This window comes from Mucilaginibacter sp. P1_D10 (genome assembly GCF_056406215.1).
The window spans coordinates 1-115,343 of the sequence record NZ_JBFUAP010000008.1; the positions used below are offsets into that span (position 1 = coordinate 1).

The following is a 115,343-nucleotide window of genomic DNA, read 5'->3' on the forward strand; positions in this document are numbered from 1 at the left end:
TCATAAAGAAAATGGGCTTTGTAAGTCTCAAAGACATCTCAACCCCACTTAAGACTGTTACTGTTTAATGAACCGCCGTATGCCGAACGGCACGTACGGTGGTGTGAGAGGACAAGTAGGGAACTAATCCCTACTTTCCTACTCGATGTTTATGTCCTTCAATTCCTATGTTAACGTTTGGGTAAAGAATTCGATGGTGCGTTTCCAGGCGAGCTCGGCTGCGGCTTTATCGTAGCGCGGGGTGGTATCGTTATGAAAGCCGTGGTTTACGTTTTCGTAGATAAAGGCCTGGTACTTTTTGTTGTTCTCTTTCAGGGCAGCTTCATAGGTCGGCCATCCGCCGGTGATGCGGGTATCCAGCGATGCGTAATGCAGCATCAGCGGCGCGTTTATTTTCGGCACATCGGCAGCAGCGGGCTGCGCGCCATAAAAAGGTACGGATGCAGCTAAGGTTGGTACGCGCACCGCCATCATATTACAAATGCCGCCGCCATAGCAAAAGCCAACTACACCCACTTTGCCGTTGCAGTCGGGATGGGCTTTGAGGTATTCGTATGCCGCTAGGAAATCTTCTTCCATTTCGCCTTTATCGCGTTTGCCTTGCAGTTCGCGCCCGGCATCGTCGTTACCGGGGTAGCCGCCAAGCGGGGTAAGCGCATCCGGTGCCAGGGAGACGAAGCCGGCCAGCGCGGCGCGGCGGCCAACATCTTCAATGTAGGGGTTAAGGCCGCGGTTCTCATGCACCACAATGATGCCGCCCAGCTTCTTTTTGGCATCAATAGGTTTGGATAACAGCCCTTTTATAGTGCCGCCACCTTTCGGCGAAGCATAGTTGATGTAGCCCGATTTTAAACGAGGGTCATCGGCCTTTATTTGTATGTTGCCCTTATAATCGGGCATCAAAAAACTCAGCAGTGCCGGCACAGTTAGGCCGCCTACTGCATAAAGCGATAGTTTTTGTACGAAGGCGCGGCGGTCCAACCGGTTATGCGCATAATCGTCATACAGGTCAAACACTTCCTGCTTAACGTCTTCTTTATTGATGTGGCTCATGGTAATTGGTTTTATCAAATTTAGTTATTCGATGCAATGGCTTGCTAACCAATTGGTAACAGTGTCGTTACGGTAAATGTTTTTCGAGGCGGGAGATGCTTGTTGGTTATTTTAACACAGAGGCCGCAAAGGGAGGAACACAGAGGGACACAGAGCCAAATCGTATGTCGAGTGGGTGCTCATGTAATGTCGCTGTCTTGATTCCTGATTCTTAACTCTTGATTCTAAAAGCAGCTAGTTCTTCTTATCCCCATCTGTGATGGTTTTGATAAGGCTACCCCAGGCAAGCGGGTTTAGCAGCGGGTTGGTAATGGAGTGGGAGTTTACGATGTTGGTATGCATTTGCCCGGCGTTTGCGGCTTGTATCTCCTGGCCATCGCGCGGCAGGGTAGTGGTAAGCGCGGCTAAAGATGCACGGCTGATGTTTTTGCGGGCAATCTCCAGGTCATCGTCGGCCAGTTTGGCGGTAACAAAATCGCGGCGGAACTCATCTGTAGTTGCCCATGGGAAAACGCGGAAAACCGGCAGGTTGGTTATCTGTGGCTTTATTTTTATTTGCGTGGTATAGCTTTTATTGGGCAGGTTTGCGGGGATAACCACCTGTAGCGCCGAATAGCCAACCGCAGTAAAAGTAAGGGTATCCTGCTCATGCACCACAAACGAAAAATAACCATTATAGCTGGCCACGGTTGTGGCGTTACGGTAGCTGTTGTTGGTAATGGTTACGTAAGGCACCACCACCCCGGCGCTATCGGCATTGTATATAACGCCGGTAAATTGCACCAAAGGTTTTTCCTTTTGGGCAAATGCCGAAAGCGATACAAACATCAATAATATGCCAACTAGCTTTTTCATTATATCAGGGCTGCAAAACTACGCTATTTGCCTGTAATATACAGCAATTTAACAATTCTTAACATTACCTCAAATTCTCCGGCAGTACGGCATTCGGGTCGTCTATATCCGTTAGGTTTACAGCCTCTACGGCGGTAATCTCGGGCACGGCTTTTTTAATAGCCTGCTCAATACCGGCTTTAAGCGTCATGATGCTCATGGGGCACGAGCCGCAAGAGCCTAACAGCTTCAATTTAACAACATTTTCAGGCGTTATCTCTTCCACAGAAACGTTACCGCCATCGGCCTCCAAATATGGGCGGATGGTATCTAACGCTGCCTCTACCTGACTTACTAAACTCATTTTGATGATTTATATACGTAAAGTTATTAATTATTTGCAACATTCATAGTATTTGCCTTTTCTGCATTTGCTATAGAAACCTGCTGCGCCACGCGGCGGGCCATTTCCATAAAAGCAATACTCATGCCGCCGTCGTCTTCCAGTACGATGGGTTTGCCCGCATCGCCGCTATCGCTTATGCCCTTAATCAATGGTATCTCGCCTAAAAACGGCACATCCAGCGTCTGGGCAAGCTTTTGGCCGCCTCCTTTACCGAAAATGTAATACTTGTTATCGGGCAATTCGGCAGGGGTAAAGTAGCTCATATTTTCTACTACACCCAAAATAGGCACGTTGATAGCCGGCATCATAAACATGCCAATCCCTTTCTTCGCATCGGCCAGGGCTACGTTCTGCGGGGTGGTCACAATAACCGCACCCGTAACCGGGAAGCTTTGGGTAACGGTAATATGTATATCACCGGTACCCGGTGGCAAATCTATTACCAGGTAATCCAGTTCGCCCCAGTCGGCATCGTTAAACAACTGCTTTACCGCTGTAGACACCATTGGCCCGCGCCATGGCACGGGTTGGTTCGGGTCGGTGAAAAAGCCTATCGATAGCAGTTTGATGCCGTATTTTTCTATTGGTTCTATACGGGTTTTGCCGTCCACGTTGCTGGCCATGGGCCTGGCACCTTCCAGGCCGAACATGATGGGGATAGAGGGGCCATATATATCGGCATCTATTAGCCCAACTTTTGCACCGGTTTTGGCCAATGCCAGTGCAAGGTTTACCGATACGGTAGATTTGCCTACGCCGCCTTTGCCCGATGCTACCGCAATAATATTCTTTACGCCCGGTACGCCTGTGTTGCGCTGCGAGGTTACCCGCGAGGTCATATTAATACTTACTTCGATATCCTTGCTGATGAAATGCTTAATAGCGTTGCGGCAAGCGTTCTCTATAAGTGCTTTGAGCGGGCAGGCCGGGGTAGTCAATATCACCGAGAAGCTCAGCTTATGGCCATCTATAACGATATCCTGTATCATGTTGAGGGTAACCAGGTCTTTTTTAAGGTCGGGTTCCTCTACGTTGCTAAGTGCTTGTAAAACTTGTTGTTGGGTAATTTCCATATGCTTGAAGGCGCAAAAGTACGAAAACAGGGCACGCGCCGTGGTTATTAAGAAAAAACAATTTGCCGCAACAAAGCGTTGCAAGGCATCATATTTAGTTTAGTTTTGAAAATAATTTTGTCAAATGCGCCGAATCAACCCTAAATATCTCCGTATAGCAGGCATTGTTGTTGCAGTTATCGTAGTTATTGCGCTTATAGCCGGCAGCATTGCCTATTTTAAACGCGAGGCAATTCTGCAATCGGTTATCAGCAAAGCTAAATCAAAAGCCAAGAGGGATTATAATTTAGATGTAAAAATAGGCTCGGCCCATTTCACAGGCCTTGCAACAGTTGCTTTTACGGATATTTCGGTAGTACCCTATCAACGCGACAGCCTGCTATCTGTAAAGAAATTCGAAGTTAGCGTAAAAATCCTCCCGATGCTTTTCGGCAACATCAAACTGGGCGATGTAGTGTTGCAAAACGGGCACCTCAACTTCACCAATATTAAAGGCGTAAAAAACTTCGATTTCCTGTTCAAGAAGAAGAAAGACAGCACGCAAACCAGCCATAAACTTAACCTGGCCGAATTATCAGACAACCTCATTAATCAGCTGCTGTACAAAATACCCGATAACCTTTCGCTTAATAATTTCCTGGTTTCGGCAACAGATGATAGCACACGCATCACCATGCTGGCTAAATCGGCCCTTATCAACGATGGCAAGCTTGCATCTACCATTTTGGTGAATGACGGCATCGCCGCCTCTACCTGGCATTTAGATGGCAAGATGCACCCTTCTGATAAGGACATAGACGTGCGCCTGTATGCCGATGGCAAAAAGGTAGAATTGCCCGTGTTACAGAAAAAGTTCCACGTGCGCCTCAACTTCGATACCCTTACCACCAAGCTGAGCAAGGTAGAAAGCAACGATGGCGAAACCCAGATATTTACCTCCTGCGCGGTGCGCAACCTGCTGGTGAACCATGCCGGGCTATCGCTTAAGGATATCATCGTGCCTTCGGGTTCTATCGATGCCAACATCTTCGTAGGTGCCAACTATCTTTCGCTGGATAGCTCATCGGTTATACACCTCAAGAAGATAACCGCAAGGCCTTTCCTTAAGTACACGCTGAATCCGGTGAAGATTTACGAGATGAAGATAAACACCGGCTGGCTTAATGCGCAGGATTTGTTCGATTCGTTTCCTACCGGGTTGTTCGAATCTATGGAGGGCATGCAGGTGGCGGGCCGCTTGAATTACAGCCTCAATTTCTTTATGAACGCGCAGCATATCGATGATTTGGTGTTCGATTCGCGGCTGGATAACGATAACTTCAAAATCGTAAAATTCGGCAAAACCGATTTCAACAAGCTTAACAAAACATTCGTTTACACGCCTTACGAATACGGCAAGCCGATGGCGCCGCATGTAATTGGGCCCGAAAACCCGGAGTTTACGCCATTAGAGGAAATTTCGCCGGATGTGCGCAACGCCGTAATGACGGCAGAGGACCCATCCTTTTACCGCAACCGGGGTTTTGTGGATGAGTCTATCCGCAAATCGCTCGCTACCGATTTCAAGACCAAGCAGTTCACCCGCGGGGGCAGCACCATATCTATGCAGCTTATCAAGAACGCTTTTTTGGTGCGAAGCAAAACACTTTCGCGTAAAATTGAAGAGATACTGATTGTTTGGATAATGGAAAACACCCGCCTGATGAGCAAGAACCGCATGCTGGAGGTTTACTTCAATATCATCGAATGGGGCCGTAATGTGTATGGCATTGGCGAGGCTTCGCATTATTATTTCGGCAAATCACCATCAGAACTTACGCTGGGCGAAAGCATCTTTTTGGCCAGCATTGTTCCGAACCCCAAAGCCGGGCTTTATGCCTTCCAGCCCGATGGCTCTTTAAGGCCGGGCCTGCATGGCTATTTTAACCTCATTGGCCGCCTGATGGCCGGCAAAGGGCTTACCGAGCGCGATACCAATGCCTATGGTTTTTACAGCGTGCGCCTGAAAGAAAGCCTGCGCCGCGAAATGCCGACTGACACAGCCGTAGTGGATAGCCTAATAAAACAGACCGACGAAAACACGGACGTAGGCGTAGGCATACCTGCGCCTGAACTGGAAGAAAAGCGACCTACTTTTATCCAGCGCCTGTTCGGTAAAAAGGATACTACGCAAGCCGCCAAGGTGGAGGAACGGATAAAAGAGACCAACGACATGATCAAGGCCCGCATCAAACTGGAAATTGAGCAGATGAAAGCCGATTATAAAAACCGGATGAATAACGTAGATACTACAGGCCGCACTAATAAAGAGGTGAAAGAGGAGAAAAAGCGGCTGAAACAGGAAATGAAGGATAAAGAAAAAGAGATGCGCAGCCACCTGCCGTAGGGGTTGGGTTTTTAGCTGTAGCAAAACAACATAAACATCGTCCTGCTCATAAGACTCCTTAGTAGAACTCGTTTCAGGGCCCCACAGGGCGGGTCCGAAGGCCTCCTATGAAGTAGGCGGCTTGCACGCCGAATTAGCATTTGGCTCCCTTAATGATCGGGTGTTGAAATAAATCAGCATGACGACTATTTCAAACCCATCGATGCCATTAAATGTTCTTAACCGTTTTCTGCTGTCCGGCCATGCCGGCTTCTATTTGCTGCTTGCGGCAGCTTTCTGTTAAGGCTACGGCTATTAAAATGGCGGCGGCTATGTATATCTTTTTCATGGCGATAGATGTTTAGTATAGGTATGACGTAAGTTGCATGCGCACTGTTACAATTACATCGGCATAAAAACGAATTATTATATTTATTTGATATAAGTTTGCCCTCCTTTTTGCAACTTTACTTTTATGGCGATAGCATACCGGCACCAGATTGATGATGATACAGAGTTTGCCCTCTGGCGTATCGAAGAAGGGGCCGACGAATTGTACAGCCAGCTGCAGTTAGATGAGCACGAAAAAGCCTTTACCAAACAGCTGAGCAAAAGTAAGCGCTACCTGCACTGGCTGGGCACCCGCGTGCTGCTCCGCAAAATGCTGCGCACCGAGGAGTATATAGATTGCAAGGTTGATAGCCACGGCAAGCCTTACCTGGTTACGCTGCCTTACCACATTTCGTTAAGCCATTCCTTTGATTACGCCGCTGTGATGATCAGCAAAACCAGTCCGGTAGGTATCGATATAGAACAGATAAAAGAAAAGGTAGAGCGCATTGCCAATAGGTTTATGAGCGAGGATGAGCTAGCCTTCATACGCGAGCAAAATAAAATAGACCAGCTATACGTGTGCTGGTGCGCCAAAGAGGCCGTTTACAAATGTTACGGGCAAAAAGAGGTATCCTTTTTGGATAATATCATGTTGCAGCCCTTTGCGTTCGAGGGGCATGGCGTGGTAGATGCCAAACTGCAAAAAGGCGCTGTAGATATGGCCTACGAGGTGAATTATATCAAATACGAAGATTACATGATAGGATACGTGAAAGAGCAAGCGTGATGAAAAATAAAAAAGTGATTTTGCAGGATTGGGGACTTACCGACTATAAAATAGCCTGGGAAAGGCAGGAGCAGCTGTTTGCCGAAACCGTGGCCCTGAAAACCGCGATACGCAATCGCCAGCAATTAGTGCCTGCAGGCGATGAGTCTGTAGAAGAAATCCTCACGCCCAATTACCTGGTTTTTTGCGAGCACCCGCATGTGTACACCCTTGGTAAAAGCGGCAAAGCCGAGCACCTGCTGCTTGATGAGGCCGGCCTCAAGCAAAAAAATGCCGTTTATTACCCCATAAACCGCGGCGGCGATATTACTTACCATGGCCCCGGCCAGATAGTAAGCTACCCTATTTTAGACCTCGACAATTTCTTTACCGACATACACCTGTACCTGCGCACCTTAGAAGAGGCGGTTATCCTTACCCTCGCCGATTACGGACTTACCGCAGGCCGCTACCCCGGCTATACCGGCGTTTGGTTCGATGCTGATAACGATAAGGCCCGCAAGATATGCGCCATGGGCGTTCGCTGCAGCCGTTGGGTTACTATGCATGGGCTGGCCATGAATGTAAACACCAATCTCGATTACTTCAAAAACATTGTCCCCTGCGGCATAGATGATAAGGCCGTAACCAGCATGCAGCAGGAACTGGGCCACGAAGTTGATTTAAATGCAGTTCAAAAAATCCTTACCAGGCATATTTCCGTATTGTTTGGTATGGAGGTTTTATGAAACACTTATTAGCAGCGATATTTATAGCAGGCGCCTTTTTTGGCTGCAGAAAACAAATACAAGCACCCGTGACCTATAATAACAGCAACCCGAGCACGCCGCCCGTTGTCGTCGTGGATAATCTTACCTATTTGGCGCTTGGCGATAGCTACACCATTGGCGAGGCGGTAAATGCATCCCAATCGTACCCGTACCAATTGGCGGCGTGGTTGACTCAGGCGGGCCATGTTACCGCTAACCCCACCATCATCGCCCGCACCGGCTGGACTACCGACGAACTGATCAACGCCATCAACACCAGCGGCACCGCTGGTAAAAAATACAGCATCGTAACCCTGCTTATCGGCGTAAACAACCAATACCGCGGCTACAGCAAAACGGTTTACCGCAGCGAATTCGCAAAGCTTTTAAGTACGGCCATCGATTATGCCAACGGCAATAAATCGCACGTGTTCGTTATCTCCATACCCAATTGGGGCCTAACGCCATACGCAAGCGGTAATGACCGCAAAGCCATCGGCGATGACATCGCGCAATTCAATGCCATCAATAAAGACGAAACCAACAAGCAAGGCGTAGCCTGGGTAGATATCGGCCCGGCGTACAGCAAAACTGCGTCGGATGCTAGCCTCACAGCTGGCGACGGCCTGCATCCCGCCGCTGGTATGTACAGCTTGTGGGTACAAGCATTAGCACCCGTGGTGCTGGATAATTTGAAGTAAAACCCAAAGGTAGGGCTGTATCACAGGCACGTTAAAAAAACCAATCAAAATAAAACTTGGCTATTTATACTTTAGAATGGTGGCTATTTAAACACGGAGGTCACAAAGATAAAAACACAGAGATTACGGAGGTTTTATTGGGTTTAACCGAAAAAGCTCCGTGACCTCCGGTGCAAACCTCTGCGGACTCTGTGTTTAAATAGCCACCAAAATTTATTTTGTTGCTTAAGTTTGATTTTCACTTAGGATACAGCCTGCTCTCCCTCTTATTTCTCCATAATTGTTAGTTAATTGTGCAGAACAATAGCTTGTCCGCACCGGCGATTTGTGGTAATTTTAACCCCTCATCGCTAGCCCCATGATATTGTCAGACAAACGCATCCTCGAAGAAATAGAAAAAGGTTCCATCATCATCGAACCCTTTGATCGCGATTGCCTCGGCACCAACTCCTATGATGTGCACCTGGGCAAGCACCTGGCCACCTATAAAGATCGCGTGCTTGATGCCAAACTGCATAACGAGATAACCGGTTTCGAGATACCAAAAGATGGCTTTGTACTGCAGCCCAACACCTTATACCTGGGCGTTACGGTAGAATACACCGAAACACACCAGCACGTGCCCTTTTTGGAGGGAAAATCGAGCACGGGGCGTTTGGGCATAGATATACATGCCACCGCCGGCAAAGGCGATGTAGGTTTCTGCAACACCTGGACGCTGGAAATTTCCTGCGCGCAACCTGTAAAAATTTACGCAGGCATGCCTATTGGTCAGCTCATTTATTTTGTGGTAGAAGGCGAGATTGAAACCCTTTACAACACCAAAAGCAACGCCAAATACAACAAACCCACCACCCGCCCGGTAGAAAGTATGATGTGGAAGAACAAGTTTTAACCTATATTAGTTTATATATAAGTATTGCAGCCAATTAGCGTTGTAATGCAGTACGTTTACCCTCTATCGGTTATGGCATTCAAAAAACTTTTTCCCGGCATATTACTGGCTGCCTGCATAGCAGGTATTTTTGGGTTCGCGGCAATAGATGAACCCATTGGCAAAATACAGCAGCAGCTGGCCAAATGGGCCGATAATAACCCCGTAGAGAAAGCATACCTGCACTTAGATAAGCCCTATTACGCCGCCGGCGACGATATCTGGTTTAAAGCCTACGTTGTCAGTGGTAGCTACCACGAGTTAACTGCCCTTAGCGGGGTACTGAACGTGGACCTGACAGATGCCGCCGGCACCATAAAACAATCCCTTAAACTGCAACTGGACAAAGGCACCGCCGCCGGCGATTTTGCCCTGCCCGATACCCTGCAGGCAGGCATTTATCACCTCCGCGCCTACACCAATTACATGCGCAATGCAGGCAGCGAATATTTCTTCGATAAAGAAATCAGCATCATCAATACCATCAGCAATGCCAGTACCGTAACTACGGGTAAAAGCATGCTGGGTAAAGCTGCACCAGCGGGGGCAATAGTTGCCGCGCCATCCCTGCAGTTCTTCCCGGAGGGCGGCTCGATAGTAGTTGGAGTTGAATGCAATATGGCCTTTAAGGCAATGGGCGCCGATGGCCTGGGCCTTGATGTTAGCGGCACAGTAGCCAACAGCCAGGGCAAACAGGTAGCCACGTTCAAAAGCAGTCATTTAGGTATGGGCGTATTCAGTTTCGTGCCGATGCCGGGTGAGCGTTACACCGCTGCCATAACTTATGCCGACGGCGCGAAAAGCACCATCAGCCTGCCGCAAGCAACGGAAACAGGTTATGGGCTCGCTATTACCGATGCCGATGCGCAAAACCTATCCGTAAGGATAACCACATCGGGGGCAATAATGCAACAGTACCCCAACCGCGTATTAAGCCTGGTAGGGCAAAGCGCCGGCAAAGTTTACTATGCAGGCAAAGGCACGCCGGGCAGCCGCGAGTTTAAGGCAATCATCCCCAAAAGCAAATTCCCGGCAGGCATAGCACAGTTTACCCTCTTTACCGATGGCGGCGAACCATTGAACGAACGCCTCGTTTTTATCAACCGCGAACAACTGAAACTAAATCTGGCTGCCGATAAGCCGGTATCTTCTCCGCAGCAAAAAGTAAAGATTGATTTAAGCGCATTAAGCGGCGATAAACCTTCGGTGGGCAGTTTTTCGGTATCGGTTATCGACGAAAGCCAGGTACCGGCAGATGAGGACAGCGAGAACAATATCTTAGCCGGCTTACTGCTTACATCGGATCTAAAGGGCTACATCGAAAAACCCGCTTATTATTTCAATCACCCGGGCGATAAAGCCCGTGCCGATTTGGATGTACTGATGCTTACGCAAGGTTACCGCCGTTTCGAGTGGAAAGAAATTATGCAGGACAAGTTTGCCCCGGTAGTATTCCAGGCTGAAACAGCCTTGCAGGTATCAGGTACCATTACCACGCCCGGCGGCAAGCCCGTAGCTAATGCCAAAGTGCAGCTGATAGACATCGATAACGCCGCCTACCAAATTGATACCCTTACCGATGCGCGCGGCCGTTTTGCATTCACGGGCCTGGCGTTCGAGGATAGCATCCGGCTAATTATACAGGCCCGTACGTCAAAGAACAAACGCGACGTGGTAATTAACCTCGATTCCATCGCGCCGCCCGCTATTGCGGCCGGGCATGCTGCCTTACAGGTGAGCATCAGCGATAGCTTATCCGTTTACGCCGGCAGCAGCAAGCAACTTTACGATATGCAGCGGCGCTATGGCGTGGGCAACCATGTGGTATCCTTAAAAGAGGTAGTCATCCGGGAGAAGAAGGTAGCCCTTAAGCATTCGGCCAACTTAAACGGCGCCGGCAATGCCGACCAGGTGCTGCTGGCGAAAGATTTGCGCAACTATGGCTGCGCCGTTTTAAGCGATTGCTTGCAGGGGCGCTTGCTGGGCGTTATATTCCGCAATGGCATACCCTACTCTACGCGGGGTAACGGACCTATGCAGGTGATCCTGGATGGTATGTATGTAGAAGGCACCTTCTTAAACAGCATCAACTACAACGATATTGCCGCTATAGAGGTATTGCGCAGCGGATTTTCTTCGAGCATTTACGGCGGCAGGGGCGCCAATGGCGTAATCGTTATCACCACCAAGCATGGCGACGAAAACGGCGACACCTACAATGGCCCGGTAGCAGGCCGCGGCATCAAACCTTATTACCCTAAAGGCTACTTAAAAGCACGCACGTTTTATTCGCCACAGTACGATCAGCCTAAAGTAAACAAACAACTGGCCGACCTCCGTAGCACCATTTATTGGAACCCCTACGTGATTACCGATGCGCAGGGCAAGGCTTCTTTCGAATACTTTAACGCCGGCGGCAAGGGTGTTTACCGTGTAGTGGTAGAAGGCATTGATGCCGACGGCAACATTGGCAGGCAGGTTTACCGGTATAAAGTTCAATAAATACAGCAAATTAAGTCGGGGCTTTGCTATATTGCATTTGCTTAAACCGCTACCATGAAAGTAATACGTTTGCTGTTTTTCTTTCTGCCTGTTCTGTATGTTACGGTTGCCTTTGCACAAACCGATACCTCCTTTATAATCCGTGCCGACAATGCTATTGCCAGGCAACCGCCAGTAGAAAAAGTATATCTGCATTTAGATAAACCAGCCTACAACTTTGCTGATACCATTTGGTACAAGGCCTACACCGTAATCGGGCAACATCATCAGTTATCAGCTTTAAGCGGTGTGCTGTATGTAGAACTCATCAGCCCCAACGATACTTTGATTTCCCGGCAAATCCTAAAGCTCAGTGCGGGCACGGCGGCCGGGGATATACCTTTGGCTGCCACCTTGCAACAGGGTGTGTACCGTATCCGCGCTTATACCAAATGGATGCGCAACGCCAACGCAGGGCCTGCGTATTTTTACGGCCATAAAATAAGGATTGGTGGTATCCTTGCGCCATTCGCAGCAGCAAACAAACAAATTGCCCCGAAACCAGATGTGCAGTTCTTCCCCGAAGGTGGCAACTTGGTGGTTGGCATCCGCTCCCGCGTCGCCATAAAAGCCATTAACGGCAACGGACTGGGCGAGGATATCAAAGGTGTGATAGAAGATAATGCAGGCAACGTGGTAGCCGATTTCGCTACGCAGCATTTAGGCATGGGCGTGTTCGCCCTCATCCCCCAAAGTGGAAAAACTTACCGGGCAAAAATCATAAGCGCCGGGGAGTCGGTTTATACCGTCGATTTGCCCCACACAAAAGAGCAAGGCTATACCCTTGCAATAAACAACAGCCGCAGAGACAGCTTAGTCATAAAAGTAGCTATAAGCGATGCATTGCTTAAACAAAGACAAGGCAGTTCCTTTTACCTGCTGGCGCAATCGGCAGGCAAAATCTATTATTCCGCAACGGCTGTTTTAAATAGCCCGGTTTTTGGCGCGTCTATCAGCAAAAGCCGCTTCCCCTCGGGCATCTTGCAGGTTACCTTGTTTGATGATAAGAACCAGCCCGTAGCAGAGCGCATCGCGTTTATAAAAAGTAGCGACAGCTTAACACTAAAGTTATCTGCCCCTTCAGAGGTGTACAAAACAAGGCAGCCTGTAAAATTCAGTTTGGATGCCGCCGCAGGCGGCAAACCTGCCAACGGCACTTTCTCGGTAGCCGTCATCAACGAAACCGTATCGGGGGCAGATGATGCCTCGGAAAGCACCATTCTGAACAACCTGCTGCTAACATTCGATTTAAAAGGAAATATCGAACAGCCCAACTATTATTTCGGCAATAACAGCCAGGCCAAAGCCGATCTGGATGTGCTGATGCTTACCCAGGGCTACCGTAGGTTTGAGTGGAAACAGGCGTTGGCTGCCGAACCTGCACCCATTGCTTTCCAGCCCGAGAACTCGCTGGAATTGGTCGGTACCGTACAAACGATGGGAGGCAAACCGGTGCCAAATGGTAAGGTTGTGTTAACCGCGCCGCGTGATAATATCATTATAGATACATTAACTGATATTAACGGGAATTTCAGGTTTACCAAGCTGGATATAAGCGATACCTCTAAAGTTACGCTGAATGCAAAAAAATCAAATAATAACAATAATGTTCAGGTAACGGTATTAAATCCCGGTTATGCGGAGATTATAAAAGGCATGGTTGCCGATACCACAGCTTCTCAACTGCCGCTACAGGTAGCTGCTTTATTGCAGCAAAAATATGTCGATTACCAACAATTGCAAAAAGAGGCGTTGATAAAACGGGGCAGAGTGCTGAAGGAGGTGCAGATAAAGGCCAATCATATCCGCAGCGCACCTCAGCTTACCTATTCGTCAAACCTGAATGGCCCCGGCCACGCCAACCAGGTGATAATGGGCGATGATTTGAATATGAATGCCTGCGCTAACGTAGCAGATTGTTTGCGGGGGAAAGTGATGGGTGTTATGTTCGACGCGGATGGTAGTCCGAGAAACACGAGGTCTTTAACCAGTATTGGCGGGGGCGACAGGGAACACATGAAGTTGATCGTCGACGGAATTATGATTGAGGGGAGCCACCTTAGTGAGTTGAATTCAAATGATATTTACAGCATAGAAGTGCTGCGAAGTGCTGCTTATTTAGCCATTTACGGATCCAACGCACCCGGCGGTGCGCTGGTTATAACCATGAGGCGTGGCGAATCACGTGCCAGGCAAACATCGTTCTCGGGCGTTATTACTTTTCAATTCAGAGGCTTTACTCCAACGCGCTCTTTTTATTCTCCCAAATACACTGCTGCAACGCCACTGCCCGATACCCATAGTACGGTTTATTGGAACCCCTACGTGTTTACCGATGCGCAGGGCAAAGCCTCATTCGAATACTTCAACGCAGGCGGCAAGGGTGTTTACCGGGTGGTGATGGAAGGTATAGATGCCGATGGTAATTTGGGCAGGCAGGTTTACCGGTATAAGGTACAGTAACAATTTCTTTACCGTAAATTAGCACGATTTAATTTTCTTAGGGATTAAAACCTTTGGTATATTGGCGATGTAAAACAACACTTACCCTAAGCCCTATGAAGATTGCCCTCCGCCTGCTATTATTTTTTATTGTCGTATCGGTAATGCCGGCATTTGCCCAGCAGGATAGCTCCTTTTTGACCACCTCCGTAAATAACCTCAAGGCTACTTACGATGCCAAACCCATCGAAAAAGTTTACCTGCACCTGGATAAGCCCAACTACATCCCCGGCGACACCCTATGGTTTAAGGCCTATACCGTTGTGGGCAAAACGCACGCACTGTCTGCGTTAAGCGGTGTTTTATATGTAGAATTGATTAGTCCTACCGACTCCGTAGTAAAGCGTATTAACCTCAGGCTAACTTCGGGCATCGCCATGGGCGATTTTGCTTTATCCAATAAACTGAAGCCTGGTAACTACAACATCAGGGCCTATACCACCTGGATGCGGAACGCCGGGGCCGATTACTTTTACAACCAACGCATAAACATAGGCGGCATTACGCCCGGCCAGGTGGCTGCCATAGCGGCCAAAGTGAACCCCGATGTGCAGTTTTTCCCCGAGGGCGGCGAACTGGTAAACGGCGTACGCTCCAAAGTAGCTTTTAAGGCTGTCAACCCAAACGGTTCGGGCGAAAACATCAAAGGCAGCATTGTAGATAACGACGGCAACCTGGTGGCCGAATTTGAAAGCGCGCATGCAGGCATGGGCGTATTTGCCCTGTTACCACAGCCGGGCAAAACCTATTCGGCAAAAGTACAGCTTGCCGATGGGCGCACTTTTAATGTGCCGCTGCCAAAGGCGCAGGAAGCAGGTTACGTACTTTCGATAAACAACACCCGTGCCGATAGCCTTTTCCTGAGGGTATCGGCCAATGGCGCGCAATTGCAGGCCAAACAGAACAGCAGCTTCTTTTTGGTTGGCCAAAGCGGCGGCGAGGTGTACTTTACCGCAGCAGGCACCTTAAAAACCCCTGTTTTCGGCGCGGGAATAGATAAGGCGCGTTTCCCATCGGGCATCGTGCAGTTTACCCTCTTTGCCGATGGTCAGCCCGTGAATGAACGCATCGTATTCGTGCAGAATAACGATACACTGAAGATGGCGCTTTCATCCACTACCAAAACATACGGCGCACGTTCGCCGGTGAAGCTCAGCTTTAATGTAAAGAACGATGAGGGCAAGCCTGTTGCCGGCACGTTTTCGGTAGCAGTAATCAACGAGAGCCGCGTTGGCGCCGATGAAACCATCGAGGGGTCTATATTCAGCCATCTGCTGCTTACTTCCGATTTGAAGGGTTATGTCGAGAAGCCCAACTACTACTTCGTAAACCCCACCGATGCCAAACGCGCCGAACTGGATATGCTGATGCTTACCCAGGGTTACCGCCGTTTCGAGTGGAAACAGATCATTGCCGCGCCCGATGTCCGCATAGCCAATAAACCCGAAAAGAACCTCAGTCTGGAGGGCACCATCAAAACCACCGGCGGCGGCGTAGTTGCTAATGGCAAGCTGATGCTCACTTCCACCCGCGAAAATACCATACTGGATACCGTTACCGATGCCGGCGGCAACTTTAAATTTACCGACCTGATACTGTCCGATACCGCCAAGATAGTATTGCAGGCCCGCAAGCAAAACAATGGCAAACGGGTATCCATTTATGTAAAACAGCCCGATTACCCTAACCTCATCAAAAGCAACGCGCAGGATGCGGCCAATAACGATTTATCGCCCGATGCTTTGCAAAGAAGTTATGCGGCTTACCAAAGCCAGCTACACGATGATTCGTTGAAATATGGTAAGCAATTGGGCCAGGTGAACATCACCGGCAAAAAACTCGACAAAGGCGACCCCTATGCGGATAAACGCACCGTGGCCACCCGCTTTTTCGATATGAAACAGTACGCGGGCTACACATCCATGCGCGAGGTGGTACTGAAGGCATTGCCCTTTTACAAGGAAGTAGACGGCGGGCTTTCTACTACAGGCCGCAAAGGTGGCCCCGCCAATATCCTGTTAGACGGTACGCTGGTAAGCCTCGATAACCTTTATGCTTACCTGCCATCGGAAATTGAGAGCGTGAAGGCGGGCGACGCAGGCGATATACAGGAAGGGCAAAAACAAAGCGCTTTTTTGGTTATCACCACCAAACGCCGCGCCGGTACCGATACCACCGTGCTAAAACAGGTAAACATTACTGCCAAAAAGGTAAAGAAAAACGTAGTTACCCGTTCATCTAACCTGCATGGGCCGGGCAATGCGGACCAGGTAATTATGGGCGATCAGCTAGGGGGCGGCTGCGCCTACATAGCCGACTGCCTGCGTGGTAAACTCTTCGGCATAAATTTTAAAGCCGATGGCACGCCGGTGAATATCTCGCGGGGAGCCAATGCCGATATGGTAATTGAGGTTGATGGCAACCGCTTGGCTGGCAGCGAATTGAATAACATCAACGCTAACGATGTGAGTAGCATAGAGGTACTGCGCACTAATTTTGCCAAGTCGATATACGGCAGCGATATAGGGGGCGGGTTGCTTATTATCACCATGAAGAATGGCAGCGAACGAAAATACCTCACCGCCGATTCGCCCACCGGGCTCATCACCTATCCATTCAAAGGCTATTACAAGGCACGTACCTACTACACGCCAAAATATACCGCAGCCAATAAGGATAGCGGCATATTGGATTTACGCTCGGGCATATACTGGAAACCCGATGTGCTGACCGGGGCCGACGGTACCGCCATGTTCGATTACTTCAATGCCGATACCAAGGGAACCTACCGCGTGATAATTGAAGGTATAGACGATGATGGTAACCTGGGCCGGCAGGTGTATAGGTATAAGGTGGAGTAATTGCCCCTAACGCTTTAGTTTTGAAGTTTTTTGAGTAAATTTGCCCTAGATATGCCAACTGAAGTACAGGAAGAAACGCTCACCCTCGAAGAGATACTGGCCGGGCTGAAAGAGATGCACCGCCTTATTTTATGGAACGACGACCATAACACCTTCGATCATGTGATCTACTGCATGATGAAGTATCTGGATTATTCAGAATCGCAGGGCGAGAAAATTGCCTGGAAAGTACACAACGAGGGCAAGTGCGCTGTGCTGGAAGGCTCCTTTACCGAAATGGAAATATATCGCAAGATATTGCAGCAAGAGGGGTTGACCGTCAGCGTAGATTAATCCACCCTGCCGATGAGCGATATACTGCAAACACAACGCCTTAGCCTGCGGCAGCTCATCACCGCCGATGCACCATTTATCCTACAATTACTCAATACCCCGGGCTGGCTTAAATTCATCGGCGATAAAAAAGTATATACCCTTACCGATGCCGAAAATTACCTATTAAGCGGCCCCATAAAAAGTTACCACGACAACGGTTTCGGCCTGTATTTAATAGCCACCAAAGACGAGGAGGAACCCATTGGCATGTGCGGCATCATCAAGCGCGATACGCTCGATTGCCCTGATATAGGCTACGCATTGATGCCCCAAGCCATAGGCAAAGGTTACGCTTACGAAATAGCTGCCGCCGTACTCCAATATGCGCAACAAGATTTAAAGCTACCCGCTTTATGCGCCATTACACTCCCCATCAATACCCCATCAAAAAACTTGTTAGAAAAGCTCGGCTTTCAAAACCAGGGGCCGTTTATGATGGCCGGTAGCACCGAAACGCTGTTGCTCTATCGTATTTGAGGCGCGCATAGGCACTAAATACCATCGGTTAAAAACAGCTATTCATCTATACAAAGGGGCGGTCTATCTATCCTGTTTCCTCCACAAAAATATTTTATGGTCTTTTGCTGGCGTCCAACCTGGTTTACGGGTAAACCATGAGATTGGGTTTAGTTGAGGTTATTGATTTATCGGTAACGGTGCGCCCTGCGTGAGATACAGGGCGCATTTTTTATGGCCCCTGCCTACGTGTTTTTTTTTCCAGGTTTTATTTTGTAGAAATGCTGGAAAAACCCGGTGGAATTAGGGCTGCCGGAGGTAAGCCTACTTGCCCGAATGTCTCCTCAAACACAGGCTTAATTTGCCAAAACACCTTAAAAAACCTGTGTTTTTCGGAGCTTTTTAGGTGTTTTTCGCAATTTTATGGCTTTTTCTGTGCAGGCATCAAAAGGGCCAAATTCGCATGGAATGGCTGTTTTCGGCAAAAACCGGCGTGTAAAGGGCGAAAAAAAATTCCAGCTTTTTCCAATAAATTGCACATTTCCAGCTATAAATTTCCAGGAAATTCCAGCGCTGTTTGCATGGAAAAGCATCCAAAAGCTATATGTGATTGTTGCTATCGATGTTGACCCAGTGTGCTTCGCTTCTTGACGCAACTAAATCACATTCAACACCCGTGTTGTCGCGCCCATGATGCAAGGGCTATAAACTGTATTGCCCCCCCTAACATTTATTGCATCAACCTTAACATTCGAGGTCGGCCTTATTGCTTCGTGTTTCCTACTTTTATGCACCGGTTAAATCTAGTATATGAAAATCATCGCCATTTGGTTCGTATTGGCCCTTGCAACAGCGGGCAGCGTTTTTGGGCAGTCTGCATCCACTCCCCTCCCTGTGCTCATTCACAAAAACGGCCGCCATGCGCTGCTGGTAGATGGTAAGCCCTTTTTTATGCTGGGCGGGCAGGCTCATAATTCCAGCGCCTGGCCGGCAATGATGCCGCAAGTTTGGGCAGCCGCAGAAACCATGCATCTTAACACCCTCGAAGTGCCCATTTACTGGGAGCAGATAGAAGCCACGCAGGGTAAATTTGATTTCTCGGTGATAGATACCCTGCTGGTACAAGCCCGGCAGCATAAAGTGCGCCTGGTGCTGCTTTGGTTCGCCACCTGGAAAAACGGCAGCAACCACTACACCCCGCAATGGATGAAAGCTGATGCCGCCAAATACCCTAACGTAACCGGCCGCAAAGGGCAACCGGTAGATTCGCCCTCGCCCCACATAAAAGCTACGCTGGATGCCGACATCAATGCCTTTACCAACGTTATGCGCCACCTCAAAAAGGCCGACCCGCAGCATACCGTGATTATGGTACAGGTAGAGAACGAGCCCGGTGCCTGGGATACCATGCGCGATTATAGTGCCCTCGCCCGGCAACTGTTCGAAGGTGCGGTACCCGCCGAACTACTGAAGCCAGGCGTATTAGCCGCACTGAACCACACCGGCAGCAACCAGGGCAACTGGCAACAGGTATTTGGCGACAGGGCCGACGAGTACTTCCACGCCTGGAGCGTGGCCAGTTTCATTGGCAAAGTTGCAGCAGCAGGCAAAGCTGTTTACCCGCTGCCCCTATACGTGAACGCCGCCCTGCGCGACCCGCTGACCAACCCTATGGCCAACAGCTACGAAAGCGGCGGCCCAACTGACAACGTGATACCGATATGGAAAGCTGCCGCCCCGGCTATAGACATACTAAGCCCGGATATTTACCTGCAAGGCAGCGAACGGATATTGAAAGTACTGGAGCTTTACGGTAGGGCCGATAATGCCCTCTTCGTGCCCGAAGCCAGCATAACGCCAGATATGGCCAAATATCTTTACGAGGTGATTGCCCGCGGCGGCATAGGCTTTTCGCCCTTCGGCATCGACAGCAACCACCCCGATGCCAAACGCACCGAACCAACCGACCGCCTTGCCCCTTACGCGCAGGAATACACAATGGCTGCCCCCATGATGCGCGAACTGGCGCAATGGGCCTTTGAGGGCCGCATAAACGCGGTTGTAGAGCGCGAGGATAACGCCAAACAAACCATCAACCTGGGTGCCTGGGAAGCCACTGTAACCTTTGGTAGCGGCTGGCGCGGCAACGATGCACAGGCAAATGCCAAACCCCTTGGCCGTGCCATGATCGTAAAACTAAGCGAGAATAAATTCATCCTGATAGGCTCGCTGTGCCATATCACCTTTAAGCCGCTGGGTAACAATGCAGGCAAGGTTTGGCAATATGTAAAAGTAGAAGAGGGCCGGTACAGCAATGGTGCGTTCAGGCCCATCCGCATACTCAACGGCGACGAAACCGACTGGGGCGGCCCACGCTTCGGCGAAACGCCAACGGTGCTGCAGGCAACGCTTAGCGTGAGATAGCAGTCCGGTAGCAGAATTGCAGGCACTGTTAACGCGCTTGAAAGAAAAACACTAAAAAGAAAGCCGCATTGTAATGCATACAACGCGGCTTTTTTTTAGTTCCTTGCCTGTTATTTCTTCAGGCCTATTTCCCTTAGCCTTTCGTCCAGGTATTCGCCGGCGGTGATATCCGTATAAACTTTAGGGTGCTCCGCATCAATGGTTGATGGCAGGCTGGTTAAATCCATATTTGATTTCGGGTGCAGGAAGAAAGGCACCGAAAACCGGGAGTTCTTCATCTGCTCGCGCGGCGGGTTTACTACACGGTGTGTGGTAGATTTTAGCTTGTTGTTGGTGAGCCTCTGCAGCATATCGCCCACGTTCACCACCAAATCTTCGCCGAAAGCGGTTACCGGGAACCATTTGTTTTCGCGGGTAAGCAGCTCAAGGCCGTCGGCACTGGCACCGATAAGCAACGTAATCAGATTTATGTCTTCGTGCGCCCCTGCACGTACGGCATCATCAGGCAAAGCATCCGGGTTTTCTATCGGGAAGTAGTGTAGCGTGCGCAGTATCGAGTTGCCGTGCGCAACCTTATCGTCGAAATAATCCTCGGGCAGTTCCAGGTAAACAGCTATGGCGCGCAACAGATGCTTGCCAGCCGCTTCCAGCTTTTTATAAACCTCTTCAGTAGTGCTATTGAACTCCGGCAGTTCGGCCACTTCCATATTATCGGGATAGTCCTCCTTGCTGGCAGTGGCTTCGGGGTCTACCTGGCCTATCTGCCAAAACTCTTTCAAATCGGGTACTTTAAAGCCTTTTGCAGTCTCTTTGTTTTTGCCGGTGTAACCGCGCTGGCCTGCAAGCGCTGGTATCTCGTATTGCTGTTTTACGGCCTCGGGCAATGCAAAAAGCGCTTTTACCTGCTCATATAGTTTATCCATCAGCTCTTTGCTAAGTCCATGGTTGGTCACGGTAACAAAGCCTGTTTGGTTAAAGGCTGCGCCGATGCTGTCAGAAAATTGCTTCTTTTCTTCGGCGGTGCCGTTTATATAGGTATTAAGATCGAGACGGGGAATGTTTACGGTGCTCATAAGTGTTGTATGATTATTGCGTGCAAAATTATCAAAAGAAAAATGCTTTGGTATGACCGGGAAAAAAAATGTAGGCCTGCATTTTGCTATACAATATAAGGCTTAAAACTATTTATTGTTTAAACGTTTTGTATTTCGGCAAGTCATACTTGCAAATAAGCCTATTACACCTGAATTATTATGAAAATATTAACCAAAATATGGGGGACAGCACTATTAGTCATACTATTGATGGCTATAGCCCCTGCAAAAACTTCCGCACAAAACGGTAGCCAATACATCTCCACGCAGGAGTTCTACGATCAGCTTTCGCCCTATGGTATATGGGTTTACGATGCCAAATACGGCGACGTATGGGTACCTGATGTTGACGAGGCTTTTCGCCCTTATGCCACCAACGGGCATTGGGTGTACACTTCGTATGGCAATACCTGGGTATCTGATTATGATTGGGGATGGGCTGCTTTCCATTATGGCCGCTGGACTTTTGACGATTACTACGGCTGGGAATGGGTACCCGGCAATGAATGGGCACCTGCCTGGGTTGACTGGAGAGAAGGCGACGGCTACTATGGCTGGGCACCGATGACACCTGAAGTGGCCTTTAATGCATCATATGATGATGATTATTTCGACACCTATTCTACCCCCGATTTTTACTGGTCGTTTGCGCCGTACGCTTACATTAATTATACAAACGTATATCAATACTGCGTGCCATATGCACGTGTACATACTATATACGGGCGCAGTAATTTTATCCGCAATACATACCGGTATAACAACCGTGTGTATGTAAGCGGCCCACGCCGCGACGAGATACAGCGTTATACCCGCAGGCCGGTAAGGTTGTACACCATCAATAATGCCGACCGACCATCGCGCAACAGCTTTAACCGCAATACAGTTAATTTTTACAGGCCCGATGTACGCCGGGATAGAGGCGCACGCCCTCAACGCGTGATAGATGGTGCAGCCTACAGGCAGCAGAACCCTAACCAACAGATAGGCGGCCACGACAGTCGCAACAGGCAGGTTACGCAGCGCGGGAACGTAGCCCGCCTGGCCAACGAGGTGCGTTCTAACGATAGCCGCTTTATACGCCCTAACAACCGTGCAGGTATCAACGCACCGGTATTGAACGGAAACCCGGGCAATGGCCAGGGCAGCCAAACCGGGCAGCAAGGTAACGGCGGTTTTAACCGCAGAGGAAACACAGGCAATGCCGGCCAGCAAGGCGCTGGCAACCAAAGCGGACAGCAAGGCAACGGCGGTTTTAACCGCAGAGGAAACGCAGGCAATGCCGGCCAACAAGGTGCAGGCAACCAAAGCGGGCAGCAAGGTAATGGCGGTGTTAACCGTAGGCCAAATAACGCAGGCACCACCGGCCAGCAAGGCGATGGCGTAAGACAGCCACGCAGGCCTACCGACGTAAATAACCAACAACAACAAGCCGACCAGCAACGCCAGCAGCGCGATCAGCAACAACAGCAGATGCAGGTGCTGCGCGACCTGCAACAGCAACAACAGGTTCGTGACCAGCAGGCTGAGCAACTGCGCCAACAAAGGCAGCAGGCAGATCAGCAAAGGCAACAACAGCAAGTTGGCGATCAGCAAAGGCAACAACAGCAACAGGTTCGTGACCAACAAGCTGAACAATTACGCCAACAAAGGCAGCAGGCAGATCAGCAAAGGCAACAACAGCGGGGCCGCGATCAACAGCAAATTGGCGACCAGCAAAGGCAACAAGCCCAACAACAGCGGGACCAACAGGCCGAGCAATTACGCCAACAACAAGCTCGCGATCAGCAAAGGCAGCAGGCAGATCAGCAACGCCAACAGCAAACCGACCAGCAAAGGCAGCTGCAACAGCAAGCCCGCGACCAGCAAGCCGAGCAGCTACGTCAACAACGCCAGCAACAGGCAGAACAACAAAAGCAACAACAGCAGCAAGCCCGCGATCAGCAAGCTGAACAGCTACGCCAACAGCGCCAGCAACAAGCTGAACAACAAAAGCAACAGGCAGAACAACAACGCCAACAGCAGGCTGAGCAGCAAAGGCAACAGGCAGAACAACAACGTCAACAGCAGGCTGAGCAGCAAAGACAACAGGCAGAGCAACAACGCCAGCGCGACCAGCAACGCCAGCAAGATCAGCAACGCCCTCAGCGGCCTGCCCGCCCTTAATATAACTTAAGAGCAAATTGCAAAAAAGCGGCCCGGAAAATACATTCCGGGCCGCTTTTTATATTCGCTTTTTTTGGAAGAACTACGGTGTTACGATAAAGCTGCCAACCAGCAGCGCCAAAACCTGGTCCTTAGTGAGTGGCTCGTCAAAAGCACCGGTAACTACAGCTGCCGAAGCCAGGGAGCTTAAATTTACACCGCCTTGCGTTACGTTTTGCTCGCCATCGTAATTGCCGTTTGCGGCAGCAACACCGGTATCATTACCTAATGATGCTGTGCTAACGATGTAAGGTTTAATGGTAGGCATGGCGGTAGCACCGTTGGCAATATCGTTGCGCAATTTACGTATAGCCGAGGCATGCCTTGCTTCAACAGCGTGGATACCTAACGCCGCGGTTAACACCACTTGGTTGCCCAATAAATTGGGGGCTTGGCCTTTGTATGCGCGCACGCCGGTATCTTCAAACACCTGAGCTACTGCTAAAAATGTATTATAGTTTGAGAAAACCGTAGGGAACGGCCCGCCGCCTTTGTTATTGCCGCCGGTAAAATCAACGGTTGGCGCACTAACTGCTGTGCCGCCCGATGCTGCGATTACATTCTTCAGGAAGGTAACGTGCAGGTTCTCGTCATTAGTAACCTTGGAGATGTAAGATTGATCTGCCGAAGGTATCAAGCCGGCGGTAGCCATCCCTTTATTGTAGAAGCCCGCTTCCAGGTACTCCAGCGTAAGGGCAAAATTAAGAACATCCACAACCGGGGTAGATGCCGCGGCGCCGTAGGCCTTTTTAAACATGGTACCTAAGGCAAAGGGCATTGCTGCCAGGGCTACTTTAGAGCCAAAGCTGGTGATGTTTTTGATAGCGGCACGGCGTGGGTTCAACCTATCGTGTATCTCCGGATCAACTTTTTCTATTCCGTCTAGTATGTTAAATAAATTCATGGCAATGTGGGATTATTTTAATGGGTAATTAAAACTGGCTGCATAAACTTTAGTTTTAAGCAGCGTATTGGCGGCAGCTAGTACCTGGGCAATAGTCGCCGATCGGTTGATCCCGTTCTCGTCTACCTGGTCGGGCTCAACAAAAGTGCCGGGGGTAATTAGGTTGGCAATCAAAGCAGCGTGCCTTGCCTCCACAGAAACTATCTTACCTGCAATGGTCAAATAATCCGGATTCTGGATAAGGTACCCTGCACCATCGTAGGCGGTAACGCCTGTATCCTCCAGTGTTTTGGCGGCTTTAAGCACCTGGCTGCGGTCGCTGAAGTTAATGGTAGAGAAATCGGGTGTTAAAGATACGATAGCAGATGAGCCTAAAGCCGTCTTGAAAAAATCGCGGTGCAGCACTTCATGGTCGCGGATGTCGGTAAGATAAGCCGTTTCGGCAATGCTTATGCCGCTGTAAGGCGTAGCAATTACCTGCAGATAAAATGCGGCCTCTAATTGCTCAAGAGCGTAGGCATAGTTTAAGATACCGATATCTCCCATCCCGATATCGATATGGGGGAGCATGCTGGTATCTACAGGAGGGTTGTCGTAGCTCTTGCTGCACGAGGATGCACCCAGCACGGCCACAGCTGCGGCACCGGCACCGGCATAACGCAAAAATGACCGCCTGGCCATATTTACGCCGCCTGTTGTTTGGTTAGTTTCTGTTTTCATAAGTACAATTATTAGCTTGTAGGTTTTAATTATGAAGATTAACGAAAGCTAGCAGTTAAGGGATTTAACTTGCCGGGAAACTTATCAGCCAAAACGGGAGTAGCTAAAAAAGGCGTAAGCTTTTTAAAACAAAAAAAGGCCGGAAAACTCTCGCAGTATCCCGGCCCTACATCTACCTATGAAAAACACCCTTTGAGAAGGGTATTAACTCTAATTCAATCTTTGTGCCGAAACTCAAAAAGGCTTAATTGATACGAAAAAAGCCCCTTTTATAAATGCCGAATAATTAATTGTGGAAATTGCTTCACGTTTTATGGTGCGTATTTCCCCAAACCGATAATTTGCATTATAAAAAACACAATTGCAGCCAATTAGTTGTTATTAGGTAATTGCAGTACAAGCTCCCAATATCACAGCAGATGGATTATAATGTATATTTATTAGCCACCGATCCCAAGAACCCCTGTCGGGACGTAATCCATTCGAGGGACACCAGCCTGAAAATAAGGGTGTACTGCCTGAATAACGACACCTTTAGCGCCGATGCCAACGAGATACAGCTTTATGGCTATGCCCATGATAAGCTATATGCTTTCGAAACCATCCATATTTCTGCCGAGGATGCCCTGGATGTGGTGAGTGCCATACAATGGTATGCGGATTATATCGACTTCCCCGAGATGGAAATCTTGCCCGAGGACCCCAGGCAGGGGCAAGACCTGGCCGTATAAGCCAGTACAACAGTCTCACTATCTACAACTTAAAAATATTTTAAATTTTTTTTTGCGGGTGAAGAAGCAATTTCTATATTTGCAATCCCAAAACGAAGGGATTTATCCACGAGTAGAAAGGAAAACAAAAAAGGGAGTTTAGCTCAGCTGGTTCAGAGCATCTGCCTTACAAGCAGAGGGTCACTGGTTCGAACCCAGTAACTCCCACAGAAGCCTCACAGAAATGTGAGGCTTTTTTGATTTTTAAAAAAAGTCAATAATATTTTCTTACCAACGTAAGAATTGATTGAGAGCATTAGATTCTCTAGGTTATTAAATTGGACCCCTTTTTATTAATATTACTAATATTCATACTGCTAAGAACCATTTAATTGTTTTGCTGATGACGCCGTTACGTAATACAAATTTTTTAAATCTTTTATTAGATTATTCAAGAGAGGAGCACCTTAATGTTTTATACTCCAACATTGAACCCATTGATTACAAAATCGAAACGATAAAAAGCCCAAATTGGACAAATGAACAATGGCTAAGCAATAACGAGCTACCTTATGTTGCACTTTCGCACCTTTTAGATTCTTATTATTGCCTTCCTAACCGTCCAGATATGGCTTTTACGCATCTTTGGAAATCAATTAATAATACTTACAAAACTTTTAGCATTGTTGATTATTCCTCACCGAGTGACTCACAGGGTGTAAGTTCTTTAGTGGATAGGATATTTCAAATTAAAGATCGAAAAATAAACCCCAATACTTCGATTATCGACCTATTAGATCAATATTTTGCTTTAATGCCCATAAAACCCCTGAAATTTGTTAGCAATATTCTTCTTAAAAATTATGCAGTTCACGAGGCTGGAATAGAAACAAAATACACCAGTTCTAGTTATTTTACATTCAAGGCTAAGTATGAAAACATTTTCACTCCCTTTGTAAGCACTTATGGTAATGCTTATAAGAGAATAACTAATCCGTCTATCGTTCTGAATAAAGTTGAACTAAATATTACCAACCTTGAAAAATCAAAATCTATTCCTGATAGCTTGGCTTTAAAGCTCAAAGAACTTGTTGTAACTAAAGAAACGAATGTTTCTTCATCGGATCATGCCAGTACACACCAAATACGGTTTGTAGACGAAAGACAACAAATAGATTTTGTAATTCGCATGATATTATATTCCATTCGTAATAGTAGCGTTCACGGAAATGTAGTGTCTAGGCTTAATAGCGACTTTATCTCACAAGATTCGTTAAAGGCTGCTATTTATATATACTTTTTGGGGCATTTCATCTTAAGTATAGGTTTGTATTGTTCAAACAAGCTAACTATTGAGGATTTGGGAATCAATTTGTCCAATAAGGCTATCTTAGAACAAATATTAAGTTCTTAAGTAAGGAACTATTATGCAAAAACTACCTCAAAAAATTACTTGATGCGGCAATAATTAATGCAACATTACGTCGTGCCAATCATCAAAACTGCCAATATCACACCTCCTAACACTCCGGCAAACTAATCGGGATATTTATCGCCAGCCCACCATCCGATGTTTCTTTGTATTTGGAATTCATATCCAGGGCGGTGTGCCACATGGTGCGCACTACGGCATCCAGGCTTACTTTGGCTTTATCGGGGTTGCTTTGCAGGGCCAGTTGGGTTGCGGTAATGGCTTTTATGGCACCCATGGTGTTGCGTTCTATGCAAGGAACCTGTACCAGTCCGCCTATAGGGTCGCAGGTGAGGCCCAGGTGGTGCTCCATTGCAATTTCGGCGGCCATAAGCACTTGCCGCTGGCTGCCGCCTAAAACCTCGGTAAGCGCCGCTGCGGCCATAGCCGATGATACGCCAATCTCGGCCTGGCAACCGCCCATGGCTGCAGATATGGTGGCCCCTTTCTTAAATATACTCCCCACTTCTGATGCCGTGAACATGAACTGGATAATCCTATCCTCGTCGAAGCCATCGCAAAAGCAGATAAAGTATTGCAGCACCGCCGGTATTACTCCTGCTGCGCCATTGGTAGGTGCGGTAACTACGCGCCCAAAGCTGGCGTTCTCTTCGTTAACGGCCAAGGCGAAGCAGCTTACCCAATCTAATATATTCTGGAAGCTGTTACCTGTTTCGCGGATGGCGGCCACCCACTCTGTATAGTTATTATAGGTTCGTTTGCCCAGCAGGCGTTTATTGAGCGCGCATGCACGGCGGGCAACATTGAGGCCGCCGGGCAGGTTTCCGGGGGTATGGCTGCCGCGGTACATGCACTCGGTAAGTACCTTGAAAATTTGCAGCACGCCCGCGCGGGTTTCGGCTTCAGCTCGCCAGGCCAGTTCGTTCTCGGCAACTACTTCCGATATCTTGAGGCCGGTTTTCAGGCACCAGTGCAGCAAATCGCCGGCGGTATCAATAGGGAAGGGCAGGTCCACTTCCGCCTTATGCGAAGCATCGGCACCCTCCTTTACCACAAAGCCGCCGCCGATTGAATAGTAGGTTGCCGTTACCGCTTTACCGTTGCTGAGGAAAGCCTGAAATGTGACGGCGTTCGGGTGAAATGGCAGGCTCTCGGTAAACAAAAACAACATATCATCGTCGAAATGGAAGCTGATAGCTTTTGTACCGCCTAGTAGCAATTGGTGGCTGGTGTTGATGCTCGCAATTTTACTATCGATTTTATCTACCTCAAAAGTAACCGGGTCGTCGCCACTTAGGCCAAGCAGTATGGCAATATCGGTGCCGTGGCCTTTGCCGGTTTTGGCCAATGAGCCATATAGCAGCACCTTAACTTCCACCACGAGAGGCAAAGCGCCCTCTTGGGTAAGCTGGGCCACAAATTGCTGCGCCGCGCGCCATGGGCCAAGCGTGTGCGAGCTGGATGGCCCAATGCCTATCTTAAACATATCGAATACAGAAATTTGCTCGCGTTGCATGGGCGTAAAGATAGGGTTATACGGGCTGTTTAACCAACAATAAACATGGTGGAAAATTAAAGCAACTTATCCTATTTGCGGGTTCAGGTTCAGTAAAACGTGCTGATGATCTTTGATAATGGTTTGCAGGAATTTATAATTATTTAGGCCTTCGGGCGGGGTGATATCCAAATGATCCTGGATTTTTTTAGCCATATTATCTACGAACGCCATATTGCCCGTTTTGAGGAAATGCCTGAGCACCTCGTGAACCAAGGCAATATCCTGATCAGAAAGGTTTGTCGCCTCCATAAAAACGGGCTGGTATTCTTCATCGGGCAGGGTGGTGTTGAGCTCGTTTATGCCGGCCTTAGGTTTGGTTTTGATTAGGGTAGTATTCGCAACTATATCACCTATGCGCTGCTTGTTCTCGGTTACGGCTACAGAAAATATGGCCACTGCGGGTACCGCCAGCGTAAAATCGGCCGCACGGAAGAGGTAACGCAGCAAGTATTGCCCCAGGCGGGGCCTGCCCCCGTCAAGGCTCACCACCCTTATCTTCATCACGAATTTGCCCAGGCTTTGCCCGTTGAACACTACCTCGCATATCAGATCGTAAAAGGCATAGAACACGAAAAATAATATCTGCGGTAGCGTAAAGCCAAACAAAACCGACTTTGACATAAAAACATCAAACAGCCACAGGTAAATAAGCCACAGGGCTAAAAACAAAGCATAGTCTATAATGCGGGCGATGGTGCGCTCGCCAATACCGGCAACTTCGTAGTCAATGTCAATATTTTGGGCCGTTTTTATCCTGATGGTATGCATACCTAACAAATATACTTTCCAATTATCATTTATTTAATTGGCATTTACTTTTTTGTTGTTATTTTAAACAAAAATATCCTAAGCCACAGAAGCAATGAGAGAGGCCCTGTTTATTAAGCAACGTACCGAAAAATGGAAGGAGTTCGAGAACATCCAGGGCAACGATCCGGATGTGCTGGCCAGCCAGTTTATCATGATAACCGATGACCTTGCTTACGCCAAAACCTTCTACCCTAAATCAAACACTACCAACTATTTAAACGGGCTGGCATCGCGGTTTCATCAAAGCATCTACAAAAACAAAAAGGAGGATCGCAACCGTTTCCTGCTTTTTTGGAAGGCAGAACTGCCTTTACTTTTTTACCAATACCGCATGCAACTGCTTTACTCGTTTATCTTTTTTTTTACCTTTTGCATGATGGGAGCACTCTCTGCCAAGTACGATGATACCTTTGTGCGGTTGATATTGGGCGACTACTACGTAAATATGACCAACGAGAACATCGATAAAGGCGACCCCTTTAACGTGTATAAAGATAAAGATCAGGTGATGATGTTTTTCCAGATAGCCGAAAACAACCTTTATATCACTGTAATCAATTTCGTTGCCGGGATCTTCTTCTCTATAGGTACGCTTTACATTTTATTACAAAATGCTATTATGCTGGGCTCCTTCCAATATTTTTTCATCGCCAAAGGCCTGGGACTGCAATCCTTATTGGTTATATGGATCCATGGGACCCTTGAAATATCCTGCATTATCATAGCCGGGGGTGCCGGGCTCATTCTGGGCAATAGCCTTATATTCCCCAAAACTTACAGCCGGATAGCTTCGCTTAAAAAAGGCGCAGCCGATGGCATGAAGATAACGCTGGGCATATTGCCCATAGTGGCACTGGCAGCAATTTTCGAAAGCTTTGTAACCCGCCACACCGAAATGCCCAAATGGCTTAGCTGCAGCATCCTGCTTGGCTCTTTTTTATTCATCATAGGCTACACGGTGATATATCCCGCCAGGTTGGTCCGTAAACTTAATATCATCCCTCAAAAATGAAACCGAATATAGAACTGAGGCAAGCGCGCAATTTCGGCGAAATCATCAACGATAGCATCCTCTTCGTTACCCAAAACTGGAAACCCCTCCTTAAAGCATTCTTTGTTTTTTGTGGCTTTTTTATGGCTGGCAACATCATTTTCTCCATATTGATGCAACTGAAAGTCGTAGCCATACACAAAAACGACCTTAGCGATTACCGCCGTTCGGGGCTTTCGTTCCTGGGCGTAGAGTATCTGATGGTGCTGCTGTTCTCGTTCCTCAACATTATCTCCATCATCACAACCAGCCTTTGCTATGTTGCTTTATATAAAGAAAAGGGCAACCAGCCACCAAACGTTGCTGAAGTTTGGGTGTATTTCAAATACTATTTTTGGCGGGTAACCTATTCTGTCTTTATACTGGGGATCATATTGATGTTTGCCGTATTCATCTGCTTTTTGCCGGGAATGTTTTTCGTCACTATTGCCGGGAGTATGGTGGGCGGTTTTGTTGCATTCTTCTGCGTATTGCTGCCCATGGTTTATTTTGTTACGGTACTAACCATGCTGTTCCCTATTATGATTATGGAGAACGGCGGCCTTTGGTATTCCTTCGGCAAATGCTTCAGGTTAATCAAAAGCCGCTGGTGGAACACCTTCGGTGTGGTTTTCGTAACCGCTATAGTAGTGTATGCGGCCTACCTGCTGGTTGCCTTGCCGTTCGGCGTGCTATCGGGCGGCAGCCTCCAGTTCCTGGCTTATAATGTTACAACCTATATCATAGTTGCTTATAGCATCATCATCAGCCTGATGCAGGCAATAAACATATTGCCTATGGTAACGGCAGGCATTACCTACTTTAGCTATGTGGAAGAGAAAGAAAGCCTGGGCCTTTGGGAGCGCATAAACGCCCTTGGCGACGCCGCAGCAACAACCACTTATCCTGACGAAACCCCAGACGAGTACTGATGGATGTGCGCAGATTTTTATTGATGCTCTTGTTTGTTTTTGGGGTGACATCTATAACGTATAGCGCACCCGGCAAACCCGCGCCCAAAAAACCCGCGGTAATACGGGTTGATAGCAGCCGACTGCAGCAGCGCTATTTTGATAACAAAAAGATAAGCGGTTATTCAAAAGACCCTGAGCTTAAATACGACAAGAACGATTTGGAGGGCGAAAGCCTATGGAACCAGTTTTGGGATGCTTTTTGGCGATGGGTGAGAAGGCACCTTTTTGCCAGTAAACAAACAACCGATTTAGTTTATTACATCATCATTGCCATAGGTGTATGCTTAGCCACCTATATTTTGATGCGCGTATCGGGTATCAGCACATCGTCGTTACTGCGGGGCAAGGCGAGGGCTGTGCCGCTACATTATTCGGAATCTACCGAGGACATACACCTGTATGACTTCGATAGCGAAATAGAAAAAGCGGTGACTGCGGGCAACTACCGGCTGGCGGTGCGCCTATACTATTTGTACACCCTTAAGCAACTGCACGATGCCCACCTGATAAACTGGAAGATAGAAAAAACAAACTCTGCATACCTGGGCGAAATACCCGATGGCGAAAGGCGGCAGCTCTTCGGTTTGCTTACCCGCAGGTTCGAATACATCTGGTACGGCAATTTCTACATCGATACCAACGCTTTCAACGAACTGAGTGCGCAATTCAAGCAATTTAAAAAGGCTATCAAATGAAAGATTTCAAAGTCTACCTCAGCATAGCCTCTATATTCCTACTGGTTTACCTGGTGGCCGAATATAAACGCCCCAAACCTATCGACTGGACACCCACCTTCCTGAAAAAGGACAAGATACCCCTGGGTACTTATGTGCTATACAATCAGCTGCGCGATATTTTCCCCGGGGCGGATATAAAAACATACCGCGAGCCGGTGTACAATGTACTGGCCGACCATGGCATCAAACACGCCACGTATATCATCATTGCCGATGAAGTAAACATTGACAAAGCCGATTATCAAAAACTCAGTGCCTTTATAAAACAAGGCAACGATGTTTTTATAGCGGCCACCTATTTTGGCGATGTTTTGGGCAAAGAGCTAAAGGTGGAAGCGGATAGTTATTCGGAGTATCGCATGGATGACGATACCATCCATTTCATGAACCCAAAGCTCGACACCAACATCAATTACCTCGTGCAAAAAGAGCTGCCCAGCGCTCATTTCGGAGCTTTCGATACGTTAAAAGCTGTTGTATTGGCACACAACATCCATAACCAAAGCACGTACATCAAATTCCCTATGGGCAAAGGCGCGCTGTACCTTAACACCAACCCGCATTTGTTTACCAACTACGGCCTGCTGGGCCAGGGCGGGGCGTTATACGCATCTACGGCATTGTCATACTTGAAAACCGATAAGGATTTGATATGGGACGAATACTACACCCTGGGCCGCGACGGAGAGCAATCGGTAATGCGGGTATTCTTCAAATCGCCTCCCCTTAAATGGGCCTATTACCTGGCATTTGCAACGCTCATTATTTATGTACTGTACCAGATGAAACGGCACCAGCGCATTATACCCATCGTAGAGCCATTGGCTAATAGTACCCTAGGCTTTGTGCAGGTAGTGGGCCAGCTTTACTACGAAAAGCGCAATAACCAAAACATCGCGCAGAAAAAAGCAAGCTATTTTTTAGAACACCTGCGGCAGGATCACCGCCTGGTAACCACCGTACTCGATAAAGATTTTACCCAAAGCTTTGCCAATAAAACAGGCATCGACTACGCCCTTGCCGAAAAACTGGTAGCCGCCATCAGTTACGTAGAACGCCATGCCGTAGTTACCGACCGCGAACTTATCCAACTAAACCAGCTCATAGAAAATTATTATACCCAAACCGGCTCATATGGAAAATGAAAATTTTGAACAACGTACAGATCTTGGCAAGCTTAGCCATGCGGTTGCGCAAATAAAAGCAACCCTTGCCAAAATAATAGTAGGGCAACAACAGGTAATAGACCTCATTATTGCCGGCATACTGGCCGATGGCCATATACTGATAGAAGGCGTGCCTGGTGTTGCCAAAACGCTTACCGCTAAGCTTGTTGCCAAAGCCATAGATGCGAAGTATTCGCGCGTGCAGTTTACGCCCGATTTAATGCCGTCTGACGTGCTGGGCACATCGGTATTCAACCCGCAAAACGCCTCTTTTGAATTTAAGCGCGGCCCTATATTCGGCAATATCATACTGATCGACGAGATAAACCGTGCGCCCGCCAAAACGCAGTCGGCCTTGTTCGAGGTGATGGAAGAGCGACAGGTGACCATGGATAGTCACACCTACAAAATGACGGAGCCATTCATCGTGCTGGCTACCCAAAACCCGGTAGACCAGGAAGGCACCTACCGCCTGCCCGAAGCACAGCTGGACCGCTTCCTTTTCAAGATCGAGATAAAATACCCTTCACTGGAGGAGGAAATAGCCATAGTAACCCAGCAGCATCAGCAAAAAACAATAGATCAATTGAACCTTGTAGAACCTGTTTTGGCTGCGGAAGACATCATTGCGCTGAGGCAGCAGGTGCGGCAGCTGTACGTGGAACCGAAACTGTTGGCCTTTGCGGCGCAAATTACGCACGAAACACGCAACAACCGTTCGGTTTACCTGGGCGGCTCGCCGCGTGCATCGTTGGCTATCATCAATGCGGCTAAAGCTATAGCAGCCATCAACGGGCGCGATTTCGTAACGCCTGATGATATCATCAAGGTTGCTGCCCCTGTTTTGAGGCACCGTATTATGCTTACGCCCGATAAGGAAATGGAAGGCGTATTGCCCGATGACGTGATAGCGCAGATCATTCAGAAAATAGAGATACCTCGATAAGCGCCGGTGAAGAAGCTATTCAAACTGTTTTATACCGACCTTTTTATAACCAGCAGGCTGTTTGCCCTGCTGGGCGGCAGCGTAGTCCTTTTTTTGCTGTGGTTTTTTTTTCCATGGCTGGGCGTGGTGCCAATACTATTCTTTTGGGGGATAATGGCCACGGTATTTTCAGACTTGCTGTTGCTTTACCGCATACCCAACGCCGTATTCGCCAAAAGGCATGCGCCCGAAAGGCTGAGCAACAGCGACGATAACGAGCTGGGTATCTATATCGAAAACCGGTATTCGTTTACGGTACAGGCCGGAATTATCGACGAGATACCCGTACAGTTCCAACGGCGCGATGTTTTGTTCAAGACTACCCTGAAATCCGGTGAACATAAGCTCATCACGTATGCCTTACGGCCGCTAAAACGCGGGGAATATGCCTTTGGTAGCATCAGGGTGTTCGTACGTTCGCCGCTGGGGCTCATCAACCGCAGGCATAATTTCGACCAGGCCGAAACGCTGCCCGTTTACCCCTCTTTTTTGCAGATGCGCAAATACGAGTTATTGGCGATATCTAACCGGCTGAACGAACTGGGCATCAAAAAAATACGCCGCCTTGGCCAAAGCCTGGAGTTTGAGCAGATAAAAAATTACGTACCCGGCGATGATTACCGCAACATCAACTGGAAAGCCTCGGCGCGGCAAGGCAACCTGATGACCAACTCCTATACCGACGAGAAATCGCAGCAGGTGTATTGTGTGATAGATAAGTCGCGCGCTATGAAGATGCCTTTCGAGGGACTAAGCCTGTTGGATTATGCCATCAACGCCAGCCTGGTGCTAAGCAACGTAGCTCTTTTAAAGGAAGATAAGGCCGGGCTGATTACTGTAGCCGAAAAAATTGGTTCAGTATTGCCCGCCGAAAAAAAGCCGACGCAAATAAATAAGATACTGGAGATTTTATACAAAGAGAAAACCCGCTACCTGGAAACCAACATGGAGGCGCTTTACAGCACCATACGCAATGTGTTGAAACAGCGCAGCCTGGTTGTATTCTTCACCAATTACGAGAGCCTCCCATCTTTGCAAAGGCAATTGCCCTTCCTGAAACGGATAGCGCGTCACCATTTGCTGCTGGTAGTGTTTTTTGAGAATACCGAATTGAAGCAGGTGAGCGAGCAACCCGCACGCGATGTAGAAGGCATCTACATCAAAACCATTGCCGAGAAATTCGCCTACGAAAAGAAGCTGATCATGAAAGAACTGGCCGCCCATGGCATACAATCTATCCTCAGCACACCTCAAAACCTAACCATCAATACCATCAACAAATATTTGGAGCTGAAAGCAAGACAGAAGATATAGGGGCGATTGTTTAAACGTGTACCAATTCGGCACTAAAAAGGCTTGGGTCTGGTACTTTTAAGCCTTCCTCCCTCAAGCCCTCGATATGAAGTTCAATGGCATCTTTAATGTTAAGCCGGGCCTCTTCTATCGTATTGCCACAGGAGTAACATCCTGACAAATCAGGCACCCGGGCCCAAATAGCTCCGTCAACTGCTTTTTCAAATACTACCAGATAATCCATAGACACAAATATAAGTGTGAGCCGATTAATCAACCTGCTAAAATATCGCTTCCGCAATTCTCTTAGTCGGTCCGGGGTTACCCATGGTATAGAAGTGCAATACCGGCGCGCCGAATTTCACCAGCTCTTTGCACTGGTTTATCATCCATTCTATGCCGATATCTTTCACATCCTTTTCTGCTTTTGCCTCGTGTATGGCATCGCTCAAATCTTCGGGGATATCGATATGGAAAGTTTTGGAAAGATTCACCAATTGCTTTGATGTGGTGATCGGTTTGAGGCCCGGTATGATGGGGACATTGATACCGTGTGCTCTGCAGTTATTTACAAAATCGAAATACTTCTGGTTATCGAAGAACATCTGCGTTACGATGAAGCCTGCTCCCATGTCTACCTTTTGTTTGAGGTATTTAAAGTCGGTTTTTAGGTTTGGTGCCTCAAAGTGCTTCTCGGGATAACCGGCAACGCCAATGCAGAAATCCGTTTTCAGGATGCCTTCGTGGTTCTCGTGCAGGTAAATGCCTTTGTTCATGTTCACCACTTGCTGCAACAGGTCGGTAGCGTAGCAATGGCCGTTGGGTGTGGGCACAAATGAAGCATCGCCACGGCGTGCATCGCCGCGAAGTACCAATACGTTCTCTATGCCGAGGAATTGCAGGTCGATAAGGCCATTCTCGGTTTCGTCCTTGGTAAAACCGCCGCAAAGTAAATGCGGAACGGTATCTACCTTATACTTATTCATGATAGCCGCGCAGATGGCTATGGTACCCGGGCGCTTGCGATAAGCCAGTTTCTCCAGCAAACCGGTTTCGTGCTGCTTGTAGATATAATCCTCGCGCAGCGAGGTAACATCAATAAACGGCGGCTTAAACTCCATCAGCGGGTCGATAGCGTTATAGATACCCTGGATGCTTTCGCCCTTTAAAGGCGGGATAAGCTCAAAAGAGAATAGTGTTTTGCCGTTGGCGTTCGCGATGTGTTCGGTTATTTTCATTGTGCCCAGCCCCCTAACCCCCTGAAGGGGGAACGAAGGTCTTGATTTTATTTCTTTAGTTCGTTATTCAATTCTGCTCCCCCTTCAGGGGGCTGGGGGGCTAATAATTTATATTCGGCCCCAGCCATCTTTCTACATCTTCCAGCGGCATGTTCTTCCTAACCGCGTAATCCTCCACCTGGTCCTTACTGATTTTACCAAGCCCAAAATACCTTGCCTGTGGATGCGCAAAGTAGAAACCGCTTACCGATGCTGCCGGCGTCATGGCCAGGCTTTCGGTGAGGTGCATTTGGGCATTGTCCTCGGCTTTCAGTATCTCAAACAAAGTGGTTTTCTCGGTATGGTCCGGGCAGGCGGGATATCCCGGTGCCGGGCGTATGCCCTGGTATTCTTCTTTGATCAGTTCGTCGGTGTCCAGTTGCTCGCCTTTGCTGTAGCCCCAGTACTCTTTACGCACCAGTTCGTGCATTTTTTCGGCGAAGGCTTCGGCAAGGCGGTCGGCGAGGGCCTTGGCCATAATACTGTTATAATCGTCGTGGTCGGCCTCAAACTCGGCAACCAGTTCATCGCAGCCTATGCCGGTGGTTACGGCAAAGCCCCCCCAATAATCGGGCACGCCACTCTCTTTTGGCGCAATAAAATCCGAGAGTGCATAGTAGGGCTCGTTTTTCGCCTTCTCTGCCTGCTGGCGCAATGTATGGATGCGGGTTAGCAAGGTTGTGCGGGTATCGTCAGTATAAATTTCGATATCATCGCCCACGCTGTTTGCGGGCCAGAAGCCGATAACGCCGTTTGCGTGCAGCAGTTTGTTATCAACAATACGCTTCAACAGCACCTGCGCATCGTCGAATAGTTTTTTCGCTTCGATGCCTACGTACTTGTCATTAAATATTTTGGGGTAGCTGCCGCGCAGTTCCCAGGTGTGGAAGAATGGGGTCCAATCGATATAGGGCACCAATTCCTCCAGCGGGTAGTCCTCAAAAACCTTGGTGCCGGTAATGGCTGGTTTTGGCGCTACATCGCCATCCAGACTGATCTGGAATTTACCGGCGCGGGCTTCCTCTATGCTGATAAAACGTTTATCGTTCTTTTTATTGGCGTGGGCTTCGCGGGCTTTTTCGTATTCGTCTTTAATCCCTTGGATGTAGGCATCGCGGTTATCCCGGTTCATCAGGCTGCTGCAAACCGTTACGCTACGCGATGCATCCAAAACGTGAATAGCCGGACCTGAATAGTTTGGCGCAACCTTAACCGCCGCATGTATACGCGAGGTTGTTGCACCGCCGATAATCAGCGGGATGGTGAATCCTTGTCGCTCCATCTCTTTGGCAAAATGCACCATCTCATCCAGCGATGGGGTTATCAGGCCACTTAGCCCGATGATATCTACATCCTGCTTTTTTGCTTCCTCAATAATGCGCTGGGCTGGCACCATCACCCCAAGATCTATCACCTCGAAGTTGTTACAGGCCAGCACCACACCTACGATGTTTTTGCCGATATCGTGCACATCGCCTTTTACGGTGGCCATCAATATTTTGCCTGCATTGGCGCGACTGCCGCTGCTATCTTCACCTGCATCTATCACGCGCTGTTTTTCCAGTTCGATAAAAGGCAGCAGGTAAGCCACGGCCTTCTTCATCACACGGGCCGATTTTACCACCTGTGGCAGAAACATTTTTCCGGCACCGAACAAATCGCCCACCACGTTCATGCCATCCATCAGCGGGCCTTCAATCACCTCCAACGGCTTGGCAAATTTCTGTCGGGCTTCTTCCACATCTTCATCCAGGTATTCGATGATACCTTTTACAAGGGCATGCGACAAGCGCTGTTCCACCGGTTCTTTACGCCATTCCTCATCGCGTACGATCTCTTTGCCCTTACTTTTGATGGTATCGGCAAATTCAACAAGACGCTCGGTGGCGTCATCGCGGCGGTTAAGGAGTACGTCTTCTACCAGTTCCAATAAGTTTTTGGGGATCTGCTCGTAAACTTCCAGCATACCGGCGTTTACGATACCCATATCCAACCCGGCCTTAATGGCGTGGTATAGGAATGCCGAGTGCATGGCCTCGCGAACGGTGTTGTTCCCTCTAAAGGAGAACGATATATTACTTACCCCGCCGCTTACTTTGGCGTAAGGTAGGTTTTGTTTTATCCAGCGGGTAGCTTCAATAAAGTCTACTGCATAGTTGTTATGCTCTTCAAGCCCGGTTGCGACGGTCAGGATATTCGGGTCGAAAATAATATCCTGCGGCGGGAAACCTACCTCATCTACCAAAATACGGTAGCTGCGCTCACAGATTTCTTTACGACGCTCTAAGGAGTCGGCCTGGCCTGTTTCATCAAAAGCCATTACTACCGCAGCAGCGCCATAGCTTAATATTTTGCGGGCATATTCCTTAAACTTTTCTTCGCCTTCTTTCAGCGAGATGGAGTTTACGATACCCTTTCCCTGTAAGCATTTCAAGCCGGCTTCGATCACTGTCCATTTACTGGAGTCGATCATGATTGGCAGTTTGGCGATATCCGGTTCAGACGCCACGAGATTCAGGAATTTCACCATTACGGCCTCGGAATCGATCATCCCCTCATCCATGTTAATGTCGATCACCTGCGCGCCGCCTTCTACCTGCTGCAGGGCAACAGTTAGGGCAGCCTCGTAATCTTCGGCAAGGATGAGTTTAGAGAATTTTGGCGACCCAGTGATATTGGTACGCTCGCCGATGTTTACGAAGTTGGTTTCGGGTGTAAGGGTAACGGATTCTAAACCGCTCAAACGCAGGAATGGCGCAATCTCCGGCTTCTTTCGTGGCTGATGCCTGGCAGCTTTTTCGGCGATGCATTGAATATGATCTGGTGTGGTGCCGCAACAACCACCAACGATATTAACCAGCCCAGCCTTGATGAAATCATCAACCTGGTGGGCAGTTTCGTGCGGGGTTTCGTCGTAAGCGCCAAATTCGTTTGGCAAACCTGCGTTAGGGTAAGCGGAAATATAAACGCCTGCCTTTTCGGATAGTTCCTCCAAATGCGGCCTCATTTCGCGGGCACCCAAAGCGCAGTTCAAACCAACAGAAAGCAAGTTTGCGTGACTTATAGAATTCCAGAAAGCCTCCACCGTTTGGCCCGAAAGCGTGCGGCCCGATGCATCGGTAATGGTACCGGAGATCATCACGCCGCCGGTGTCCCTAAAAGCAGGGTAATCTTTGCCGGCTTCCTTGCATTCTTTTTTATAACGGTCGATGGCAAACAGGGCTGCCTTCGCGTTCAGGGTATCAAAAATGGTTTCTACCAGCAGCACGTCCGATCCGCCATCAACCAAACCACGTACCTGCTCGTAATAAGCCTCAGCCAAATCATCAAAAGTAACGGCACGGTAACCCGGGTCGTTTACGTCCGGTGAAAGTGATGCTGTGCGGTTTGTTGGCCCCACAGCACCTGCCACAAAGCGTGGCTTTGCCGGGTTTTTGGCCGTATATTCATCAGCTACTTCGCGGGCTATACGGGCACCTTCGTAGCTTAATTCATAATCAAGCTCTTCGAGGTGGTAATCCGCAAGCGATATCTTTTGTGTGCTGAAGGTATTGGTTTCGATAATATCCGCGCCGGCATCCAAATATTCGGCATGGATAGCCTTGATCACATCCGGGCGGGTGATGTTCAGCAGGTCGTTATTGCCTTTCAGGTCGGATGCATGATCGCGGAAACGCTCGCCGCGGAAATCCTCCTCGGTGAGTTCGTACCGCTGTATCATGGTGCCCATTGCCCCATCAATAACCAGGATGCGTTTTTCTAGTTCTTTTCTAATGTCCATTGTAAACAGTTGGCAGTTGCCGGTTAGCAGTAGGCAGTTATGAAATTTACCGCATAGCAAAACTGCTAACTGTAAACTGATTACTGCAAACTGGTATATAGCTTATCTCGAAAAGTCAGGGTATAAAAAATGACTTTCGCTTATCTTTCCTAACCGATTTTCTCCCGGTTAAGTAGAATGTAGCACCTTGTAAGCACAGGTTGCCAAGACATCGCAGGGTCTAATCCCTCCGCCTTTCTCCATAAGCATTACAAATATGAATATTAATGTTGTAATGTGCAAGGCTGCGCAAGTATGGGGAGATAAAGTTGCCCTACGGCAACTTTATCTCCCCGGAAGGCCGATGAAATGGCCGTTTTGGGGTTAATACAGCAAATGATCGTAGGGGTATCGTTCCGTATGCATCGTTTTTACGGCATCGTAAAGCATGGTGCGGAACTCTTCCAGGTTTTCTTTTTGGGTGGCCGAAATAAATATCGCAGGCGCATTGTTCTTGGCCATCCAACTGTGGTTGAAATCGTCCATCGTAAGTGGGGTATCCTTGATGTCGATATTATGGTCGGCAGGGTTAAAGGCATCGATCTTATTGAACACCGTGATAGTTTTTTTATCCAGCACCTTCAAATCCTTCAGCGTTTCGTTTACGGTACGTATCTGGTCCTCAAACGTCGGGTGCGAAATATCTACCACGTGTATCAATATATCCGCCTCGCGCACCTCATCCAGGGTAGATTTAAAGCACTCTACCAAATGATGTGGCAGCTTGCGGATGAATCCTACGGTATCTGATAGTAAAAACGGCACATTCTCTATCACCACTTTGCGCACGGTAGTATCCAGCGTGGCAAACAGCTTGTTTTCGGCAAAAACTTCAGATTTTGCCAGCATATTCATGATGGTCGACTTACCTACATTGGTATAACCTACCAAAGCCACGCGTATTAAAGCCTGGCGGTTCTTGCGCTGGGTTTCGTTCTGTCGGTCGATAAGCTTTAGGCGCTCTTTCAGCAGGGAAATCTTATTCAGGATTAAACGCCTGTCGGTCTCTATCTGGCTCTCGCCCGGGCCACGCATACCAATACCGCCCTTTTGGCGCTCTAAGTGCGTCCATAAACGTGTTAAGCGTGGCAGTAAATATTGCAGCTGAGCGAGCTCAACCTGGGTTTTGGCTTGCGCCGTTTGTGCGCGACTTGCAAAAATATCCAGGATAAGGTTGCTACGGTCGAGTATCTTCACCTGTAGTTCGCGTTCGATGTTGCGCATTTGCGATGGCGTAAGCTCATCATCAAACACCACGATGTCTATTTCTTCGGCAACAACATATTCTTTTATTTCTTCCAGCTTACCGGTACCCACAAAGGTGGAACGTTCCGGCCGCTGTAATTTTTGGGTAAAGGTTTTCACGGTGAGGCCGCCGGCGGTGGCAACCAAAAACTCCAATTCTTCTAAGTATTCTTTTTCGCGTGCTTCCGTTTCGTTGGGGGTAATCACCCCAACCAGCACAACTTTCTCCTGCTTCACAGCAGTATCATAAAATTTCTGTTTCATAAATAAAAATTAAAGATACGCGGATTTACGCATTAATGCGCGCAGCGTATTCGATAAAACAATAGTAGGCCAGCTTATTTTTGCCGGCAATCAGATTCATCGATTAAACGATGAATGGCGTGGAGTGTTTGAGGATTACATTTTTTAGCAGTAGTGCAGCAAATATAATGTTTTTGCGGGGAAGATGAAATGGGATAACGGATATTCAGGTTGGTATTGTGTTTGTTATGGAAGTTTGCTTAACTTTAAATCATGAATGATATCCAACAAGCCTTGCTTGGCCGCATTACTTTTATCCCTGATTTGCTTAGCGGAAAGCCGACTATCCGGGGAATGCGTTTTCCGGTGAGTGATATTTTGGAGTTGCTTTCATCTGGATTATCTGATGCGGAAATCTTAGAGCAACATCCTATTTTAGAAAAAGAAGATATTAAGGCAGCACTGTTCTATGCTTCATTGAAAATAAAAAACACTGTTGTCATACATGCCGCCTGAGCAATGGGAAATTTGGTTAGACACGCAGATTTCACCAATTATTGCAAAATGGATGAATGAATACACTGGCTATGTTGTAAAATCATCCTATAGCCTAAATTTACACTTCCTCACGGATAGTGAGATTTACCACCGAGCAAAAACGGCCGGTAATGTCATTTTGGTTTCTAAAGATGCAGACTTCCCCATCCTAATTACCCGTCTCGGAGCACCACCTAAATTAATAAACATCAAAATAGGAAATTGCGACAACCGTACACTGTGGGCTTTCCTTAAGCCTAATATCTTCAGCGCCATCGATATCTGTGTATTATCGGATGTTGAAATAGTTGAATTGGAGTAGACCTATTCTATACCACCCACCAGTGTTTTACTAAGTGCAATTCCTTTCGGGCACGGGTTACTGCCGTGTACCACCATTTGCAGAGGCTGGCAGGAGGCATCCTAAACATGGTATTATTTTCATTATCCAGGAAAAGATAGACGTTATTCCATTCACCGCCTTGTGCTTTATGACAAGTTACCGCATAGCCATAAGTAGCTTTTAAGCAGTTATAATAATCATCTCCCAACATCGCTTCCCGGTATTCTTCACTTTTAGAGGATATCCCTTTTTCGCGCATGCGGCTATGGAAATCAACCATCAGTTCCTTTGTTTGATCTTTAGTCAGGCTACCATTTATGCTTTTGAGCGCATTAACCGAGAGCTGCATTTTAAACTCCGTATCAGACAGGAAAGTCCGCACTGTAACTCTCTGAAATTTGAGCCCGCCCCGCCAGGTAACCTCGCCCAAGGCGGTTACGGTTACAAAATCACCGTTTGTTAACGGCACCTTATGGTTGTTTTGAGTTACTAATAATACTTCGCCTGTTTGCAAGTCTAAATTCGCATCGCCGAGCAATTTCTTCCGCATAAAACGATTGATTTCATGCACTCTTAGATTGGTTCGAGCTATTGCAAGCGTTTCTGTCGGGCCTGTTTCGGTGTATTTTTCGAAATACCTATCCAGTTGTTCGTCATCGTTAGGGTGCAGTTTTACGTTGTTAAGATTAGAAGCCGGGAGTTTGGGATATAATTCAAAAATGCCGCTATCATGCATATCGCGGATGTCGGCGGCGAGCTTTAATATGTCGTTACCACTGTCGGTCCGCTCAATTTTCGATAACGTGACGGATACAACTACCTTATTTTGGCTGTTTAACCAGTTTTTATCAAGTGCCGGACTAAAGGGCTGGCCTATGGGCGGCAGCTGGCATGGGTCGCCCACAAAAATAATCTTATTATTGCCCGCCACCTCAAACAGGTCGTCTAAAAGCACACCCGAACCAAAAGTGGCGGGCATGGATTCACTTTCCTGAAATTCACCCGAAAGCATGGATGACTCATCGACAATATAAAGTCGTTTTTTATTGTCGGCAATACGTGTATTAAACTGCATAGAAAGCTGGGCAGAGTTGCTTGCAGTTGCCCCCGATGGATTATCATCAAGCCCGTTTACACCAATAAAGTTATAGAGTTCGCTATGTACTGTGCGTGCGGTAAAACCGGTTTTCCCTTTGAGTACCGTGGCGGCACGGCCGGTAGAAGCTAACAGGCAAAACTCTTCCTTATCTTCCTTCAGCTTTTTAGCGAGGGCCTGCATCAGGTAGGTTTTGCCGGTCCCCGCATACCCCTTCAATACAAAGACGTTTATAGATGGATGCGCCAGGAACTTCTTTATTGCAGTAAAGGCAGCCTTTTGGTCGGCATTAAAGTTCAGGTTATCGGCCATACAATTACTAAATTATTGAATTAATCAGCAATTAAATAGTGGCAGCATATTTTGTTAATCACAACCCCTTCACAAATTCCTGCATCGCCTTACCCGGGTCTGCCTGTTTCATAAAGTTTTCGCCGATAAGGAAGCCCTGGAAGCCTACCTTTTTCAAATCTTTGATGGTTTGCGTATCGCTGATGGCGCTTTCAGAGATTTTTAAAAACTCGTTGGGGATATGGTCCACCAGGTCGTATGAGTTTTGTACCGATACGGTAAAATCGGCCAGGTTACGGTTGTTTACGCCAATAGCATCCAGATTGGTATCTATGCTGCGTTCCAGTTCTTCCAGGTTGTGCACTTCCAGCAGCACATTCAGCTCCAGGCTTTTGGCAAGGGCAGCTAATTTTTTTATTTCTGCAGGAGTGAGGATGGCTGCTATCAGCAAGATGATATCGGCACCAAGGGCTTTTGCCTCTACGATCTGGTACTCATCTATCATGAAATCCTTACGCAACACCGGGATGGTATTGGCGCGGCGGGCACGCTTTAAATCCAGCTTTCGGCCGCCGAAGAAGTTGCGATCGGTAAGTACCGACAGCGCCGAAGCACCTGCATCGGCGTAATCTTTTGTTACTTCTTTTACCAGCGCTTCATCATTAATAATGCCTTTTGATGGCGACTTACGTTTAAACTCGGCAATGATACCCGTACGCTCGGGCGCCAATAAAAAATCTTTAAAAGAATACGTTTCCCGGTGGAAATATTCAGATTCCTCCAGTTCGATGTAAGTGGTTTCGCGCTTGTCGCGGGCCACTTCCCTTTTTTTGTATGCTACTATTTTATCGAGTATGTTCATGAGCCCCCCAGCCCCCTAAAGGGGGAGTTTTTGATTTGCGTACTTAAAGCACGCAATTTAAGCATTTATCCTTTTAACCAGTTCTCCATCATTTCCTTCCCATATTCGGTCAGTACCGATTCGGGGTGGAACTGTACGCCGCGAACATCGTATTCTTTATGCCTTAAAGCCATCACAGAGTTATCTTCCTCATCAATAGCGGTAACGGTAAGCACCTCCGGCAAATCCTTTTCTACTACCCAACTGTGGTAGCGGCCAACTTTAAAGCTTTCGGGGAGGCCCACGAAAAGCTGCTCGGTTTCGTCGGTAACCTTAATGGGCGTTGCTATACCATGCATTGGCTGCGGCAAATTGTATAATTTGCCGCCGAATACTTCTGCAATGGCCTGCTGGCCAAGGCACACGCCAAAAATGCTTTTGGTGGGCGCGTATTTTTCTATTACCTGTAATAGCAGCCCCGCTTCGGACGGTATGCCCGGCCCCGGCGACAGGATGATGTGGCTGTAGGCATTCACATCTGCTATATCAAACTGGTCGTTCCTCCAAACATCGCATTCCAGGCCAATTTCATTAACCAAATGCACCAGGTTATAGGTGAACGAATCGTAATTGTCTATTATTAATATATTGCTCATTGTCTGAACCTTGATTTATGGGATTAGAGGATTACCCTGATGCCCTTATGTTTTATCTAATCTTTATTCTACGGCCTCTAATCTCTAAATAGATTCCGCCACCTCAATCGCTTTCCGTAACGCGGCTATTTTATTATCTACTTCTTTCAGCTCGCTTTCTGCAACCGAGCCGGCTACTATGCCTGCGCCAGCCTGGTAGTGCAGGGTGTTGTTCTTGCTCAAGAATGAGCGTATCATGATGGCGTGGTTAAAATCGCCGTTAAAGCCGAAGAAACCGATGGCGCCACTGTAAAAGCTGCGTTTGGTTTTCTCGTTCTCATCTATAATTTCCATGGCCCGGTATTTTGGTGCGCCGCTTAGCGTGCCGGCCGGGAAGGTATCCGCTACGATTTTGAAGGAACTTACTCCGGGCTTCAGCTTGCCGCTTACATGCGATACCAGGTGGATGAGGTGCGAATAGTATTGTACTTCTTTAAAGGCCTTTACACTTACCTGTTCGCAATGGCGGCTCAGGTCGTTTCGGGCTAAATCTACCAACATTACGTGCTCTGCAGATTCCTTGGGGTCGGCTTCCAGCTGGCGGGCAATTTCGGCATCCTTTACATCATCACCGCTGCGTTTGAAAGTGCCGGCTATCGGGAAGATGCTGGCTACACGGTTCTTAACGGTAATCTGCGCCTCGGGCGATGACCCGAAGATCCTGAAATCGCCAAAATCGAAATAGAACAAATACGGCGACGGGTTGATCGAACGCAACGCACGGTACACGTTGAATTCATCGCCCAAAAACTTGCGCGAAAACGCCCGCGACGGTACGATCTGGAACACATCGCCACGATAGATGTGCGTTTTCATCTTTTCTACAATGGCGATGAACTCCTCGTTGGTCAAATTCGATTGCTCGGCTTCCTTGCTCTCGAAAGTGTACTCGGGGAAGTTTTTATTTTTGATAAGGTATTCGAGTTTCTCCAAACCGTTGGTTTCGGGCTGGCCTTCTACCTGGTTATGGAAAATGTATAGCTCGTTCTTGAAATGATCTACCGCTATAATGTAGCTGTAGATATGGTATTGCATCACCGGTATCTTCCGCGGATTGTCTGGTGTTACCTTTAGCTTAATGGTTTCGAAATGCTCTACCGCCTCATGCGTAAAGTAACCGAATAAACCATTAGAAAGAATTTTGGATGCCGACTTATCCGTCTCGAAACGGCTTAAAAAATTATTGATCTCGTCAGTTAATTCGAATGTGCCCGGTGCGCTTACTTCGGTGCTGCCATCCGGGAATTTCTTTTTCAGTTCGCCATCATCCAGCACAAAGCCGCTAATGGGGGCGCAGCAAATATAGCTCAGGCTGTTTTCGCGGCTGTGGTAATCCGAGCTTTCCAGCAGCAGCGAGTTGGGGAATACATCGCGCAGGCGCAGGTAAATGCTAACCGGCGTAGTGGTATCTGCAAGCAGCTTTTTATGTGTGGTATTTATTTTAAAAGTTGTCATTTTCAATAGCTTATTAAACGAAAAAACCCGACGAATTGGTGCTCGCCGGGTTTCAAAATAGGTTTATATTTGATTAGTAATGCATGTCAAAAACTATCCGGCTGCCAAAGTTTGTTTGGTGCCACCAATAGATATTGTTCAAAGTTTTTTTCATGATTGGGCAGCAAATTTATAAAGAAAATCGAAACTGCAAACTTTTTCTGTTCTTTTTTAATTACTCATGCCAAAAAAGGTGCGTTTGCTTTGCGCAATAGACACAACTATCACTATTATAGCCAATAAATAAAATATAGCGATGGTGCGGTGCTTGCTTACAGCGAGTATTTCTTTCTTGGATTTGGAGTGGCCGATGGTAATCAAAATGATGGCAAATATCATCATACTGATGTGCTCAACCGTCCAATAGCGGGCGGTGGCCTCGTGCATGGTTTCTTTGGCAAACTTTACAAAGGGGCTTTTGAAATACAGCACCAAGCCAATTAAAAGCTGTGTATGGGCCGATATCAAAGCAAACAGGTTAAGCTTGCGGTTGCCTTCGGTGTATTCTTTTTGGCCAAACCAGCCGGCTAACGATTGCAGTATGGCCAGCAATATCAATACCATTACGATGTACCTGAAGCCCGAGTGCAGCAGGAGGAGAAATTTGTATAAATCCATGGGATAAAAATTTTGTCCGAATATAAGGATAAAAGTTTTCGGATGCATTGCGGGTGTCTATTTAGCCGCAAAAACACCGGAGTTTTCCCGAGCTTTTTCGGTTTTTTTCTTTGCTTTTCTGTGCTTCGCTTATGGAATTACCTTTTTAACTGGAAACCAAATTTTCCCGTTAAAATCATTGGGTTGATGCCTTCACCAGTCGACGCAAAGCGTTACATTTATGGTGCTGATTAATTTATGGATTGCATTCCTTTCGACGTATTTATTCCCGATGAAAAAAAGTTCAGGCTCTCTACTGATGGGATTGTTTTGGGGTTGTTTGTTGCCGTAATTGCAACAAATTGGATAGCTGCAGATTTTGCGCCATTAGCCGCTTTCGGTGCTTTTGCTGCCTGTGTCTACTTTTTGATAGGGACTTTTTGGCGAAAGAAACCATTGGAAGGAACTATGGCCGGAACGATAAAATTCTGCAACAATAAAATAATGGTAAACGATGAAACCATTTCATTTGATGATATCGTGGAGATTGATTTTTTATTTTCAAATTATTATCGAAAACTTGAACCAAACGGACGAAGAAGTTTTAACCCGGTATTTTCGCAGGGGGTAGATAATTACGTTACCTATGTTGATAGAGCGGGCGACAAATACATCGTTAACTTCAGACTCAAAACCGAAGATGAACACTATGAATTAGTGCCTTTTGTTAACCAGGCTGTTAAAGCCGATAAGATGCCTGTCAGCAGAGCAACTGAACTTTTTGGTGATAAGAGCTTTTTCCTTTAATCATTGCAATGGGTTTGAAACCCATTGTTATGATTGATTATATTGGAAAACTAAACTTCCCCATCAAAACTTTCGGGTTATTGCCTATCGCCATCGGCTCTCCGCACAATGCTTCATTACCCAGCAACGCAAACAATATCGCTTCCTTGGCATCGGGGTTGATGCCTAATTCGCTGGTGTCGGCCAGAGCAATATTCGGCAAGGCTTTCTTAATATACTCAACCACAAACGGGTTCCTGGCACCGCCGCCGCTTGCGAATATCTTCATGCCGGCCGCATCGAAGTTGGAAGCGATGAACCGTACGATGCTTCGGCCGGTAAAGGCGCTTAAGGTAGCTACTAAATCCGCTTTGGGTAAGTTCAGGGTGCGGGTGGCTTGCTGTGCATCGGCTACAAAATTCAAATTGAAAAGCTCCGGGCCGGTGGTTTTTGGAAGGCTTTCGTTAAAGAATGGATGGTGCAGCAAGGCATCCAGCAACGGCTCGTTTACAGTACCCGAGTGGGCTATCGCCGAATCTTCATCGTAAGGCTTATCGAAGTATGCGCGGCAGGCAGCATCTATCAGTGTATTACCGGGGCCAATATCGCTGCACATTACCTTAGTATAGTCGGCATCGGCGGGCAAATAGGTGAGATTGGCAATGCCGCCAATATTCAGCAGTATCCGGTTCTCGCCGGGCTTACTGCCCAAAAGCACATCGCCATATAAGGCTAATGGCGCCCCCTCGCCGCCGGCGGCAATATGCTTTTGCCTGAAATCGCTGATGGTTAAGATGCCTGTTTTAACGGCTATATGGTCGGCATCGCCAATCTGCAGGGTCGCGTTGTTGTATTCGGCGTGCCCGTGCAAACGCTTTGGCGCATGATAAATAGTTTGGCCGTGACTGGCGATGAAGTCGACATCAGCCGGGGTAACGCCCCACTCCGCCAATGCCTGCAATATCAATTTCGCATGGAAACTGCCGATATAGGCATTCAGCAAGGTTACCTTTTCCAGGCTCGTTTGCTTTTGGGCAAACACCTGTTGCACTTCCTTTTTGAAATCTTCTTCATAAGGAATAGTGACGAAATTGACGAGCTTAAACTGCGTTTGCAGTCCGCTGCCGCTAAAGCTGCAAAGCGCAATATCCAGCCCATCCAGCGAGGTGCCCGACATCAAACCGATACCCAGCCGCTCCTCTTTTTGGGCAATGGCGAATAGTTTTTGCAGGTTTTGGTTCAATGGCGGCATATGTAATTTTCCGGTGGATGGGTGTACGCACAAATGTAAATTAAAATGTCCTGTATATAAATAACGTATATATTTGTTTCAACCCATTGTACACCAATTACCAACCTGAGCAATTTTTATGGCAAGATTAAATTTACTGGAAGAGACACGGTACGAGAAGCTGCCGGTTAGCGTTTATGCGGATCAGAAGACCGCCTCGCTGGCAGTAGCGGCAAGGATCGCAACTTTGATTCGCGGCAAGCAGGCTTTGGGGCAACAAACCGTTTTGGGTTTGGCCACCGGCGTTACGCCTATCGGCGTTTATGCCGAGCTCATCCGCCTGCATAAGGAAGAAGGACTGTCCTTTAAGGATGTCATCACCTTCAACCTGGACGAATACTACCCCATGAAGCCCGATGCCGCGCAGAGCTACGTCACTTTCATGAACGAGAACCTCTTCGACCATATCGATATCGACAAAAACCTGGTACACATTCCCGATGGCACATTGGCGCAGGAAGACGTAGCGGCTTTCTGTTTAGACTATGAACGCCAGTTGTCGGAATTAGGCGGGTTGGATTTGCAATTGCTGGGCATCGGCCGTACCGGCCACATCGGCTTCAACGAGCCGGGCTCTGCGCCTAACTCGGGTACGCGCCTGGTGACTTTGGATGATTTAACCCGCCGCGATGCTTCCCGCGATTTCGGGGGTAAGCAGAACGTGCCCACCAAAGCCATCACTATGGGCGTGGGTACTATCTTCAAGGCAAGGGAGATCATCCTGATGGCCTGGAGCGCCAAGAAAGCATCCATTATACGTAAGGCCGTAGAAGGCGAGATATCGGGCGACGTGCCCGCTACCTTCCTGCAACTATCCGACCATGTGGAGTTCGTTTTGGACGAAGGCGCGGCATCGGGTTTAACCCGCTTCGATACGCCCTGGTTGGTAAAGGATTGCGTTTGGGACAACAGTTTGAAGAAGAAAGCGGTTATCTGGCTATCCTGCACCGTAGGCAAGCCGATACTGAAGCTTACCGAAGAGGATTACAACAACCACGGCATGGCGCAACTGGCCGTTGAGCAGGGGCCTGTTTACGACATCAACATCGATATCTTCAACCAGATACAGCATACCATTACCGGCTGGCCGGGCGGCAAGCCGGGTGCAGACGATAGCCAACGCCCTGAGCGTGCAGAGCCTGCAAGGAAAAGGTCGATTGTCTTTTCTCCCCACCCGGACGATGATGTAATATCCATGGGCGGTACTTTCATCCGTTTGGTAGACCAGGGGCACGACGTGCACGTAGCTTACCAGACATCGGGCAATACCGCCGTATGGGACGATGATGTTTTACGCTACGTAGAGTTCGCCATCGATTTCAAAGAAAGCGTAGGTGAGGATGCATCCGAATTGAAGAAACTTTACAGCGAGATGCGCCACTTCATCGAGAACAAATTGCCTAACCAGATAGATACCCAGGAGATACGCAACGTGAAAGGCTTCATCCGCAAAACGGAAGCCATCGCGGGCGCAAGGTTCGCGGGCGTACCCGACAGCAATATCCATTTCCAGGCCCTGCCTTTCTACGAAACCGGCAAGACCAAGAAGAACGCCGTAGGCGAGGAAGATGTATTATTGACTATGGAACTGCTCCGGAAAGTAAAACCCCACCAGGTATTCGCCGCCGGCGACTTTGCCGACCCGAACGGTACGCATATCGTATGCTTCAACATCATCCTGGCTGCTTTAACCCGCCTCAAAGAAACCGAGGACTGGGTAAAAGATTGCTGGATGTGGCTCTACCGCGGCGCATGGCACGAGTTCGCTACCCACGAGATTGAGATGGCCGTGCCTTTGTCGCCTGCCGAGGTATTGCGCAAGCGCGATGCCATCTTCAAGCACCAAAGCCAAAAAGACCGCCCCGTGTTCCCCGGCGATGATGCCCGCGAGTTTTGGGTACGCGCCGAGGACCGCAACCGCGAGACTGCCGTTAATTACGACAAGCTCGGCATGGCCGAATATGCTGCCATGGAGGCTTTCGTGAGATATAAGTTTTAGACCGTTTTTACCGTAGCGACGCAATATTTTGCGTCGCTACCTTAACCACTGTGTCATTGAGCGATAGCGTGGCAACCTCATAGGACGCTCCGGCATGCAAAGTTTGCCACCTGTCCTATGAGGTTACTCCGTGCATTATAATGACAATGGGGTTAAAACAATATTTATTTGAGGCGCAAAATATTCCGCCTCTACTTTAAACCACCGTGTCATTGAGCGATAGCGCGGCAACCTCATAGGACACTCCGGCTGCAAAGTTTGCCACCTGTCCTATGAGGTTGCTTCGTGCCTCGCAATGACAAAGTTTATTAGATAGTTATAACATATATGACCACAGCCCTCAAATCCCCCCGTCTGCTTTCCCTGGATGTTTTCAGAGGAATTACGATAGCGACGATGATCCTCGTTAACGACCCCGGCGATTGGGGCCATATCTATGCCCCGCTGGAGCATTCTGTTTGGAACGGCTGTACGCCTACCGACCTGGTGTTCCCCTTCTTCCTGTTTATGGTTGGCGTATCCATCGTTTACGCCATGGAAAGCAGGAAAGTCTCGGGCGAGAACCAGTCGAAAATGATACTCACTGCCTTGCGCCGCATGGTGGTATTAATGCTTATAACCTGGTGCACCCAGGTTATCCTCCGCTGGAATTTCGATTTGAGCAAACTGCGCCTGCCGGGCGTACTGCCGCGCATCGCTTTGGTTTATTTTATATGTACCGTGCTATACCTTAAAACCTCGCAGAAAACCCGCGACTGGGTATTTGTTGCCGCGTTGGTAGGCTATTATTTATTAATGACATTCGTCCCCGTACCCGGCGTGGGTTACGCCAACCTGGAGCCTGAGACAAACCTTGGCGCGTGGATAGACCGCACGTTGCTCACCCCCGACCACCTTTGGCGCTCCTCCCGCACCTGGGACCCGGAAGGGTTGTTGGGTACTTTGCCCGCCATTGGTACAGGCCTGTTCGGCATACGTGTAGGCACCTGGCTAAAACGGAAGGACCGCGACGACAGCATAAAAGTGAGCTGGATGTTTGCCTATGGCGTTATCGCCGTATTGGTGGCCCTGGTTTGGGATCTGTTCTTCCCCATTAACAAAGCTTTGTGGACAAGCTCCTTCGTGCTGTACACCGGCGGGCTGGCAACCATTGGCCTGGCCCTTTGCTTTTGGCTGATAGATGTGCAGGGGCACAAGCGGTTTACGTACCCCTTCGTGGTATTTGGCACCAACGCTATAGCGGCTTACGTGCTGTCGGGCTTTATCCCGCATTATTATAACCTTATCAAATGGGATGATAAGAGCATCTACCAGCATTTATTCGTGCCGTATTTCTCGCCGGTAAATGCCTCGCTGCTGGGCGCTATTTTAATTGTAGTAATTCTTTGGCTGGTAATGTGGGTTTTTTATCTTCGGAAGATATTTATAAAGATCTAGTCATGAAATTCAAATTACTACTTGTGTTCGTTTTATTCTGCACCGCAGTTAAGGCACAAACTACCACTACTGTTACACCCGCGCAACTGAAAGCTGCCGAAGACGTATTATTGGCATCAAAGGCCGATGTACAATTTACTGCAGGCATCACTACCATGCTTAAACAAGCCAGTTCCTCCCTGCCAGAAGAGAAACGCGCCAAATTTATCGAAGTGATGAACAGCTTCGTGGCTAAATACATCAGTTGGGATGTGTTGAAAGACCAATTAGCTGCGATGTATGCACAGGAGTTTACTGAACAGGAACTCAAAAACCTGGCTGCGTTCTACCGCTCGCCCCTGGGCATAAAACTGAACCAAAAACAACCCGCGTTAATGGAAAAAGGCGCCGCTTTGGGCCAGCAAGCCGTACAAAGCCACCAGGCCGAACTGCAGCAGATGATGCAGGAAGCCTTTAAGGAATAATTATAAACAATGAAAGTAAAAATCAGGTTATTAGCAGTTTGCGTGGTATTACTTGCTTTTGCAGCAAGGGTAAATGCGCAGGATAACACGCCGCAATACACGGCATCTCACCTCGCAGCCGCCGAAAAGCTGATCAATGCAACCGGTATGACGGACATTCGTTTTTCAATGATGCGGAAAAGCACCGTTGAAACAATAGGCGCGAAAATACCTGCGGCGAATAAGGCAGCTTTCGTACAGGAAATGACGGCTTTTTTTGATAAGTATATGCCTCTTAATGCATTCAAAGAGCGGTTTGTCCGCTTATATGCCGGGGCCTTTACCGAACAGGAGCTAAATCAGCTAAGCGATTTCTACGCGTCTCCTTTAGGGAAAAAAGTAAGTGCCGTATTCCCCGAACTTATGCAAAAAGGAATGCTGGATAGTCAAAAAATTATCCAGGATCATCAAGGCGAATTGGAGGCCATTATAACCAAATCTCTTACCAATTAACAATTTGTAACTATATTTTTCGTTTCGCATCTTAGTGCCCTCATTCTTAATTGATTTATGAACTTCAACAGAAAAGTTGCTATCGCCGTATTGGCGCTGTCTTTTGCTACAGGCAGTACCTTTGCGCAGGTTAAAAGAAAACCCGCAGCATCGCCCAAAAACAAACCGGTTGCTGCAGCACAGCAGCTAAGCCCGGCATTATTGCCTACAGACCCTAACGTACTGATAGGCAAACTGCCCAACGGCCTCACCTATTACATTCGCCATAACGAGCAGCCAAAAAACCGCGCCGAGCTTTACCTCATCGTAAAAACCGGCTCGATATTGGAAACCGATGCCCAGCAGGGCCTGGCTCACTTTACCGAGCATATGGCCTTTAACGGCACACGCGATTACCCTAAGAACGATTTGGTGAACTATCTCCAAAAATCTGGCATACGGTTTGGTGCCGATTTAAATGCCTACACCAGTTTTGATGAAACCGTTTACCAGCTGCCTTTGCCTACTGATAGCGCCGAGGTATTCAAAAACGGCTTCAATATTTTAGCCAACTGGGCAGGATACCTAAGCTTCGATCCGGCAGAGATCGATAAAGAGCGCGGCGTAGTGCTGGAAGAATTACGTCTGCGCGGCAAAAATGCGCAGGAACGTTTAAGCCAGCAAACCCTGCCGGCCATACTCAATAACTCGCGCTATGCTTCGCGCTTGCCCATCGGCCAGGAAAACATCCTGAAAACATTCGATGCYGCTACCATAAAAAGCTTTTATCATGACTGGTACCGCCCCGATCTGCAGGCCGTAATTGCCGTTGGCGATTTCGACGTAAAAGCTGTAGAGGAACTAATAAAGAGCAAATTTTCGTCGCTCACCAACCCCGCAGGCGAAAAGCCGCGTACGGTTTATACCGTGCCGCCAACACCGGGTACCCTTGTAAAAATTGCCACTGATAAGGAGTTTCCTTATACGTTGGCACAAATTGTAGTTAAGCGCCCGCAAACCGTGGTAAAAACGGCTGCTAGCTATATGCAGAGCCTGCGCATAAGCCTGTTCAACTACATGATGGGCGAACGCCTGAACGAGCTGTTGCAGAAACCCGATCCACCGTACCTGTACGCACGGGCCAGTTTCTCTACACTGATTGCTAAACAGGATGCTTTTTCATCGTTGGTGATAGCCAAGCCAGGCGACCTGCAAAACGCCGTAAAAGTAATGGTGGCTGAGGTTGAGCGCGCCCGCAGGTTCGGCTTTACGCTTACCGAACTGGAACGCGCAAAACAGGCCATTTTGGTACAAATACAGAACGCATACGCCGAACGTGACAAAACTAACTCGGCAAACTTCGTGCGCGATTACAGCAAGCATTTCCTTACCGGTGAGGCAATCCCCGGTATCGAATTCGAGTATAATTATATCGCAAGCAACATCAACAAAATTGGTACTGCGGATATGAACGCCCTGGCCGGCCAGTTCATCAGCGACCAAAACCGCGTCATCATCATTGAAGGGCCGGATAAAGACAAAGACAAACTGCCCGACGAAAAAACCGTACTGAGCTGGATAAGCACAGCAGGCGTGGGCCTCACTGCTTATGTAGATAACGTAACCAGCAGGCCTTTGATGGATAAAACACCCGAACCGGGCAAGGTTGTAACCGAAACAAAAGACGAGGCCATAGGCACCACTACCTACGTGCTGGCGAACGGCCTTACGGTAATATTAAAACCCACCCAGTTCAAAAACGATCAGGTGCTGATAAACGGCTACAGCCTGGGGGGCACCTCGCTTGCCAGCGATAAAGATTTTACATCGGCCAATTTGGCTGCGCCTATCATCAGCGGCAGCGGCATCGCCGATTTTAACCAGGGCCAGCTGGATAAGATGCTTGCCGGCAAAAACGTAAGAGTGAACCCCTACATCAGCGATGTTGCGCAGGGTATCAGCGCCAACGCTTCGCCACGGGATTTTGAGATTGCCATGCAGTTGATACACCTGTATTTTACCCAACCGCGCAAGGATGACGATATCTGGAAAGGCAATATCAGCCAAACCCGCGCTATACTCACTAATCGCGGGCTTGATCCAGGTAGCGTGTACCAGGATACCGTATCGGCCGTGCTGAGCAACTACAATATGCGCTCTATGGTAACCACCATTGCCAATTTAGATGCCGCCAGCCTGGATAAAGCCTACAGTTTTTACAAAGATCGCTTTGCCGATGCCAGCGGTTTCACTTTTACCCTGGTGGGCAATTTCGACCCGGAAGTGATAAAACCTTACGTAGAAGCTTACCTGGGCTCCTTGCCATCTACCCATAAAAAAGAAACCTTTAAAGATCTGGCCATACACCCGCCTGCCGGCCAGGTTACCAAAACCGTTTACAAAGGTTTGGACGATAAAGCCACCGTACAATTAGTCTTTAGCGGTGCTTACGAATACAAGGAGAGTAACAACATCCAGCTAGATGCGCTGGAAGAGATTATGAACATTAAACTTACCGAACGCCTGCGCGAGCAGGAAAGCGGTGTTTATGCGCCCGGCGTGCGTATCTCCTACTCAAAAATACCAACCGGCCGCTACACCGTTAGCATATACTTTTCCTGCGCAAGCGCCAATGTAGATAAACTGATTGCTTCCACTATGGATGAGATAAGCAAGTTGAAATTGAACGGCGCTACTGCTCTTGATATACAGAAATTTGTGGCCGAAGAAGCCCGCTCCACCCAGGTGCAGCTGAAGGACAACGTATTTTGGGCCGGTTACTTAACAGGTGCGGCGCAAAACAACGAGAACCCGGATGATATATTGAGCCACGTGAGCCATCTGGAAGATATCACCGTGCAAAGCACCAAGGATGCCGCTTCGAAATATTTAAACACCAGTAATCTGATCAAACTAATTTTGATGCCGGAGAAGAAGTAAGCAGTTTACAGTTGGCAGTGACTTGTGTTGCGAACAAAAAAGAAGGCCTTTTCGAAATATTCGAAAAGGCCTTTTAATTTTTCACTGCAAACCGCCCAAGCAAGCTGCCAACTGGCGCTAATGCATATCCAAATAAGTATCGGCCGTTGAATTCGGCGCGTGCACCAATATGCTTACGCATTTATCCGCACCATCAATTTCAAAGGAAATGCCCTTAGCTATATCTGAATAGGTTTTGATGGTTTTGCCTTCTTTGGATTGATAGCTGTTCCCTTCTTTAAGCGTATAATACTTGCCTATGTCCTTTATGGTATTGCCTGTGCTCATGTATTCGGCAGTTTTGAACCAGGGCGAGGTGACCAGTATTTTCTTGATGCGGCTTACGCCCTCGTCCTTATTGCCCATGTTGCGACGCGAGAATACGCTGGTTTGGTAGCCTGCGGTATCGTGGTTAGCGTACCAGGTTGATAGCTGACTGCCCATTGCTGCATCGCCGGCATCGGGGCGGCCAAGCATCAGTATTAGCGAATCCAGACTACCGCCAAGGCTGATATGCCCTATGCTTTTGCCGGGGGTTATCAATTGTTCGGCAGGGATGGCGCGCACCTCGGTGGTGTCGGGCAAATCAGGTGTTTCGCTACTTACAGCCGTATCGCCTTTTTGCCTGCATGCCGCAACTATTAAAATGGGTATCAGTATCAATAAATATTTGCTCGCTCTCATATCATAACATTTTAAGTACTTTACGGTTGGTATATAACACCACAAACACGGTTTTGTTAGCATAATGAGTTCAAAGGGGCAGCAGGTAATCCAACATTGGTACAAACAAAAGCAATGGAAGCAGTTCCCCTTTCAAAAAGAGATGGAGGAGGCCTACCTTGCCGGCTTTTCGGGCTTGCTGAATGCGCCTACCGGCAGTGGCAAAACCTTTGCCCTATTCCTGCCTTTCCTGGCCGATTTCATCAATAAGCATCCCGATAATTACACCACAAAAAGCAACAACGGCCTGCTGATGCTTTGGATAACGCCGCTGCGCGCCTTAACCAACGACATCCGTAAAGCCATGCAGGAAGTTTGCGATGACATAGGCCTGCCCTGGCGCATCATGACCCGAACGGGCGATACCTCCGCAGCCGACAAAGCCGCACTGAAACGCAAGCTGCCAGAAGTACTGCTCACCACTCCCGAGAGCCTGCACCTGATGCTGGCCCAAAAGGAATACCCGAAAATATTTTCCGGCTTACAGGTTTTCGTGTGCGACGAGTGGCACGAACTACTAGGCACCAAACGCGGCGTACAGGTAGAGTTGGGCTTGAGTAAGTTGAAACAGTTGGCAGTGGGCAGTTTGCAGTTGGCAGGGCCGAATACCAAGCCAACTTCTGTCTCACATCTCAAATCTCACATCTCAAATCTCAGAGTATGGGGTATCTCTGCCACCATTGGCAACCTGGAGCAGGCGGCAGAAGTGCTGCTTGGCAACGATTTCCCGCCGGAGCAAATTAGAATGGTGCGGGCCAACATTAGCAAAAAGCTGGTGATTGAATCAGTGATTCCCGAGAATATCGAGAATTATAGCTGGGCGGGGCACATCGGCATAAAGCTGCTGCCGCAGGTAATGGAGATTGTAGCCAGAAGCAAAACCACGCTGATATTCACCAATACCCGCTCGCAAGCAGAAATTTGGTACCATGCCATTATCGATAACTACCCGGAGTATGCCGGCATTATGGCCATGCACCATGGCTCGCTGGATAATGAACTGCGCAACTGGGTAGAGCAGGCACTGCATGCCGAAGCCTTAAAGGTGGTGGTATGCACCTCCAGCCTTGACCTTGGGGTGGATTTCCGCCCGGTAGATACCGTGGTGCAGGTGGGCAGTCCCAAAGGTGTCGCCCGCTTTATGCAGCGCGCCGGCCGAAGCGGGCACCACCCGGGGGCCATATCCAAGGCCTATTTCGTGCCCACGCATTCGTTGGAACTGCTGGAAGGGGCTGCATTGAAGCAGGCCATTAAAAAAGGCATATTCGAAAGCCGCGACCCGATGCTGCTTACCATGGATGTGCTGATACAATACATGGTAACGCTTGCCGTATCAGAAGGCTTTAGGGCGGATGAATTGTATAAAGAAGTAAAATCAACTTTCGCCTTTGCCGATTTGCGGCGCGACGAGTTTAACCAACTGTTGGATTTTATAACCAACGGCGGCAAAACCCTTGCCCAATACGATGAGTTTTTGAAGGTGGAGGTAGCAGACGGCCTGTTTAAAGTAAATAACCGCCGCGTGGCCATGCGGCACCGGCTCAGCATCGGCACCATTACCAGCGAACTGAGCATCCGTGTAAAATGGCTCAGCGGCGGCAGCCTGGGTACGCTGGAAGAGGGTTTTATATCTAAACTGAAGCCGGGTAATACCTTTTGGTTTGCGGGCCGCAGCCTCGAATTCATCAAGGTGAAGGAGATGACGGCCTACGTAAAAAAATCCACCAAAACCAAGGGACTGATACCCAGCTGGGCGGGCGGGCGCATGCCGCTTTCCTCGCAACTATCGGCCGTTTTCCGCGATAAGCTGGACGAGGTGGCGCATGGCCGGGAAGAGGATATAGAGGTGAAAGCATTGAAGCCGCTGTTCGATTTGCAGGCACAACTATCGCACCTGCCGCAAAGCCACGAGTTTTTGATAGAGTCGTTTAAATCGCGCGAGGGTCACCACCTGCTTTTTTACCCCTTCGAGGGGCGGTTGGTGCACGAGGGGATGGCCAGCTTATTGGCCTACCGCATCTCTAAAATAAAGCCCGCAAGTTTCTCCATCGCCATGAACGATTATGGTTTCGAGCTGCTTGCCGATGAGGATATCCCAATAGTAGAGGCCCTGGAAGATGCCGATTTCTTCTCAATAAATAACCTCATCGAAGACATCCAAAACAGTCTCAATGCCAACGAAATGGCCCGGCGCCGTTTCCGTGATATTGCGCACATTGGCGGCCTGGTGTTTACCGGCTATCCAGGCCAGCCTATGAAGAACAAGCATTTGCAGGCATCAACCTCTTTATTGTTCGAAGTGTTTAACGAGTACGAGCCGGATAACCTGTTGGTGCGCCAGGCCTATAACGAAGCATTGGCTTTCCAGTTGGAGGAGTTTCGGTTGCGGGCAGCTTTGCAGCGCATCCAAACGCAAAGCATCGTTTTGAAAACTATTGAAAGGCCCACGCCTTTCGCTTTCCCTATTATGGTAGATAGCCTGGGCCGCGAAAAGCTCACCACCGAAACCATGGAAGAACGCATAGCCAAAATGGCCCGCCGCTACGATGTAGGCGAGGAGGAAGTCCCCGAAGCCAAGCCTAAACAGAGGCGCACGGGAGTAGTTAGAAAGAAAGGGTTTTAGGAGATTATTTGCAATAAATTTGTGTGATGTGTCATGGTGAGCTTGTCGAACCATAGCGGGCGGGCCTTTACGCGCGCCCTTCGACAGGCTCAGGATGACTCCGCGCTCCTTTTCATCAGCACCCATAAAGTATCAATCAGCATGACGTGTCTTGTGTTTACTCCAAATCCCCGGCGCTGAAAGTATTGCCCTGGCTTGCATCCCCCGTTTCGAAACCTTTTTTAAACCAGTACATCCGCTGGGCACTGGTGCCATGGGTAAAGCTATCGGGCGTTACGTGGCCCTGGTATTGCTGCTGCAGGCGGTCGTCGCCAATTTGATGGGCGGCGTTAAGAGCCTCTTCAATATCGCCTTCGTCAAGCACGTTCTTCAAGCTTTTTTCGTAATGCGCCCATACGCCGGCATAGAAATCGGCTTGCAGTTCCAGTTTTACCGATAGTTTATTGTATTCAGCTTCGCTCAATTGCTGGCGTGCCCGGTCCATCTTGGCACTCAGTCCGAGCAGATCCTGCACATGGTGACCTACTTCGTGGGCTATCACATAAGCCTGGGCAAAATCTCCGCCCGCGCCGAATTTATTCGTCAGCTCATCAAAAAAAGATACATCTATATATACTTTCTGGTCGCCGGGGCAATAGAAAGGCCCGCTTTGCGACGATGCCTCGCCGCAGGCAGTGCTTACGCCATCGGTAAAAAAGTGCATCACGGTGGGCTGGTAACTGCGGCCCATATCGCTGAAGAGTTTCCCCCAAATGTCTTCGGTATCGGCCAGCACCACGCGGGCAAACTTCTTCTGGTCGCTATCCGGCCCGGCCGAGCCGGTGTTCACCTGCTCGGTTTGCTGGCCATTGCCCTGCTGCATCTGGTTGATTACCTGCGAAGGGTCTATCCCCGTGAAAAAGTATATAGCCATTGCTATGATACCTATAATACCGCCGCCAAAAGCAAAGCCACGGCCACCGCCGCTGCTGCTACCTTCTTCTGTATTGCTGCTTTCGCGCCTGCCGAACCATTGCATATCTTCTGTGATTTTTACTGTAAACTAAGATAAGCGATAAAATGTTTTGTTACGGGAGTTAATCAATGTTGTTGCTTAGGCTGCTTAGAAGCCTCACCTAATCCTCTCCAAAGGAGAGAACTTTTTTGCCCCTCTCCTTTGGAGAGGGGCTGGGGTGAGGCCGCGGTTACCCCGGCCGACCGCTTTGCTACCTGTTCAGCCAGAACGATAGCCCCGATGCCAGCCCTATCATGCCGTAACCATAACTGCTTTGGAAGGAGATGTTATAATCGTCCTGCCCGCGGTAGCCACCGCCGGCCATCACAGATACATCCCGCAGGAAGGGCAGGTGGTAATAATATTTGAGGCTAACGTTCAGCCTTTTTTTGATGTCGAAGGCCTTGTAGTTTTCGTACTTATCGGCAATGTAAGTAAAATCGAACTGCAGGCGCTGCCAGTTGGCATAGAGCCTGGCATCTTTTTTTATGGGGTCTTCGTACGCACGGGCCAGGTTAAGCATATAGCTGCCGTTAACCCTTATCCAGCCATAGTGGCCATTCAAACCTTCCGCTGCTCCTGTGCCGAATAACCCCGCATGTACTTCAATACCGATGGTTTTGTACTGATTGATAATGATATCCTTTGTATCGGTACGCTTGCCAACCGTATAGTTTAGGGTATAAAAATTGGTAGAGAACTTGCCGCTATCCACATTGAAGCTGCCATCAGGCAGCACCGTTGGCCCGCGCACGCCATTGGAGTGGTGGGTGTAACCGCCTGAGAGGAATTCGGGATTATGAACATCATGGTTTAAACGATAGAACAGCTGTATGCCGGGCATATAGCTTGGCGATTTTACCGGTGCGCCGGGGGTTGCAAGCAACCGTATCTTCACCCTGGTAAAGGCGTTTACGAACAAACGCGATTTTGGCGTATTGTACACCACGGAGTTAGCCACCACATCGGCCACCAGCTGCGTTTTGATAGGCTGGAAAAGCTCCTGCCCGAAAAACGAGGAACGCAGGTTCTGTACGTAGATATCGTTGAAATCGCGGTTGATAAGACGCGTAGCAATCTGCGCGGTAACGGTATCCTGTATGATGGAGGTGCCTTTTACTTTGATGGTATCGGTATCTGCTGCGAAGCTGTTGCTGTAGGAGAGGGGTGTTAAAATAATTAAGCCGGTAAGTATTTTAAAAAGGGGCCTTAAAGAAATAAACATTATTGCTTTATACGATTGTTTTTAACGATAAACTATAATTACAGCCCCCGCATGGGGATTGTTTGGCAATACCTTACTCCTTTAGCAAAACAAGACGTTGGGCTGACAGAAACCACATGCTAAAGCCAGGGCTCTACAGACCTGCTCGCCTTTTATGCTTGGTTTTATGCTATTTAACCCTTTTTAAAAACAAAATGCCTACCTTGCGTAATTTACTTACAGAATATAGTGACTTTCCAGGATTTCAATTTCAACGAACAATTATTAGAAGGCGTACTGAGCATGGGTTACACCAAGGCTACCCCCATACAGGAAATGACCATCCCGGTTATTATGAATGGCGACGACCTTATAGCTTGCGCACAAACAGGCACAGGCAAAACAGCTTCATATTTGCTGCCGGTTTTAAATCATATCGCTAACAGCAATACCCACCAAACCACTGCCCTGGTGCTTGCCCCCACGCGCGAGCTCGCCCAGCAGATAGACCAACAAGTAGAAGGCCTTGCGTATTTCACGGGCATCAGCTCGCAGGCCGTATTTGGCGGTGGCGACGGCATGGCTTATGAGCAGCAGCGCCGTGGCATACAGAACAGCGTAAACATTATCATAGCTACGCCGGGTCGCTTAATAGCGCACCTAACATCGGGCGTGCTTAAGTTTAACCATATCACCCACCTGGTACTTGATGAGGCCGACCGCATGCTGGATATGGGTTTCAGCGATGATATCATGCGTATCATCAGCTATCTGCCCAAAAAACGCCAAACGCTTTTATTTTCGGCTACTATGCCGGGCCGCATACGCAACCTGGCCAAGGCTATATTGAACAATCCACAGCAGATAAACATCGCCATATCGCAACCCGCCGCAGGGATAGACCAACAGGTTTACCGCGTGCACGACGGGCAGAAAACCCCTTTGCTGAAAGCTTTACTGAAGGATGGCGGCTACCTAAGCTCCATCATCTTCGCATCCCGCAAGGAAATCGTAAAAGCGCTTGCCAAAGAATTGAAACAGGCGCGCCTGGATGTGGCTGCTTTCCATTCGGATCTGCAGCAGAACGAGCGTGAGGAAATTCTGCTCCGTTTCAAGAACAAACAACTGCCCGTTATCATCGGCACGGATGCCTTATCGCGCGGTATCGACGTGGAAGGCATAGATCTGGTTATCAATTACGATGTGCCCGGCGATGCTGAAGACTATGTACACCGCATTGGCCGTACCGCCCGCGCCGCTACTACGGGGACAGCCATCACCTTTGTGAACGACCGCGACCTTAAGCGATTGAAAAGCATAGAACAGCTGATAGACAGGCCAATAGCCCAAAAAGAATTACCCGAAGAGCTGAAAGGCATTGAGCATGTTGCCACGCCCCGCCCACCAGGCGACGACCGCAAAAACCAACACCGCAGGCCAAGCCGATACAAAGGCAATAAGCCTCGCCCGGCTGCAGGTTAAACCTTAATAAAAATGTATGGTCTATTTGATTTGTAATAACGAATGCGTTACTTTTACACAAACCAATTAAATACCATACCATGACTTCCAGACGTTCATTCCTCAAAACCTCGGCGGTGTTGGGTACCGGGCTATTAATGGCTCCGAACCTTTTTGCCCGCAACAAAAAATATATCGGCGTACAACTTTATACCGTGCGCGATGCCATGGCCAAAGACCCGGTGGGTACTTTAGCCAAAGTGGCCAAAGTTGGCTTCAATAGCGTAGAAGGTGCTACCTACACGGGTACCCAAAAATTCTACGGTATGGAACCCGAAGAATTTAAGCAAGTGCTAAGTGATAACGGCTTGATTATGCCCAGCGGCCACTATATGTTAGGCGAAGGCATGCCGACTACAAAAGGCACCATTGATAACGAGTGGCAAAAAGCTGTTGACGATGCGGCTGCCGTTGGCCTGAAATACATGGTATGCGCCTATTTGCTCGATAGCGAACGCGGCTCGTTGGACCATTACAAGCTCACTGCCGATAAATTGAACACGGCGGGCGCTATCTGTAAAAAAGCAGGCATACAGCTTTGCTACCACAACCACGATTTTGAATTTAAGCAAGAGGATGGCAAATTCCCATACGAAACCTTGCTGCACAACACCGACAAGGACTTGGTGAAAATGGAGATGGATATCTACTGGATATACAAAGCCAAACAAGACCCAATCAAGCTCTTCAATGAAAACCCGGGCCGTTTCCCGCTATGGCATGTAAAGGATATGGATAATACCCCTAAGCAAATGTTTACAGAGGTAGGTAACGGCGTTATCCCATTCAAAGACATATTCAAGCACGCAGGCAAAGCCGGATTGCAGTACTTTTATAACGAACAGGATATTTGCCCCGGCGACCCGTTCAACAGCATCACCCAGAGCTACAGCTATATCAAAAAGAACCTGGTATAACTACAGGCTCAGCAATATGATAAAGCCGAACCCGGAAGGCGTTCGGCTTTTTTACGGGATGATTTTTTAATTCCCCCTCCTCTTTACTACGGAGAAAACTTAAAAAAAGGCAACGAGTCGATAGTAAACCATTATTTATTTCATAAAAACAGGCGCATGATTAAGCTGATTATCATCATCGTTCTCTTCCTCATTTCTTTACTGGCAGTTATTAAGGCCCCCGCCTACTACCTGTGGCTGCTGGCTGTCGGCGTAACCGAGTTCCCGCTGTTGTTCGCGGGGATTACGTCCTTATTACTCATCGCGGGTATCTGGCTGCAGAAATATCAGTTGACCTCAACGGTAATTGGCGTGGCGGCGCTGCTGTTGTTCCTATCGCCCATCCTGCGCTCATACATTGTGGCGGCATCGCTCAAAAAAGACTTTATTACGGCTTTCGGCCCGGGTAGCGCCAGCATTCATGGCGATAGCACGCAGGCTCCGTTCAGCTTCTTTAAACTGTTCAAGACCAAGTCGGTGGTAAAACACCAATCGTTTGTTTATAATACAGATAAGGATGTGCCGCTTAGCCTCAATTTTTATCCGGCGGCAGTTGACGGCAAAAGGCCCTGCATCGTATCGGTGCATGGAGGCTCCTGGGCCGGCGGCGATAATTCCGAACTACCCGAACTGAACAGCTACCTGGCACAGCAGGGTTACAACGTAGCGGCTATCGATTATCGCCTTGCACCCAAATACCAAACGCCCGCGCCTGCGCAGGATGTGGCAGAAGCTTTTACTTACCTGAAAGCACATGCCGATGAATTGCACATCGATACCAATAAGTTCGTATTGCTTGGCCGTTCTGCAGGTGCGCAGATAGCGTTGCTTTCGGCCTATACCCATCCCGAGCCGGGACTTAAAGGCGTGGTGGATTTTTATGGGCCGGCAGACATGGTTTGGGGCTATTCCGTCCCGTCCAACCCGCTCATCATGGATTCGCGCAAGGTGATGGAGAACTACATCGGCGGCAGCTACCGGGCTGTGCCGCAAAAATATGTGGCCTGCTCGCCGATTGAGTTCGTCAACAAAAGCACCGTCCCCACCCTCCTGATACATGGCGACAACGATGTGCTGGTTTCGCCCGAGCACAGCCGCAGGCTGGATGCACAGCTGACTAAAAATAACGTCCCGCATTTTTTGCTGAAGCTACCCTGGGCAACCCACGGTTTTGATTATAATTTGTATGGCCCTGGCGGACAGTTATCGACCTATGTAGTGGAGGGTTTTATCAACATGGTAACCAAATAATATGCACAAAACGGCCATCATCGGCACCGGCATTGCCGCCATGGGCTACCAGCACTTCCTGCAATATCCACGTGATGCATCAGGTGTACTCAAGGCCGAATAATTTGAGCTATTGAGGGAGGTGCAGTTTTAAGTAGCAGTAGCACTCGGGGCATTATAATGTTCTGCCACTGCCAACTGCTATTAAACCTACCTCCCCCTCTGCTCCCTGAAACGGCTGAAGAAAACGATGGCCAGCAGGCAAAGCACGCAGCCGCAGATGCCGTTGAGGCGCAGGCCAAAATCGTTACCCGGATCTATTCCGTACACGGTGAGGAAGGCGAATAGAGCAATGCCCAGTGTTTGCCCAAGTTTCACAAACAAATATTTCACGGCAAAAAACATTCCTTCGCGGTTTTCGCCGGTGCGTTCAGCATCGTTCTGGGCAATTTCGGCGAGGATGGCATTGGGTAAAATCCCCAATGACGCCAGCGGGAACGATGCGCTAAGCACCAGCGTATATATCTGCACCTTGGGGCTAAACGGCACCTTACCCAGAAAAAATATTGCAACGAAAATCAGGCTGAGCAAACCAAACGAGAACAGCACGATAGGTTTCTTGCCAATTTTTTTCGAGAGGTAATTTACCAGTGGGTAAAACAGCAGCGAGGTAAGCACCATGGTACCCATCAACAAGCCGCCCATCGATTTGTTGAGGTTGAGCAGCACGGTAATGAAGTACAGCAACCCGCTGGAGATGATGCTGAGTGCCATGTAGTACGAAAAATCGGAGATGAGGTAGTATTTGAAATTGCGGTTTTCGAACGTTTTGCGGATAGCCGGCCATAAGGCCAGATGCGAAGGCGTGCTGCTGCTGTAGCGCTTTTCTTTTATGGCCAGCACAGGCACCAGCATCACCAATCCCGAGAAGAACGCCAGGCCCCAAATAGTGTATTGCACAGCAGCATCGCGGTTAGCTACGTGTGCCCAGCGTTGTACCAGATCGGCAAAGTTGTTTACCAGTGCCGATAGTATGATGCCGATAACAAAACCCACCTGTTGTAACGAGGATAGCTTCACCCTTTCGGCACCGGTGTTGGTAAGTTCGGGCAGCAAGGCGTTGTACGGGATAATATAAGCCGTGGCGCCCAGAGAAAAAAGAACCAGGTTTACCATGAGCCACAACCCGTTGGTTACGCTGAGCGACATAGACCATGGATAAAATGTAAGCCCGCAAAAAACCACAGCCGGAAAAATGGCCCATTTCATGTACGGGATGCGCCTGCCGCGCTTGTTGTTGCTTTTATCGCTCAATGAGGCTATAAAAGGGTCGAAGAACGCATCGATAAGCCGGCCGGATGCCGTAATGATAGATAGCAGGTTAAATACGCCGAAAACCAACAGTTGGGGGATAAGCGGCATCAGCCCCGCATTATTGGGCGGCAGATAAAAGTAGGGCAGCATCACGATGATGATATTGGTCATGGTGCTCCAGCCTATCATCCCGCAGGCATAGGCTATCTGTTTGGAAAGGGGCAGTTTCGAAGGCGGCATCTTAACCCGCAATATGCAAAATATAAGCGGAATTAAAAACGTAAACGGATGAGCCTTACATGCACACCTTTCGTTACTTTATTTGTACTTTACAGGGGCTTAATCACGATATTTGATAAACCCCTATCTAAACCATGCCTGATGAGCGCAGAAAAGTTCGACATCTTATTTTATTCGGGAACGCAGCCCATGTGGGTGTTTGATGTAGACTCGCTTAGGATACTTGAGGTAAATAATGCAGCAATAAAACGTTATGGATTTACAAAAAAGGAATTCCTTAGTAAAACCATTATGGATTTGCGCATGCCGGAAGATATTCCGCTGGTGATTAAAGTACTGCCAGATATTAGAGGCACTAAAACCAGGTATCGCGAGTTTAAACATATTGCCAAAAACGGACGGATATTGAATGTGGAAATCATGTCGTACCCGTTTATTTACAAAGGCTTTAATGCGCGGCTTGTGGTTGCCCAAAACATCGACGAAAAAAAAGAAATCCTGGGGCGGCTGGATTTTACCGAGCATAAGCTGGAACAAATTTTAGAAGAAACCAAAATCGGCTTTTTTCAGCTGGATTACCAATCGCGGATAATTTATTGGAACAAGGCATCTGAAAGACTAATAGGCTATAAACGCGAATATGTAAAAGGCCGCAATTTGTGGGATGTATTCCCCGAACTTAAAGGTTCTGATTTTTACCATCATTACGAGTGGGCAATGCAAAAACTGGAGGGGGTGCAGTTTACCGAATACTTTTGGCCGGTGCAGCGTTGGTTCAGTATTGATATATATCCCGTGGCAGATGGTATCATCGTAACTATAAACGATATTACCAGCAAGCAGCGAATGGAAGAGAGGTTGCTCGAAAAAATTGAGCAGATGTCGGAAGTGTCGTTTTTAAATTCACACTATATCCGCAAGCCCGTAGCCAGTTTATTGGGTTTAACCAGCCTGTTTAACGATGGCCTTTTAGCGCCCGATGAAATAGCGCACACATTAAAACTCATCAGAGATTGTGCCACAGAACTCGATGAAATTGTTAAGAGGGTAAATATCAAAACAAATTATAAAGATGACCGGGGCGACTCGGAGTACGAGATGGGCGATTTTTCGTTGAACGGGCTTTTAGCAGAAGTTGCCCACAACCTGCCGGGTAACGTATCGCACAAGCTTATCCTGAAAAAGAAAACGGATTTTATTTATTACGGCAACCGTAAAAGTATCGCAATTGCCATTGCTAACCTCATAAAAAACGCCATAAAATTCTCGCCCAAAGCCAACCGCGTGGTGATAGACAGGCAAATTATTGATAATAACCTGGTATTATCCGTAAAGGATTTTGGGGAGGGGATAAATCAGCGTCTAATAAACAAGATATTTTTAAGTTTTAGCAAAAAAAGCGCAGCACGAGAACTCGGCTCGGGCTTTTTAAAAATTATTGAGGCGGTAAATAAACACAACGGTAACCTTTGGGTAGAAAGTACACCCGGCAAGGGCACAACTTTCAGCATGAGGTTTCCGCTGTCGCACCTTTCTAATGTTAAAGTGAAGGGCAAAAATGCTTCGGTATTTAAAACCCAGGGGATAGAGATAGATCACGATGAGGCTACCGGCTGCATTATTGCCAACTGGCGGGGCTTTCATAGTTTGCATTCTGTAAAAACGGGCTGCATTCAATTGCTGGAGGCCCTCACCGCCTACAATTGCGGCAAAATATTAAACGATAATACCAACGTGCTGGGCACCTGGGATAACGCGATAGACTGGGTGGTAAACGAATGGTTTCCGTTGGCCGAAGCAGCCGGGCTAAAATATATTGGATGGGTGTACTCGCCAAGCACCTTCAGCCGCCTTTCTGCAGATCTTACCATAAAAAGATCTACCGGCGACATCACACATAAAGCCTTTGATAAGATAGAAGAAGCGGCCGATTGGCTTAAAACAATTCATTAGCATGCCAGGCCTTAATATTTACAGTCCCGAATAATAATCATATCCCTGGCGTGCCCAATAATCGGGCGGGCGGGTGTTGCTGAAGGTTATGCTGCCGATGCGTTTTAAGTTTTTGATGCCATATTTTACAGGTATGATGAGCCGCAGCGGCGCACCGTGGTTCATGGGGACGGGCCGGCCGTTCATTTCGTAAGCTAAAATGGTTTGGGGATGTATAGCGCTCGGCATATCCAGCCCAACCTGGTAAGCCTTATCAGGCGTCATCAAGCCCATATAGGCCATTGTAGCATCCTGCGCCAGGCCGAAGTGTTCGATAAAATCAATCATTTTTAACCCGCCCCAGTATTGTATCTGGTCCCAGCCTTCCACACATTTAAAATCGAACACAATCTCGGTTTTGGGGAGGGCCTTTATCTGGTCCATAGTGATTTGTATCACCTCGCCGTTGTATTTGTTCACCTGCAGCGCCCAGGCCGCTATATCGAAATGGCCCTCAATGCCTATATCGCTGTTGTAGCGCACATTTTTGGCAGCCATTGATTTGGGGTAGGTTTTCACCAGGTGATTTTTGTCGAAAAATCTGCGGAAAGCCAACTCGGTTTGGTTCAATGCCCGGCGCAACGGAGCCCTGGCCCCGGCGGTTATCCCGGCAGTTTCGGGTGCTGCATTGTATAACCAGCTCCAGCCTTTGTAGGCCGCCACAGCCATCAGCCCAAATACGCCGAAAGAGATAAAACTGCGGCGGTTTATCTTTTGCTGCACGGTAAGCTCCTTTTTGGGTATCTCTTTATTTTTCATCTTCGGCAGGGCTTAGGGTTTTGGGATCGGGTTGCGGCTCGGTAACTACCTCGAAGCCGGCTACTACAGCTCTGAAGTTGTTCCATCCGGCTAATATTACCTGGATGATATGTATCAGGAAGAAAAGCACGTAGCCGATGGTGAGTACAAAGTGGATGATGCGGGCTGAGTGGTAGCCGCCGCATAACCAGGTAATGGTGGCAAACTGAACGGGCTTGTAAATAGCCAGCCCGGTAACCAGCGAACCAAAACCCATTACGATGATGGCTGTATAGGCAATGCGCTGGGCAGCGTTGTATTTGTTTTGCGGCGGTGCCATCTTACGGATGTGCAAATCGTGCAGTAGTACCAGCCAGGCCTCTTTGAATGAATTGCGCTGGGGCAGCAGCTCGCGCCAGGCACCGGAGATGATGGTATAAAGCACGTAAACAAGTCCATTCAGTGCAAAAAACCACATAAACAAAAAGTGGAAGGCCATGCCTTCGCGCAAACGCGCCCCAATATGCAGGGCATCATAAAACCCTTGGGGGAAGAATTTGAAATAGGTATGCCCGAATAGGGTGATACTGTATTCGTCGTTTCCCCAGTAGATAAGCGCGCCGCTCCATATCATAATGGCCAGCACCGGGAAATTTACCCAGTGGGTCCAGCGCATGAGCAGGGAGTGTTTTTCTTTTATGGTTTTCATTGCTTGGGAGGCTTGCTAAAGTTTAATTGCTGGCAGTCATTGTTGCCTGGAACGCCGCGCGCTGTGCAGCCAATATCCCGCCGTGTTGCGTATCCTGCACAAAGGCAATTACTTCAAAGTTTTGTGCCGTAAAATTTTTAGGCAGTTCGATGCCGGCCTCTCCGCTTTTATCGCCGTTGAGGGTAATCTGCTGCAATTTAGTTACTATCTGCACGTGTGCTAAGGTGCGGCCATTGTTTTCGCCTGCTTTTACAACGGTAGTTGCGTTCTTCTCAACCAGGGCCAGCACTAAGGCGGTATTCGCGCCGCTGCCTTCGGTACGGTATTTAAGGCTTGCCTTACCACCGGCGATTTTCAGGTCCTCTAAAGATAGCGTTGATTTTGCTGCCGTAGTTAAGCCTGTGCTTATGGCTTTGCGCAGCGTGCCCTCCTCCGAACCTACGAACTCGGTACGGCCGTTCACTATAGCCTGCGGTGTATAAACCTGGCTGATATTTAGCCAATGGGCATAAACGTTTTGCCTGTGCGAGAACTCAGCATTGCTGAACGCGTCTTTCCAGCCGAGGCGGTTCCAATAATCTACATGGTAAGCCAAAATATAAATTGGCTTGCCCGCGCTTTCTTTTTCTATTTTGGCTATCGCAGCATCGGCAGGCGGGCAACTGCTGCAACCTTCTGAGGTAAACAGTTCTATTACGGCAAAACCTTTGTTATCAGAAAGTGGCTTTGCCTTTGCCATACTCGGCATGGCGCCCCTGAATGCTGCCGTAGCAAAAGCAGCGGCAAGCAGGATGATGGCGGTAGATAATATCTTGATTGTTTTCATAACAACTGGTGTATTTTTACCTGCTTAGTAGCACTTAGGGATATATCCTTACACATAAATAAAAATAATAACATGGTTTATTGTTGTTTATTTTAGATACATAAACCAGCGGCGAAAAAATCAAGGGATTAATACAAATCTCGCTGTAAGGTTTTACATAACCTAACGACAAAGCAATTGTTTATAAAACAGCTGAAATGACAACACCTCCCGCAATTCATCAGCTCGACCCAAAAAACTGGGTGAAAGCTTATGCCGATTATTTGTATATGTACGCCATTACCCGCATAAACGATGAGGAGCAGGCGCAGGATTTGGTACAGGAAACTTTTTTGGCGGGCTTGCAGGCCATGAGCCGCTTTGCCGGCAAAAGCAGCGAACGCACCTGGCTAACCGCCATCCTGAAGAACAAGATTATAGATGTGTACCGAAAGCGCTCGTCGGGCTTGCGCACGCAGGAACTGACGCACGCCGAAGGCGAGGTGGTGGATTTTTTCGATGCGGCCGACGGGCATTGGAAAGAGCAGCACGCGCCGCAGCCCTTCGGCATAGAGGATTACGACCCGCTGGAGGGAAAAGAATTCAACAGCATACTAAAGATGTGCATGGAAAAACTACCCGCGCTGTGGCTATCGGTTTTTACCATGAAGCACCTGGATGAGGAACCCACCGACACCGTTTGCGCCGAACTGAAGATAAGCGCAGCCAACTATTGGGTAATTATACACCGTGCAAAACTTAACCTTAGGGCTTGCCTTCAAAAAAACTGGATCTGAATATGAACCCACTAAAAGCTATAATATACAACTGCAGCAGGGCAACCTACCTAACCGATAAGCGGCTGGAGGGAAAGATAACATTCAGGGAAAGTATAGCCCTGCGCATACACCTCTATGGATGCGCGGCCTGCCGGCTATACGTAAAGCAGAGCGCCAAAATAAGCGAGATGATTGGCGATTTGCTAAAATCACAGCCGCCGCAAGGCGTGCGCTTGGCTGACGATTTTAAAGCCGGCCTGCAAGAACGTATTGACCAGCAGATAAACAAAAATTAAAAATGCTGTAAGGGTTAGTTGCCGATGCCGACAAAGAGGGAAAAGTAAATCAAACCATGAAAACTCAAAAAACATCGCTTTTAGCAACAATCGTATTATCGGGCGTATTGGCTTTATGTGGCCCTATCGTAAACGCACATGCCGCAATAACTCCGGGCCATTCTATGGAGGCAGCAGCCGACACCGGCAAAATGAAAAAGCCTATGATGAAAAAGCCCGCCATGATGGACAAAAAGAAAATGGATAAAATGAAGCCTGCTAAAAACAAGATGGGCAAAATGGATACCAAAGTGATGAAAGATACCGCATCAAAAATGTAACCATGGTCAAAAAGAAAAGCAATAAATAATTGGGAGGTTGTTTTTGTTTTAAAGGATGGGGGCGTGTAGCCCCCTCTTTTTTTGGAAGAAAATTTCGAACATCGAATTTCGAACGCCCAGCGCCGAAGTATAACTTCGTTATTCGAAATTGGGCATTCGGGGTTGATACTCAATCGGCTTTTCAAAGGGTCTCTTCTATCCTCTTTTTATTTTACTAATTTGCCTGCTATTAGCCTTAGCGGCTTTATAACTCAGACATGAAGAAATTACTTATCATTCTCCTGTTTATTTATGCTAATCATGCGCTTGCTCAGGATAAAACCCGGCAAACCCTTCAATTTGCCATTACGGGCGAAGTGGAGAAAGCATTAGTAATCACCCTCGATTCGTTGAAGCAATATAAAATAAGCGAGATAGGCGACATCAACGTAACCGACCATACCGGGGCCTTTAAACATAAGGACGACCAATTGAAGGGCGTTTTGCTGAAGGATGTATTATCGCACACTAAATTTAAAACCACCAGCCCTAAATTGCTCAGCCGTTTTTATTTTGTATGCACAGGTATAGATGGCTATAAGGTAGTGTACTCCTGGAATGAACTTTACAACACCAGTGTTGGCGAGCATGTGTACATCATTATGGAAAAAAACGGCATGGCGATAGATAAAATGCCCGAGAGTATCCAGATGACCTCCGCCGCTGATTTTAAAACCGGCCGCCGCTACCTGCATAACCTGGATAAGATTGTTGTGGGGCAGGTGCAATAATGGCGAGTTAAATCTGCGGGTAATAGCTCCTTCAATTATTTTCACCTCACCATACTAAAAATTAGGCAGCAACGCTTTAATAATATATTTTTGCAGTTGAATATATAACATACCAATACTATGTCGCAGCACAACGAAGAAGAAAAAAACTTTGATTACGTATTTTACCTGGTAGCACTAATTAGCGGTGCTTTTGTAGGCGCAATTATAGATAGGGGCTTTATTTGGATACCCGTAGGCGCCATTTTCGGCTTGCTTACTGCTGCGGTATTCATTAAGTTTTTGGTAAAAGGCCGTGAAGAGGTCTGATAGCAGCCTCCCATCATTTATACGAAACTGGAACCAGTTTTACGGCATCGTGCTTGTATGGCTGGTTTTTTTGATTTTTATATTCTGGCTTATTACCCGCTCTTTTGAATGAGCTTAACCGATTGGATAGTTCTTGGCTGCACCCTGCTTGCCATTGTTGCTTACGGTGTTTTTAAAAGCGGTAGCAATAAAGATATAGGGCAATACCTGGGCAGCCGCTCGTTGCCATGGTACCATGTAGGGCTATCGGTAATGGCCACACAGGCCAGTGCAATTACATTCCTGTCTGCCCCCGGGCAAGCCTACGGCGATGGCATGCGCTTCGTGCAGTTCTATTTCGGGCTGCCGCTAGCCATGATTGTGCTGTGCGTAACCTTCGTACCCATCTTCCATAAATTAAAGGTTTATACCGCCTACGAGTTCCTGGAAACCCGGTTCGACCTCAAAACCCGCGCTCTTACCTCCCTGCTGTTTTTGATACAGCGCGGGCTTTCTACGGGCATAACTATTTATGCACCCTCCATCATTCTATCGGGCATACTGCATATCGATATTACTTACACTACCCTGTTTATTGGCGGGTTGGTGCTGTTCTACACCGTTTATGGCGGCAGCAAGGCGGTATCGTACACGCAACTGCTGCAGATGACCATCATTTTCTCGGGGATGTTCCTGGCAGGGTTGTTCGTAGTGTTGCTGATGCCCTCAGATATCGGCTTCCTCAAATCCGTTAAGCTGGCGGGCAACCTGGGCCGCATGAACGTTATCGACTGGCACTTCGACCCAAAAAGCCGTTACAACGTATGGAGTGGCATTATCGGCGGGTTCTTTTTGCAGCTGGCCTACTTCGGTACCGATCAAAGCCAGGTGGGCCGCTACCTCACGGGTTGCTCGGTAGAGCATAGCCGCCTCGGCCTCATCATGAACGGCATGCTCAAGATACCTATGCAGTTCCTTATCCTGCTGGTGGGCGTATTGGTGTTCAGCTTTTACCAGTTTAACCGCCCGCCTGTTTTCTTCAACAATTACGAGGTAGAGCAGGTAAAGAAAAGCAGCTATGCTCCGCAGTTTAACCAACTGGAAACGCAGTACAACAAAACCTTCGACGAGCGGAGGCTAAAGGCCGATAACCTGTCCAAAGCATTGGATACCCATAACCCAGAGCAGGTTGCCAGGGCAAAAGCCGAGCTAAGCAGCCTTACTAAACAAGCCGGGCAGATACGTACCGATGCCATCGCCGTTATCAAAAAGAGTAACGATAAGGCCAATACCGACGATACCAACTACGTATTCCTCACCTTTGTTACACAATATTTGCCTAAAGGCTTGATAGGCCTGCTCATCGCTGTGATATTTTTGGCATCCATGGGTTCTACGGCCAGTGGGCTTAATTCATTGGCATCAACCACTGCGGTAGATTTTTATAAACGCATCATCAACCCCAACGCATCGGATAAAAGCTATGTAAACGCATCGCGCCTGGCCACCGTTTTCTGGGGTGTGGTATGTATAGGTATGGCGCTTTACGCCAGCAAAATAGGCAACCTGCTGGAAGCTGTGAACCAATTAGGCTCTTACATTTACGGCACCGTGCTGGGCGTTTTCGTAGTTGCCTTTTATTTAAAAAGCATAAGGGCTACGCCGGTATTCATAGCTGCTGTGCTTACCGAGCTGATTATCCTTTATATGGGTTACAAAGAAACGGTAGCCTACCTTTGGCTAAACCCAATAGGCTGTTTTGGGGTGATTATGATTGCGGCAATTTTAAATATCTTTATCAAACCCAGGCAACCCGCAACCAATTGAGCCATGCAAGCAATAGCCGTATCGGCAAATAAGAAACTTTACGGACTAGACCATCTGCGGGCATTCGCTATTTGTTATGTGCTGATATACCATTACCGCCTGTTGGCCACCCGGATTGGGTCGGCAACATTGCTCCTTTCGGGTGGACGGGCGTAGACCTGTTTTTCGTGCTGAGCGGATACCTCATCTCCTCGCAACTGTTTGCAGAGCTCGGCAAAACCGGCAGCATATCGCTCAAAACGTACTTCATCAAACGGTCTTTCCGCATATTGCCGGCGTACCTGTTTATTGTGGCGGTGTATTTTTTGATACCCGCCTACCACGAGCGCGAGGCATTATCGCCACTTTGGCGTTTCCTTACCTTCACCAAAAACTTTGGGATGGATACCCGCGTAGAGGGTACCTTTTCGCACTCCTGGTCGCTTTGCGTAGAGGAGCAATTTTACCTGGTGCTGCCGATGGTGCTACTTGGGCTGGCTTATTTTAAGGCAGGGAAGAAGGGCATGCTGCTGCTTGCCAGTGTGTTTGTATTGGGCTTCGCGATAAGATGGATGAGCTGGCAGAGGCTGGTGCCATACCTTAATACCGATGCCCAAGGTGCATTATACCGTACCTATATCTATTACCCTACCTACAACAGGCTGGACCCTTTGCTGGTGGGCATCGCCATATCAGCACTGTATCATTACCGCCCTGATACTATTCCGAAAATAACAAAGGCAGCCAATTTGTTAATACTAGCAGGTATGATGGTGCTGATAGCGGCCTATTTTGTTTCCAAAGACGAAGGCAAAATACTGGCCCCGCTTTTTGGATTCCCACTAGTAGCTATCGGCTACGGCCTAATCGTAATGGCGGCAGTGCACCCGGCTAGCATCTTGTTCAAACACCGTTCTGCCATTACCGAAAAAATCGCAACGCTATCTTATAGCCTCTACCTGTCGCACAAAGGGCTGATGCCTTTAACCCAAAAGTTGATTGCGCCTTACGGCATCAGCGAAAATAGCAACCTGGCTATGCTGATATGCTTTACCGTTGTGGCTATAGGTGCCATACTGTTGCATGTTGTGGTAGAAAAACCATTTTTAAGGATGCGCGACAGGATACTGAAGCCAAAGCTTCAACCTATTGCTGTGCCAGACTAAACGTCTTGAAGTAAATAACTTGGGTGGGAAACAAAAAGATTAACCATCCAGTAGAAAAACAAAAAGCTCTTTTGGCCCGTGGGCACCTAAAACCAATGTCTTTTCGATATCTGCAGTGCGGCTGGGGCCGGTTATGGTGGTTATCATGGATGGGATGCGGGCGGCATATTTTTCTTTGATAAGCTTAAAGCCGTCCTTAAGGTCCATCACCAGTTGAGAGGTATAAGCCAGCACGATGTGTACCGGCGGATAAATACTAAGCCTGCGGCCTGCAGCGTTTGCATTGGAGAGCATGATGCTGCCATTGCGGGCTATCAATGCCTCGCAAAGCGTAAAGCCAACTTCGGCCTGCTCAAAATCTTTATCGGTTTCAAAAAAAGGATATTCGTAGGTATTGAGTACCTGCTGCAGGGCGGGTTCCCAGCAGTATATCTTGTGCCATTTGCGCTCTTCGGCAAGTTCCAGCAGGTTTTCTATGAATTGTACCTCGTCTTCGCAGAAAACGAACTGCCCGTTAACGGCTGTAAACTGTTCCGCAAAAACCACTTCCAGCAGTTCGTCATCGGACGGGTACATCGGCAGGTCTTCCAGAGAGGGGTAGGGATTATCGCGCTTCTCTAAAAGCGCCTTGCGCACTTTCTTCAGCAGTTTTTCTTTCGATGTAGTAATATCCCTCATGTTAAGCCTTTAGTATAAAGTCAAAAGTCGTAAGCCGTTCCTAATTTCAGGACTTTAGACTTACGACTTCAGACTTTTTAAATATTAATCCTTGCCTATCGGGTCTTCCTCGGTTCCTTCAATCCTCGAAAGTTCGGGGTTTATCAGGCTATCCGGGATGGCGTTGTTATCCGGTATCAGGGTAGGCTCACCGTTAACGAATTTATCGTACGCTGTACGATGTTCAAACGGGCGCTTGCCTAATATATCTTCCAAATCCGACTGGAACAGCACTTCTTTCTCCAATAGTTTCAATGCTACAGCCTCTAAGCCCTCGCGGTGTTTGATCAGCAGCTCTTTGGTGCGGGCGTAAACCACATCCACCAATACACGTACCTCGGCATCTATCAACTCGGCAGTGGCATCCGAATAAGGCTTGATAAACTGGTTCTCGCCTTGCGGATCGTAGAATGACAGGTTACCTACCTTATCGTTCATACCATATATTTTCACCATGCCGTAAGCCAGGCGGGTAATGCGTTCCAAATCGCTAAGGGCGCCAGTAGTTACCTTGCCAAAAACAATGTCTTCGGCAACGCGGCCACCCATAGATAGGGTCATGTCGTCAATCAGTTCTTCTTTCGCCACCAAAAAGCGTTCGTTTGGCAGGTACTGGGCGTAACCCAATGCAGCCACGCCACGTGGAACGATGGTTACCTTTACCAATGGATCGGTATGTTCCAAAAACCAGCCGGCTATAGCATGGCCTGCTTCGTGGTAAGCAACCACGCGTTTTTCTTCGGGAGAGATGATTTTGTTTTTCTTTTCTAAACCACCAATCACACGGTCTATCGCGTCCTGGAAATCCAGCATATCTACTGCTTCTTTGTTCTTACGGGCAGCAATCAGGGCAGCCTCGTTACAAACGTTGGCAATTTCGGCACCTGCAAAACCCGGGGTTTGTGCAGATAGTTTCTTGGCATCAACACCTTCTGATAATTTGATAGGCTTTAAGTGAACCTTAAATATCTGCTCACGGCCAATCAAATCGGGTTTATCAATAGATACCTGCCTGTCAAAACGTCCCGGGCGCATTAATGCAGAGTCCAGCACATCCGGGCGGTTGGTAGCAGCTAATATGATGATACCGCTATCGGTACCGAAACCATCCATCTCTACCAGTAACTGGTTCAGCGTGTTTTCGCGCTCATCGTTACCACCTACAATATTGTTTTTACCACGTGCACGGCCAATAGCGTCAATCTCATCAATAAAGATGATACAAGGTGCTTTGTCCTTAGCCTGGCGGAACAAATCGCGAACACGCGATGCACCCACGCCTACGAACATCTCCACGAAATCGGAACCCGAAAGCGAGAAGAATGGCACCTGTGCCTCGCCTGCAACGGCTTTAGCCAACAGGGTTTTACCTGTACCCGGCGAACCAACCAGCAATGCGCCTTTTGGTATCTTACCACCCAGGTTAGTGTATTTTTTTGGATTTTTCAGGAAATCTACAATTTCCATAACCTCTTGCTTAGCTTCTTCCAAACCGGCAACATCATTAAACGTTACCGATACCTGGGCCTCTTTATCAAACAAGGTAGCTTTTGATTTACCAATGTTGAAGATTTGGCCGCCCGGGCCACCGCCACCGCCACTACCCATACGGCGCATAATGAATAACCAAACGCCCACCAGCAATACCGCCATAATGATGCATTGCACCAACCAGTTGCTCAGCAGGTTCTCTTTGCTTTGCAGGTATTCAATAGAAGTAACTTGCCCGTCGTTTACGCTTTTATCGGCTGCTGCAATAGAGGCTTTAAGGCTTTCGTAAGAGGCATCGGTAAAGTAATATTGCGGCCCGTCAGAATTTACCTTTAACGTGCCGGTGTTTTTGTTGGCATCTTTATATTCAGGTTTATTAAGGCTGTCTGGTTTGATGTAAACGTCGGCAAATATTAAGTCGCCGTTTTTATAAGCGCTAATTTTTTCAACGTCTCTCGACTTTAGCATTTTAGTTGCAAAACGCTGAAAGTTGATGTTTTTACCACTGGTGCCACCTATAAGGGTTGGCACTATCACTATGCCTATAAGGGCTATAGCGTACAACCACATCAGGTTGAATTTTGGCGGTTTAGGCGTAATCTTTTTATTCGGTATTTTCCTTATCGGTTTCTGGCCATCGGCCTTTTTATCGTTTTCCATTTTTACAAGCTCATCTATCAATAATAAATCATTAAAAAGGGCATTTTTGTCGAGCCTTGCTTAAGCGCTTTTATAGCTTTTAATTTCAGCATCGCCCCATAAATCTTCAACACCATAATACTCGCGCTTATCGGTGCGGAAGATGTGTATCACTACGTCAACATAATCCAGCAGTATCCATTCGCCATGTTGCAGCCCTTCCTTGCGCCAGGGGTCTTGCTGCGTGGCTTTATAAATTTCTTCCTCAACGCTGTTTGCTATTGCTTTTACCTGTGTGGCAGAATCGGCGTGGCAAATCACAAAATAATCTGCTACCGAGCTTTTGATGTTCCGGAGGTCGAGCCTCACCAGTTCATTCCCCTTCTTTTCCTGCATGCCGTGTATGGCCAGTTCAGAAATGTAGGTGGATTCATTTATCACTTTACTTTTTACCATCAAAAAGAATTAGTTTTGAACGATTTGGGTTTATAAATTATTATACGTTGCAAAATAACATAATTTCAGGATTATTTGTTGGACAAAATTTAGTGACACTAAAAGAAGTTGACTCCACCAATAATTTCCTCAAAAATATCCTGTCAAATTCCAAGCCAGTACCCGAAGGTACGGTCATTATGGCAGAAAGCCAATACGCGGGCCGCGGGCAGCACCAAAACACATGGCATGCCCAGCCGGGCAAAAACCTAACCTTCAGCCTATTGCTGAACCCTGCTTTTTTATCGCCAACCAGGCAATTCGACCTCACAAGAGCCGTTAGCATAGGGGTTTACGATGCCTTGCACCCTTTACTGGGCAGTGCCCTCAAGATTAAATGGCCCAACGATATCTACGTAGGCAACCGTAAGCTGGGCGGCATGTTAATTGAAAATATGATACAGGGCGGACAAATACGACACTCGGTAATTGGCATAGGCCTCAACATAAACCAGGACGATTACCCCGAAAGCGCCGGGAGTGCCATATCATTACGGCAGATATTACATAGGGATTATGATTTAAAGGAGATATTATCCCAAATTTGCAGCCATATAGAAGGCTGGTACCTGCAATTGAGGGCCGGAAAGGTTGATGTTGTAAGGGATACGTACCTGGGCCGACTATACCGGTTAAACGAAGAGGCCGATTATGCATCTAACGATCAGCCGTTCCGTGGCACGATAGCCAACGTAACCGAAACCGGCCTGCTGGTGGTGTTAATTAATGGCGAAGAAAAAATATACGATTTAAAGGAAATTACATTTTTGAACAACTAACATGAAAAAAGTATTTTTGGTAATTGCAGCATTGATAATGGCCGTGGGCGCAAAAGCCCAGATAGAATCGCCGGTGAACTGGTCATACGCGGCCAAAAGGATAAGCGCTACCGAGGCAATCGTTTACATTAAGGCCTCCATACAAAAAGACTGGCACATTTACTCGCAAACGGTAAAAGATGGCGGCCCATCAAAAACGCTGTTCACCTTCAACACATCTAAAGATTACGCCCTGGTTGGCAAAACTGCCGAACCGAAACCGATAACCAAATACGAAGACGTTTTTAAGATGAACGTAGGCTATTTTGAAAAAGAAGTGGTATTCAGCCAAAAGATAAAACTAAAATCGGCCAGGGCCAGCGCGGTTAATGGCAAGGTAGAGTTTATGGTTTGTAACAATGTGAAATGCCTGCCGCCCGATGAAGTTGGGTTCTCTATCCCTTTAGGTAAATAATATTTAAACGCCGGATAGCTGATGACCCCTACAAACACCCGTGGCAGCAAGCTGCGCAACCTTATATTGTTCTTTGCGGTTATACTCACCTTTGCTGTTCTTGCGCCTAACAGCGTAAAAGCATTCCAAAAGGCAGATGCGGGCGCGCCTTCCGATTTACAGTTTACTGCCATACCTACCGCTGCAGACAGCCTGTCTATCCGCAAGAAAGCCGATTCGGTTGCGAAAGCTAAAACGGATTCGGTTGCAAAGGTACAGGTAGCGGCGAAAGCAGCGGCAGCAGCAAAAGAAATACCCAAATCGCTTTGGCAGATATTTCTTGAGGGGTTTTTAGGAGGCCTCGCAGCTATCGTGATGCCTTGTATTTATCCCTTATTGCCACTAACGGTGAGTTTCTTTACAAAAAAGGCGGGCAACAGGGCAAAAGGCATTGGCCATTCTATTATGTATGGCCTTTCTATCATCGTAATCTACGTTGGCCTTGGCTTGCTTATTACCCTACTATTCGGTTCTGATGCGCTTAATGCCTTGGCAAGCAACGGCATATTTAATATATTTTTCTTTTTGCTATTGATTGTGTTCGCCATATCGTTCCTTGGCGCGTTCGAAATTACCTTACCCAGCTCATTAGCCAACAAGCTCGACCAAAACTCGGATAAAGGCGGCGTAGCCGGGATATTTTTCATGGCCGCCACGCTCGTGGTGGTATCATTCTCCTGCACCGGGCCTATTATAGGCACCTTATTGGTAGATGCGGCATCCAAAGGGCATAGGCTTGCCCCTGCCATGGGCATGTTTGGCTTTTCATTTGCACTGGCTTTGCCCTTTACCATATTTGCCTTATTTCCATCGATGCTGAAGAGCCTGCCAAAATCGGGCGGATGGCTTAACAGCGTAAAAGTGGTTCTGGGTTTCCTTGAGCTGGCTTTTGCATTTAAATTCTTATCTAACGTAGACCTTGCCTACCATTGGAACCTGTTCCATAGGGAGATATTCTTAGCCTTATGGATAACCATAGGGGCTTTGCTTGGCCTATATATATTAGGGAAACTGAAATTCTCGCACGATAGTGATGTGCCGTTTGTGACTATACCACGCCTGTTTTTCTCGATAGTGGTGTTTGCTTTTGTGGTGTATATGATACCCGGCCTTTGGGGAGCCCCTTTAAAATCTATAAGTGCGTTTTTACCTCCGGAGGGTACGCAGGATTTTAACCTTTCGCCGACACCCGATGCTGGTACAGCACCTGTTGCCGGCACAGCTGCTACGCCCGTAGTAAGCATTAAAGAGCGGAAATATGCGGCCAATTATGCCAGCAATAAAATAAAAGGGCTCGACCCCTGGTACGATTACGAGCAGGCTCTGCAGGTTTCTAAAGAAACACATAAGCCGATCTTAATTGACTTTACAGGCTTTGTTTGCGTTAACTGCCGTAAAATGGAAGCGGATGTATGGTCGGACAAGGAGGTGTTTACACGCATTAAAAACAACTTTGTATTGCTGCAGCTTTTTGTTGACGATAAAGCCGACCTCGACCCCAAAGATGTATTCGTATCTACCTACAGCGGAAAGAAAATAACCACCATTGGTGCCAAATGGAGCGATATGGAAGCCTCAAGATTCAACTCCAACTCGCAGCCCAACTACATTATTATGGATAGCAACGGAACTGCGCTTGCACCGGGACGCGGAGCAAATTATGACGTGGGCGAGTATATCAAGTTTTTGGATAATGGTCTGGCCGCCTACAAAGCTGCCAAATAAGCCCGCTATTTAAATCAATATCAGCTCATTGCCTTTTGTAGCGTTCATTCTCGCCGAAAAAGTGTAAATTCGCCGTGATTTTGGGGAGCAGTGTATAGCTAACACTATTTACGCAGCCTCAAAGCCATGCAAACTCACTTATACAGGATATAGGGCGTTTCCCTCTGAGACAAAATGACGCAGATTAAAAAAATAGGACTCTTTACATCGGGCGGCGACGCGCCTGGAATGAATGCTGCTATCCGCGCGGTAGTACGTACCGCCAAATATTATAATATCGAAGTAATTGGCATACGCCGCGGTTACGAGGGCATGATAAACGGCGAATTTTTCCCGATGGACGGAAAATCTGTCGCCAACATTATACAACGTGGCGGTACTATCCTAAAAACTGCCCGCAGCGAACAGTTCAAAACCCCCGATGGCCGCCGCCTGGCTTACGACCAATTGATGAATCACGGCATACAGGGCCTGGTTGCTATTGGTGGCGATGGTACCTTTACAGGGGCACGCATATTTGGCAGCGAATATGATATGCCTATAGTTGGCCTGCCCGGCACTATAGATAATGACCTTCACGGAACTGATTTTACTATAGGATATGATACAGCCATTAACACCGTAATTGATGCGGTGGATAAGATACGCGACACGGCAGAATCGCACGACAGGCTTTTCATAGTAGAGGTAATGGGCCGCGACAGCGGGCTGATTGCCTTGCGCACCGGCATCGCATCGGGCGCGGAAGCCATCATCATCCCCGAAACCAACAGGGATATCAATGCCTTGATGGAGCGCTTAGAGAACGGGCGCAAGGATAAATCATCAAAAATTGTGATGGTAGCCGAGGGCGAAGACCCGGGTGGTGTATTTGAGATAGGCCGCCAGGTAAAAGAAAAATTCCCGAATTACGATACCCGCGTATCTATTTTGGGCCACATACAGCGCGGCGGTAAGCCTACCTGTATGGATAGGGTACTGGCCAGCCGCATAGGCGTAGCCGCCGTAGAGGCCCTGCGCGATGGGCACCGCAACGAAATGATCGGCATCGTTCATAACGAAATCGCCTACACGCCGTTTGAACACGCCTGTAAACATCACGTAGAAATAAATGCCAACTTTTTGAAGATAGTAGAGATATTATCGATTTAAGCCGCTAAAAATGAAAACAAAAGCGCTATTTATAGCGTTTTTTGCAAAACCCTTGCCGCATTAGGCGGGGGTTTATTATTTTAGTGCGCATACAAAAAATTACCCCATGGAAATATTTACCGACCCGGAAGCCTGGGTATCCCTCATAACGCTGACTGTACTGGAAATCGTACTCGGTATTGATAACGTGATATTCATCTCCATCCTGTCGGACAAGTTGCCCAAGAACCAGCAAGCTCGTGGCCGCAAGCTGGGTTTGGGCGGTGCTATGCTTACCCGCATATTGCTGCTGCTATCCATTACCTGGGTAATGAAATTAACCACGCCCTTATTCAATATATCGGGCACCTTAGGCATAACCGACCCTGAATGGGTAGAGAAGCTGGCCATATCCGGCCGCGATTTGATACTCCTCATCGGCGGGATGTTCCTCATCTACAAAAGCACAGCAGAGATACACCATAAAATAGAGGGCGAAGAGGATGATGCCGGCAAGGTAAAACCCAAATCGTTTTGGGCCACCATCTTCCAGATTATGCTGCTTGATATCGTGTTCTCGCTCGATTCTGTAATTACTGCCGTTGGCATGGCCAGCCATGTAGAAATCATGATAGCCGCCGTGGTAATAGCCGTGGGCATTATGATGTGGGCATCGGGGGGCGTGGCGGCATTCGTAAATAAACACCCTACGGTGAAAATGTTGGCCTTATCGTTCCTGCTGCTAATAGGCGTATCGTTGATAGCCGAAGCTTTGGAGCAGCATATCCCTAAGGGATACATCTACTTCGCTATGGCTTTCTCTGTACTGGTAGAGATGCTGAACCTGAAGATGAAGGGAAAGCGGACGGCCAACGCAGCAAAGGCGGCCAAAGCAACGGCTAAGAAATAAAGCTAAGCCGGTTTACCTTAAGATGGTGACGTATCCGCTGAGTTTTTGGTTTTTGAAACCAAGATCGATCACGTAATAATAGGTGGAGGCCGGCAAAGCTTTGCCGTTCTGTGTGCCGTTCCAGGCGGTTTGGTACCCACGCGATTGGAACACCTGGCTGCCATAACGATTATAAATATTTACAATGCAATTAGGGTAACTTGCAATGCCGCTGATGTTCCATACATCATTCGTTCCATCGTCGTTTGGTGTAAAGGTGTTTGGCGCTGTAACCTGCTTTACAACATACACGGTTATAGGTTGGCTGTGTGCCGGCGTACTGCAGATGGCTGTAGGGGTAGCCGTACAAGTTACGATATCGCTGTTTGTGAAATCATTGCTTGCGAAAACCGCGCTGTTGTCTCCCGCAGGGCTACCATTGATATACCACTGGTAAATAACATCGCCAATTGCATCCTGCACTGTGGCTGTAAAAGTAATTGTGGTTCCTTCCAATACCGAATTTACCGAAGCCACGATGCTTACCGAGGGTGTTTGCGGCGTTACCAAATCTACAGTTAGCACATTAGAGGGCACTGGATAATTTGCAAGGCAATTATCATCGGTATTGGTGACGGTGCAGCTAACCACATCGCCTTTTTTCAGCAACGTGCTCACCAACTTATCGCTATTGGTGCCTGCATTTGCATTGTTTACTTTCCATTGATAACCTGGATGGGCGCCCCCGTTTTGTACGCTGGCTGTAAAAGTGATGGTACCACCCGCGCATGGCGAGGCATAGCTGGCCGAGATATTAACAGAGGGCAACAGCGGCATTACCACTGTAAGCGTTCGCGATACCGGCGTGGCCGATACGTATAAGGGCGGGTTTGCATTTTGAGAAACAGTAATAACTGCGTTCCCTACGCCCATGATATGCACCTTGCCAGCCGGAGAAACCGTAGCAACTGCAGGGTTACTGCTGGTAAAGATTAGGGGTATAACAGCATTTGAGGAGGATGTTTCGGTATCGAAATCGGCATCGCAAACCGTTTTAACGGCAATAGGCGACATATCAACTTCCAAATGCTCTACTACCGTAAGTTGCTGGCTTACCGCGTTGGCTGGATAATAGTTGGCGTTACCCACTTGGTTAGCTGTTATAGTAGTAATGCCCGGCCCTACTAAATGAATTAAGCCATTGGCTGTAGGCACGGCCACAGCGGGATCGCTACTGGTGTAAACAATCGGCGTTTCGGTATTGGTGCTTGTTCCACCCGGATCATAGTTGTTGTTTGCATCTAATTGCGGATCCTGCTGCGAAGGAAGGGTAATGATGGAAGGCTTTAAAGGTGGGGTAGCCTGTACCGCAATGCTTAAGGTTGTGGTGCTGCTGCCGCCACCATTGTAAGCCGTTATGGTATATTCAGTAGCAGGCCAAAGCGCTGTAGGCTGGCCCGAAACTATGCCCGTAGTGGCATCAAAAACAAGGCCCGGCGGCAGTGCCTTATCAATTGTATAGCCCGACACGATTAGCTTTTTCGCGAGACCGGCGGTGCCGACAAATAAATTTCCGCGTCCATCAAGCATTATTCCAATGGGAGAGCCAAAAAAGTTCTGTCCGTTAGGGTCTCCGCTCACTGGTATTATTGTTACGATACCTGCCGGCGACACCCGCTTTATCCGGCCTTCATTTTGGTCGGCAACGTATAAATTCCCGGTTCCGTCTATCCTAAGCTCCCTGGGAAAAGTAAAGCCTGTTGCAAAAGTAGATACATCGCCGGCAGCGTTTATCTTGCGGATAACGCCATTAGACGAGTCGGAAACATACAGGTTACCCGTAGCGTCGATCTCAACAGCGGTTGGGGTAGAAAATGAGACAGATAGCCTGGGCCCATTGGTTTGGGTTCCCCCGCCGGCATAGGTTGTAACCACTCCGGCGGGCGTTATTTTACGTATCAGGTTGTTGGCCTGGTCGGCAACGAAAACATTTCCTGCAATATCAACAGTCAGACCCCGGGGATTGTTAAAGCTTGCGGCGGCCCCGGTGCCATCATTTGCCCCGGGTGTAGGGTTGCCCGCCAAAGTAGATACCAGCCCGCCGGGGGTTATTTTCCTAATCATGTTGTTGGCCTGATCGGCTACATAAATATTACCGGCGGCATCTGCAGCCAATGCATCGGGTGCGTTGAAAGATGCTAATGTTCCCTGGCCATCAGCAGTACCAATGGCTCCGCTTCCGGCGAAAACAGATTGCGCGCCCGGCGCGGTTACCTTGATAATCTGGTTATTGCCCCAATCGGCCACGTAAACAACGCCGGCCGCATTTAAAGCTACGCCGGTAGCGGTAGAAAACCCCGAAGCATAGTCACTTACCTGGCCATAAATAGTGGCGGGTACGGCACCGCCGCTGTTAGTCGGCACAATTGGTGCAATGGGCGCATTGATAAGAAAAACCTGGGGCGTTTGATAGCTGATATTGGGCGGAGGGACAGCTGTTATAACCTGGTCTACAGCAACGCTTGAATTGATTGTTTTTTTGTGTTGAGGCGCAGCATATGTGACACTGTACCGGGGTGCCTGGGCAAAAGCACAATTGAAGCTTAAACACAAGCAGAAAAGTAAAATAAGCCGGTAAGCGCTATAGTGCATCAGGTGTCGGTTCTAACAAATCTATTCCCATAGATACGAAAAAAGCCGGCCAATGGCAAGCCATTGCGCTGATTTACCCACAACGCCGTAAAACGTTTGATGCTCATTCAGATTACAAAAAACAAAGGCGGGGTTATCGCCCAATCGCTTTTGAATTTTTCTTCCCCTCTTCAGCGAGTAATAGCCCATGAATGGACAGGCCGATGATTAACCACACGTTCCGAACGTAAACGGATTTCTCCGTTTTTCTACCAACCAAACATCCCGAAGGGATGAGGAAAGCAATTTCGTTCCATAGGAACGTGTGGTTGGTAGAAATAAAAATGTCAGTTTGCTTACGTTCCATAGGAACGTTTGGTGATTCTGTCTAATGATGGGCTATGACTATTGAGAGGGGGCGGGAGGGGTTGAGCGAGAGCAGGGGTGTGCTAGGTTATGCTTTTGACGGCTAACACACCCCTCCGCCCCTCTCTAGAGGGGAATCGCACAAGCCCCGGCCCGCATTGCGTTTAAAAGCGATTACCCCAGGTTGTCGCCCCGCCTTTTATGCTATTTGAATTTGTTTTTTAAAGCCGCCAGCTTACTCATCATATCCATCTCCGGTTCCGGAGTCGGCTTATTGGCGGGGCGCTGCACAAAGGGTTTTTGTGGCGGGCGATTATCGCGTGGTTTGGCAGCAACCGGCGCTTCGCGCTTCTCGTTCTCTTTCATCGATAGCGAGATGCGCTTGCGGTTGGCGTCAACCTCGGTAACGGTAACTTCTACCTTTTGATGCACCTTCAATACTTCGTTAGGATCTTTGATGTAGCGGTTGGTTATCTGGCTTAAGTGTACCAAACCATCCTGGTGTACGCCGATGTCCACAAATGCGCCGAAGGCAGTGATATTGGTTACGATGCCCGGCAGTTTCATGCCCACCTTTAAATCGTTTATGCCGTTAACACCATCCGTAAAACTGAAGGCTTCGAACTGTTCACGTGGGTCACGGCCGGGCTTGGCCAGCTCGGCCATAATATCGTTTAGGGTAGGTAAGCCTACGGTATCTGTGATATATTTTTGTAGGGGGATAGATTTGCGTAGTTTATCATCGCGCATCAAATCCAGCACTTTGCAGTTTATGTCTTTAGCCATTTGCTCAACCAATGCGTAACGCTCAGGGTGCACTGCGCTGGTATCCAAAGGGTTTTCTGCTCCGCGGATGCGCAGGAATCCGGCGGCCTGTTCGTAAGCCTTATCGCCAAGGCGGGCAACTTTCTTCAATTGGTCGCGGCGTTTAAAGGCGCCGTTTTGGTTGCGGTATTCTACAATGTTTTGCGCCAATTGCGGGCCAAGGCCCGATACGTAAGCTAATATTTGTTTAGATGCCGTGTTCAGCTCTACGCCAACGGCATTTACGCAACTTACAACGGTATCATCAAGCGAGGTTTGTAGTTTATTCTGGTCCACATCGTGCTGGTACTGGCCCACGCCGATTGATTTCGGGTCGATTTTTACCAGCTCTGCCAGTGGGTCCATCAGCCTGCGGCCGATGGAAACCGCGCCACGCACGGTAATATCCTTATCCGGGAATTCTTCCCTTGCCACATCTGATGCGGAATAGATGGATGCCCCGCTTTCGTTCACCATTACGATAACTGCTCCCGGCAAATTCAGGTTACGTACAAACACTTCGGTTTCGCGGCCGGCGGTGCCGTTGCCAATAGCGATGGCCTCTATTTTATATCGTTCGAACAGATGCTGTACGGTTTTCTCTGCTTCTTTGGCCTGCCCTGCGCCCGTGTGTGGGTAAATGGCGGTGTTCTCTAACAATTGCCCCTGCTCATCTAATACTACCAGTTTGCAGCCGGTACGGAAGCCGGGGTCAATGGCCATCATCCGTTTCTGGCCAAGCGGTGCACCCAACAAAAGCTGGCGGGCGTTCTCGGCAAATACGCGGATGGCTTCCTCGTCGGCTTTCTTTTTGGTGAGCAGGCGTATCTCTGTTTCCATCGATGGCTTCAGCAGTCGCTTGTATCCATCGCTGATGGCCAGTCCCACTTGCGACGATGCCCCGTTGCGCCCTTTGATGAATTCGCGCTCTAATAGGTCGATGGCCTCTTCTTCGGTTGGTTTTATATCCAGCCAAAGTATTTCTTCCTTTTCGCCGCGGCGCATGGCCAGTATGCGGTGCGACGGTGCCGATTTCACCGGCTCCGTCCACTCGAAATAGTCTTTGTATTTGATGCCCTCCGTCTCTTTACCATCGGCAACTTTTGATTGGAATGTGCCTTTTTCGGTAAACAGTTCGCGCATTTTGGCGCGGGTTTCGGCATGTTCGCTAATGTATTCAGCAATAATATCGCGTGCTCCGGCCAAAGCTTCTTCGGTGCTCTTTACGCCTTTTTCTTCGTCGATATATTTACCGGCTTCCAGTTCAGGATCGAAGTTCTTTTGCTCCAGCAACACATCTGCCAGTGGTTGCAGGCCTTTTTCGCGGGCTGCCGTTGCTCGGGTTTTGCGTTTGGGGCGGTAAGGCAGGTAAATGTCCTCCAGCAGTACCATGGTTTCGGCGGCGTTTATTTTCGCTTCCAAATCCGGCGTAAGCTTACCCATATCCGTAAGGGATTTCAGGATAGCTTCGCGGCGTTTATCGAGGTCGCGCAGTTGCTGCACCCGGTCGCGGATGGCTGCTACCTGCACCTCGTCGAGGCTGCCGGTTACCTCTTTACGGTAACGGGATATGAAGGGCACGGTTGCGCCCTCATCTAACAAAGCTATTGTTGCGCTTACCTGTTTAGAACTTACAGAAAGCTCCTGAGCTATTTTGATATCGTGATTGATCATACTTTCAATTTCGGACTGCGAAGTTGGCACTCTTTAGCCACAAATCAAATTAGAATTTTTTAAACGAATGTTGATGAGCGGGTTTATTTAAATCAAAAAAGCCCCCGTTTACACGGAGGCCTTTGCTGAACATATATATTGGAATTTACGAAAGTGTTGCTTACAAGGCTGCGGCATCGTTAGCAGCAGCTACGAATTTGTTGGTTACTTTGTCTTGTTTTACAGTGGCAACCAGTTCGCTTTGATTTACGGTTGCAGATTGGTCGTGAGTTAAAGTGTACTCGTTAACGTTACCTTTTATATCTGCTTTGGCGCGATCGTTTACAGTGATGCTTGCTTTGTAAGCATCAAGGTTTAATTGTGCTGATGCGTTGTTGAACAAATCAACATTCAGCTCTATTTTAGACAGGTTGCCGAAAGATTTAACTTGTGAGTTGTCATAAGCAGATATGGCACGCAGATCGGCAGCGGTTACCCAAACCACTAAGGTTTTAGCGTTGTAGGATGCAATGCGCAATACGCCGTTATCGTTTTGCACCATGGCGCTTTCTGCGTAGTATTTGTTGTAAACCTTTACCTGGTCGGCTGTGCCGTCTGATACGAACAGTTGCACGTTACCGCGGATCTCGATTTTTTTGATCTGACTTACGTTAGTCAGCACGGTGCTCACTTCTTCTTCGGCTTTGTTATTTGTTGCTGCGAAGGTTGTTGATACAGTACCTAAGGCTAAAGTAAGAACGGTTGCTATGGTTAAGATTTGAGTTTTCATGATTATAATATTTTGATTGTGAGTACTTTTTGTGTTTTTCGTTTTATTAAATACACACATATGACGCACCCAAACCACATCCGTTACAGCGGTTTTGGGCCTAATAGATGTATGGCGGGATTATGTCGGTAAACGGCAGAAAAGGGTCGGCGAAAGGGTGGGGGAAAATTGCGATAGGAGGGTGTTCAAATCATAGCGATGGGTTTAAACCCATCGCTATGATTTAATTATCAAAGTAGGAGAACGAGTAAGGCTCGTTATGCGGCAGCTTTAGTAACCCTTTTTCTTTGAGATAGTTCATCCATTCTTTGGCCCTTTCATTGGCGTTGCAACTGTATAAGTCACCCGAATGGCATAGCTTTTTAGGAAAGCCCAGGGTGGTTTTAAACGTAAGCTCTAAAAGTTTTACCATTAAATACACTTCGTTGTTTCGCTTCCCGCCGCCGCCACCAACAAAGGCTGTTACAACATTATACTTCAAAATATCATAAACCTTATCGTAGTTTAATTTACCATTGGTATGCAGGTAGGTTACCCCAGCTTTGTTTAGGTAATGGCTGTACACCTCATACTCCGAATGACTGGTATAATAGTTTAGGAATTCCTCCCTGGCTAACGAATCCTCAAAATCAGTAAACGTGAAGCCAAAATCGCTATCTAAAAAAGCGTACTTCTCCCACTTCCAGCTAAAAAAATTAACCGGCTCTAAAAGCTTAACGGCTGTGCCTAATTGCTGATAATTTATTTTTTCCAGTAATTCTTTAACCGCATACTTTAGCGTGTCTTTATTTGTACTGCTTCTCAATATACTATCAAATGCGCCTTTAAAATCCTTAATTCGGTTATCACTGTTTGTGTCGCCAGGCTTCTGCGCCTTATTAACATCGCTTTTACCGGATTGGGTAAGCGCTATAGCCCTTGGCAGTTGTATAACAACGTCGTTATCAACAGGCCTCAAAGCGTTAAGGCGTTCCAGGGTTGGGTTGCCGGTTTTTACAAACTTTAGCAGGTAATTATAGCCTGTGCCGCTGATGGACAGATCATGGTATAGCTTAGATTTCTTTAAATAGAGGTTCAATTGAGTTTTATCGGCAATAATTTTGCTCCAATTTTTAGAATAGAATATATCGATTATCCTCCCGGCGGAATGCGTATAATGAAAATCCTGCTCGTACAAAAGGCTCCAATACTCAAAAGCGGTAATATCTTTTAACGATAGGCTGACAACGATTTTATCCTCCAATTGCCTCCTTTTCGCGAAAGATAGCTCGCCTCGCAACATTTGCACTAACTGCCTTAAGCTCTCCGTACCTTTAAAATCAATGTTGTTACGCTTACAATAATCCGTTAACAAAACCATTTGCTTTAAAAACCGATAAGGAAAGGAGGGTAATTCTCCATTTGCATCTATGGATGCCTTATTATAGTTATCGGCTAATTTGATGACCTCTGCCGGATTGCAGGTAGTTAAATATATAAAAGCATTCATCGCGGCCGTATCTGTTTCCGATTGTAGTCGTTCAAAGTAAGACGCAATCCGCAAAGGTGGCGCTGCCTTTATCCCGGAATTCATAAAAACATTTTTAGTTGCATCCCATTGAAACGCCTCATAGTTTTTTGCAAAAAAAATTAGCAAATTTTCTCTCGAGGGTAAAAAAAACTCTTTTTCAATGTGATGCGTTATTTCGCCCTTTTCGTTCCGAACGCCGACATCAACCCCTGTGAGCAGTTGAAGCAAATTAATATAATCAGCCGCATCGTTATGATATTCATCAAAGCGGTATCTGTTGCGGTAAAGCCGGGCTGCAATTTTATAAAGTGCGTAATTATCTTTTAAGCCAATAAGCATGTCGATCTCACCATCCTTAAGCCATGGCAAGTTTAAGAGCCTATCCGCTGCCCGGTGCAAGTCGCCATTTCGTAAATAAGTAAGCTCAAGCGCTTCGATTTGAACATCCCGGCGGCTCATTGGGGTCAGCAAGAACACGTCTGCGTCTGCATCGAAAGTTATTTTATCAAGATTCGCGTCTGTAAATTTTAGCCACTCTGCAGCCGAAGTTTTGGGATCAAGGTTAATCTCGCTTTGCAAAAAGGAGACGTTTTCAGTTATGAGATCCAGGGCTACATCTTTTTGGCGGGGCTTGAGTATATGATAACCTAAAAACCGGGTTACCCGGCTGGTATCGTCAAGATAAGGTGCAATGGTCAAGAGGGCCGTTTTATTGCCATTCCTTAGCACTTTGCCAATGCTATCTAATTTGCTGCCGTCAAATTGCGGGGCCAGTTTAAATGAGGCCTGTACAGCATCCTTAAAAAAAGGCAGTTTTGCAGTGTCCTTAATGGTTATTTGCGCCAGGCAGCAAACAGGCAGGGCAATTATGGCAAAGATGATTATAAATGTTTTCAACGGCGGCTAAGGTGTTTGTTAAATATACACAAGATGCCGGGTTTACCCATTTTCCATAAGCCCCCAAATATTTTGAGCAAATTAAAGGCTCCCCCTTCAGGGGGTCGGGGGGCCTGGGCCTAAAACGGCACAATCACTTTCACGCTCAAATTCCTCCCGATGTTGTATATGCCCAGCCTGCCGTTTGGCGAGGCATTGTAGTATTCGAAATATTTGAGCCGGTTGAGGTTTGATTGATAAGCCACATCAAAAAGGTTATCGGCCTGCAAAAACAAATCGAACAGAGGCTTGCCGCCTTTACGGCCCACCGTTGTGCTGATACCGGTATTGATTAGGGTATATCCCGGCGTGGCGGTTTCGGTATTATGGAGGGCATAGAAGCGGTGTTGCGCTGAATAGATATCCGCCTCTGCACGGAAGCTTACCTTGCTGAATATGCCATATACACCCTGCAACTTAATGCCCACCTGCGAGCGCACATGCAGCGGCGGGATAAAGGGCAGGTATTTGGCGGCACCGTTGCTTTGGGCAACCAGCTTGTCATTCTGGTTTAGGCCCACTACATAAGCCAGGCTGTTGTTAAACGACAGCCACTTTAAGTTATGCGGATGCAGGTTTAACGTAAACTCTGCTCCGTAAAGCCGCGCTTTCGACTGCTGGTATTGGTAGGTGCTATTGCCGGGCACGATAACAACGGGGTTGCCATCGGCATCATCAAGCCGCGACTGGTAAATGTAGTTTTGCACCTGATTGTTGAATAGTTCGGCGGTAATGTCGGCATCTTTAAGGTAAGCAATAATGCCCAAATCTTCCTGCAAATTAAACTCGGGCACAAAGCTGCGGTTACCCAGGTAAACGATGTGCGCGCCAGGGTCGAGCCCGTTGCTGCCAATTTCGGTAATGTTGGGTGCGCGGTAACCGCGTGCAATGTTGGCCTTCAGCAACAACCGCTCGTTCAGGTTATAAGTGAGGCCTATACTGCCCGATATACCATGGTAGTTGTGATTAAAATTGGGGAACTGTAGCCGACCGCCGGGCGTATTGGCCGCAACGCGTTGCTCAAAACCGTTGCCCGGGTTTGGCCCCACATAAAAATCGTCCCAGCGGATGTTGCGGGTATCGTACCGTATCCCGCCGGATATATCTGCCTGCCCGATGGTTTTTTTGGCGAAGAAGAAGGCTCCCGCATCGAACAGGTTATAATCGGGTATCGGGAAATCAGTTGCCGCTTTGCTGCGGTTAGTCTGGTAAATGCCATTGAGACCAAAGCTGGTTTCCAAACCGGCAAAAACAGGGGGGCTGTACCGTAAATCGTAATTCAGGGTATTCAGCGTAACATACAGCCCTGCCTGCTGCGGCTGCGTGGGGTGATTATACTCGCGGCGTACGCTTTGCTGCCCACCTAAGGACGCATTCAAAATACCATCGCCCAGTTTAAACTCGTTTTTGCTGTAGATGCGGTAATGCTGAATGTGTTGATGCAACGCTGTTATAGCGTATGATTTTAGCAGGTCTTCGGGCGCAAAAGGGCGGTTTTTGATATCGTCGTTCGGGCCTTCGGCAACCTGTTTGGTAAATTTACGGGTAAGCGAATCGCGGCTGCCATCGGGTATTTCCTGCTGGTTATTGTACATGGTGGCCGCCAGTTGCGAATAGCCCCACTTTTTATCGGTACGCAACATGCCCGAGAGGATATACTCCCGAAAAGCGGAGTTGTATACCGGCCCGTCTATCTTGTTCTGGTAATTATGTGCCATTTTGCCCGTCGCGCGGAAAGCGTATTTCCAGTCGGCTTTTTTGTAGGATAGCCCTACCGACGAGCCGACGAGCCCGTTATTGCTATGGTAATCGGCAATCCAATCGCCATTCAGCTTGCCGTCATCCCCATTAGGGATATAGGGTATCAGGTTGATAACCCCGGCCAGCGCATCCGAGCCGTAGGTGAGGCTGGCCGGGCCCTTAATTACTTCGGCGCGGGTAATGCCGTATTGATCTATCTCTATGCCGTGCTCATCGCCCCATTGCTGCCCTTCCTGGCGTATGCCATCGTACAAAGTAAGCACCCGGTTATAGCCCAACCCCCTGATGAATGGCTTGGAAATATTTGGCCCCGTGGTAACCGCCGTAACGCCCGGCACGCCTTTGATAATGGCGTCGATGATGTTATTGTTTACATGCTGGTCTATCTCTTTTTTGTTCATTACCACAATGGGCACCGGGTTGCTGCGTAGCTGCGTAGCGCGCGATACGCCGGTTACCACCACTTCGTTCAACTGAGCGTTGCCTTCTTTTAAGTCGGCGCTGAGGGATGATGCTGCGCCATCGGTTATGGTAGCCTTGCTGCGCTCCGGATAATAGCCCAGGCTGCTGAACACCACCTGGTATTGGCCTGCGGGTAGATTGTTGATTTGGTAGTGCCCCTGTTCATCGGTTTTAGCGCCATGCCTGGTGCCTGCAATCGTTACGGTGGCGTAAGCCAGGGGGGCATTATTGGCAGTTACCTTGCCGGTTAAACTCCCATTTTGGGCGAAAGCAGTTGATACACAAAGCAAATATATAGCAAGTATTAGATAGCGCATTCGGTATTATTTTGTACAAACGTATCAATAAAAATTGAGTAATTAAATAAATAAAATTAGGCAAGACTAATTTTATTTACAACGAATGTTTTTTGTTTATGTTTGTACAAGCCAATATTTGCCATGCACACGCTATCAGAAGAAAATTATCTTAAATGCATTTACCGCCTTTGGCAGGACAAGGGGGAGAAGATTACCCCCACCGCCATTGCCGAGTGGCTGGGCAACAACCCGGCATCGGTAGTAGATATGATACGTAAGCTTACCGATAAGCAACTCATTGTTTACGATAAAAAGAAGGGCGTTGAGCTTACCCCGCAGGGGCAAAAGGATGCTGCGCTCATCGTACGCAGGCACCGCCTTTGGGAGGTTTTTTTATTGGAGAAGTTGGGTTACCACTGGGACGAGATACACGACATTGCCGAGGACCTGGAGCATATTAAAGATGCCACCCTGGCCGACAGGCTGGATAAGTTCCTGGGGTTCCCGGAGTACGACCCGCATGGCGACCCAATACCTAAGGCCAACGGCAAAATGGCCAAGCGCCACTCCATTACCCTTGCCGATGTTAAGCCCGGCACGCATTGCCGCGTAGCTGCTGTTAAAGATACAACGAGTGCTTTTTTGCAATACCTGCAAAAGCTGGATATCAGCATCGGCACAAAAATTCAATTGATAGAAAAAATACCCTTCGATGGGTCGCTGGTGATAAGCATAGCAGGCGGCGAGCGCACTACGGTTTCGCAAAAATTCGGGGAAAATATACTGACGGATATTTAGAGGCTGGGGCCGGGGCTTATTGGTCCAGGTGGTTTTCAGAGCCTTCTTCCTGCTCTTTATGCTGGTATTTGTATTTCATAATTACCAGTATAGTAGCCGCGCTGAACATAAGGGTTGGGATAACCGCGATGACCAAACGCCAGGTTTGGTGCGAATCGATAGCCTTGTTAATGGAATTTACGCCCACCGCAACCATCCCGATGAATATCATCAGCGGTACAATTAGTTTGCGGTTCTCGGGTGTTGCCATTATTTAAAGTTACACAAAAAACAATATAATTAATATTAATTTAACAGATAAAGTTAGTTAACAGCATTATACGGTTCCGTGCCGGGGTAAAACGCTCCTAAGTAAACTATCTTTTCTTCAAAAATTCGGTGCGCAGCACAATGCTCATACCATCTACTTTGCAATCAACTTCCTCGTCGTTGTCCGTCAACCGGATTTTTTTTACCAGGGTACCCTGCTTAAGCGTGGTGCCGCCGCCTTTTACTTTTAAACTTTTTATCAGCGTTACGCTGTCGCCATCGTTCAATTGGTAGCCGTTGCTGTCTTTTACTATAAAATCGCTCATAGGGCCAACGTTATGTAGATAACTTTAAATGGCTACCCTTCGCGGCTAATCATGCCCGGTGGATATCATGAATTTTATTTGCTGATAGTAATTTCCTAAATTGCTCAAAATCAGCAACCCAATTGCTGATAGCCAATTATCAAAAATGCCTAAACTACGTAGTATATGAAAAATGTACCCGTCTGCCTTGCCTGTATCTTACTCTCGGTTGGCGGTGCCTTTGGGCAAAGCGATAAGCCCGCTACTCTAAAAGACCAGGCAGCGCGGCTGAAGGCTTTTTTCGACCAGCACCAAATAGAGAGGGTTTACCTGCATTTTGATAAGCCGTACTATGCCGCAAGCGATACCATCTACTTTAAAGCCTATGTGGTTGCAGGCGAAAAGAACGCGCTAAGTCAACTAAGCGGCGTTTTGTATGCCGATTTAATCGACCCTCAAAATAAAATCGCCAAAACCATAAAGTTGCCTATTGCAAATGGCCTGGCCTGGGGAGATTTTGCCTTGCCCGATTCTTTGCCTACAGGTAATTACCGCATTCGCGCTTATACTAAATTGATGCAGAACTACGGCAGTGACTTTTTTTTCGATAGGGTGATACCTGTCGCAGCTATCGTAAACAACCCGGCATTGAAACCTCCTTCGCAGTCTAAAAAATCTGACGCTGTTATTGCCGCGCCCGATATCCAATTCTTCCCGGAGGGTGGCGACCTAATAGCGGGTGTGACTTGCAAAGTGGCCTTTAAAGCAATTCTCCCCGCAGGGAACGGCATTAACGTAGCCGGCACCGTATTCAACAAGAATAATGAAGCGGTTGTAAAGTTTGCATCGGCCCATTTAGGGATGGGCGTATTCAGCTTGGTGCCTATTGAGGGGGAAACCTATCATGCCGATGTTTTATACGCCGATGGCCGCAAACAAAGTATTCCCTTACCCGCAGTAAGGGCCGATGGGGTAGCCATGGCTGTTTCAGATTCGGCACAAAAGATATCCGTACACGTTAACCCCTCGCGGGTGTTTTACGAACAGAATAAAAATCAGCCGTTGGGTCTTTTCATCTATTCGGGCGGGCGGCTCACTACCGTTTCAGACGTGATGGACGGGCCGGATATGCGTTTCGATATCAACAAGAGCGGCCTGCGCGCGGGCATTACGCAAATAACGCTGCTATCGGCAACAGGCGAACCTTTGTGCGAACGACTGGTGTTTATTGATAAGGAAGATAAGCTTGCAATCACGGTGAGCCTCGATAAAAAAGCATACAAGCCGCGCGGGCAGGTAAAAGTAAGTATCCATATGGCTGCGGCCGACACCACGGCAAACAAGGCGCATTTTTCAGTAGCGGTAATCGACAGAGGCAAAGTGGTTATTGACGAAAATAAGGCCGAAAACATCCTAACTTACCTGTTGCTCACTTCCTGCCTCAAAGGGAATATTGAAGAGCCGGGATATTATTTTACCGCTACCGATGAAAAAAAGCAAGCAGAATTAGACCTGGTAATGCTCACGCACGGCTACCGCCGGTTTAGCTGGAAGGCATTGCTCCGTAATGAAGTTTTGCCGCCAACCACCCCTGCCGAAAAGGGCTTAAGTATTGCCGGGCTCGCCAAATCCATATGGGGTAAGCCCGTAAAAGACGGAGTGGTTACGCTGGTACCAACCACCGGTGGGGCATTCCTGACGGAAAAGACCGATAATGCGGGCGCCTTCAGCTTTAAAAACATGGCTTTTTATGACAGCACCCGCTTTGTACTAAACGCCGTGAATGCAAAAGGCGGTAATAATACCGAGTTGCTTTACAGACCGGAATTACCGGCACCTATAGCAGATGGGGTTTACTTTGCTGCCGCCGATACTTCGTCGGCAGATATTGTACGGGCATACCTGCAAAGCAGCCAGGGCCGACATAACGATTATCTGAAGTATGATGGCCCGAGCAGGCAACTGAAAGAAGTGGTTATCCGCTCGGTAAAACCGGCTACTTACCGCACCCAAAGCCGGGTAGGCGCAGGCAATGCCGACCAGGTGATACATATGGCGGATATCAAACAAAGCGGCATGCTCTCCGATATTTTAAACGGCAGGCTGCGCGGCGGGGTAAGGTTTGTGAAGGGTGGGCTGGTATCGTCGGTAGACCAAAGCGCCTTATTGATTGTAGTGGATGGCTTAGAGCGGAACGATGGCAGCATCGACGACATCCTCCCATCTGATGTTGAAACCATCGAGCTGCTATCGCCTACAGGAGTAAAGGGGTTGATATACGCCAATGGCGGCCACGGGGTTTTGATAATTACCACTAAACAAGGTGTTGGCCGAGACCCAAAAGACATCCCATCCCGCGGTGTGCTACCGCTCACGGTTACCGGGTTTTACAAAGCCCGCGAGTTTTATGCACCCCGCTACGATGTAATAAACAACCATACCCGCCCCGATCTGCGCAGCACCATGCTCTGGATACCCGAAATCACGACTGATAAGAATGGCGATGCATCTTTCGATTTTTTTAATGCCGATGGTACCGGGAAATACCAAATAATTATAGAAGGAATAACCAATGGGGGTGTTGCAGGTGCAGCGAAACTGATTTATGAGGTAAGGGAGTAGAGAACACAGAGACCCGGTTAACAATGTCGGCCGCCTTATTTAACTGCAGCATAAAGAGCACTACGAAAACACAGTGGGTTTATAATGGATTTATGACTTGGAGGTTAGGCACAAGCGCAAAATGGGCGTCGCGGGTAAAAAGAGGGAGTTGATGTTGTAATGCCACCGCCGCTATCCACATGTCATTTTCAGGGATTAAACTCCCAATTCGCATCAGTTCAGCTTTGATAACCCCATATTGCCTTGCTGTAGTTTCATCAACGGGTAATATAGTACACTTCGTTAAAAACACGGCTATTTGAGACAAATGTTTAGTTGGGTTAACTGCTCTGAATGCGCCTAAATATAATTCGCCTAATGCCGTCGCAGGCAGATAAACAACGGGTTCTTTCTTTATGCGTGCAGATATATTTGCGTCGCCTCTAAAAAGATCGACAACTACGCTTGTATCTAAAACCATTTACTTCCAGTCCTCGGGATTGATATTTCCGCAACTATCGTTTATCGTTTTTTCAATCTGGTCAGCCTCTTCTTTCGACCAGATTCCGATAAATTCATCGAAGTTATTCTTAGGTTTTTCTTTTTTCAAATCATCCACAAGGCGTTCAATTTCCGCCAAAGCAACTTCACTGTCTATTTTTAGTACCTCGTCAATAATATGAAGCTTTCTTGTTTCTGTTAACATAGCTCATCCGTTTTATTCAAATTTAGTCTATAATTTCTGCAAAACAAAAAAAGCCTCCCCAATCGGGAAGGCTTTCAAATATCTGTAGGCTATAAACTATTTAGCCACGTACATTACTTCTTTAACAGCTTTTACCACGCGGTCTGCATTTGGCAAGTACTCTTGTATCAAAGTTGGTGCGTATGGCAAAGGCACATCGCCACCGGTAATGCGCAGGATAGGGGCATCCAGGTAATCGAATGCATCTTTCTGTACTTTGAACGCAATTTCTGTAGCGATTGAACCTAATGGCCAGCTTTCTTCTACAATAACCAAACGGTTTGTTTTCTTAACCGATTCGATGATGCAAGGGTAATCGATAGGGCGCACGGTACGCAGATCGATAACCTCGGCGTGTATGCCTTCTTTTTCCAGTTCGGCGGCAGCGGCGTTAACCACTTTCATTATTTTGCCGAAACCTACCAGGGTAACATCGGTACCTTCTTTGGTTATGGCTGCTTTGCCTATTGGGATGTAATATGTTTCTTCGGGTACTTCGCCTTTATCGCCGTACATCACTTCCGATTCCATGAAGATACAAGGATCCGGGTCGATGATACATGATTTTAATAACCCTTTTGCATCGGCAGGGTTTGATGGTACAACCACCTTTAAGCCCGGGCAGTTGGCATACCAGTTTTCGAAGCACTGGCTGTGCTGCGAGCTAAGCATACCTGCGTTGCCTGTTGGCCCGCGAAATACAATTGGCACCGAGAACTGGCCGCCGCTCATGCTCATTATTTTTGCTGCGCCGTTAATGATCTGGTCGATAGCAACGAGCGAGAAGTTGAACGTCATGAACTCTATAATAGGTTTCAAACCGTTCATGGCCGAGCCTATGCCTATACCGGCAAAACCCAATTCAGAGATGGGTGTATCTATTACGCGTTTGGCGCCAAACTCATCCAACATGCCCTGGCTTACTTTGTAGGCTCCGTTGTATTCGGCAACCTCTTCGCCCATTAGGTACACGTTTTCGTCTGTGCGCATTTCTTCCTGCATGGCTTCCCTAAGCGCTTCTCTGAATTGTATTTCTCTCATTATTATTTAAAATGAAGTTTTTGCGATGGCAAATATAATCAAAATGTGGAAAATGCAATCAGCCGCCAGGGAAATCGCGTTTAAAATAATATGCGAGAGGGGCTTGTGCGATTCCCCTCTTGAGAGGGGTGGAGGGGTGTGTTGGCGTTAAAAGCATAGTCGAACACACCCCTGCCACCGCACTTTCCATCGCACCCCCTCTCAAGAGGGGAATCAAAAACCTAAATGCGATTTCCCTAAATCAGCCGCGCAATACACTTATTGTTTATCTATTATTTGTTACATTGCCCTAACCAAAACCCGTTCCCCAATGAAATTCCCATCGGTAAAAAACTTGTTCCAAAGCGTAGGCCTAACCGTGGAGCGATTCCCCTTCGAATCGATATTCGCGCTCGCCGGCACCGTAGCTGCAACCATCAAAATAGAGCTTACCTACACCAGCCGCATACAGGAAAACTGGAGCCTCCGCGCTATCTTGGTGGCCAACCTGGGTTTGCTGCTCAGCCTTGCGGCAACGCTGCTTACCGAGAGCAAGGGCATCGCAGGGAGCAAAAAATTGCTCATCCGCATAGCCACGGCCATTGTTGCCTGCCTGTTTATCTTCATCATCAACCCCGGCGAGCATGGGTCAGACCATATACGCTTCATGCTGCTCAGCCTCTCGTTCCACTTACTGGTGGCATTTGCGGCCTTTACGGATAAAGGGCACATCAATGGTTTCTGGCAGTTCAATAAAACGCTTTTCTTGCGGTTCTTGACCAGCGCATTATATGGCATCGTGCTTTTCGCGGGCCTCTCGGCGGCAATTGGTGCCATGAATTTTTTGTTTAATTTTAAATTTGAATGGGATACCTTCTCTATTCTTTTCACCTGGATAGTGGGCATCTTCAGCACCCTGTTCTTCCTGGCCGGTGTGCCCGGTGATTTCGAGAGCCTTGAAACAGACGATAGTTACCCCAAAGGCCTCAAAATTTTCACCCAATACGTGCTGATTCCGCTGGCTACGGTTTATGTAGCTATACTGCTGGCTTACGAGGTAAAGATATTGCTGCAATGGGAACTGCCCAAGGGCCTGGTATCAAACCTGATATTGGGCTATGCCGTGTTCGGCATCCTCTCGTTGCTGCTGGTTTACCCCATCCGCGAGCGCGAAGAAAATAAATGGCTCAAAACCTATGCGCGTTACTTTTATTTTTTGCTCATCCCTCTGCTGGGCTTGTTGTTCGCCGCGGCGGGTACGCGCATATTGAGGTACGGCATTACCGAAATGCGTTACTTTTTGATCATGCTTGCTATTTGGCTGCTGTTTATAACCCTTTACTTCCTCATCGCCAAAAAGCAAAGCATCAAAATCATACCCATATCCTTATCGCTACTGATATTGCTATCGGCCTACGGCCCGCAAAGCGCGTTCACGGTGGCTATGCGTTCGCAGCAAAGGGTATTGACAGGCTTATTTAAAAAATATATGGCATTTGATAAAGACCAGCTGATGCCCGTAGACAGCAACAAAATAAAACCCACAGATGCATCGCAGGCGGTTGCTACCATAGATTACCTTATCGACAAACACGGGTTATCGTCCCTGCAGCCTTTTTTTAAGCGAGACCTGGATAAAGTACACGATTCGCTTGCCGTTAAAAAAACCACCGGCAACATAGTGGTGAACGTATCTGAATGGGAGCTACGCTGGCGACAGCTGGATTGGGTACAAAATAAGCTTGGGTTGCATAAGTTTTCGCAATACAGCGATTATACGACCGTAGACACCGCAGTTTCTGCAGCAAGAACCTATGTTTTTAAAATCAAAAATCCAGTTGCTCTCGATATAAAAGGCTACGATTTCATTGCAGCAGAGAATAAGACCGACGACGACACCACAACCTACACTATCAATACCAACACTTGCAGGCAAATAATTACCAACTATTCCTATTCACTGCAAATTGATGGGCAAACCGCATACTTTGGTGTGTTGAAAAACTTAAAAGAAATTGTAGCCCATAACCGGGGCAAGGCTAATGACAGAGAGCGCATACTGCCCGATAGCATGCTCACCTTTACCAGAAAGATAAAAGGTTATACCGTGACTTTTAAAATTAAGCAAGCAATTTTTGGCACAGATGGCGGCGAGTTTGCCATCGAATCGATAGATGCCGACTACCTGGTGAAAAAGGATTAAATCAACAGGCCGGAAGCCTTTAATATGATCGCAGGGTTGGGGATATTCTGCAGCAGCAGTTCCTTTTCCGAATACTTACCCACGCCCGGATAATCGCCTTTGGCATCTCCTATATCCAGCATCAACTGAAAGTGGAGGTGCGGCGGCCAATGCCCGTTTTCGGTAGCATCACCCAGCGTGGCAATATGTTGGTTAGTGTCAATGTGGCGCCCCACTGCTAATCCCGCAAGGCTTGTCCGGCTCAGATGCCCGTACAGGCTATAGAGGTTAAAGCCATCCAAATTATGTTGCAGAATGATGGTTGGCCCATAATCGCCAAAGTTGTCGTTATTCTGAAAGCTATGGATAATGCCCGCCAGCGGCGAGTAGATTGGTGTGCCGGCATCGCCCCAAATATCAACGCCCAGGTGCAGGCGGCGGGGTTCGTCCGCGGTATCGAAATGCGCGCTGCGGGCGTAAATGGTACGGTGCTCCATATAACCGCCAATGGCGTAACGGGCTTTACTCTCCAGAAGCTTTTTATCGATGTAGCGGCTAAAAGCCTCCGTATCGGCAACCATGTCCGGGTCCAGCTCGGTATTGGCCGCAGTCAAATCCAGCGGGAATAGCTTGTCGGTACCGGCATCAAAATCCACAACTTTGCCAACAACACCTTTGTATGTACCAAGGCATGCGGCTAATTTTTCGGTAGCACCCATAGGGTTTAGCTTTCTTCGGTAGTATCAGGCTGGCGCTCTTCCTTGCTTATTTTGTCGAATATCTTATCCATACGCTCTACGTATTCGCTGGTATCGTCTACAAAAAATTCCAGCTGAGGTATTACGCGCACCTGGTCTTTGATGCGGGCACCAAGCTTATAGCGTATTTCTGATGCGTGCAGCTTAATGGTGGCCAATGCGTGTGCATTATCGGTGCCGTTAAAAAAACTGAGGAAGATGCGTGCGATGGCCAGATCGGGCGTTACGCGTACTTTGGTAATAGTTACCAGTGTGTTGGGCAGGTAGTTCATGCCCTCGCGTTGAAATATAGCGGCCAGGTCCTGTTGGATTACCCCGGCAAATTTTTGCTGACGTTTTGATTCCATGATGATTGATAACGCCGGTTAGGCAAATGAGTTTGAATTATTATATGTATTGCGAGGTAAAAAGCTAAAGCTAATAAATTTGGGGACTGATTGCATTGATTTTTTTTGATTTCACCGATTACACCGATTTTTTTGATTTCACCGATTAGAATGATTTTTTGGTGTTGGTGATTTGCGCTTTGCCAACATAAGCGTATGGAATAACGATGAGAACTATTCACCACTCACCGCCTCCCTACAAATCCTGCTTTATATCGTCCAATCTTTTCACGCTCAGGCTGGCGCTTATGCCAGATGCTATCACTGCTATAACAAATACAGTTACAAATACCAACAAATAATCACTGGCTTTAAAGGCTACTGGGTATGCATCCAATACCAACATCTTGCCCCCCATTTTGATGAGGCTGAACTGTAGCTGGATAAGACAGATTATGGATCCGAGGATAATGCCGCCGGCACAGCCTATCATCGATATCATCATCCCCTCGAAGAAAAAGATACCCCGTATTAATGGTTTACCCGCCCCCAGGCTGGTGAGGATGGCTATATCTTTCCGCTTATCTATCACCAGCATGGTGAGCGAGCCGATGATATTGAATATGGCGATAATGAGTACGAATACCAATATCATAAATATCGACCATCGTTCGTAATTGATGGTTTTATACAAGCCGGTATTCTGCTCCTTACGGTTCTTCACTACGTAGCCGTTGCCTAGCTTTTCCTGTATGTCGGCCTGCGCATCATCTATATCGGTGCCGGGGTTCAGGTTTATTTCTACGGATGATACTTTTACGGGTTCTTCCAGCAAATCGCGCGCAAACTCTATGGGGGTAACCACCATGTCGTTAAAATCCTGCTGTACCGAAAACACCCCCGATGGCGTGATGGGCCGGTAAATAAAATCGCTCAGGGGGTTATTGGCACTGCCGGCGGCGCGGCGCGGCGAGTATATCTGCAGCGGCGTAAACTGGTCGCGCAGGCTTATGCCCAGGCTACTTTGCACGGTGCTGCCAATTACAGCAAAATAGTACCGCTCGTCTTTTATGGTAAAGGGGGCGGGCTTAACAATGCTATCGAGTTCTTTCTTCTTCAAAAAGTCATCGGTTACGCCTTTTAGGGTGGCAATAAAAGGCTTATCGGCATACCTGATGAGTACTTTATCCTGCAGTACCAGCGTGTAAGAGAATACGCGGCCGTCTTCCTTCAACTGCTTTAATTGGGCGGTATTAGGGTCGAAGGTTTTGCCCTCGCGCGGCTCAATCTTAATCTCGGGCGTAAAATCGCTGTAGAGCGATAGGATCACCTTTTCGAAACCGTTGAACACCGAGAGGATAACGATGAGCGCGCCGCTGGCCACCAGCACGCCGAGCATGGATATACCCGATATGATATTGATGGCGTGCGTCTGTTTTTTGCTGAACAGATACCTTTTGGCTATGTAGATGGAGGTGTTCAAGCGTTATAAATAAGGGTTGTGCTGTTTTTCGTAGCCAATAGTAGTTTCGGGGCCATGACCGGGGTACACCGTACAATCATCGGGCAGGGCAAAAAGTTTTTCCTCGATGTTTTTTACCAGGGTGCCGTAGTCGCCGCCGGGCAAATCGGTACGGCCTATGCTGTTGCGGAAAAGCACATCGCCCCCTATCAGTATATTGGCATCGGCATCGTAAAAGCATAAATGTGCAGGCGAATGGCCGGGCGCAAATATCAGCTGCAAGGTTGTATTACCAAAGGCGATGTTGCCGGTTTCGGGCAAAAAGGTATCGGGCAAAGGCGATGCGTCGTACCTGAAGCCCATTGACGGGGCATAGGCAACAACAGCCGCCAGCACTTCCGATTCGCCCTGGTGAAACTGCGGTTTTAGCCCATACTGGTCGAACACGAAACGGTTGCCCAGCACATGGTCTACATGGCAATGGGTGTTGAGCAGCGCAACGGGTTTAAGGCCGTTATCGTTAATAAACTTTACCACGGTATTTTGCTCGGCAGCAGTGTACATGCCTGGATCGATGATCACGCAGTCCTTGCTATCGTCGAATAAAATATAGGTATTCTCCTGGTAAGGGTTATTTACAAAGGATTGAACGTTTGCCATGGCGCAAAGGTAGTTTAAGAAGCCGACAGTCTAAAGTCTAAAGAAGTAAAAGCAAAGCATCAAATCTATGCCCATCTAACCAAAACAGTTTAACACCACACTTTCGACTTAAGACTTTCGACTTAAGACCTGTCTTCTTATTGCTTCCACTTAAACGTTTTGATCATCACATCCACGTCCTTTTTCAGGAAATCGAGCACGGGCTGTATCGAATCTAACCTAGGCTCGGAGTTGAAATATAACGCGCCGCGCAGGTAATGTTTGGTGCTGTCCGTCAAAAAAAACTGGGCCGATGAGGCGGCGTTACCATCGATGGTGTAATAAATGCCGTAAACTTTTTTATTCGGGTAGGCAATTATCCCCTCATCTATAGAGGTTGCTTTTACCGTATGCTTAAAACTTAGTTTATGCGCATCTTCTACCAGCTCATTAAACTCCTTTTGAGATGTTACCGGCTGGTAGCTCAGGTGCAGCGTGGCGTTGAATTGCGCAAATTGTATGTTTTGCCAGCAAGGCTTGGCCCCGCGCGATTTATCAGGTTCGATGCTGCCGTATTTTGGATAATCGAACGTAAAGGGGCAGCCCTCGCTATAGGCCTGGTATTCTTTTTTGGGGTAAACGATACGGAAGTACCCGCGCGGCTTTGGCGAATAATCGGGCTGGCCGCCGCAGGCCGCAATAAACAGGATAATTAAAGAAAAAGCTGCTTTTTTCACGGGAATTAATCGTTTGTGTTCCAAATTTCCCAGGCTTTCTCGGCCTGCAATACTAACATTTCGTAGCCATTTTTGGTAGCCGCGCCACGTTCCTGGCCTTTTTTCATAAACAGCGTAAGCGGCGGATTGTACACCAGGTCGAACAGCAGGTGGTGGTGGCCTATCGCTTCGTATGGTATGGGCGGGCATTCATCCACGTTGGGAAAGGTGCCCAGGGGCGTGGTGTTTATGATGAGCTTATAAGCGGCTATATGGGCCGGCGTAAGGTCCTCAAAAAGGATATTGCCACCGGCGGGCTTGCGGGTAACGCAAACGTGATCGATGCCCTTGTTTTCCAGCACGCATTTTACGGCTTTCGCCGCGCCGCCGTCGCCTAATATCAGGGCCTTATCGTGATGGTGATTCAACAACGGACTAAGCGAACCGTCGAAGCCGTAGATATCTGTATTATAGCCCTCCAGCCTAAAATCGTGGCCTTTGATGCCTAATTCGCCCGAAAATGCAGCGGACACCGGGCTTTCTGCAATCACCTTGATGCAATTTACCGCTCCGGCGGTTTTAGCATCGTGCTCTATCCAATCCAGGTATTTCATCACGTTCACCTTATGGGGGATGGTAACGTTAAGGCCGCAAAGGTTTGGGTTTTGGTGCAGCAGGGTGGGCAACTCTTTAATATGTTCCAGGGGGTACAGGTCATAGGCCGTATGCTTTATCTTTTCGGCGATGAATTTCTCGGTAAAGTATTTTTTGGAGAACGAATGCGAAAGCGGATAGCCGATGAGCCCGTAATTTTTCATGTTGGCGGTTATAATTTAAACCGAAGGGTTTAATGCGGTAATATTACCAACAAAGCACGAGGATTTATAATTTTATTATCAACCGGGAAGGCTGTGCCGGAGTGCAGTTAGTCCTTAATAGGGTTTACACAAGTGTTCCGCCTGGGGTAAAAAAAGTGTCCCACTCATTTTTGCTTATTTTATTAAGTAGCTAATAATAAATTAATTACAGACTTTACTTAAACAACAGGGGTGTTCCACGAAAAGCCACAACTTCCTGATAATCAATGTTTATTTAAAAACAAGTGTTCCGCATTCAAAGTGGAACACTTGCCGCCGGGGCACCCAGGGCTATTGGGCTTGCAGCAGCGCCAGGTACAGCCGTTCTATCTCTATGGGCTTGCGCAAAAAGCCGTTGAAGTAGTTCTTGTAGTCTTCGTTACTTTCGGCGGTAATATCGGCCGTGAGGGCAAAAACGGGGGTGCTGTTATTAGGGTTGCCATTAAGGCGTATTTGCTCGGCGGCATCAAAACCGTTCATCTCGGGCATATGTATATCCATCAAAATAAAGTCGAACGCCTTTAGGCTGGCTTTCTCTACGGCCTCCATCCCATTTACCGCGTGTTCGCTTTGCATGCCCCAGTTGGCCAGCAGCTTGCGCGCTACCATGGCGTTTATCATGTTATCCTCGGCCAGCAGTACGGTTTTACCCTTAAGCCCCTCTGCCGACATGGGCACGGTCCTACCAGGGATATGCGTCTTTTTAAGGGTAAGCTCAAAGGTGAATTCCGAGCCCACGCCTATCTTGCTTTTTACCGCAACCGTGCTACCGTACAGGCCGGTAAGTTTCTTTACGATAGCCAGACCCAGGCCCGAGCCGCCCTGCTTGCGCGTGGTGATGGCTTTGGGCTGCGAAAAGGTTTCGAATATCTCTTCAAAATGCTCTTCGTGTATGCCGGTGCCGGTATCTGTAACGGCAAAGCGTAAGGTTTCGGTATCCTCGTTAGCGCATAGCTTCTGTACCTGCAGGGTTACGTTGCCTGCATCGGTATATTTTACGGCATTGCTGATGAGGTTGCCCAATATCTGCGAAAGCTTGGTTTCGTCCAACTCGTAGCAGCCGGCTAGCGTGGTATCGGCATCCAGCAAAAGCTCGATGCCCTTTTTGTGGGCCAGGCTGTTATAGGTTTTTATTACACGTTCCAGTATCTCCTGCAACACGCGGGGGCGGTTCTCTATTTCTACCTTGCCCGAATCGAGCTTGGTGAAATCCAATATATCGTTTATCACCAGCAGCAGGTTATTTGATGCTGATTTAAGCGAATCCATTAGCTCCTCGTCGTAAGCCGATTTGGCGGTGATCAAAGAGGTGATAGTTGTAACGGCGTTCAGCGGGGTGCGTATCTCATGGCTCATGGTGGATAGAAACTCCTGCTTCATCCTGGCCGATTGCTCTGTGCGCTTCTGCTTTTCCTGTATGGCCTCGCGCTCCTTTTGCAGCTTAGCCTCTTTCTCCATCGATTCCATTTTGGTGATGAGTTCGTAGTTCTCAATCACCTTTAGCGTTTGGGTGTTTATTACCGCCTCCTTCTGGCCCAGGTAAAGCTCCAGGTACTCCAGGGATTTTACGGTATCGCCTTCCATCTTGCTTATCTGGTACAAATGATAGTTGCACTTGAAGCGTATAATGGCTATGTTGTACTTATTGCTGAAATCGAGGCTCTTTTGTAGTATCAGTTTGGCCTTATCCAGCCGGCCCATGGCAATATAGAGCTGGCCCATCTTTTGATAGGCCATGCCCAGGCCAAGTTTTTCGCCGGCATTGATGTGTATGTCTATGGCGTTCTTGAAGTCGTTCTCGGCCTCCTGCAGGCGGCCGAGAACTGTGTACACCTTGCCGCGGCCATACAGGGCAAATGCCAGGCCGCGTATATCCCCGGTTTTTGATTTAATACCAATGGAATCCTGTATCACGCGCAAGGCCTTTTCAATCTTGCCCTGGTTAAGGTAAATACCCGATAGCGGGTTGTAGGCGTTGGATACTATGTTTAGGTCTTTTACCCTGCGGGCTGCCTCTATGGCCCCTTCATAGGAACGCACTGCGTTTTTGGGGTCGCCAAAATACTCGTAAATGGTGCCTAATGATTTTAGGGTACGTGCCTGGTTATGCCAATCGTTGTACTTGCGGTAAATCTTCAGGCAATCGAAAAGGCAAATGAGGCCAAGGTGGAAGTTATCGGTTTTATAATAAACGCCGGCTATGCTGTATTTTGCATCAGCAATGCCCCTGTCATCGTGCAAGCCCTCAAAACAGCGGATAGCCTCTTTGGCCATATTTATCGAGCGTTTGTAACCACCCTGTATCATGTAAAAAAGCGAGAGGTGGTTCAGGCTTTTGCCAATGAGCGCCTTTTGGTTGTGCCTGCGGCTTAGCTGAAGGGCCTCGGTAGCCAGTTTTATGCTATACTTTAAATTATGCACACGGTTGGTGTACGCATCATCCAGCAGCTGGTTGATGGTATTATGTTCCGCTGTGCCTATCGCCTCCATATAAGGTTTATTATATAATACTAATATATTGAATATTAATCCATAAAACGCATATTACCCTAAACAGGATAGCTATACGTAAACAGGTGGGGGAGACCTATAATGATAAAGGCCATATTATCCATTTACGGATGATACAGCCTATTTTTTGCTTACAAAATATTTACTTTATCGCCTCGAACTTTACTACAAGCTCCCAGCGTTTTTTGTTTTCTACCAGCTTAAACATAGGGTCGGCACTATCGTTGAACTCGCAGCGGCGTATATTGGTAAAACCGACATCGCGCAGCTCTTTCTCGGTAGATTCCCAGTCCCACAGCCACAAGTGCTCCAGGTAGCCAAACAGGTGCTTGGTAACGGCCATAAAATTGCGCGGCCTCACCTCCACGCCCATCATCATCCTTTTGATAAGGGTGATAGAGGCTTCCGGGTCGTGTTTTACGTCTTTATCATTGATATAATCGCGCACCAGCACCTCCAGATCGGGCATGATGATGCGGAAGATACCTCCCGGTTTTAGCATTTTGTAGGTATTGCGCAGCGCGATGCGGAAATGCTCGAATGACATATGCTCCAGCACGTGCGAGCAGTACACGCCATCAACGGTACCGTCTTTTATGCCGGGCAAGCCTTCGGTAATATCGCCATATTGAACGTTTTTATCGAAAACCTGGCCAAGGCCCTTTTTCAATACGAAACCTAAAATCGGTGTTTTCTGGATGCGCAAGGTGGGCGATACGTCAAAATTCTTCCATTCGGGAGGAGCAGCCTGGCCGCAGCCATAGTGTACATACAGTTTCTCTTCTATTGGCATTTGGGGTAATAAATATGCTATCTGTTAATAAAAACGGCATCATGTGTTGCCGTTTTAAAGATAGATGATTTTAACAAAAAACGGATATTTTTTAAACGATTATGCGGCTAATACAATTACAACTTGTTAATAATATTGTTAGTTTAGCAAAAACAAAAACATCTGCATGCTCCAAAACCGCAATATACTCTGCATAAGCGGCACCGAATGGCACGGTAACTACATTAAGGCGGTAGTAGAGCTGATGAAAGTGCTCTCGGCCGGCAACAAGATACTTTTTGTAGAAAACCCCTACACTTATAAAGATGCCATTGCAGGTGTAAAGGGCAAAAACAAAGTAGATTATGTGCAGGCCCTTGGCTTAAAAAGCCGACTGAGCCAAATACACCCGGAGGGTGGCGGCACTGTTCATATCCTTACCCCCCCGCTTGTTTTCCCGGTGAGCTTTTTGCCTACAGGGAAATTCTTTAACGCAATGCTCAATTATAACGGATGGTTGTTGCGCCACAGCATACGCAAGGCTTTAAAGCAGCTGGATATGCAGCAACAGCTCATCAACTTCGTATCCTTTAACCCCGGCATGGGGGTGATGACGGGGCACCGCTTCCACGAAAAAACACTGATATACCACTGCTACGACGAGGTAAAGGGCGCGCACCCCTGGCTGAGCAAGCACGGCGTAAAGCTGGAACAGGTTTTTATGAAGATGGTGGATGCGGTAATCGTAACCTCAAAAGGCTTGTTTAGCAGTAAGTGCCACGAAACCAAGCGCTGCTACACGGTTCACAACGCTGTAAAGGCTTCGCTTTTTAGGCAAGGCTTTAACCCGGAGGTTAACCCTGCAACAAAAAACATTGGCTACGTAGGCAGTATAGACGACCGGCTCGACTTCGACATCCTGGAGTACCTGTTCAAAAACATGCCCGATGCCTCGTTTACTTTCGTAGGCCGCATCGTGAGCGATAAATCGGAAGCGATACTGAAGAAATACAAAAACGTAAAGCTGGAGGGCGCAAAAGCTCCCGAGTTGCTACCCGCTTACTCCAAACAATTTTCGGTCGGTATAATCCCGTTCATTAAAGACGATTTTACGCGAGGTATTTATCCCATGAAGATAAATGAGTACCTGGCTGCAGGCCTACCCGTGGTGAGCACCGATTTTAGCGACCTATCGGACTTTGAAGGAATCATTAAAATAGCCGATAACAAGGCCGATTTCCTGGAATACCTGCTACAGGAAATAAATACCGACACCACGGCTAAACGCGAAAGCCGATTGGCCATTGCCGAGGGCAATACCTGGGGCCGCCGCGCAGAAGAACTATCTGAAGTGATTGAAACCGTAGAGCGGGAGCTTTACCCGGCGTAGCCGCAATTGCACTCAAACTAACCGTTATGCTGGCATTGCTTAAAAGGTA

Annotated in this window: 98 protein-coding genes, 1 tRNA gene and 1 riboswitch (1 of these 100 running past the window's edge); of the genes, 51 read left to right on the forward strand and 48 right to left on the reverse strand. The window is 47.9% G+C overall.

The window, feature by feature from the left end:
- Positions 1–165: 165 nt before the first annotated feature.
- The 4 genes from AC1DYT_RS14095 to AC1DYT_RS14110 form a co-directional block, all read right to left on the reverse strand.
- Complete coding sequence (locus AC1DYT_RS14095; RefSeq protein WP_477470220.1) at positions 166–1,053, reverse strand: dienelactone hydrolase family protein; 888 nt, start codon at positions 1,051–1,053, stop codon at positions 166–168.
- Positions 1,054–1,287: 234 nt separating this feature from the next.
- The gene (locus AC1DYT_RS14100; protein WP_477470221.1) at positions 1,288–1,908 is read right to left on the reverse strand and encodes a hypothetical protein; all 621 of its coding nucleotides are present in this window, start codon (positions 1,906–1,908) and stop codon (positions 1,288–1,290) included.
- Between the two features lie 64 nt (positions 1,909–1,972).
- A complete protein-coding gene (locus AC1DYT_RS14105; RefSeq protein WP_477470222.1) occupies positions 1,973–2,251 on the reverse strand; it encodes a NifU family protein in 279 nt (92 codons plus the stop codon).
- 26 nt (positions 2,252–2,277) lie between these two features.
- Complete coding sequence (locus tag AC1DYT_RS14110) at positions 2,278–3,366, reverse strand: Mrp/NBP35 family ATP-binding protein (RefSeq protein WP_477470223.1); 1,089 nt, start codon at positions 3,364–3,366, stop codon at positions 2,278–2,280.
- A 124-nt stretch (positions 3,367–3,490) separates the two neighbouring features.
- On the opposite strand from AC1DYT_RS14110, the gene AC1DYT_RS14115 reads away from it, so the two are divergent.
- The 11 genes from AC1DYT_RS14115 to AC1DYT_RS14165 all read left to right on the forward strand — a co-directional run bounded on the left by AC1DYT_RS14115 (position 3,491) and on the right by AC1DYT_RS14165 (position 20,394).
- Entirely contained in the window at positions 3,491–5,752 is a 2,262-nt protein-coding gene (locus AC1DYT_RS14115; protein ID WP_477470224.1) for a transglycosylase domain-containing protein, read from the forward strand.
- A 454-nt stretch (positions 5,753–6,206) separates the two neighbouring features.
- Complete coding sequence (locus tag AC1DYT_RS14120) at positions 6,207–6,851, forward strand: 4'-phosphopantetheinyl transferase family protein (protein WP_477470225.1); 645 nt, start codon at positions 6,207–6,209, stop codon at positions 6,849–6,851.
- The gene (lipB, locus tag AC1DYT_RS14125) at positions 6,851–7,579 is read left to right on the forward strand and encodes a lipoyl(octanoyl) transferase LipB (protein ID WP_477470226.1); all 729 of its coding nucleotides are present in this window, start codon (positions 6,851–6,853) and stop codon (positions 7,577–7,579) included. The genes AC1DYT_RS14120 and lipB overlap by 1 nt, the downstream gene beginning before the upstream one ends.
- The gene (locus tag AC1DYT_RS14130) at positions 7,576–8,301 is read left to right on the forward strand and encodes an SGNH/GDSL hydrolase family protein (protein WP_477470227.1); all 726 of its coding nucleotides are present in this window, start codon (positions 7,576–7,578) and stop codon (positions 8,299–8,301) included. The genes lipB and AC1DYT_RS14130 overlap by 4 nt, the downstream gene beginning before the upstream one ends.
- Positions 8,302–8,659: 358 nt before the next feature.
- Entirely contained in the window at positions 8,660–9,196 is a 537-nt protein-coding gene (dcd, locus tag AC1DYT_RS14135) for a dCTP deaminase (RefSeq protein WP_477470228.1), read from the forward strand.
- Between the two features lie 72 nt (positions 9,197–9,268).
- A complete protein-coding gene (locus AC1DYT_RS14140) occupies positions 9,269–11,737 on the forward strand; it encodes an MG2 domain-containing protein (protein ID WP_477470229.1) in 2,469 nt (822 codons plus the stop codon).
- A gap of 54 nt (positions 11,738–11,791) precedes the next feature.
- Positions 11,792–14,239, forward strand: coding sequence for a TonB-dependent receptor plug domain-containing protein (locus tag AC1DYT_RS14145; protein WP_477470230.1), 2,448 nt, complete (start codon positions 11,792–11,794; stop codon positions 14,237–14,239).
- 95 nt (positions 14,240–14,334) lie between these two features.
- Positions 14,335–17,139 (forward strand): hypothetical protein, encoded by a 2,805-nt coding sequence (locus AC1DYT_RS14150; RefSeq protein WP_477470231.1) that lies wholly within the window; start codon positions 14,335–14,337, stop codon positions 17,137–17,139.
- Positions 17,140–17,190: 51 nt separating this feature from the next.
- Positions 17,191–17,472 carry an ATP-dependent Clp protease adaptor ClpS gene (locus AC1DYT_RS14155; protein ID WP_078349194.1) on the forward strand — a complete coding sequence of 94 codons (282 nt, stop codon included), beginning with the start codon at positions 17,191–17,193 and terminating at the stop codon, positions 17,470–17,472.
- Positions 17,473–17,484: 12 nt separating this feature from the next.
- Positions 17,485–17,991: a GNAT family N-acetyltransferase gene (locus AC1DYT_RS14160; RefSeq protein WP_477470232.1), complete on the forward strand. Its 507-nt coding sequence runs from the start codon at positions 17,485–17,487 to the stop codon at positions 17,989–17,991.
- Positions 17,992–18,780: 789 nt separating this feature from the next.
- Positions 18,781–20,394 carry a GH35 family beta-galactosidase gene (locus AC1DYT_RS14165; protein WP_477470233.1) on the forward strand — a complete coding sequence of 538 codons (1,614 nt, stop codon included), beginning with the start codon at positions 18,781–18,783 and terminating at the stop codon, positions 20,392–20,394.
- A 110-nt stretch (positions 20,395–20,504) separates the two neighbouring features.
- Here the strand turns inward: AC1DYT_RS14165 and AC1DYT_RS14170 are convergent, their stop codons facing one another.
- Positions 20,505–21,467: an isopenicillin N synthase family dioxygenase gene (locus AC1DYT_RS14170; RefSeq protein WP_477470234.1), complete on the reverse strand. Its 963-nt coding sequence runs from the start codon at positions 21,465–21,467 to the stop codon at positions 20,505–20,507.
- A gap of 180 nt (positions 21,468–21,647) precedes the next feature.
- Between AC1DYT_RS14170 and AC1DYT_RS14175 the strand changes: the two genes are divergently transcribed.
- Positions 21,648–23,654, forward strand: a complete 2,007-nt coding sequence (locus AC1DYT_RS14175) for a DUF6600 domain-containing protein (RefSeq protein WP_477470235.1) — start codon at positions 21,648–21,650, stop codon at positions 23,652–23,654.
- Positions 23,655–23,736: 82 nt separating this feature from the next.
- Here the strand turns inward: AC1DYT_RS14175 and AC1DYT_RS14180 are convergent, their stop codons facing one another.
- Positions 23,737–24,597: a ferritin-like domain-containing protein gene (locus AC1DYT_RS14180; protein WP_477470236.1), complete on the reverse strand. Its 861-nt coding sequence runs from the start codon at positions 24,595–24,597 to the stop codon at positions 23,737–23,739.
- A gap of 12 nt (positions 24,598–24,609) precedes the next feature.
- A complete protein-coding gene (locus AC1DYT_RS14185; protein ID WP_477470237.1) occupies positions 24,610–25,317 on the reverse strand; it encodes a ferritin-like domain-containing protein in 708 nt (235 codons plus the stop codon).
- A gap of 419 nt (positions 25,318–25,736) precedes the next feature.
- Between AC1DYT_RS14185 and AC1DYT_RS14190 the strand changes: the two genes are divergently transcribed.
- The 3 genes from AC1DYT_RS14190 (at position 25,737) to AC1DYT_RS14200 (ending at position 27,441) form a co-directional block, all read left to right on the forward strand.
- Positions 25,737–26,048, forward strand: a complete 312-nt coding sequence (locus AC1DYT_RS14190; RefSeq protein ID WP_477457461.1) for a hypothetical protein — start codon at positions 25,737–25,739, stop codon at positions 26,046–26,048.
- 132 nt (positions 26,049–26,180) lie between these two features.
- Positions 26,181–26,255: transfer RNA gene (locus tag AC1DYT_RS14195), tRNA-Val, on the forward strand.
- A gap of 175 nt (positions 26,256–26,430) precedes the next feature.
- Positions 26,431–27,441 carry a hypothetical protein gene (locus AC1DYT_RS14200; protein WP_477470238.1) on the forward strand — a complete coding sequence of 337 codons (1,011 nt, stop codon included), beginning with the start codon at positions 26,431–26,433 and terminating at the stop codon, positions 27,439–27,441.
- Between the two features lie 106 nt (positions 27,442–27,547).
- Here the strand turns inward: AC1DYT_RS14200 and AC1DYT_RS14205 are convergent, their stop codons facing one another.
- Positions 27,548–28,975 carry an L-serine ammonia-lyase gene (locus tag AC1DYT_RS14205; protein ID WP_477470239.1) on the reverse strand — a complete coding sequence of 476 codons (1,428 nt, stop codon included), beginning with the start codon at positions 28,973–28,975 and terminating at the stop codon, positions 27,548–27,550.
- Between the two features lie 66 nt (positions 28,976–29,041).
- Positions 29,042–29,785: an RDD family protein gene (locus tag AC1DYT_RS14210; RefSeq protein WP_477470240.1), complete on the reverse strand. Its 744-nt coding sequence runs from the start codon at positions 29,783–29,785 to the stop codon at positions 29,042–29,044.
- A 94-nt stretch (positions 29,786–29,879) separates the two neighbouring features.
- Between AC1DYT_RS14210 and AC1DYT_RS14215 the strand changes: the two genes are divergently transcribed.
- Genes AC1DYT_RS14215 through AC1DYT_RS14240 form a run of 6 tightly spaced genes read left to right on the forward strand, consistent with a single transcriptional unit; the run spans position 29,880 to position 36,033 of the window.
- Complete coding sequence (locus AC1DYT_RS14215; RefSeq protein WP_477470241.1) at positions 29,880–30,839, forward strand: stage II sporulation protein M; 960 nt, start codon at positions 29,880–29,882, stop codon at positions 30,837–30,839.
- Positions 30,836–31,789, forward strand: a complete 954-nt coding sequence (locus AC1DYT_RS14220; RefSeq protein ID WP_477470242.1) for a hypothetical protein — start codon at positions 30,836–30,838, stop codon at positions 31,787–31,789. The genes AC1DYT_RS14215 and AC1DYT_RS14220 overlap by 4 nt, the downstream gene beginning before the upstream one ends.
- Before the next feature lie 5 nt (positions 31,790–31,794).
- The gene (locus AC1DYT_RS14225; protein ID WP_477470243.1) at positions 31,795–32,526 is read left to right on the forward strand and encodes a hypothetical protein; all 732 of its coding nucleotides are present in this window, start codon (positions 31,795–31,797) and stop codon (positions 32,524–32,526) included.
- Entirely contained in the window at positions 32,523–33,713 is a 1,191-nt protein-coding gene (locus AC1DYT_RS14230) for a DUF4350 domain-containing protein (protein ID WP_477470244.1), read from the forward strand. Before AC1DYT_RS14225 ends, AC1DYT_RS14230 begins: the two co-directional genes overlap by 4 nt.
- Positions 33,703–34,680 (forward strand): AAA family ATPase, encoded by a 978-nt coding sequence (locus AC1DYT_RS14235; RefSeq protein WP_477470245.1) that lies wholly within the window; start codon positions 33,703–33,705, stop codon positions 34,678–34,680. The genes AC1DYT_RS14230 and AC1DYT_RS14235 overlap by 11 nt, the downstream gene beginning before the upstream one ends.
- 6 nt (positions 34,681–34,686) lie before the next feature.
- A complete protein-coding gene (locus AC1DYT_RS14240; protein ID WP_477470246.1) occupies positions 34,687–36,033 on the forward strand; it encodes a DUF58 domain-containing protein in 1,347 nt (448 codons plus the stop codon).
- Between the two features lie 10 nt (positions 36,034–36,043).
- Here AC1DYT_RS14240 and AC1DYT_RS14245 read toward each other — a convergent pair whose 3' ends face one another.
- The 4 genes from AC1DYT_RS14245 to hflX all read right to left on the reverse strand — a co-directional run bounded on the left by AC1DYT_RS14245 (position 36,044) and on the right by hflX (position 42,618).
- Positions 36,044–36,256 carry a type II toxin-antitoxin system HicB family antitoxin gene (locus AC1DYT_RS14245; RefSeq protein ID WP_477470247.1) on the reverse strand — a complete coding sequence of 71 codons (213 nt, stop codon included), beginning with the start codon at positions 36,254–36,256 and terminating at the stop codon, positions 36,044–36,046.
- Positions 36,257–36,293: 37 nt separating this feature from the next.
- Complete coding sequence (metF, locus tag AC1DYT_RS14250; RefSeq protein WP_477470248.1) at positions 36,294–37,250, reverse strand: methylenetetrahydrofolate reductase [NAD(P)H]; 957 nt, start codon at positions 37,248–37,250, stop codon at positions 36,294–36,296.
- A 100-nt stretch (positions 37,251–37,350) separates the two neighbouring features.
- Positions 37,351–41,070: a methionine synthase gene (gene metH, locus AC1DYT_RS14255; RefSeq protein ID WP_477470249.1), complete on the reverse strand. Its 3,720-nt coding sequence runs from the start codon at positions 41,068–41,070 to the stop codon at positions 37,351–37,353.
- A 137-nt stretch (positions 41,071–41,207) separates the two neighbouring features.
- Positions 41,208–41,318: riboswitch (SAM riboswitch) on the reverse strand.
- Positions 41,319–41,433: 115 nt separating this feature from the next.
- Positions 41,434–42,618 (reverse strand): GTPase HflX, encoded by a 1,185-nt coding sequence (gene hflX / locus AC1DYT_RS14260; protein WP_477470250.1) that lies wholly within the window; start codon positions 42,616–42,618, stop codon positions 41,434–41,436.
- 252 nt (positions 42,619–42,870) lie between these two features.
- On the opposite strand from hflX, the gene AC1DYT_RS14265 reads away from it, so the two are divergent.
- Both AC1DYT_RS14265 and AC1DYT_RS14270 read left to right on the forward strand, forming a co-directional pair.
- The gene (locus AC1DYT_RS14265; protein ID WP_477470251.1) at positions 42,871–43,113 is read left to right on the forward strand and encodes a DUF433 domain-containing protein; all 243 of its coding nucleotides are present in this window, start codon (positions 42,871–42,873) and stop codon (positions 43,111–43,113) included.
- Positions 43,103–43,456: a DUF5615 family PIN-like protein gene (locus AC1DYT_RS14270; protein ID WP_477470252.1), complete on the forward strand. Its 354-nt coding sequence runs from the start codon at positions 43,103–43,105 to the stop codon at positions 43,454–43,456. Before AC1DYT_RS14265 ends, AC1DYT_RS14270 begins: the two co-directional genes overlap by 11 nt.
- A gap of 7 nt (positions 43,457–43,463) precedes the next feature.
- Here the strand turns inward: AC1DYT_RS14270 and AC1DYT_RS14275 are convergent, their stop codons facing one another.
- The 5 genes from AC1DYT_RS14275 to AC1DYT_RS14295 form a co-directional block, all read right to left on the reverse strand.
- Complete coding sequence (locus AC1DYT_RS14275) at positions 43,464–44,885, reverse strand: ATP-dependent DNA helicase (RefSeq protein WP_477470253.1); 1,422 nt, start codon at positions 44,883–44,885, stop codon at positions 43,464–43,466.
- Between the two features lie 58 nt (positions 44,886–44,943).
- Positions 44,944–45,726 (reverse strand): indole-3-glycerol phosphate synthase TrpC, encoded by a 783-nt coding sequence (gene trpC / locus AC1DYT_RS14280; RefSeq protein WP_477470254.1) that lies wholly within the window; start codon positions 45,724–45,726, stop codon positions 44,944–44,946.
- 65 nt (positions 45,727–45,791) lie between these two features.
- On the reverse strand, positions 45,792–46,361 hold the full coding sequence (locus tag AC1DYT_RS14285) for an anthranilate synthase component II (protein WP_477470255.1): 570 nt from the start codon (positions 46,359–46,361) through the stop codon (positions 45,792–45,794).
- Between the two features lie 84 nt (positions 46,362–46,445).
- Entirely contained in the window at positions 46,446–47,855 is a 1,410-nt protein-coding gene (locus AC1DYT_RS14290; RefSeq protein ID WP_477470256.1) for an anthranilate synthase component I family protein, read from the reverse strand.
- A 210-nt stretch (positions 47,856–48,065) separates the two neighbouring features.
- Entirely contained in the window at positions 48,066–48,512 is a 447-nt protein-coding gene (locus AC1DYT_RS14295; protein ID WP_477470257.1) for a cytochrome B, read from the reverse strand.
- 237 nt (positions 48,513–48,749) lie between these two features.
- On the opposite strand from AC1DYT_RS14295, the gene AC1DYT_RS14300 reads away from it, so the two are divergent.
- Positions 48,750–49,298 (forward strand): hypothetical protein, encoded by a 549-nt coding sequence (locus tag AC1DYT_RS14300; protein WP_477470258.1) that lies wholly within the window; start codon positions 48,750–48,752, stop codon positions 49,296–49,298.
- 37 nt (positions 49,299–49,335) lie between these two features.
- Here AC1DYT_RS14300 and AC1DYT_RS14305 read toward each other — a convergent pair whose 3' ends face one another.
- Positions 49,336–50,529: an anhydro-N-acetylmuramic acid kinase gene (locus AC1DYT_RS14305; protein WP_477470259.1), complete on the reverse strand. Its 1,194-nt coding sequence runs from the start codon at positions 50,527–50,529 to the stop codon at positions 49,336–49,338.
- A 118-nt stretch (positions 50,530–50,647) separates the two neighbouring features.
- Here AC1DYT_RS14305 and AC1DYT_RS14310 point away from each other — a divergent pair, with 118 nt between their 5' ends.
- The 5 genes from AC1DYT_RS14310 to AC1DYT_RS14330 all read left to right on the forward strand — a co-directional run bounded on the left by AC1DYT_RS14310 (position 50,648) and on the right by AC1DYT_RS14330 (position 57,879).
- Positions 50,648–52,567 carry a glucosamine-6-phosphate deaminase gene (locus tag AC1DYT_RS14310; protein ID WP_477470260.1) on the forward strand — a complete coding sequence of 640 codons (1,920 nt, stop codon included), beginning with the start codon at positions 50,648–50,650 and terminating at the stop codon, positions 52,565–52,567.
- A gap of 327 nt (positions 52,568–52,894) precedes the next feature.
- On the forward strand, positions 52,895–54,004 hold the full coding sequence (locus AC1DYT_RS14315) for an acyltransferase family protein (RefSeq protein WP_477470261.1): 1,110 nt from the start codon (positions 52,895–52,897) through the stop codon (positions 54,002–54,004).
- Positions 54,005–54,006: 2 nt separating this feature from the next.
- The gene (locus AC1DYT_RS14320; protein ID WP_477470262.1) at positions 54,007–54,468 is read left to right on the forward strand and encodes a DUF2059 domain-containing protein; all 462 of its coding nucleotides are present in this window, start codon (positions 54,007–54,009) and stop codon (positions 54,466–54,468) included.
- A 9-nt stretch (positions 54,469–54,477) separates the two neighbouring features.
- Positions 54,478–54,960 carry a DUF2059 domain-containing protein gene (locus AC1DYT_RS14325; RefSeq protein WP_477470263.1) on the forward strand — a complete coding sequence of 161 codons (483 nt, stop codon included), beginning with the start codon at positions 54,478–54,480 and terminating at the stop codon, positions 54,958–54,960.
- Positions 54,961–55,017: 57 nt separating this feature from the next.
- Complete coding sequence (locus tag AC1DYT_RS14330; protein WP_477470264.1) at positions 55,018–57,879, forward strand: M16 family metallopeptidase; 2,862 nt, start codon at positions 55,018–55,020, stop codon at positions 57,877–57,879.
- Positions 57,880–57,996: 117 nt separating this feature from the next.
- Here AC1DYT_RS14330 and AC1DYT_RS14335 read toward each other — a convergent pair whose 3' ends face one another.
- Entirely contained in the window at positions 57,997–58,602 is a 606-nt protein-coding gene (locus AC1DYT_RS14335; protein ID WP_477470265.1) for a hypothetical protein, read from the reverse strand.
- Positions 58,603–58,666: 64 nt separating this feature from the next.
- Here AC1DYT_RS14335 and AC1DYT_RS14340 point away from each other — a divergent pair, with 64 nt between their 5' ends.
- Positions 58,667–61,264: a ligase-associated DNA damage response DEXH box helicase gene (locus tag AC1DYT_RS14340; protein WP_477470266.1), complete on the forward strand. Its 2,598-nt coding sequence runs from the start codon at positions 58,667–58,669 to the stop codon at positions 61,262–61,264.
- A gap of 157 nt (positions 61,265–61,421) precedes the next feature.
- On the opposite strand, the gene ypfJ is transcribed toward AC1DYT_RS14340, so the two are convergent.
- Positions 61,422–62,282 carry a KPN_02809 family neutral zinc metallopeptidase gene (ypfJ, locus tag AC1DYT_RS14345; RefSeq protein ID WP_477470267.1) on the reverse strand — a complete coding sequence of 287 codons (861 nt, stop codon included), beginning with the start codon at positions 62,280–62,282 and terminating at the stop codon, positions 61,422–61,424.
- 187 nt (positions 62,283–62,469) lie between these two features.
- Entirely contained in the window at positions 62,470–63,483 is a 1,014-nt protein-coding gene (locus AC1DYT_RS14350) for a hypothetical protein (RefSeq protein WP_477470268.1), read from the reverse strand.
- 228 nt (positions 63,484–63,711) lie between these two features.
- Here AC1DYT_RS14350 and AC1DYT_RS14355 point away from each other — a divergent pair, with 228 nt between their 5' ends.
- The 3 genes from AC1DYT_RS14355 (at position 63,712) to AC1DYT_RS14365 (ending at position 67,190) form a co-directional block, all read left to right on the forward strand.
- The gene (locus AC1DYT_RS14355) at positions 63,712–64,944 is read left to right on the forward strand and encodes a DEAD/DEAH box helicase (RefSeq protein WP_477470269.1); all 1,233 of its coding nucleotides are present in this window, start codon (positions 63,712–63,714) and stop codon (positions 64,942–64,944) included.
- 80 nt (positions 64,945–65,024) lie between these two features.
- Positions 65,025–65,900, forward strand: a complete 876-nt coding sequence (locus AC1DYT_RS14360; RefSeq protein ID WP_477457431.1) for a TIM barrel protein — start codon at positions 65,025–65,027, stop codon at positions 65,898–65,900.
- 156 nt (positions 65,901–66,056) lie between these two features.
- Positions 66,057–67,190 carry an alpha/beta hydrolase fold domain-containing protein gene (locus AC1DYT_RS14365; RefSeq protein ID WP_477470270.1) on the forward strand — a complete coding sequence of 378 codons (1,134 nt, stop codon included), beginning with the start codon at positions 66,057–66,059 and terminating at the stop codon, positions 67,188–67,190.
- Positions 67,191–67,379: 189 nt separating this feature from the next.
- Here AC1DYT_RS14365 and AC1DYT_RS14370 read toward each other — a convergent pair whose 3' ends face one another.
- Positions 67,380–68,723 (reverse strand): MFS transporter, encoded by a 1,344-nt coding sequence (locus tag AC1DYT_RS14370; RefSeq protein ID WP_477470271.1) that lies wholly within the window; start codon positions 68,721–68,723, stop codon positions 67,380–67,382.
- A gap of 141 nt (positions 68,724–68,864) precedes the next feature.
- On the opposite strand from AC1DYT_RS14370, the gene AC1DYT_RS14375 reads away from it, so the two are divergent.
- Positions 68,865–70,676, forward strand: a complete 1,812-nt coding sequence (locus tag AC1DYT_RS14375) for a PAS domain S-box protein (protein ID WP_477470272.1) — start codon at positions 68,865–68,867, stop codon at positions 70,674–70,676.
- An 18-nt stretch (positions 70,677–70,694) separates the two neighbouring features.
- Here the strand turns inward: AC1DYT_RS14375 and AC1DYT_RS14380 are convergent, their stop codons facing one another.
- Genes AC1DYT_RS14380 through AC1DYT_RS14390 form a run of 3 tightly spaced genes read right to left on the reverse strand, consistent with a single transcriptional unit; the run spans position 70,695 to position 72,988 of the window.
- Positions 70,695–71,474, reverse strand: coding sequence for a molybdopterin-dependent oxidoreductase (locus tag AC1DYT_RS14380; RefSeq protein ID WP_477470273.1), 780 nt, complete (start codon positions 71,472–71,474; stop codon positions 70,695–70,697).
- On the reverse strand, positions 71,464–72,162 hold the full coding sequence (locus tag AC1DYT_RS14385; protein WP_477470274.1) for a cytochrome b/b6 domain-containing protein: 699 nt from the start codon (positions 72,160–72,162) through the stop codon (positions 71,464–71,466). The genes AC1DYT_RS14380 and AC1DYT_RS14385 overlap by 11 nt, the downstream gene beginning before the upstream one ends.
- A gap of 22 nt (positions 72,163–72,184) precedes the next feature.
- Positions 72,185–72,988, reverse strand: a complete 804-nt coding sequence (locus AC1DYT_RS14390) for a DUF1223 domain-containing protein (protein WP_477470275.1) — start codon at positions 72,986–72,988, stop codon at positions 72,185–72,187.
- Between the two features lie 197 nt (positions 72,989–73,185).
- On the opposite strand from AC1DYT_RS14390, the gene AC1DYT_RS14395 reads away from it, so the two are divergent.
- From AC1DYT_RS14395 to AC1DYT_RS14425, 7 genes are all read left to right on the forward strand, one after another.
- On the forward strand, positions 73,186–73,764 hold the full coding sequence (locus AC1DYT_RS14395) for a sigma-70 family RNA polymerase sigma factor (protein WP_477470276.1): 579 nt from the start codon (positions 73,186–73,188) through the stop codon (positions 73,762–73,764).
- Between the two features lie 2 nt (positions 73,765–73,766).
- Positions 73,767–74,042 (forward strand): hypothetical protein, encoded by a 276-nt coding sequence (locus tag AC1DYT_RS14400; protein ID WP_477470277.1) that lies wholly within the window; start codon positions 73,767–73,769, stop codon positions 74,040–74,042.
- A 56-nt stretch (positions 74,043–74,098) separates the two neighbouring features.
- The gene (locus AC1DYT_RS14405) at positions 74,099–74,362 is read left to right on the forward strand and encodes a hypothetical protein (RefSeq protein WP_477470278.1); all 264 of its coding nucleotides are present in this window, start codon (positions 74,099–74,101) and stop codon (positions 74,360–74,362) included.
- 257 nt (positions 74,363–74,619) lie between these two features.
- Positions 74,620–75,132, forward strand: coding sequence for a molybdopterin-binding protein (locus AC1DYT_RS14410; RefSeq protein ID WP_477470279.1), 513 nt, complete (start codon positions 74,620–74,622; stop codon positions 75,130–75,132).
- Between the two features lie 120 nt (positions 75,133–75,252).
- Positions 75,253–75,441 carry a hypothetical protein gene (locus AC1DYT_RS14415; RefSeq protein ID WP_477470280.1) on the forward strand — a complete coding sequence of 63 codons (189 nt, stop codon included), beginning with the start codon at positions 75,253–75,255 and terminating at the stop codon, positions 75,439–75,441.
- A 108-nt stretch (positions 75,442–75,549) separates the two neighbouring features.
- Entirely contained in the window at positions 75,550–77,247 is a 1,698-nt protein-coding gene (locus AC1DYT_RS14420) for a sodium:solute symporter family protein (protein WP_477470281.1), read from the forward strand.
- A 71-nt stretch (positions 77,248–77,318) separates the two neighbouring features.
- Entirely contained in the window at positions 77,319–78,392 is a 1,074-nt protein-coding gene (locus AC1DYT_RS14425; protein WP_477470282.1) for an acyltransferase family protein, read from the forward strand.
- Positions 78,393–78,431: 39 nt separating this feature from the next.
- Here the strand turns inward: AC1DYT_RS14425 and AC1DYT_RS14430 are convergent, their stop codons facing one another.
- The 3 genes from AC1DYT_RS14430 to rsfS all read right to left on the reverse strand — a co-directional run bounded on the left by AC1DYT_RS14430 (position 78,432) and on the right by rsfS (position 81,695).
- Positions 78,432–79,070: a LutC/YkgG family protein gene (locus tag AC1DYT_RS14430; protein ID WP_477470283.1), complete on the reverse strand. Its 639-nt coding sequence runs from the start codon at positions 79,068–79,070 to the stop codon at positions 78,432–78,434.
- Positions 79,071–79,154: 84 nt separating this feature from the next.
- Positions 79,155–81,260 (reverse strand): ATP-dependent zinc metalloprotease FtsH, encoded by a 2,106-nt coding sequence (ftsH, locus tag AC1DYT_RS14435; protein WP_477470284.1) that lies wholly within the window; start codon positions 81,258–81,260, stop codon positions 79,155–79,157.
- Between the two features lie 60 nt (positions 81,261–81,320).
- Entirely contained in the window at positions 81,321–81,695 is a 375-nt protein-coding gene (gene rsfS, locus AC1DYT_RS14440; protein ID WP_477457415.1) for a ribosome silencing factor, read from the reverse strand.
- Between the two features lie 92 nt (positions 81,696–81,787).
- Between rsfS and AC1DYT_RS14445 the strand changes: the two genes are divergently transcribed.
- The 5 genes from AC1DYT_RS14445 (at position 81,788) to AC1DYT_RS14465 (ending at position 86,772) form a co-directional block, all read left to right on the forward strand.
- On the forward strand, positions 81,788–82,513 hold the full coding sequence (locus tag AC1DYT_RS14445) for a biotin--[acetyl-CoA-carboxylase] ligase (protein WP_477470285.1): 726 nt from the start codon (positions 81,788–81,790) through the stop codon (positions 82,511–82,513).
- A 1-nt stretch (position 82,514) separates the two neighbouring features.
- A complete protein-coding gene (locus AC1DYT_RS14450; RefSeq protein ID WP_477470286.1) occupies positions 82,515–82,967 on the forward strand; it encodes a protein-disulfide reductase DsbD domain-containing protein in 453 nt (150 codons plus the stop codon).
- Between the two features lie 21 nt (positions 82,968–82,988).
- Positions 82,989–84,731 carry a protein-disulfide reductase DsbD family protein gene (locus AC1DYT_RS14455; protein WP_477470287.1) on the forward strand — a complete coding sequence of 581 codons (1,743 nt, stop codon included), beginning with the start codon at positions 82,989–82,991 and terminating at the stop codon, positions 84,729–84,731.
- A gap of 174 nt (positions 84,732–84,905) precedes the next feature.
- Entirely contained in the window at positions 84,906–85,883 is a 978-nt protein-coding gene (gene pfkA / locus AC1DYT_RS14460) for a 6-phosphofructokinase (RefSeq protein ID WP_477470288.1), read from the forward strand.
- A gap of 106 nt (positions 85,884–85,989) precedes the next feature.
- Positions 85,990–86,772 (forward strand): TerC family protein, encoded by a 783-nt coding sequence (locus AC1DYT_RS14465; RefSeq protein ID WP_477470289.1) that lies wholly within the window; start codon positions 85,990–85,992, stop codon positions 86,770–86,772.
- A gap of 12 nt (positions 86,773–86,784) precedes the next feature.
- Here AC1DYT_RS14465 and AC1DYT_RS14470 read toward each other — a convergent pair whose 3' ends face one another.
- The 6 genes from AC1DYT_RS14470 to AC1DYT_RS14495 form a co-directional block, all read right to left on the reverse strand.
- Complete coding sequence (locus AC1DYT_RS14470) at positions 86,785–89,175, reverse strand: T9SS type B sorting domain-containing protein (protein WP_477470290.1); 2,391 nt, start codon at positions 89,173–89,175, stop codon at positions 86,785–86,787.
- A gap of 361 nt (positions 89,176–89,536) precedes the next feature.
- Positions 89,537–89,749 (reverse strand): hypothetical protein, encoded by a 213-nt coding sequence (locus AC1DYT_RS14475; RefSeq protein ID WP_477470291.1) that lies wholly within the window; start codon positions 89,747–89,749, stop codon positions 89,537–89,539.
- 203 nt (positions 89,750–89,952) lie between these two features.
- Complete coding sequence (locus AC1DYT_RS14480) at positions 89,953–92,226, reverse strand: Tex family protein (RefSeq protein WP_477470292.1); 2,274 nt, start codon at positions 92,224–92,226, stop codon at positions 89,953–89,955.
- A gap of 160 nt (positions 92,227–92,386) precedes the next feature.
- Positions 92,387–92,995, reverse strand: a complete 609-nt coding sequence (locus AC1DYT_RS14485) for a GIN domain-containing protein (protein WP_477470293.1) — start codon at positions 92,993–92,995, stop codon at positions 92,387–92,389.
- Between the two features lie 223 nt (positions 92,996–93,218).
- On the reverse strand, positions 93,219–95,402 hold the full coding sequence (locus tag AC1DYT_RS14490; RefSeq protein WP_477470294.1) for a hypothetical protein: 2,184 nt from the start codon (positions 95,400–95,402) through the stop codon (positions 93,219–93,221).
- Positions 95,403–95,521: 119 nt separating this feature from the next.
- Positions 95,522–97,981, reverse strand: a complete 2,460-nt coding sequence (locus AC1DYT_RS14495; protein WP_477470295.1) for a TonB-dependent receptor — start codon at positions 97,979–97,981, stop codon at positions 95,522–95,524.
- A 123-nt stretch (positions 97,982–98,104) separates the two neighbouring features.
- Here AC1DYT_RS14495 and AC1DYT_RS14500 point away from each other — a divergent pair, with 123 nt between their 5' ends.
- Positions 98,105–98,761, forward strand: coding sequence for a metal-dependent transcriptional regulator (locus tag AC1DYT_RS14500; RefSeq protein ID WP_477470296.1), 657 nt, complete (start codon positions 98,105–98,107; stop codon positions 98,759–98,761).
- A 16-nt stretch (positions 98,762–98,777) separates the two neighbouring features.
- Here the strand turns inward: AC1DYT_RS14500 and AC1DYT_RS14505 are convergent, their stop codons facing one another.
- Both AC1DYT_RS14505 and AC1DYT_RS14510 read right to left on the reverse strand, forming a co-directional pair.
- Positions 98,778–99,011: a hypothetical protein gene (locus AC1DYT_RS14505; protein ID WP_477470297.1), complete on the reverse strand. Its 234-nt coding sequence runs from the start codon at positions 99,009–99,011 to the stop codon at positions 98,778–98,780.
- 106 nt (positions 99,012–99,117) lie between these two features.
- Entirely contained in the window at positions 99,118–99,336 is a 219-nt protein-coding gene (locus AC1DYT_RS14510) for a zinc ribbon domain-containing protein YjdM (protein WP_477470298.1), read from the reverse strand.
- Positions 99,337–99,501: 165 nt separating this feature from the next.
- On the opposite strand from AC1DYT_RS14510, the gene AC1DYT_RS14515 reads away from it, so the two are divergent.
- Positions 99,502–101,937, forward strand: a complete 2,436-nt coding sequence (locus AC1DYT_RS14515; protein WP_477470299.1) for a hypothetical protein — start codon at positions 99,502–99,504, stop codon at positions 101,935–101,937.
- A gap of 79 nt (positions 101,938–102,016) precedes the next feature.
- Here the strand turns inward: AC1DYT_RS14515 and AC1DYT_RS14520 are convergent, their stop codons facing one another.
- The 3 genes from AC1DYT_RS14520 to AC1DYT_RS14530 all read right to left on the reverse strand — a co-directional run bounded on the left by AC1DYT_RS14520 (position 102,017) and on the right by AC1DYT_RS14530 (position 103,702).
- Positions 102,017–102,397 (reverse strand): PIN domain-containing protein, encoded by a 381-nt coding sequence (locus tag AC1DYT_RS14520; RefSeq protein WP_477470300.1) that lies wholly within the window; start codon positions 102,395–102,397, stop codon positions 102,017–102,019.
- The gene (locus tag AC1DYT_RS14525; RefSeq protein ID WP_477470301.1) at positions 102,398–102,622 is read right to left on the reverse strand and encodes a hypothetical protein; all 225 of its coding nucleotides are present in this window, start codon (positions 102,620–102,622) and stop codon (positions 102,398–102,400) included.
- A 96-nt stretch (positions 102,623–102,718) separates the two neighbouring features.
- Positions 102,719–103,702: a pyruvate dehydrogenase complex E1 component subunit beta gene (locus AC1DYT_RS14530; protein WP_477457400.1), complete on the reverse strand. Its 984-nt coding sequence runs from the start codon at positions 103,700–103,702 to the stop codon at positions 102,719–102,721.
- Positions 103,703–104,012: 310 nt separating this feature from the next.
- Between AC1DYT_RS14530 and AC1DYT_RS14535 the strand changes: the two genes are divergently transcribed.
- A complete protein-coding gene (locus AC1DYT_RS14535; protein WP_477470302.1) occupies positions 104,013–105,884 on the forward strand; it encodes a DUF4153 domain-containing protein in 1,872 nt (623 codons plus the stop codon).
- On the opposite strand, the gene AC1DYT_RS14540 is transcribed toward AC1DYT_RS14535, so the two are convergent.
- The 8 genes from AC1DYT_RS14540 to AC1DYT_RS14575 all read right to left on the reverse strand — a co-directional run bounded on the left by AC1DYT_RS14540 (position 105,881) and on the right by AC1DYT_RS14575 (position 113,925).
- A complete protein-coding gene (locus AC1DYT_RS14540; protein WP_477470303.1) occupies positions 105,881–106,582 on the reverse strand; it encodes a peptidoglycan DD-metalloendopeptidase family protein in 702 nt (233 codons plus the stop codon). The genes AC1DYT_RS14535 and AC1DYT_RS14540 overlap by 4 nt on opposite strands.
- A 5-nt stretch (positions 106,583–106,587) precedes the next feature.
- Complete coding sequence (gene rbfA, locus AC1DYT_RS14545; RefSeq protein ID WP_477457397.1) at positions 106,588–106,968, reverse strand: 30S ribosome-binding factor RbfA; 381 nt, start codon at positions 106,966–106,968, stop codon at positions 106,588–106,590.
- Positions 106,969–107,203: 235 nt separating this feature from the next.
- The gene (locus AC1DYT_RS14550; RefSeq protein ID WP_477470304.1) at positions 107,204–108,430 is read right to left on the reverse strand and encodes an ABC transporter permease; all 1,227 of its coding nucleotides are present in this window, start codon (positions 108,428–108,430) and stop codon (positions 107,204–107,206) included.
- Between the two features lie 3 nt (positions 108,431–108,433).
- The gene (locus tag AC1DYT_RS14555; protein ID WP_477470305.1) at positions 108,434–109,069 is read right to left on the reverse strand and encodes an MBL fold metallo-hydrolase; all 636 of its coding nucleotides are present in this window, start codon (positions 109,067–109,069) and stop codon (positions 108,434–108,436) included.
- 137 nt (positions 109,070–109,206) lie between these two features.
- Positions 109,207–109,785 (reverse strand): gliding motility lipoprotein GldD, encoded by a 579-nt coding sequence (gene gldD / locus AC1DYT_RS14560; RefSeq protein ID WP_477470306.1) that lies wholly within the window; start codon positions 109,783–109,785, stop codon positions 109,207–109,209.
- 5 nt (positions 109,786–109,790) lie between these two features.
- Positions 109,791–110,582, reverse strand: coding sequence for a shikimate dehydrogenase family protein (locus AC1DYT_RS14565; RefSeq protein WP_477470307.1), 792 nt, complete (start codon positions 110,580–110,582; stop codon positions 109,791–109,793).
- A gap of 330 nt (positions 110,583–110,912) precedes the next feature.
- A complete protein-coding gene (locus AC1DYT_RS14570) occupies positions 110,913–113,111 on the reverse strand; it encodes a tetratricopeptide repeat-containing hybrid sensor histidine kinase/response regulator (protein WP_477470308.1) in 2,199 nt (732 codons plus the stop codon).
- A 163-nt stretch (positions 113,112–113,274) separates the two neighbouring features.
- Positions 113,275–113,925 (reverse strand): class I SAM-dependent methyltransferase, encoded by a 651-nt coding sequence (locus tag AC1DYT_RS14575; RefSeq protein ID WP_477470309.1) that lies wholly within the window; start codon positions 113,923–113,925, stop codon positions 113,275–113,277.
- Between the two features lie 166 nt (positions 113,926–114,091).
- Here AC1DYT_RS14575 and AC1DYT_RS14580 point away from each other — a divergent pair, with 166 nt between their 5' ends.
- Positions 114,092–115,294, forward strand: a complete 1,203-nt coding sequence (locus AC1DYT_RS14580; protein ID WP_477470310.1) for a glycosyltransferase — start codon at positions 114,092–114,094, stop codon at positions 115,292–115,294.
- Between the two features lie 26 nt (positions 115,295–115,320).
- Positions 115,321–115,343 carry the 5' portion of a Crp/Fnr family transcriptional regulator gene (locus AC1DYT_RS14585; protein WP_477470311.1) on the forward strand. 544 nt of this gene lie beyond the right edge of the window, so only the first 23 of its 567 coding nucleotides appear in the window; the start codon lies at positions 115,321–115,323; the stop codon falls past the right edge of the window.

What these genes read in the sequence shown, in the direction of transcription:
- AC1DYT_RS14510 (WP_477470298.1), bottom strand. Translation starts at nt 99,336, where the DNA reads ATGAGCGATTTTATAGTAAAAGACAGCAACGGCTACCAATTGAACGAT.
- AC1DYT_RS14295 (WP_477470257.1), bottom strand. Translation starts at nt 48,512, where the DNA reads ATGGATTTATACAAATTTCTCCTCCTGCTGCACTCGGGCTTCAGGTAC.
- AC1DYT_RS14200 (WP_477470238.1), top strand. Translation starts at nt 26,431, where the DNA reads ATGACGCCGTTACGTAATACAAATTTTTTAAATCTTTTATTAGATTAT.
- AC1DYT_RS14095 (WP_477470220.1), bottom strand. Translation starts at nt 1,053, where the DNA reads ATGAGCCACATCAATAAAGAAGACGTTAAGCAGGAAGTGTTTGACCTG.
- AC1DYT_RS14415 (WP_477470280.1), top strand. Translation starts at nt 75,253, where the DNA reads ATGTCGCAGCACAACGAAGAAGAAAAAAACTTTGATTACGTATTTTAC.
- AC1DYT_RS14400 (WP_477470277.1), top strand. Translation starts at nt 73,767, where the DNA reads ATGAACCCACTAAAAGCTATAATATACAACTGCAGCAGGGCAACCTAC.
- AC1DYT_RS14430 (WP_477470283.1), bottom strand. Translation starts at nt 79,070, where the DNA reads ATGAGGGATATTACTACATCGAAAGAAAAACTGCTGAAGAAAGTGCGC.
- AC1DYT_RS14385 (WP_477470274.1), bottom strand. Translation starts at nt 72,162, where the DNA reads ATGAAAACCATAAAAGAAAAACACTCCCTGCTCATGCGCTGGACCCAC.
- AC1DYT_RS14375 (WP_477470272.1), top strand. Translation starts at nt 68,865, where the DNA reads ATGAGCGCAGAAAAGTTCGACATCTTATTTTATTCGGGAACGCAGCCC.
- AC1DYT_RS14220 (WP_477470242.1), top strand. Translation starts at nt 30,836, where the DNA reads ATGAAACCGAATATAGAACTGAGGCAAGCGCGCAATTTCGGCGAAATC.
- AC1DYT_RS14140 (WP_477470229.1), top strand. Translation starts at nt 9,269, where the DNA reads ATGGCATTCAAAAAACTTTTTCCCGGCATATTACTGGCTGCCTGCATA.
- AC1DYT_RS14210 (WP_477470240.1), bottom strand. Translation starts at nt 29,785, where the DNA reads ATGCATACCATCAGGATAAAAACGGCCCAAAATATTGACATTGACTAC.
- AC1DYT_RS14530 (WP_477457400.1), bottom strand. Translation starts at nt 103,702, where the DNA reads ATGAGAGAAATACAATTCAGAGAAGCGCTTAGGGAAGCCATGCAGGAA.
- AC1DYT_RS14190 (WP_477457461.1), top strand. Translation starts at nt 25,737, where the DNA reads ATGGATTATAATGTATATTTATTAGCCACCGATCCCAAGAACCCCTGT.
- AC1DYT_RS14420 (WP_477470281.1), top strand. Translation starts at nt 75,550, where the DNA reads ATGAGCTTAACCGATTGGATAGTTCTTGGCTGCACCCTGCTTGCCATT.
- AC1DYT_RS14570 (WP_477470308.1), bottom strand. Translation starts at nt 113,111, where the DNA reads ATGGAGGCGATAGGCACAGCGGAACATAATACCATCAACCAGCTGCTG.
- AC1DYT_RS14565 (WP_477470307.1), bottom strand. Translation starts at nt 110,582, where the DNA reads ATGAAAAATTACGGGCTCATCGGCTATCCGCTTTCGCATTCGTTCTCC.
- AC1DYT_RS14520 (WP_477470300.1), bottom strand. Translation starts at nt 102,397, where the DNA reads ATGGTTTTAGATACAAGCGTAGTTGTCGATCTTTTTAGAGGCGACGCA.
- AC1DYT_RS14155 (WP_078349194.1), top strand. Translation starts at nt 17,191, where the DNA reads ATGCCAACTGAAGTACAGGAAGAAACGCTCACCCTCGAAGAGATACTG.
- AC1DYT_RS14360 (WP_477457431.1), top strand. Translation starts at nt 65,025, where the DNA reads ATGACTTCCAGACGTTCATTCCTCAAAACCTCGGCGGTGTTGGGTACC.
- AC1DYT_RS14410 (WP_477470279.1), top strand. Translation starts at nt 74,620, where the DNA reads ATGAAGAAATTACTTATCATTCTCCTGTTTATTTATGCTAATCATGCG.
- AC1DYT_RS14115 (WP_477470224.1), top strand. Translation starts at nt 3,491, where the DNA reads ATGCGCCGAATCAACCCTAAATATCTCCGTATAGCAGGCATTGTTGTT.
- metH (WP_477470249.1), bottom strand. Translation starts at nt 41,070, where the DNA reads ATGGACATTAGAAAAGAACTAGAAAAACGCATCCTGGTTATTGATGGG.
- AC1DYT_RS14110 (WP_477470223.1), bottom strand. Translation starts at nt 3,366, where the DNA reads ATGGAAATTACCCAACAACAAGTTTTACAAGCACTTAGCAACGTAGAG.
- AC1DYT_RS14310 (WP_477470260.1), top strand. Translation starts at nt 50,648, where the DNA reads ATGGCAAGATTAAATTTACTGGAAGAGACACGGTACGAGAAGCTGCCG.
- AC1DYT_RS14395 (WP_477470276.1), top strand. Translation starts at nt 73,186, where the DNA reads ATGACAACACCTCCCGCAATTCATCAGCTCGACCCAAAAAACTGGGTG.
- hflX (WP_477470250.1), bottom strand. Translation starts at nt 42,618, where the DNA reads ATGAAACAGAAATTTTATGATACTGCTGTGAAGCAGGAGAAAGTTGTG.
- AC1DYT_RS14350 (WP_477470268.1), bottom strand. Translation starts at nt 63,483, where the DNA reads ATGTTTATTTCTTTAAGGCCCCTTTTTAAAATACTTACCGGCTTAATT.
- AC1DYT_RS14305 (WP_477470259.1), bottom strand. Translation starts at nt 50,529, where the DNA reads ATGCCGCCATTGAACCAAAACCTGCAAAAACTATTCGCCATTGCCCAA.
- AC1DYT_RS14455 (WP_477470287.1), top strand. Translation starts at nt 82,989, where the DNA reads ATGACCCCTACAAACACCCGTGGCAGCAAGCTGCGCAACCTTATATTG.
- AC1DYT_RS14100 (WP_477470221.1), bottom strand. Translation starts at nt 1,908, where the DNA reads ATGAAAAAGCTAGTTGGCATATTATTGATGTTTGTATCGCTTTCGGCA.
- metF (WP_477470248.1), bottom strand. Translation starts at nt 37,250, where the DNA reads ATGAAAATAACCGAACACATCGCGAACGCCAACGGCAAAACACTATTC.
- AC1DYT_RS14325 (WP_477470263.1), top strand. Translation starts at nt 54,478, where the DNA reads ATGAAAGTAAAAATCAGGTTATTAGCAGTTTGCGTGGTATTACTTGCT.
- AC1DYT_RS14265 (WP_477470251.1), top strand. Translation starts at nt 42,871, where the DNA reads ATGAATGATATCCAACAAGCCTTGCTTGGCCGCATTACTTTTATCCCT.
- AC1DYT_RS14515 (WP_477470299.1), top strand. Translation starts at nt 99,502, where the DNA reads ATGAAAAATGTACCCGTCTGCCTTGCCTGTATCTTACTCTCGGTTGGC.
- AC1DYT_RS14390 (WP_477470275.1), bottom strand. Translation starts at nt 72,988, where the DNA reads ATGAAAACAATCAAGATATTATCTACCGCCATCATCCTGCTTGCCGCT.
- AC1DYT_RS14300 (WP_477470258.1), top strand. Translation starts at nt 48,750, where the DNA reads ATGGATTGCATTCCTTTCGACGTATTTATTCCCGATGAAAAAAAGTTC.
- AC1DYT_RS14180 (WP_477470236.1), bottom strand. Translation starts at nt 24,597, where the DNA reads ATGAATTTATTTAACATACTAGACGGAATAGAAAAAGTTGATCCGGAG.
- rbfA (WP_477457397.1), bottom strand. Translation starts at nt 106,968, where the DNA reads ATGGAATCAAAACGTCAGCAAAAATTTGCCGGGGTAATCCAACAGGAC.
- AC1DYT_RS14500 (WP_477470296.1), top strand. Translation starts at nt 98,105, where the DNA reads ATGCACACGCTATCAGAAGAAAATTATCTTAAATGCATTTACCGCCTT.
- AC1DYT_RS14145 (WP_477470230.1), top strand. Translation starts at nt 11,792, where the DNA reads ATGAAAGTAATACGTTTGCTGTTTTTCTTTCTGCCTGTTCTGTATGTT.
- AC1DYT_RS14150 (WP_477470231.1), top strand. Translation starts at nt 14,335, where the DNA reads ATGAAGATTGCCCTCCGCCTGCTATTATTTTTTATTGTCGTATCGGTA.
- trpC (WP_477470254.1), bottom strand. Translation starts at nt 45,726, where the DNA reads ATGAACATACTCGATAAAATAGTAGCATACAAAAAAAGGGAAGTGGCC.
- ypfJ (WP_477470267.1), bottom strand. Translation starts at nt 62,282, where the DNA reads ATGCAATGGTTCGGCAGGCGCGAAAGCAGCAATACAGAAGAAGGTAGC.
- AC1DYT_RS14245 (WP_477470247.1), bottom strand. Translation starts at nt 36,256, where the DNA reads ATGGATTATCTGGTAGTATTTGAAAAAGCAGTTGACGGAGCTATTTGG.
- AC1DYT_RS14170 (WP_477470234.1), bottom strand. Translation starts at nt 21,467, where the DNA reads ATGAGCACCGTAAACATTCCCCGTCTCGATCTTAATACCTATATAAAC.
- AC1DYT_RS14340 (WP_477470266.1), top strand. Translation starts at nt 58,667, where the DNA reads ATGAGTTCAAAGGGGCAGCAGGTAATCCAACATTGGTACAAACAAAAG.
- AC1DYT_RS14505 (WP_477470297.1), bottom strand. Translation starts at nt 99,011, where the DNA reads ATGGCAACACCCGAGAACCGCAAACTAATTGTACCGCTGATGATATTC.
- AC1DYT_RS14335 (WP_477470265.1), bottom strand. Translation starts at nt 58,602, where the DNA reads ATGAGAGCGAGCAAATATTTATTGATACTGATACCCATTTTAATAGTT.
- AC1DYT_RS14535 (WP_477470302.1), top strand. Translation starts at nt 104,013, where the DNA reads ATGAAATTCCCATCGGTAAAAAACTTGTTCCAAAGCGTAGGCCTAACC.
- AC1DYT_RS14475 (WP_477470291.1), bottom strand. Translation starts at nt 89,749, where the DNA reads ATGGAACGTAAGCAAACTGACATTTTTATTTCTACCAACCACACGTTC.
- dcd (WP_477470228.1), top strand. Translation starts at nt 8,660, where the DNA reads ATGATATTGTCAGACAAACGCATCCTCGAAGAAATAGAAAAAGGTTCC.
- AC1DYT_RS14365 (WP_477470270.1), top strand. Translation starts at nt 66,057, where the DNA reads ATGATTAAGCTGATTATCATCATCGTTCTCTTCCTCATTTCTTTACTG.
- AC1DYT_RS14290 (WP_477470256.1), bottom strand. Translation starts at nt 47,855, where the DNA reads ATGACAACTTTTAAAATAAATACCACACATAAAAAGCTGCTTGCAGAT.
- AC1DYT_RS14215 (WP_477470241.1), top strand. Translation starts at nt 29,880, where the DNA reads ATGAGAGAGGCCCTGTTTATTAAGCAACGTACCGAAAAATGGAAGGAG.
- AC1DYT_RS14185 (WP_477470237.1), bottom strand. Translation starts at nt 25,317, where the DNA reads ATGAAAACAGAAACTAACCAAACAACAGGCGGCGTAAATATGGCCAGG.
- AC1DYT_RS14555 (WP_477470305.1), bottom strand. Translation starts at nt 109,069, where the DNA reads ATGGCAAACGTTCAATCCTTTGTAAATAACCCTTACCAGGAGAATACC.
- AC1DYT_RS14485 (WP_477470293.1), bottom strand. Translation starts at nt 92,995, where the DNA reads ATGAAAACTCAAATCTTAACCATAGCAACCGTTCTTACTTTAGCCTTA.
- AC1DYT_RS14465 (WP_477470289.1), top strand. Translation starts at nt 85,990, where the DNA reads ATGGAAATATTTACCGACCCGGAAGCCTGGGTATCCCTCATAACGCTG.
- AC1DYT_RS14105 (WP_477470222.1), bottom strand. Translation starts at nt 2,251, where the DNA reads ATGAGTTTAGTAAGTCAGGTAGAGGCAGCGTTAGATACCATCCGCCCA.
- pfkA (WP_477470288.1), top strand. Translation starts at nt 84,906, where the DNA reads ATGACGCAGATTAAAAAAATAGGACTCTTTACATCGGGCGGCGACGCG.
- AC1DYT_RS14575 (WP_477470309.1), bottom strand. Translation starts at nt 113,925, where the DNA reads ATGCCAATAGAAGAGAAACTGTATGTACACTATGGCTGCGGCCAGGCT.
- AC1DYT_RS14160 (WP_477470232.1), top strand. Translation starts at nt 17,485, where the DNA reads ATGAGCGATATACTGCAAACACAACGCCTTAGCCTGCGGCAGCTCATC.
- lipB (WP_477470226.1), top strand. Translation starts at nt 6,851, where the DNA reads ATGAAAAATAAAAAAGTGATTTTGCAGGATTGGGGACTTACCGACTAT.
- AC1DYT_RS14275 (WP_477470253.1), bottom strand. Translation starts at nt 44,885, where the DNA reads ATGGCCGATAACCTGAACTTTAATGCCGACCAAAAGGCTGCCTTTACT.
- AC1DYT_RS14405 (WP_477470278.1), top strand. Translation starts at nt 74,099, where the DNA reads ATGAAAACTCAAAAAACATCGCTTTTAGCAACAATCGTATTATCGGGC.
- AC1DYT_RS14175 (WP_477470235.1), top strand. Translation starts at nt 21,648, where the DNA reads ATGAAAATATTAACCAAAATATGGGGGACAGCACTATTAGTCATACTA.
- ftsH (WP_477470284.1), bottom strand. Translation starts at nt 81,260, where the DNA reads ATGGAAAACGATAAAAAGGCCGATGGCCAGAAACCGATAAGGAAAATA.
- AC1DYT_RS14315 (WP_477470261.1), top strand. Translation starts at nt 52,895, where the DNA reads ATGACCACAGCCCTCAAATCCCCCCGTCTGCTTTCCCTGGATGTTTTC.
- AC1DYT_RS14540 (WP_477470303.1), bottom strand. Translation starts at nt 106,582, where the DNA reads ATGGGTGCTACCGAAAAATTAGCCGCATGCCTTGGTACATACAAAGGT.
- AC1DYT_RS14495 (WP_477470295.1), bottom strand. Translation starts at nt 97,981, where the DNA reads ATGCGCTATCTAATACTTGCTATATATTTGCTTTGTGTATCAACTGCT.
- AC1DYT_RS14120 (WP_477470225.1), top strand. Translation starts at nt 6,207, where the DNA reads ATGGCGATAGCATACCGGCACCAGATTGATGATGATACAGAGTTTGCC.
- AC1DYT_RS14285 (WP_477470255.1), bottom strand. Translation starts at nt 46,361, where the DNA reads ATGAGCAATATATTAATAATAGACAATTACGATTCGTTCACCTATAAC.
- AC1DYT_RS14205 (WP_477470239.1), bottom strand. Translation starts at nt 28,975, where the DNA reads ATGCAACGCGAGCAAATTTCTGTATTCGATATGTTTAAGATAGGCATT.
- AC1DYT_RS14165 (WP_477470233.1), top strand. Translation starts at nt 18,781, where the DNA reads ATGAAAATCATCGCCATTTGGTTCGTATTGGCCCTTGCAACAGCGGGC.
- AC1DYT_RS14480 (WP_477470292.1), bottom strand. Translation starts at nt 92,226, where the DNA reads ATGATCAATCACGATATCAAAATAGCTCAGGAGCTTTCTGTAAGTTCT.
- AC1DYT_RS14130 (WP_477470227.1), top strand. Translation starts at nt 7,576, where the DNA reads ATGAAACACTTATTAGCAGCGATATTTATAGCAGGCGCCTTTTTTGGC.
- AC1DYT_RS14380 (WP_477470273.1), bottom strand. Translation starts at nt 71,474, where the DNA reads ATGAAAAATAAAGAGATACCCAAAAAGGAGCTTACCGTGCAGCAAAAG.
- AC1DYT_RS14580 (WP_477470310.1), top strand. Translation starts at nt 114,092, where the DNA reads ATGCTCCAAAACCGCAATATACTCTGCATAAGCGGCACCGAATGGCAC.
- AC1DYT_RS14450 (WP_477470286.1), top strand. Translation starts at nt 82,515, where the DNA reads ATGAAAAAAGTATTTTTGGTAATTGCAGCATTGATAATGGCCGTGGGC.
- AC1DYT_RS14370 (WP_477470271.1), bottom strand. Translation starts at nt 68,723, where the DNA reads ATGCCGCCTTCGAAACTGCCCCTTTCCAAACAGATAGCCTATGCCTGC.
- AC1DYT_RS14320 (WP_477470262.1), top strand. Translation starts at nt 54,007, where the DNA reads ATGAAATTCAAATTACTACTTGTGTTCGTTTTATTCTGCACCGCAGTT.
- rsfS (WP_477457415.1), bottom strand. Translation starts at nt 81,695, where the DNA reads ATGGTAAAAAGTAAAGTGATAAATGAATCCACCTACATTTCTGAACTG.
- AC1DYT_RS14525 (WP_477470301.1), bottom strand. Translation starts at nt 102,622, where the DNA reads ATGTTAACAGAAACAAGAAAGCTTCATATTATTGACGAGGTACTAAAA.
- AC1DYT_RS14270 (WP_477470252.1), top strand. Translation starts at nt 43,103, where the DNA reads ATGCCGCCTGAGCAATGGGAAATTTGGTTAGACACGCAGATTTCACCA.
- AC1DYT_RS14230 (WP_477470244.1), top strand. Translation starts at nt 32,523, where the DNA reads ATGAAAGATTTCAAAGTCTACCTCAGCATAGCCTCTATATTCCTACTG.
- AC1DYT_RS14235 (WP_477470245.1), top strand. Translation starts at nt 33,703, where the DNA reads ATGGAAAATGAAAATTTTGAACAACGTACAGATCTTGGCAAGCTTAGC.